Origin of the sequence: Ensifer sp. R-19, assembly GCF_049905105.1 — a bacterium.
In the GTDB taxonomy this organism is placed as follows: domain Bacteria; phylum Pseudomonadota; class Alphaproteobacteria; order Rhizobiales; family Rhizobiaceae; genus Ensifer.
This window is the reverse complement of the sequence record NZ_CP184571.1, coordinates 283015-396195: the sequence shown is the minus strand read 5'-3', so window position 1 is coordinate 396195 and position 113181 is coordinate 283015. Positions and strand designations below refer to the sequence as shown.

The 113181-nt window shown below is 59.0% G+C and carries 103 protein-coding genes and 12 pseudogenes (1 of these 115 only partly in view); 52 read left to right on the top strand and 63 right to left on the bottom strand.

The annotated features are described in order from the left end of the window. Window positions 1-65 precede the first annotated feature (65 nt). The gene (locus tag ACN9MO_RS32330) at window positions 66-989 is read right to left on the bottom strand and encodes a LysR substrate-binding domain-containing protein (protein ID WP_425988335.1); all 924 of its coding nucleotides are present in this window, start codon (window positions 987-989) and stop codon (window positions 66-68) included. Window positions 990-1204: 215 nt separating this feature from the next. Between ACN9MO_RS32330 and ACN9MO_RS32325 the strand changes: the two genes are divergently transcribed. The 6 genes and pseudogenes from ACN9MO_RS32325 to ACN9MO_RS32300 all read left to right on the top strand — a co-directional run. After that, the gene (locus tag ACN9MO_RS32325; protein WP_425988332.1) at window positions 1205-1792 is read left to right on the top strand and encodes a flavin reductase family protein; all 588 of its coding nucleotides are present in this window, start codon (window positions 1205-1207) and stop codon (window positions 1790-1792) included. Further along, entirely contained in the window at window positions 1792-2226 is a 435-nt protein-coding gene (locus tag ACN9MO_RS32320; RefSeq protein ID WP_425989299.1) for a nuclear transport factor 2 family protein, read from the top strand. The genes ACN9MO_RS32325 and ACN9MO_RS32320 overlap by 1 nt, the downstream gene beginning before the upstream one ends. Next, entirely contained in the window at window positions 2223-3824 is a 1602-nt protein-coding gene (locus tag ACN9MO_RS32315; protein ID WP_425989297.1) for a 4-hydroxyphenylacetate 3-hydroxylase family protein, read from the top strand. The genes ACN9MO_RS32320 and ACN9MO_RS32315 overlap by 4 nt, the downstream gene beginning before the upstream one ends. Before the next feature lie 150 nt (window positions 3825-3974). Then, the gene (locus ACN9MO_RS32310) at window positions 3975-4850 is read left to right on the top strand and encodes a dioxygenase (protein ID WP_425989361.1); all 876 of its coding nucleotides are present in this window, start codon (window positions 3975-3977) and stop codon (window positions 4848-4850) included. A gap of 110 nt (window positions 4851-4960) precedes the next feature. Continuing rightward, window positions 4961-5269, top strand: a complete 309-nt coding sequence (locus tag ACN9MO_RS32305; protein ID WP_425989294.1) for a Dabb family protein — start codon at window positions 4961-4963, stop codon at window positions 5267-5269. A gap of 318 nt (window positions 5270-5587) precedes the next feature. After that, window positions 5588-6037, top strand: a pseudogene (locus ACN9MO_RS32300) (methyltransferase family protein); the annotation flags it as partial. Between the two features lie 730 nt (window positions 6038-6767). Here the strand turns inward: ACN9MO_RS32300 and ACN9MO_RS32295 are convergent. Next, window positions 6768-6870 (bottom strand): annotated as a pseudogene (locus tag ACN9MO_RS32295) (DUF1194 domain-containing protein); the annotation flags it as partial. Between the two features lie 43 nt (window positions 6871-6913). Between ACN9MO_RS32295 and ACN9MO_RS32290 the strand changes: the two are divergent. The 3 genes and pseudogenes from ACN9MO_RS32290 to ACN9MO_RS32280 form a co-directional block, all read left to right on the top strand. Continuing rightward, a pseudogene (locus ACN9MO_RS32290) lies at window positions 6914-7133 on the top strand (AraC family transcriptional regulator); the annotation flags it as partial. A gap of 245 nt (window positions 7134-7378) precedes the next feature. Then, window positions 7379-8422 carry a sensor histidine kinase gene (locus tag ACN9MO_RS32285; protein ID WP_425989291.1) on the top strand — a complete coding sequence of 348 codons (1044 nt, stop codon included), beginning with the start codon at window positions 7379-7381 and terminating at the stop codon, window positions 8420-8422. 104 nt (window positions 8423-8526) lie between these two features. Then, a protein-coding gene (locus ACN9MO_RS32280) for an IS3 family transposase (RefSeq protein ID WP_113738009.1) occupies window positions 8527-9746 on the top strand; the annotation gives its coding sequence in 2 pieces (ribosomal slippage) (window positions 8527-8860 and window positions 8860-9746; 1221 coding nt in all). Between the two features lie 505 nt (window positions 9747-10251). Here the strand turns inward: ACN9MO_RS32280 and ACN9MO_RS32275 are convergent. The 3 genes from ACN9MO_RS32275 to ACN9MO_RS32265 form a co-directional block, all read right to left on the bottom strand. After that, window positions 10252-10623 carry a hypothetical protein gene (locus tag ACN9MO_RS32275; RefSeq protein WP_113133783.1) on the bottom strand — a complete coding sequence of 124 codons (372 nt, stop codon included), beginning with the start codon at window positions 10621-10623 and terminating at the stop codon, window positions 10252-10254. A gap of 155 nt (window positions 10624-10778) precedes the next feature. After that, a complete protein-coding gene (locus tag ACN9MO_RS32270; RefSeq protein WP_425989358.1) occupies window positions 10779-12608 on the bottom strand; it encodes an ABC transporter ATP-binding protein/permease in 1830 nt (609 codons plus the stop codon). A 207-nt stretch (window positions 12609-12815) separates the two neighbouring features. Beyond that, window positions 12816-13253, bottom strand: coding sequence for a pyridoxamine 5'-phosphate oxidase family protein (locus ACN9MO_RS32265; RefSeq protein WP_425989288.1), 438 nt, complete (start codon window positions 13251-13253; stop codon window positions 12816-12818). 197 nt (window positions 13254-13450) lie between these two features. Here ACN9MO_RS32265 and ACN9MO_RS32260 point away from each other — a divergent pair, with 197 nt between their 5' ends. Both ACN9MO_RS32260 and ACN9MO_RS32255 read left to right on the top strand, forming a co-directional pair. Beyond that, the gene (locus tag ACN9MO_RS32260) at window positions 13451-13951 is read left to right on the top strand and encodes a PAS domain S-box protein (protein ID WP_425989285.1); all 501 of its coding nucleotides are present in this window, start codon (window positions 13451-13453) and stop codon (window positions 13949-13951) included. Further along, window positions 13867-14523: a sensor histidine kinase gene (locus ACN9MO_RS32255; RefSeq protein WP_425989355.1), complete on the top strand. Its 657-nt coding sequence runs from the start codon at window positions 13867-13869 to the stop codon at window positions 14521-14523. Before ACN9MO_RS32260 ends, ACN9MO_RS32255 begins: the two co-directional genes overlap by 85 nt. A 657-nt stretch (window positions 14524-15180) precedes the next feature. Here the strand turns inward: ACN9MO_RS32255 and ACN9MO_RS32250 are convergent. Then, window positions 15181-15570, bottom strand: a complete 390-nt coding sequence (locus ACN9MO_RS32250) for a DUF302 domain-containing protein (RefSeq protein WP_425989282.1) — start codon at window positions 15568-15570, stop codon at window positions 15181-15183. 28 nt (window positions 15571-15598) lie between these two features. Next, window positions 15599-17225, bottom strand: a pseudogene (locus ACN9MO_RS32245) (ISL3 family transposase). 211 nt (window positions 17226-17436) lie between these two features. Here ACN9MO_RS32245 and ACN9MO_RS32240 point away from each other — a divergent pair. Then, window positions 17437-17559 (top strand): annotated as a pseudogene (locus ACN9MO_RS32240) (ATP-binding protein); the annotation flags it as partial. A gap of 37 nt (window positions 17560-17596) precedes the next feature. On the opposite strand, the gene ACN9MO_RS32235 reads toward ACN9MO_RS32240, so the two are convergent. The 3 genes from ACN9MO_RS32235 to ACN9MO_RS32225 form a co-directional block, all read right to left on the bottom strand. After that, entirely contained in the window at window positions 17597-18205 is a 609-nt protein-coding gene (locus tag ACN9MO_RS32235) for a hypothetical protein (protein WP_425989279.1), read from the bottom strand. 302 nt (window positions 18206-18507) lie between these two features. Next, window positions 18508-19188, bottom strand: a complete 681-nt coding sequence (locus ACN9MO_RS32230) for a hypothetical protein (protein WP_425989276.1) — start codon at window positions 19186-19188, stop codon at window positions 18508-18510. Between the two features lie 75 nt (window positions 19189-19263). Beyond that, window positions 19264-20421 carry a helix-turn-helix transcriptional regulator gene (locus ACN9MO_RS32225; RefSeq protein ID WP_425989273.1) on the bottom strand — a complete coding sequence of 386 codons (1158 nt, stop codon included), beginning with the start codon at window positions 20419-20421 and terminating at the stop codon, window positions 19264-19266. Between the two features lie 328 nt (window positions 20422-20749). Between ACN9MO_RS32225 and ACN9MO_RS32220 the strand changes: the two genes are divergently transcribed. After that, a complete protein-coding gene (locus ACN9MO_RS32220; RefSeq protein WP_425989271.1) occupies window positions 20750-21442 on the top strand; it encodes a hypothetical protein in 693 nt (230 codons plus the stop codon). 18 nt (window positions 21443-21460) lie between these two features. Continuing rightward, window positions 21461-22069 (top strand): hypothetical protein, encoded by a 609-nt coding sequence (locus ACN9MO_RS32215; protein ID WP_425989268.1) that lies wholly within the window; start codon window positions 21461-21463, stop codon window positions 22067-22069. 317 nt (window positions 22070-22386) lie between these two features. On the opposite strand, the pseudogene ACN9MO_RS32210 reads toward ACN9MO_RS32215, so the two are convergent. Next, window positions 22387-23423 (bottom strand): annotated as a pseudogene (locus tag ACN9MO_RS32210) (IS110 family transposase). A 596-nt stretch (window positions 23424-24019) separates the two neighbouring features. On the opposite strand from ACN9MO_RS32210, the gene ACN9MO_RS32205 reads away from it, so the two are divergent. Genes ACN9MO_RS32205 through ACN9MO_RS32190 form a run of 4 tightly spaced genes read left to right on the top strand, consistent with a single transcriptional unit; the run spans window position 24020 to window position 27334 of the window. Further along, window positions 24020-24586 carry an ABC-three component system protein gene (locus tag ACN9MO_RS32205; RefSeq protein WP_425989265.1) on the top strand — a complete coding sequence of 189 codons (567 nt, stop codon included), beginning with the start codon at window positions 24020-24022 and terminating at the stop codon, window positions 24584-24586. After that, the gene (locus ACN9MO_RS32200) at window positions 24583-25104 is read left to right on the top strand and encodes an ABC-three component system middle component 5 (protein ID WP_425989262.1); all 522 of its coding nucleotides are present in this window, start codon (window positions 24583-24585) and stop codon (window positions 25102-25104) included. The genes ACN9MO_RS32205 and ACN9MO_RS32200 overlap by 4 nt, the downstream gene beginning before the upstream one ends. Then, window positions 25091-27016 (top strand): AAA family ATPase, encoded by a 1926-nt coding sequence (locus tag ACN9MO_RS32195; protein WP_425989259.1) that lies wholly within the window; start codon window positions 25091-25093, stop codon window positions 27014-27016. The genes ACN9MO_RS32200 and ACN9MO_RS32195 overlap by 14 nt, the downstream gene beginning before the upstream one ends. A gap of 6 nt (window positions 27017-27022) precedes the next feature. After that, a complete protein-coding gene (locus tag ACN9MO_RS32190) occupies window positions 27023-27334 on the top strand; it encodes a DCL family protein (protein ID WP_425989256.1) in 312 nt (103 codons plus the stop codon). A 365-nt stretch (window positions 27335-27699) separates the two neighbouring features. Here the strand turns inward: ACN9MO_RS32190 and ACN9MO_RS32185 are convergent, their stop codons facing one another. After that, window positions 27700-31764: a P-loop NTPase fold protein gene (locus tag ACN9MO_RS32185; protein ID WP_425989253.1), complete on the bottom strand. Its 4065-nt coding sequence runs from the start codon at window positions 31762-31764 to the stop codon at window positions 27700-27702. A 236-nt stretch (window positions 31765-32000) separates the two neighbouring features. Here ACN9MO_RS32185 and ACN9MO_RS32180 point away from each other — a divergent pair, with 236 nt between their 5' ends. Continuing rightward, window positions 32001-33506, top strand: coding sequence for an IS66 family transposase (locus ACN9MO_RS32180; protein ID WP_425989250.1), 1506 nt, complete (start codon window positions 32001-32003; stop codon window positions 33504-33506). 301 nt (window positions 33507-33807) lie between these two features. Here the strand turns inward: ACN9MO_RS32180 and ACN9MO_RS32175 are convergent, their stop codons facing one another. Next, on the bottom strand, window positions 33808-35043 hold the full coding sequence (locus tag ACN9MO_RS32175) for an HlyD family secretion protein (RefSeq protein ID WP_425989247.1): 1236 nt from the start codon (window positions 35041-35043) through the stop codon (window positions 33808-33810). A 1040-nt stretch (window positions 35044-36083) separates the two neighbouring features. On the opposite strand from ACN9MO_RS32175, the gene ACN9MO_RS32170 reads away from it, so the two are divergent. The 3 genes from ACN9MO_RS32170 (at window position 36084) to ACN9MO_RS32160 (ending at window position 40335) form a co-directional block, all read left to right on the top strand. Then, window positions 36084-37001, top strand: a complete 918-nt coding sequence (locus tag ACN9MO_RS32170) for a recombinase family protein (protein WP_425989352.1) — start codon at window positions 36084-36086, stop codon at window positions 36999-37001. A gap of 2315 nt (window positions 37002-39316) precedes the next feature. Continuing rightward, window positions 39317-39664, top strand: coding sequence for a replication initiation protein RepC (repC, locus tag ACN9MO_RS32165; protein ID WP_113738004.1), 348 nt, complete (start codon window positions 39317-39319; stop codon window positions 39662-39664). Between the two features lie 335 nt (window positions 39665-39999). Next, window positions 40000-40335 (top strand): hypothetical protein, encoded by a 336-nt coding sequence (locus ACN9MO_RS32160; protein WP_425989244.1) that lies wholly within the window; start codon window positions 40000-40002, stop codon window positions 40333-40335. 6 nt (window positions 40336-40341) lie between these two features. Here ACN9MO_RS32160 and ACN9MO_RS32155 read toward each other — a convergent pair. Then, window positions 40342-40479, bottom strand: a pseudogene (locus ACN9MO_RS32155) (integrase); the annotation flags it as partial. A 266-nt stretch (window positions 40480-40745) separates the two neighbouring features. After that, window positions 40746-41846: a Fic family protein gene (locus tag ACN9MO_RS32150; protein WP_113738033.1), complete on the bottom strand. Its 1101-nt coding sequence runs from the start codon at window positions 41844-41846 to the stop codon at window positions 40746-40748. 628 nt (window positions 41847-42474) lie between these two features. Between ACN9MO_RS32150 and serA the strand changes: the two genes are divergently transcribed. Continuing rightward, the gene (serA, locus tag ACN9MO_RS32145; protein WP_057252917.1) at window positions 42475-43713 is read left to right on the top strand and encodes a phosphoglycerate dehydrogenase; all 1239 of its coding nucleotides are present in this window, start codon (window positions 42475-42477) and stop codon (window positions 43711-43713) included. Window positions 43714-43727: 14 nt separating this feature from the next. On the opposite strand, the gene ACN9MO_RS32140 is transcribed toward serA, so the two are convergent. Both ACN9MO_RS32140 and ACN9MO_RS32135 read right to left on the bottom strand, forming a co-directional pair. Then, entirely contained in the window at window positions 43728-44003 is a 276-nt protein-coding gene (locus ACN9MO_RS32140) for a hypothetical protein (RefSeq protein WP_057252915.1), read from the bottom strand. Between the two features lie 139 nt (window positions 44004-44142). Next, entirely contained in the window at window positions 44143-45060 is a 918-nt protein-coding gene (locus ACN9MO_RS32135) for a recombinase family protein (RefSeq protein WP_425989239.1), read from the bottom strand. 1385 nt (window positions 45061-46445) lie between these two features. Between ACN9MO_RS32135 and ACN9MO_RS32130 the strand changes: the two genes are divergently transcribed. Further along, entirely contained in the window at window positions 46446-46907 is a 462-nt protein-coding gene (locus ACN9MO_RS32130) for a hypothetical protein (RefSeq protein ID WP_113737926.1), read from the top strand. Window positions 46908-46953: 46 nt separating this feature from the next. Here the strand turns inward: ACN9MO_RS32130 and ACN9MO_RS32125 are convergent, their stop codons facing one another. The 3 genes and pseudogenes from ACN9MO_RS32125 to ACN9MO_RS32115 all read right to left on the bottom strand — a co-directional run bounded on the left by ACN9MO_RS32125 (window position 46954) and on the right by ACN9MO_RS32115 (window position 49083). Then, window positions 46954-47139: a hypothetical protein gene (locus ACN9MO_RS32125; protein WP_057251450.1), complete on the bottom strand. Its 186-nt coding sequence runs from the start codon at window positions 47137-47139 to the stop codon at window positions 46954-46956. 239 nt (window positions 47140-47378) lie between these two features. Further along, a pseudogene (locus ACN9MO_RS32120) lies at window positions 47379-47752 on the bottom strand (L,D-transpeptidase). A 476-nt stretch (window positions 47753-48228) separates the two neighbouring features. Beyond that, on the bottom strand, window positions 48229-49083 hold the full coding sequence (locus ACN9MO_RS32115; RefSeq protein ID WP_162771046.1) for a hypothetical protein: 855 nt from the start codon (window positions 49081-49083) through the stop codon (window positions 48229-48231). A gap of 419 nt (window positions 49084-49502) precedes the next feature. On the opposite strand from ACN9MO_RS32115, the pseudogene ACN9MO_RS32110 reads away from it, so the two are divergent. Then, window positions 49503-49780: pseudogene (locus ACN9MO_RS32110) on the top strand (type II toxin-antitoxin system Phd/YefM family antitoxin). 48 nt (window positions 49781-49828) lie between these two features. Here the strand turns inward: ACN9MO_RS32110 and ACN9MO_RS32105 are convergent. Next, on the bottom strand, window positions 49829-50215 hold the full coding sequence (locus ACN9MO_RS32105) for a type II toxin-antitoxin system VapC family toxin (RefSeq protein WP_113737928.1): 387 nt from the start codon (window positions 50213-50215) through the stop codon (window positions 49829-49831). Further along, window positions 50215-50469 (bottom strand): type II toxin-antitoxin system VapB family antitoxin, encoded by a 255-nt coding sequence (locus tag ACN9MO_RS32100; RefSeq protein ID WP_057251454.1) that lies wholly within the window; start codon window positions 50467-50469, stop codon window positions 50215-50217. Before ACN9MO_RS32100 ends, ACN9MO_RS32105 begins: the two co-directional genes overlap by 1 nt. Window positions 50470-50905: 436 nt before the next feature. Here ACN9MO_RS32100 and ACN9MO_RS32095 point away from each other — a divergent pair, with 436 nt between their 5' ends. Then, window positions 50906-51112, top strand: coding sequence for a cold-shock protein (locus ACN9MO_RS32095; protein WP_057251455.1), 207 nt, complete (start codon window positions 50906-50908; stop codon window positions 51110-51112). Between the two features lie 345 nt (window positions 51113-51457). Beyond that, entirely contained in the window at window positions 51458-51703 is a 246-nt protein-coding gene (locus tag ACN9MO_RS32090) for a hypothetical protein (RefSeq protein WP_425989349.1), read from the top strand. Here the strand turns inward: ACN9MO_RS32090 and ACN9MO_RS32085 are convergent. The 6 genes and pseudogenes from ACN9MO_RS32085 to repA form a co-directional block, all read right to left on the bottom strand. Then, window positions 51688-52575, bottom strand: a pseudogene (locus ACN9MO_RS32085) (integrase); the annotation flags it as partial. The gene ACN9MO_RS32090 and the pseudogene ACN9MO_RS32085 sit on opposite strands and share 16 nt — an antisense overlap. 21 nt (window positions 52576-52596) lie before the next feature. Further along, window positions 52597-53019 carry a type II toxin-antitoxin system VapC family toxin gene (locus tag ACN9MO_RS32080; protein WP_058324702.1) on the bottom strand — a complete coding sequence of 141 codons (423 nt, stop codon included), beginning with the start codon at window positions 53017-53019 and terminating at the stop codon, window positions 52597-52599. After that, entirely contained in the window at window positions 53016-53267 is a 252-nt protein-coding gene (locus ACN9MO_RS32075; RefSeq protein ID WP_057251457.1) for a FitA-like ribbon-helix-helix domain-containing protein, read from the bottom strand. Before ACN9MO_RS32075 ends, ACN9MO_RS32080 begins: the two co-directional genes overlap by 4 nt. A gap of 501 nt (window positions 53268-53768) precedes the next feature. Next, window positions 53769-54983 carry a plasmid replication protein RepC gene (repC, locus tag ACN9MO_RS32070; RefSeq protein ID WP_113737553.1) on the bottom strand — a complete coding sequence of 405 codons (1215 nt, stop codon included), beginning with the start codon at window positions 54981-54983 and terminating at the stop codon, window positions 53769-53771. Window positions 54984-55189: 206 nt separating this feature from the next. Further along, window positions 55190-56209 carry a plasmid partitioning protein RepB gene (repB, locus tag ACN9MO_RS32065; RefSeq protein WP_113133067.1) on the bottom strand — a complete coding sequence of 340 codons (1020 nt, stop codon included), beginning with the start codon at window positions 56207-56209 and terminating at the stop codon, window positions 55190-55192. Then, window positions 56206-57429, bottom strand: coding sequence for a plasmid partitioning protein RepA (repA, locus tag ACN9MO_RS32060; RefSeq protein WP_162733654.1), 1224 nt, complete (start codon window positions 57427-57429; stop codon window positions 56206-56208). Before repA ends, repB begins: the two co-directional genes overlap by 4 nt. Before the next feature lie 479 nt (window positions 57430-57908). Here repA and ACN9MO_RS32055 point away from each other — a divergent pair, with 479 nt between their 5' ends. From ACN9MO_RS32055 to trbI, 11 genes are all read left to right on the top strand, one after another. After that, window positions 57909-58544: an acyl-homoserine-lactone synthase gene (locus ACN9MO_RS32055; RefSeq protein ID WP_113737552.1), complete on the top strand. Its 636-nt coding sequence runs from the start codon at window positions 57909-57911 to the stop codon at window positions 58542-58544. After that, window positions 58541-59506: a P-type conjugative transfer ATPase TrbB gene (gene trbB / locus ACN9MO_RS32050; protein WP_113737551.1), complete on the top strand. Its 966-nt coding sequence runs from the start codon at window positions 58541-58543 to the stop codon at window positions 59504-59506. Before ACN9MO_RS32055 ends, trbB begins: the two co-directional genes overlap by 4 nt. Then, window positions 59496-59870 carry a TrbC/VirB2 family protein gene (locus ACN9MO_RS32045; protein ID WP_057251463.1) on the top strand — a complete coding sequence of 125 codons (375 nt, stop codon included), beginning with the start codon at window positions 59496-59498 and terminating at the stop codon, window positions 59868-59870. The genes trbB and ACN9MO_RS32045 overlap by 11 nt, the downstream gene beginning before the upstream one ends. Further along, entirely contained in the window at window positions 59863-60162 is a 300-nt protein-coding gene (locus ACN9MO_RS32040; protein WP_112997045.1) for a conjugal transfer protein TrbD, read from the top strand. The genes ACN9MO_RS32045 and ACN9MO_RS32040 overlap by 8 nt, the downstream gene beginning before the upstream one ends. 10 nt (window positions 60163-60172) lie before the next feature. Beyond that, a complete protein-coding gene (locus ACN9MO_RS32035) occupies window positions 60173-62623 on the top strand; it encodes a conjugal transfer protein TrbE (protein ID WP_113133063.1) in 2451 nt (816 codons plus the stop codon). Next, the gene (gene trbJ, locus ACN9MO_RS32030) at window positions 62616-63392 is read left to right on the top strand and encodes a P-type conjugative transfer protein TrbJ (RefSeq protein WP_425989226.1); all 777 of its coding nucleotides are present in this window, start codon (window positions 62616-62618) and stop codon (window positions 63390-63392) included. The genes ACN9MO_RS32035 and trbJ overlap by 8 nt, the downstream gene beginning before the upstream one ends. Beyond that, window positions 63389-64606 carry a P-type conjugative transfer protein TrbL gene (gene trbL / locus ACN9MO_RS32025; RefSeq protein WP_425989223.1) on the top strand — a complete coding sequence of 406 codons (1218 nt, stop codon included), beginning with the start codon at window positions 63389-63391 and terminating at the stop codon, window positions 64604-64606. The genes trbJ and trbL overlap by 4 nt, the downstream gene beginning before the upstream one ends. 24 nt (window positions 64607-64630) lie before the next feature. Then, a complete protein-coding gene (gene trbF / locus ACN9MO_RS32020; protein ID WP_113133061.1) occupies window positions 64631-65293 on the top strand; it encodes a conjugal transfer protein TrbF in 663 nt (220 codons plus the stop codon). A 17-nt stretch (window positions 65294-65310) separates the two neighbouring features. Then, entirely contained in the window at window positions 65311-66120 is an 810-nt protein-coding gene (gene trbG, locus ACN9MO_RS32015; protein WP_113737549.1) for a P-type conjugative transfer protein TrbG, read from the top strand. A 105-nt stretch (window positions 66121-66225) separates the two neighbouring features. Next, window positions 66226-66561, top strand: a complete 336-nt coding sequence (locus ACN9MO_RS32010; RefSeq protein ID WP_162733653.1) for a conjugal transfer protein TrbH — start codon at window positions 66226-66228, stop codon at window positions 66559-66561. A gap of 9 nt (window positions 66562-66570) precedes the next feature. Continuing rightward, window positions 66571-67845, top strand: a complete 1275-nt coding sequence (gene trbI, locus ACN9MO_RS32005; protein WP_113737548.1) for an IncP-type conjugal transfer protein TrbI — start codon at window positions 66571-66573, stop codon at window positions 67843-67845. A gap of 53 nt (window positions 67846-67898) precedes the next feature. Here trbI and ACN9MO_RS32000 read toward each other — a convergent pair whose 3' ends face one another. Both ACN9MO_RS32000 and ACN9MO_RS31995 read right to left on the bottom strand, forming a co-directional pair. After that, window positions 67899-68612, bottom strand: a complete 714-nt coding sequence (locus ACN9MO_RS32000) for an autoinducer binding domain-containing protein (protein ID WP_113479959.1) — start codon at window positions 68610-68612, stop codon at window positions 67899-67901. Window positions 68613-68764: 152 nt separating this feature from the next. Then, on the bottom strand, window positions 68765-69496 hold the full coding sequence (locus ACN9MO_RS31995; protein ID WP_162733652.1) for a response regulator transcription factor: 732 nt from the start codon (window positions 69494-69496) through the stop codon (window positions 68765-68767). 667 nt (window positions 69497-70163) lie between these two features. Here ACN9MO_RS31995 and ACN9MO_RS31990 point away from each other — a divergent pair. Further along, the gene (locus ACN9MO_RS31990; RefSeq protein ID WP_425989346.1) at window positions 70164-70892 is read left to right on the top strand and encodes a winged helix-turn-helix domain-containing protein; all 729 of its coding nucleotides are present in this window, start codon (window positions 70164-70166) and stop codon (window positions 70890-70892) included. A 1-nt stretch (window position 70893) separates the two neighbouring features. Next, the gene (locus ACN9MO_RS31985; protein ID WP_113133054.1) at window positions 70894-72240 is read left to right on the top strand and encodes an amidohydrolase family protein; all 1347 of its coding nucleotides are present in this window, start codon (window positions 70894-70896) and stop codon (window positions 72238-72240) included. An 11-nt stretch (window positions 72241-72251) separates the two neighbouring features. Here ACN9MO_RS31985 and ACN9MO_RS31980 read toward each other — a convergent pair whose 3' ends face one another. The 4 genes from ACN9MO_RS31980 to ACN9MO_RS31965 form a co-directional block, all read right to left on the bottom strand. Continuing rightward, the gene (locus tag ACN9MO_RS31980) at window positions 72252-73586 is read right to left on the bottom strand and encodes an MmgE/PrpD family protein (RefSeq protein WP_113737546.1); all 1335 of its coding nucleotides are present in this window, start codon (window positions 73584-73586) and stop codon (window positions 72252-72254) included. A 43-nt stretch (window positions 73587-73629) separates the two neighbouring features. Beyond that, entirely contained in the window at window positions 73630-74679 is a 1050-nt protein-coding gene (locus ACN9MO_RS31975) for an ornithine cyclodeaminase (RefSeq protein ID WP_113737545.1), read from the bottom strand. 221 nt (window positions 74680-74900) lie between these two features. Further along, the gene (locus tag ACN9MO_RS31970; RefSeq protein WP_112997037.1) at window positions 74901-75212 is read right to left on the bottom strand and encodes a HigA family addiction module antitoxin; all 312 of its coding nucleotides are present in this window, start codon (window positions 75210-75212) and stop codon (window positions 74901-74903) included. 138 nt (window positions 75213-75350) lie between these two features. Further along, window positions 75351-75728 (bottom strand): helix-turn-helix domain-containing protein, encoded by a 378-nt coding sequence (locus ACN9MO_RS31965; protein ID WP_162728181.1) that lies wholly within the window; start codon window positions 75726-75728, stop codon window positions 75351-75353. A gap of 147 nt (window positions 75729-75875) precedes the next feature. On the opposite strand from ACN9MO_RS31965, the gene ACN9MO_RS31960 reads away from it, so the two are divergent. Beyond that, complete coding sequence (locus ACN9MO_RS31960) at window positions 75876-76100, top strand: helix-turn-helix domain-containing protein (RefSeq protein ID WP_057251479.1); 225 nt, start codon at window positions 75876-75878, stop codon at window positions 76098-76100. Window positions 76101-76109: 9 nt separating this feature from the next. On the opposite strand, the gene ACN9MO_RS31955 is transcribed toward ACN9MO_RS31960, so the two are convergent. The 7 genes from ACN9MO_RS31955 to ACN9MO_RS31925 form a co-directional block, all read right to left on the bottom strand. Then, window positions 76110-76964, bottom strand: a complete 855-nt coding sequence (locus ACN9MO_RS31955; protein ID WP_057251480.1) for a carbon-nitrogen hydrolase family protein — start codon at window positions 76962-76964, stop codon at window positions 76110-76112. Further along, on the bottom strand, window positions 76961-77611 hold the full coding sequence (locus ACN9MO_RS31950) for an RraA family protein (RefSeq protein WP_113479958.1): 651 nt from the start codon (window positions 77609-77611) through the stop codon (window positions 76961-76963). The genes ACN9MO_RS31955 and ACN9MO_RS31950 overlap by 4 nt, the downstream gene beginning before the upstream one ends. A gap of 32 nt (window positions 77612-77643) precedes the next feature. Continuing rightward, on the bottom strand, window positions 77644-78510 hold the full coding sequence (locus tag ACN9MO_RS31945) for a TauD/TfdA dioxygenase family protein (RefSeq protein ID WP_112997034.1): 867 nt from the start codon (window positions 78508-78510) through the stop codon (window positions 77644-77646). Window positions 78511-78623: 113 nt separating this feature from the next. Continuing rightward, a complete protein-coding gene (locus ACN9MO_RS31940) occupies window positions 78624-79706 on the bottom strand; it encodes an ABC transporter ATP-binding protein (RefSeq protein ID WP_113479957.1) in 1083 nt (360 codons plus the stop codon). Continuing rightward, window positions 79703-80506: an ABC transporter permease gene (locus tag ACN9MO_RS31935; RefSeq protein WP_057251484.1), complete on the bottom strand. Its 804-nt coding sequence runs from the start codon at window positions 80504-80506 to the stop codon at window positions 79703-79705. The genes ACN9MO_RS31940 and ACN9MO_RS31935 overlap by 4 nt, the downstream gene beginning before the upstream one ends. Next, a complete protein-coding gene (locus ACN9MO_RS31930; protein WP_425989344.1) occupies window positions 80503-81285 on the bottom strand; it encodes an ABC transporter permease in 783 nt (260 codons plus the stop codon). Before ACN9MO_RS31930 ends, ACN9MO_RS31935 begins: the two co-directional genes overlap by 4 nt. A 130-nt stretch (window positions 81286-81415) precedes the next feature. Further along, entirely contained in the window at window positions 81416-82447 is a 1032-nt protein-coding gene (locus tag ACN9MO_RS31925; protein WP_255571501.1) for an ABC transporter substrate-binding protein, read from the bottom strand. 236 nt (window positions 82448-82683) lie between these two features. On the opposite strand from ACN9MO_RS31925, the gene ACN9MO_RS31920 reads away from it, so the two are divergent. Further along, window positions 82684-83373 carry a helix-turn-helix transcriptional regulator gene (locus ACN9MO_RS31920; protein WP_057251487.1) on the top strand — a complete coding sequence of 230 codons (690 nt, stop codon included), beginning with the start codon at window positions 82684-82686 and terminating at the stop codon, window positions 83371-83373. Between the two features lie 46 nt (window positions 83374-83419). Here ACN9MO_RS31920 and ACN9MO_RS31915 read toward each other — a convergent pair whose 3' ends face one another. The 7 genes and pseudogenes from ACN9MO_RS31915 to traA all read right to left on the bottom strand — a co-directional run bounded on the left by ACN9MO_RS31915 (window position 83420) and on the right by traA (window position 91749). Further along, complete coding sequence (locus ACN9MO_RS31915) at window positions 83420-83917, bottom strand: flagellin (RefSeq protein WP_425989341.1); 498 nt, start codon at window positions 83915-83917, stop codon at window positions 83420-83422. A gap of 960 nt (window positions 83918-84877) precedes the next feature. Next, window positions 84878-85270, bottom strand: a pseudogene (locus ACN9MO_RS31910) (flagellin); the annotation flags it as partial. A 292-nt stretch (window positions 85271-85562) separates the two neighbouring features. After that, a complete protein-coding gene (locus tag ACN9MO_RS31905; RefSeq protein WP_057251489.1) occupies window positions 85563-85841 on the bottom strand; it encodes an HU family DNA-binding protein in 279 nt (92 codons plus the stop codon). 250 nt (window positions 85842-86091) lie between these two features. Then, window positions 86092-86715 carry a conjugal transfer protein TraH gene (locus ACN9MO_RS31900; protein WP_057251490.1) on the bottom strand — a complete coding sequence of 208 codons (624 nt, stop codon included), beginning with the start codon at window positions 86713-86715 and terminating at the stop codon, window positions 86092-86094. 12 nt (window positions 86716-86727) lie between these two features. Then, window positions 86728-87891 (bottom strand): conjugal transfer protein TraB, encoded by a 1164-nt coding sequence (locus ACN9MO_RS31895; RefSeq protein WP_113479953.1) that lies wholly within the window; start codon window positions 87889-87891, stop codon window positions 86728-86730. After that, complete coding sequence (traF, locus tag ACN9MO_RS31890) at window positions 87881-88384, bottom strand: conjugative transfer signal peptidase TraF (protein ID WP_244495630.1); 504 nt, start codon at window positions 88382-88384, stop codon at window positions 87881-87883. The genes ACN9MO_RS31895 and traF overlap by 11 nt, the downstream gene beginning before the upstream one ends. 59 nt (window positions 88385-88443) lie before the next feature. Next, window positions 88444-91749 carry a Ti-type conjugative transfer relaxase TraA gene (traA, locus tag ACN9MO_RS31885; protein WP_113479952.1) on the bottom strand — a complete coding sequence of 1102 codons (3306 nt, stop codon included), beginning with the start codon at window positions 91747-91749 and terminating at the stop codon, window positions 88444-88446. Between the two features lie 249 nt (window positions 91750-91998). Here traA and traC point away from each other — a divergent pair, with 249 nt between their 5' ends. The 4 genes from traC to ACN9MO_RS31865 are packed head-to-tail and all read left to right on the top strand — an operon-like array spanning window position 91999 to window position 94755. Beyond that, window positions 91999-92268 (top strand): conjugal transfer protein TraC, encoded by a 270-nt coding sequence (gene traC, locus ACN9MO_RS31880; RefSeq protein ID WP_057251494.1) that lies wholly within the window; start codon window positions 91999-92001, stop codon window positions 92266-92268. A gap of 4 nt (window positions 92269-92272) precedes the next feature. Next, the gene (traD, locus tag ACN9MO_RS31875; RefSeq protein WP_057251495.1) at window positions 92273-92488 is read left to right on the top strand and encodes a conjugal transfer protein TraD; all 216 of its coding nucleotides are present in this window, start codon (window positions 92273-92275) and stop codon (window positions 92486-92488) included. Continuing rightward, a complete protein-coding gene (gene traG, locus ACN9MO_RS31870; protein ID WP_113479951.1) occupies window positions 92475-94397 on the top strand; it encodes a Ti-type conjugative transfer system protein TraG in 1923 nt (640 codons plus the stop codon). The genes traD and traG overlap by 14 nt, the downstream gene beginning before the upstream one ends. A gap of 25 nt (window positions 94398-94422) precedes the next feature. Continuing rightward, a complete protein-coding gene (locus ACN9MO_RS31865; RefSeq protein WP_192496179.1) occupies window positions 94423-94755 on the top strand; it encodes a WGR domain-containing protein in 333 nt (110 codons plus the stop codon). Window positions 94756-94865: 110 nt separating this feature from the next. Here ACN9MO_RS31865 and ACN9MO_RS31860 read toward each other — a convergent pair whose 3' ends face one another. Next, window positions 94866-95177: a DUF736 domain-containing protein gene (locus ACN9MO_RS31860; RefSeq protein WP_057251497.1), complete on the bottom strand. Its 312-nt coding sequence runs from the start codon at window positions 95175-95177 to the stop codon at window positions 94866-94868. Between the two features lie 425 nt (window positions 95178-95602). Here ACN9MO_RS31860 and ACN9MO_RS31855 point away from each other — a divergent pair, with 425 nt between their 5' ends. Continuing rightward, window positions 95603-95782 carry a hypothetical protein gene (locus ACN9MO_RS31855; RefSeq protein WP_112997027.1) on the top strand — a complete coding sequence of 60 codons (180 nt, stop codon included), beginning with the start codon at window positions 95603-95605 and terminating at the stop codon, window positions 95780-95782. A gap of 395 nt (window positions 95783-96177) precedes the next feature. On the opposite strand, the gene ACN9MO_RS31850 is transcribed toward ACN9MO_RS31855, so the two are convergent. The 13 genes from ACN9MO_RS31850 to ACN9MO_RS31790 all read right to left on the bottom strand — a co-directional run bounded on the left by ACN9MO_RS31850 (window position 96178) and on the right by ACN9MO_RS31790 (window position 107748). Then, window positions 96178-97032: a DUF932 domain-containing protein gene (locus tag ACN9MO_RS31850; RefSeq protein ID WP_112997289.1), complete on the bottom strand. Its 855-nt coding sequence runs from the start codon at window positions 97030-97032 to the stop codon at window positions 96178-96180. Window positions 97033-97679: 647 nt separating this feature from the next. Further along, window positions 97680-98276 carry a mobile mystery protein B gene (locus ACN9MO_RS31845; protein WP_057251500.1) on the bottom strand — a complete coding sequence of 199 codons (597 nt, stop codon included), beginning with the start codon at window positions 98274-98276 and terminating at the stop codon, window positions 97680-97682. After that, window positions 98273-98734: a mobile mystery protein A gene (locus tag ACN9MO_RS31840; protein WP_113480223.1), complete on the bottom strand. Its 462-nt coding sequence runs from the start codon at window positions 98732-98734 to the stop codon at window positions 98273-98275. Before ACN9MO_RS31840 ends, ACN9MO_RS31845 begins: the two co-directional genes overlap by 4 nt. Before the next feature lie 386 nt (window positions 98735-99120). After that, window positions 99121-99408 carry a helix-turn-helix domain-containing protein gene (locus ACN9MO_RS31835; protein ID WP_113480224.1) on the bottom strand — a complete coding sequence of 96 codons (288 nt, stop codon included), beginning with the start codon at window positions 99406-99408 and terminating at the stop codon, window positions 99121-99123. Between the two features lie 5 nt (window positions 99409-99413). Then, window positions 99414-100751, bottom strand: coding sequence for a type II toxin-antitoxin system HipA family toxin (locus tag ACN9MO_RS31830; protein WP_113480225.1), 1338 nt, complete (start codon window positions 100749-100751; stop codon window positions 99414-99416). A gap of 273 nt (window positions 100752-101024) precedes the next feature. After that, window positions 101025-101471, bottom strand: coding sequence for a type II toxin-antitoxin system VapC family toxin (locus tag ACN9MO_RS31825; protein WP_113133703.1), 447 nt, complete (start codon window positions 101469-101471; stop codon window positions 101025-101027). Beyond that, a complete protein-coding gene (locus ACN9MO_RS31820) occupies window positions 101468-101770 on the bottom strand; it encodes a hypothetical protein (protein WP_057250321.1) in 303 nt (100 codons plus the stop codon). Before ACN9MO_RS31820 ends, ACN9MO_RS31825 begins: the two co-directional genes overlap by 4 nt. 100 nt (window positions 101771-101870) lie before the next feature. Continuing rightward, window positions 101871-102653 (bottom strand): ABC transporter permease, encoded by a 783-nt coding sequence (locus ACN9MO_RS31815; RefSeq protein WP_057250323.1) that lies wholly within the window; start codon window positions 102651-102653, stop codon window positions 101871-101873. Window positions 102654-102655: 2 nt separating this feature from the next. Continuing rightward, window positions 102656-103834 carry an ABC transporter permease gene (locus ACN9MO_RS31810; RefSeq protein ID WP_113133702.1) on the bottom strand — a complete coding sequence of 393 codons (1179 nt, stop codon included), beginning with the start codon at window positions 103832-103834 and terminating at the stop codon, window positions 102656-102658. Further along, entirely contained in the window at window positions 103831-104910 is a 1080-nt protein-coding gene (locus tag ACN9MO_RS31805; RefSeq protein ID WP_057250327.1) for an ABC transporter ATP-binding protein, read from the bottom strand. The genes ACN9MO_RS31810 and ACN9MO_RS31805 overlap by 4 nt, the downstream gene beginning before the upstream one ends. A gap of 89 nt (window positions 104911-104999) precedes the next feature. Beyond that, on the bottom strand, window positions 105000-106052 hold the full coding sequence (locus ACN9MO_RS31800) for an ABC transporter substrate-binding protein (RefSeq protein ID WP_082615817.1): 1053 nt from the start codon (window positions 106050-106052) through the stop codon (window positions 105000-105002). 198 nt (window positions 106053-106250) lie between these two features. Next, window positions 106251-106991 carry an SDR family NAD(P)-dependent oxidoreductase gene (locus ACN9MO_RS31795; protein ID WP_057250330.1) on the bottom strand — a complete coding sequence of 247 codons (741 nt, stop codon included), beginning with the start codon at window positions 106989-106991 and terminating at the stop codon, window positions 106251-106253. Window positions 106992-107067: 76 nt separating this feature from the next. Continuing rightward, entirely contained in the window at window positions 107068-107748 is a 681-nt protein-coding gene (locus ACN9MO_RS31790; RefSeq protein ID WP_057250331.1) for a GntR family transcriptional regulator, read from the bottom strand. 184 nt (window positions 107749-107932) lie between these two features. Here ACN9MO_RS31790 and ACN9MO_RS31785 point away from each other — a divergent pair, with 184 nt between their 5' ends. From ACN9MO_RS31785 to ACN9MO_RS31765, 5 genes and pseudogenes are all read left to right on the top strand, one after another. Beyond that, window positions 107933-108982, top strand: coding sequence for a phosphotransferase enzyme family protein (locus ACN9MO_RS31785; RefSeq protein ID WP_113133701.1), 1050 nt, complete (start codon window positions 107933-107935; stop codon window positions 108980-108982). Window positions 108983-108984: 2 nt separating this feature from the next. Continuing rightward, window positions 108985-110301 carry an aspartate aminotransferase family protein gene (locus ACN9MO_RS31780; protein WP_113133700.1) on the top strand — a complete coding sequence of 439 codons (1317 nt, stop codon included), beginning with the start codon at window positions 108985-108987 and terminating at the stop codon, window positions 110299-110301. Between the two features lie 112 nt (window positions 110302-110413). Beyond that, window positions 110414-110653: pseudogene (locus ACN9MO_RS31775) on the top strand (LacI family transcriptional regulator); the annotation flags it as partial. A gap of 128 nt (window positions 110654-110781) precedes the next feature. Further along, window positions 110782-111348 (top strand): TetR/AcrR family transcriptional regulator, encoded by a 567-nt coding sequence (locus tag ACN9MO_RS31770; protein WP_057250337.1) that lies wholly within the window; start codon window positions 110782-110784, stop codon window positions 111346-111348. A 50-nt stretch (window positions 111349-111398) separates the two neighbouring features. Continuing rightward, window positions 111399-112367, top strand: coding sequence for a quinone oxidoreductase family protein (locus ACN9MO_RS31765; protein WP_113133699.1), 969 nt, complete (start codon window positions 111399-111401; stop codon window positions 112365-112367). Window positions 112368-113167: 800 nt separating this feature from the next. Here the strand turns inward: ACN9MO_RS31765 and ACN9MO_RS31760 are convergent. Further along, window positions 113168-113181, bottom strand: the 3' portion of a protein-coding gene (locus ACN9MO_RS31760; protein WP_425989190.1) for an electron transfer flavoprotein-ubiquinone oxidoreductase. The gene runs 1651 nt beyond the window's last position; 14 of the gene's 1665 nt are visible here — the last part of the coding sequence; the start codon falls outside the window, past its right edge; its stop codon occupies window positions 113168-113170.

The following is a 113181-nucleotide window of genomic DNA, read 5'->3' as shown; positions in this document are numbered from 1 at the left end:
GGCGTCGCTAAACTGGGGAAAATTCAAACGGCACTTCTGGGGAGTATTGCTCCGGTACTGACACTTCATTCAACGCGAGCAATACTTGAAGCGGTTTCCGATATGCGATTCCGAAGCCAAATGTGTGCTTGGTCGCTCGTGTGACGCGGATGCCAGAACATGCGCTCGTGGATGTCTGGCAGTGATAGTGGCGGTTCAAAACCAGCGATACCGGGCACGGCGAGTTTTTGGATTGCTCGTTCCAAGACCAGGCTAATCAAGTTGGTCCCGCGAAGAAGGAACGGGACGAGCACGAAGCTTTCCACCGTTGCTGCGATTTTCCGATTCACGCCCGCACGTGCGAGGTGCTGATCGGCGAGATTGAACTGGCGGTCCATACCTATCCCGTAAGCTAGAAACGGAGCAGCCAGAAATTTTTCCAGCGAAAGCGTTTTCTCGCCCCCGATGAGTTTGTTGTCACAATCCGCCGCACACAGCCATCTGTCGAATATTAGAGGCTCTGACGGAAACTCGCTATCGGGTAAGAGTTCGCTGGGTTCAATGACCACGTCCACGCGATCTTCGACCAGCATTTTTTCCGTTTCTCGTGAGCGCGGAAGAAGGTGAATCGTCACATTGGGAGCCTCTGCCTCCAACCGTTTCACGAGCGGCGACAACAGCACTAGAACGGCGTAGTCCGACGCACTGATCGTGAACGTCCGCTTGTCTACGAGGGGATCGAATCCGCCTTGTTGCATGAGCGTTTGCTGGATTTTACTGAGCGCGTCGCGAAGGGGTTCGATAAGGTTTTCAGCGTTCTGCGTAAGCGCGAGTTGTCGACCCACCCTCACAAGCAGCGGGTCGTGAAAGATTTCCCGCAGACGACTAAGGGCCGCACTGGTCGCAGACTGACTAAGACCAACGATCTCACCCGCGCGACTGACGCTCTTCTCTCTCAAAAGCGCGTCCAGCACGACCAGAAGGTTCAGATCGACAGCGCGAAGGTTCATCGGGTGCTCCGTCTAGGTATTGATGCGGTGGATAGATAGCTTCCGAATTATCGATTGGACACAATACGACAGAACGATAACATCACTGTCAACAAAAACAACAGCAGTGGGAACAGAGGTCGCAGTAGTACATCGAGTGCGACTCTGCGGAATTCTAGGTAATGCGAAAATTGCACATGCGCGAGGCAAGTAACGCTCGTGCAACTGGAGGAGTCATGCGCAATTTTACGAATGAAGATCTAGCCCTGTGCAATGATCGACCCGAGGAATATTGCCGGAACTGGGAACTGGACGCGGGTCCTGACACCGTTGCCTTCCGCTCGGCAATGCGCAAGGTCGTCGGTGGCGTCACGGTCATCACCACGCTGCACGAGGATCGTCCGTGGGGCATGACGGTCAGTGCATTCACTCCCGTCTGCATGGATCCCCCAACACTGCTGGTTTGTGTGAACCGCGATACCGTCACAGCGAACTGCATCACAAAGCTGCAGCGGTTTGCCGTCAATGTCCTGAGCCAGGATCAATTGGCAATCTCGCAGTTTTGTTCGCGGCCGCGCGAAGACAAGTTCGTCGAAGAGTTCGTAGTTCCGCGATGCGAACATCCGGACAGGATCCACATGCCGGTCCTGCAGAATTCTCTCATCACATTCGATTGCAGTGCGACGGCAACCCTGGTGGTCAACAGTCACTTGGTCGTGATGGGCCGGGTGACCTCAGTTCTCGCCCCAACTGCCAAAAAGCCGCTTCTTTATGGGGAAGGACAGTACATGCATGGCGTCGAGCTGCAGATGGCGGTGGCGTGATGGAAACGTCGGTCGAATCATCATCGGTCGCAGAGCAGCTTTTGGCTGCCTACAACGGTCACCGGTTGGACATTGTCTCGCAACTTTATGCCGAGAACGCGACGCACGAAGATGTAGCACATGGCAGGCCCAAAGTGGGAGGCGTTGCGATCGCGGACGGCTTGCGCAAGTTTTTGGGCTGGTTTCCCGATGCCGCTTGGGAGCTTCGGTCGATCATCGCGGGTCAAGGCCACGAAGTCGCCGTCGCCTACACACTTACCGGCACGCTTCAAATGTCAATGGGGCCCGTGGCACCACGCGGTCAGAGGATTTCGTTGCGCGGAATACAGGTTCTCAAGATCGAGAACGGCAAGATTCAGCGCAGTGAAGACTACTGGGACGCAACGACGTTCCAGAAACAACTGAGTTTCAACACTCCGGAGGAGAAATCATGAGAACGGGCAAGGAATACCTTGAGTCATTGCGCGACAATCGTCGGGTGTACGTCGGCGGCGAGCTCATCGACGACGTGACCACGCACCCCAAGACGCGCGGCTATGCCCAAGCGATTGCCGAATATTACGATCTGCATCTTGATCCCAAGAACCAGGACATCGCCACGTTCATCGACGAGAAGGGCAATCGTCAGTCCATGCACTGGTTCCTGCCGCGTTCGAAGGAAGACACCGTCCGCAGACGCAAGTACGCCGATTTCATCTTCCGCCACTTCAAGGGTGGCATCTTTACCCGCCCGCCAATGGGCATGAATTGCGTGATGTTCACGCAGGTCGACGACCAGGAGCCGTGGGCGAAGAACTCGCGGTTCAAAAATGGTCATCGCGATCTGTCAGGCAACATTCAGCGTCAGTGGGATGAAGTCACCAGCAAGGATCTGGCCATTTCGCCGATGTTCGTCGATGTCCAGTTCGACCGCAGCAGAACGGACGCACTGGGCGAAACGCCGATGCTGAGCATCGTCGAAGAGACGGACGAAGGCATCATCGTAAAGGGATGGAAAGCCATCGGAACTTCAGTCCCATTCGTCAATCACCTTCTGATTGGCAACCTGTGGCGGCCTGGTCAGACAGCAGAACAGACCATCTACGCTCTCGTACCGATCGCCACCAAGGGCCTCTCGATCGTTGCCCGCGAGTCACGCGTACAGCCGGATGCAGATCCGTATGATCGTCCGTTGGCAACGATCGGCGATGAACTCGACGCGATGGTTTACTTCGATGATGTCCTGATTCCGTGGCCGCAGGTCCAGCATGTCGGCAATCCGGATCATGCCAAGTGGTATCCCCAGCGTCAGTTCGACTGGGTTCATCTCGAAACACAGATCCGCCATTGCGTTCATGCCGAACTGATGGTCGGGTTGGCGTTGCTGCTTACTCAATCCCTCGGCACGAGCAATAACCCAGTCGTCCAGTCGCAACTCGCCGAGCTCATCAGGTTCCGCGAGACCTGCACGGCCTTCATGCTCGCCGCCGAAGAGACAGGCTTCGCGACACCTGGCGGGCTGTTCAAGCCGAACAACATCTATATCGATTTTGGTCGCGCCCACTATCTCGAGCACCAGCCCAAGATGGTCAATTTGTTGATTGAGTTCTGCGGTCGTGGGATCGTCCTGCAGCCGACCAAGCGTGAGCTTGACGACCCGTACATCGGTCCCAAGCTTGCAGAGGCGCTGCGTGGGCCTGAGATCAGTGCCTACGACCGTATCAAGATCTTCCGCCAGATCAGCGAGCGCTTCCTGACGGAGTGGGGCACGCGCCACGAGATGTTCGAGAAGTTCAACGGCACGCCGCTGTATCTGATCAACCTGCTCACGATGCAGCGGACCGAATATCACGTGGACGGCCCGTTGACGGCGCTCGCCCGTGAGGTGCTCGGCTTCGGCGACACTGCCGAACTGGGCAAGCGCGCGCAGGAAGCCGAAAAGAACTCCCACTACGCCAACGTCCGCTTCCAGCCCGAGTATGCACGGGCTCAGGACGTACACGAGGGCTACATCGGCTCGTCGGGCGAGCGGGTCAGCGTCGACGCTGCCTGACAAGGACTGCGTCGGCGTCTTCGGTCGCCGACGCGAGGCCCGCCGCTTGCTGATGACAACGAGGCGATGATCGCTTCTCTGGTCCTATTCGAAGCTGACAGCAAGGAAGACGTCGTCGCATACGGCCTTCGCTACCATAAGGAATTACCCATGACACATTTCCCATCCAACGCGGATTTGCCATCCGCCTTCTTTACCGAGGCGAATTCCGTGGACGTCGTCAATGCGAGGATTGGGCCGGACGCATCACCGCGGCTGGCCGAGGTGATGACGTGCCTGGTGAAACACCTCCATGCGTTCGTTCGCGAAATCAATCTCTCGCAGGAGGACTGGGAAACCGGAATCAGCTTCCTCACGCGCACCGGGCAGATCTGCACGGAAGAGCGCCAGGAATTCATCCTCCTGTCCGACACTCTCGGTCTCTCCATGCTGGTTGACGCAATCAACAATCGCAGGCCGGAAGGAGCTACCGAAAACACAGTTCTCGGTCCATTCTTCGTCGCGGGCGCGCCCATTAGAAATGCCGGCGACAGGATCACCCTGGATGGAAAGGGAGAAGGGTGCCTTTTCGAAGGACACGTCATGGATCTTGATGGGAAACCGATCGAGGGCGCCCGAATTGACGTTTGGTCAGACAATGCCGACGGCTACTATGACGTCCAGCAACCGGAAGTGCAGCCGAAATGGAACAACCGAGGGACGTTCTTCACAGGTCCTGATGGCTGCTACCGCTTTGTGGGGATCAAGCCTATCTCCTATCCGATTCCGGATGACGGCCCGGTCGGCAAGATGCTTGAGGCGCTCGGTCGACACCCGTACCGACCTGCGCACATGCACTACATGGTTCACGCCGACGGATTTCAGAAGCTCGTGACACACACCTTCGTGGGAGGGGATCCGTACCTGGCTTCAGATACGGTCTTCGGAGTGAAGCGATCGCTTGTTGCGGCCTTCGAACGGACGATGGACGGCGAAACCCCATGGCGATCCGAGTACAATTTCGTGTTGGCCCGGTACGACGAATAACAAATAGACGCCGCTCCGGGCCGGCCGGCCCGGCAGACAGTCTTCGCCCCAGATTATTTTGTACGATCGGCTGATGCAGCCATTTGGCCCACCACACCCAACAGAGACGGATGCACCGAGTGATCAAGCATATCGTGATGTGGAACATTCGAGGTGAGAACGAAGAAGAGCGAAATGCGTCGGCTCTTGATCTCAAGGCGCGTTTTGAGAGGCTCATTGGCCAGATACCGGGACTCATAACTCTGGAAATTGGCATCGACATAAGCCGTCAATCATTTGCCTGCGATGCCGTGCTCTATTCAGAGTTTGTTGACAGAGCATCGCTGGCCGCCTACGCCGAACATCCCGCCCATCTACGGATAAGAAAAGAGCTCGAAGGCGTCCGAACGGCCCGCTACCAGGTCGATTATGCGGTCTAGGCGAGCGAGGCAAGCATGATGGAAACGTTCACATTTACCGGTCGGCCGTCTCGCCCCATCGGATCAGGAACGGTTCACCGGCTTCCCGAAGAGACGGACCCGGAGCATTTTGTGCGTCAGGAACGCAGACACGAAGGTGCTTCGTCCGGAGCCACATAACTCATGCGACTTCGACCTCACCGTGCGGGCCGGCGAAAAAGTAACGCTCATCGGCTCCAGCGGCGGGCAAATCCACCGTGCTGCGCATCCTGATGACGCTCGAGCCGTTTCGGCAATCCCAGATGCCGTTCGACGACACGATCCACGAGGAGACGAGCGATGGGCGCAACGACGCCGGACAACATCATGCAGCTCGGCATGGGGTTCTGGGTCTCCAAGGCCATACTCAGCGCGGTCGAGCTCGGCGTCTTCACCGAGCTCGCAGCCGGAACGGCCGACCTGCCGGACCTGCAGGCCAGGCTGAAGCTGCATCCCCGCTCGGCCCGCGACTTCCTCGACACCCTGGTGGCCCTGAAGCTGCTCGAACGCGAGGATGGCCGCTATCGCAATGCCCCGGATACCGACCTCTTCCTCGACAAGGGGAAGCCGTCCTATATCGGCGGCATCCTCGAAATGGCCAATGCCCGGCTCTACGGTTTCTGGGGCTCGCTGACCGAAGCCCTGCACTCCGGAGAGCCGCAGAACGAAGCCAAGCACAGCGAGGACTTCTTCGCCGCGATTTATGCGGAGCCGGCACGGCTGCGCGGGTTCCTCGAAGCGATGAGCGGGAGCCGGTCCCGGAAAGCGCGGGAGCAATCCCTCGGGAGTTGGCTGGTATCCAAGCCGGTCAGTTCCCGCCAAGCGTGTTCGAACTTCGAGCTTGCAGACTGCCAGGGGGCATGGCCTTCGTCGCAGTTACGCGCGCCAAAACCGGGCCACCTGCCCTTTCAACTGCTACGATTACACTCCGGTGCCTGTCGTTTTCTGCGATCCCGTCCGCAACCGATCTCCCGCGCGCCACCGCCTGGCTGCCGCTAGCATGAAACGCTCCGGTGTGGTCGCGATTGACCGTCCCAAGAAGATGAATGTGAAAGAGGTATCGTCGCATCTTCGTACTTGAACACCGTCATGGCTTGCTACTTCTTAGCAGCTTCTAAAGTGCTTTGCGCGTGACAGTTGCGTGACGCGCCCATCGCCACCTGGCTGCTTTGTCGGGGCGACCATTCGTTCATCTATCATGGTGAATTACGAGGCCGCTCGTGCCGTCTGATGCGGCGGCCTCAAGGGGGTGACAGTCAGAGTCGATCGAGGAACGTGTCGCCCACACCATGTACGTCCCCGTGGAGCCCCGGAACACCCGTCCGGCATTCCGACAACGATGTCATTCCCGATGATACATTATGCGATCATTTTGGCCCAAAACGTAAACATCCTAGCAACAAGCCGTCCGCCGCGCTTTTGAAGAACGGCTCCCTTCGATCATTGTGGACTTTGGCTCCGGACCCGAGGAGCCCGAAGCGGACACCCGCCCGCCCCATTCAAAATAGCCGATTGCAATGCGTACCAGATAACCGCCTTTGACGGCTTTGATGAAGTCCGGGGCGGAGCGCTTCCAGATAGCCGAGTACGTCGAAACTCACTCTCATCTGGCCTCGTTGCCATCGCCGGCGCTCCGAAGAACAAGAAATAGGACTGGGAGCCATAGCTCGCGGTTTGGTTGTATCCGCCAGGACGCTGCAGCGGCGTCTGAAGACCTGTGGTGTCGACTTTGAGGAATTGTTGGACTAGACCCGGCGCAGCGGGGCAATCCGGCTGATGCACTTAGGCGTCCACAGCATGATCGAGATCGCTTTCCGCTCATTTCACACGCGCCTTCAGGCGATAGATGGGAATGACGCCATAGCACTTCCGCCACTCCATTCCTCCGCGTTGAGCAGAACCGAACTGGCAGCCCCGTCACTCCGCTCGACATATCAGCGACGATGCCAATTAAGTGTGATGTCTCCGCGCACCCGACATGATACCTTATACTCGAACGTCAGCACGAAGACCCACGAAGACCCTTGTCGCGGCGTTCCTGCCGAGTGATGGCTCGTGCCCCGCGAGTTTTCGGCCCTTGAGGGCCATTTCATGTCGAACGAACCGATAGTCCATTTCGAAGCGGCGAGTACCCTTGCCGTGGTGGTTTCATCGAACGAGCCGCTGCTTTTCCTCACTAAAGACCAGAAGGTTATTGCAGCGAGCACATCGTTCTGCCGGGCTTTCGAAATCGATCCGGCGACCGTTCCCGGCCGACCGCTCGGTTCGCTTGGAAATGGCGAATGGGCAATGCCCAAGCTCGCCTCGCTCCTAAAAGCTACCGCTTCTGGAAGCGCCCGGATCGAGGCCTACGAAATCGACCTCCAGCGCCCCAACCGGAGCACACGACAGTTGATCGTCAATGCGCAGATCCTTGACGATGGCGACAAGGCACATATCCGGCTGCTGCTGGCCATCACTGATGTGACGGATGCGCGCGCCGAAGCGAAACTGAAAGATGACCTTATCCGCGAGAAGGCCATCTTGGTGCAGGAGGTCCAGCACCGGGTCGCGAACAGCCTTCAGATCATTGCCAGCGTTCTCATGCAAAGCGCACGCCGGGTTCAGTCAGACGAAGCGCGCGGCCACCTTCACAACGCCCATCACCGGGTTATGTCGATTGCGGCCGTGCAACGGCAGCTTTCTACGTCCAGCGCCGGCAACGTCGAACTGCGCACCTACTTAACGCAGCTTTGCGAAAGTCTCGGTGCGTCGATGATCGCCGACGACCGGCTTTCGATATCGGTGACAGTCGATGAGAGCGCGGTGGAAGCCGATGTTTCTGTCAGACTTGGGCTTATTGTGACCGAATTGGTGATCAACGCGCTCAAGCACGCCTTCCCGGGGCAACAAACCGGCACGATCGCCATCGACTATTGTTCGACAGGCAACGACTGGACGCTTCGTGTCACCGACGACGGCATAGGCATGCCTAGCGGCAAACTTACCCCCGGCCTCGGTACCGGCATCGTCGAAGCGCTTGTCAGGAATCTGGAGAGCGGAATCCAGTTGAGCGGTGCAAATCCCGGCACTGCCGTGACCATCAGGCATCGGGGAGACGTCGATCGCCAAACCAGACCTCCAGAGGCTGCGTAGGAACTTATATCCTGTTGAAACGCGGTGTCAGGAAGCTGTAATGGCCCCATAAATCCCCGGACATGATCTCCCACTTGTTAAGTGTGAGGAGTAATGTCCCCATTATGAGTAGTCACAACCCGAAGATAGAAGTGCTGTCCGGCCCTGAGCGCCGCCGTCGCTGGTCGACGGCCGAGAAGCTCGCCATCGTTCAGGAGACGTATGAAGGGGATGCGACGGTCAGCATCGTCGCGCGGCGTCACGGCATCCAGCCGAACCAGTTGTTCAATTGGCGCAAGCTTGCAGCGCAGGGAGCGTTCACCGCAACCGCATCGCAGGAAGACGTCGTTCCGGCATCCGAATATCGAGCCCTTCAGAACCAGGTCAAGGAACTGCAGCGCCTGTTGGGCAAGAAGACGATGGAAGGCGAAATCCTCAAGGAAGCGCTTGAGATCGCCACCGGCCCAAAAAAACACCTGTTGCGCTCGCTGTCATTGCCGAAGGGCAGTTCGCGATGACGGCGGTGTGCGAGACTTTGGGTGTCGCCCGATCAAACATTGCAGAGCGCGTGAAGCAAATCCCTTCCAAAGCCCGTGGGCGACCGCCGCTTGCTGATCAGGGCCTGGTGGATGAGATCAAAACGATCATCGCCGATATGCCGACCTACGGCTATCGCCGGGTTCACGCCATTCTGCGCCGAAACGCCAGCAACGATGGCCGTTCCTGGCCAAACGTCAAACGCGTCTATCGGGTGATGAAGGTGCACGACCTGCTCCTTCAGCGCCATACTGGTGCGAGTGATACCCGTCGCCACGACGGCCGCGTCGCTGTGGAGCAGTCGAACCTACGTTGGTGTTCGGACGGATTCGAAATTGGCTGCGACAACAGAGAGAAGGTGCGCGTTGCCTTTGCCCTCGACTGCTGTGACCGCGAGGCCATTGCCCACGTCGCCACCACTGAAGGCATCAAGAGCGCGGACGTTCAGGACCTTGTCATCACCGCCGTCGAGAACCGCTTCGGTCGCATCAACGCCCTTCCAAAGCCCATCGAATGGCTGACTGACAATGGCTCGTGCTTCATTGCGAAGGACACGAAATCGCTGCTGCTGGATATCGGGATGGAGCCTTGCTCGACACCCATTCGCAGCCCGCAGTCAAACGGAATGGCGGAAGCCTTCGTCAAAACCTTCAAGCGCGACTACGTCTCGGTCAATCCCATTCCGGACGCCGAAACCGTCATCGCCCAACTGCCCTTATGGTTCGAGCATTACAACACGCTTCACCCGCACAAGGCTTTGGGATATCGATCACCGCGCGAGTTCTTAAACCGTCAAACAGAAACCTGATCCTGTCCGGTTTTTATGGGGCAACTCCAGAAGCGGAAAAGGTTCCGCTTCAAAAAAATGCCCCTGAGGGTCAGGTGTTTCCGCAAGACGGTCATCCCCGTGTTCGAAGACATTACTCTCCTTCGGATGAGCGCCGTCGACTTGGCATAATCTGCGGGTTACGAAACCCTTGAAGCCAACGAGGCCATTCCCATCCTGAAGTCGAGAGCAAACGATGCCACCGATGGCCACCGGCGACGTTGATTGTTGGGTCCGGCAATGCAATCCTCGAAGCAAGCGGTCTGCCGGCGCGAAGCCAGTTCTTCGCGAAACCTATGATGATCAAGCTATTGCTGAAGCGACGGTCCGAATACTTGCGCGACAATGGCATGCTCGGAGCCAAATTCTCCTTTTGTGCCTGCGAAAATGAAGGCATCGATCTCCAGGGCACGATGGATGGCGTATTGCGGCCTGGCCTTGTCAGCGGGGATCCGAAGACCGCCCGTTCAAAGGATTGCGGATTTCGTTATTTGGCCAGGTGCCAAACACCACCAACGCCATCGCCGTTGGTGTCACCGGCCTTTTTGTCCTCGGCATATGTGTACAGCGGCTTGCCTTCATAGGCCCACATTTCCCCGCCGTCTGCCGCCTTGACCAGAGACCATTTCCCTTCCGCTTTAGCGTTCGCGGCGGCGTGGAATGCCGGCCATTTCTTCAAGCAATCCTTGTCGCAGTTGGATTTGTCTTTGGCATCCTTGTCGAAGGTGTAGAGGGTCATCCCCTTTTCGTCAGCCAAAGCCTTGCCCATCTTGGTGTCGACCATCTTGGCGGGTTCGGCTGCGAACGCAGACCCGCCCAAAACAGACGCCAACCCGATCGCGATTAATAACGTTCTCATGACAGTCTCCCGGTTCGGGAGTGCCGACGGAATGCCGGTAGCGCCCGATCCAATGTAAAAACACCCGGGCTTAGAAGAGGTTCCGGGTTGCTACGCACAATCGGAGCGATCGAAACGAGCGACAAGCGGCATGGAGTGATCTTCCAGAGTCGCCGTCACCTCGGCGCTGTCTGACGCCAAGCAGCGATGGGCATTTTCTTTGCCACGCCCCTATCAATCGTGAGCACGCTGTCGAAGAAATCGACGCCGCTTGCTGTTCGGATAGGCGACACGTCGTGCATAACGGCGATCACAGTCGCCTCCGGGCAATAATCCATGATCGCCTGGTGGAATGCGTGAACTGCCTGAGTGTCAAGCGCGCTTGTGGCCTCGTCGAGAAAGAGGAGGCCCGGCCGTAACAAAAGGATCCTGGCAAGGACGAGCTTCTGCTTCTGGCCTCCCGATAGAAGCACATCCCAGCTTTGACCGTCGCGGCCATCCTTGGGGAGTTCATCGATGAATTCGCCGAGCCCCGCCTCGTGCAACGCCACCGCGACACGCGTATCCGGATAATCGCTCTCCGGGTCCGGAAGGCAAACCAACTCCTTCAAGGACACCGCCTGAAGCTTGACGTCCTGGGCGGCATAGAGGGTTCTGATGTTTCTTGGAGTTGCGACAGTGCCGCGGCCGTGCGCCCAAAGACCGTTTATCGCTTTGATAAGCGAGGTCTTGCCGCTCCCTGACTCGCCGACGACCAAGGTCCACTCGCCGGGAAGGAACTGAAGTCTGTCCGCCGTCAGAAATGGAAGCTCGGTCCCCGCGTGCAGGAGGCCAATCTGCTCCACGGTTAGGCCGAGCGCCGGATCCTGCTTGGTATATTGGAATTCGTAAAGGCCTGTTTGCGCATAAAACGCCTCGGGTCGCTGAACGGTTTCGATCGCGTTCGCGAGATCGGTTATGCGCCGAGCGTTCGCCCTCAGCGTCGCAATGTCGGGCATCACATGTATGAACCACGAGCATTCGTTGATCAATGCAGTCGCCAGTTCAGCACCCGTAACGTAGTGCTGCAGGCTGACCTTGTTGTCCATGTAGGGGAGCAGGCCGGGTGCATAGGCGACAATCCGCGAGCCAATGAAATTATGGACCAGTTCGAACCCCATGTAGCCGGCAGTCACCCGATTCAGGCTGGCCCAGGTTTGATCAATGTCGAGATACCGGCGTTTGTTGACGACGTTCTGGGCTCTTTCTCCATGGAGGACGGCAACATGGAAGCTGCGGTGCAGGAGAGCGTTCAATTCGGTGCGGTAGCTTCCCTCCGCCCATTGCATGCGTACCGACAGGTGTTGGAGAACCCTACCAAGCTTGGCGGCAATGACGGTGTTGAGCGGTACATAAATCGCGACCGCCAGGAAAGCCAAGCAGGCGCTTCCATAGCTGCCCAGGAACTCAAGCCCTCTGACGTCGCTCGACATCTCAATAAGCTTGCTGCCGACGAAGCCAAGGGACAACACGACTCCTGCAATGCCCATTGCCAGCCCGATAGCGCCGCCGGTCAAGCCTTTGATAGACTCCTGCACACGCTGATCGATATTGTCCGGCGCTGGGACAGCGGACCCGGACGCATCGGAGCCCATTTGCAGAAGATGGAAATGCGTGTGGTTGCTGTCGAGCAATGCTTCGTTGAAGCGTCGGTCGAGCCACGCGCGCCATTTGCGGTGAAGCGTGGTCGAGAAGAAATGGCGGACAGCGGTGAAACACACGTCCCTCATGATCGCGATCGCAGCAAGCGTTGCCGCTGTTGTCAACAATGCCATGGGCGTGGTGGGTGTGGATGGATGGTGGAAGTAAGCGATCCGATTGATCAACTCGCCCGAGGTGACAGCGAACCAGACGCTGGCCTGGGCGGACAATGCCGTGAGGACAAGAATGGCGAACGTTAGCCCCCAAGCCTCGCGCCAGCTTTCGGAAAACCAATAGGCGCGCATAAGGCCCCAGAAGCCGCGCATCGAAGAAACAGGGCTTGTGTGGCTGCCTGCCTCGCGGAAGAGCAGCCGTTTGACAAATGCGCCTATCTGCCAAGCACGACTTCGCATCGCGGCTGCATCTCTCCGTAACCCACGAAAGGAATTTTGGAGTACGTGTCGAAGTTGTCAACTCAACACAGCTGAGGCGCGAGCAAGGCCAGCAGTCGCTGGCTGGTAGCCTGCGCCGAACTAACTTGAAATCGCTTCTCGGCCCGTGACATTATCCATACTGATGGCGAAAAAAACAGGAAGGTATCCCGGTGGCTTGGCATCCGAGCCCCAGTTGAGGGCACCTGGATCCCACCAATCGTTGTAAACCTTCAGTATGTTCCAGGCGTGTTTCTTCTCCGTCTCTTTGTGGAATTCGTGGTACCTGCCTTCAATGACGACGCACTTCCATCGGTGCTGATCAGTGGAATGCTCGATCTCAACACATACCAGCGGATTGCTGCGCATGAATTCAATTTTCCGTCCCGGCATCGAAAAGCCGAAAATCTGGCCCTCTGCGCGGACATAATAAATCGGCACAACATAAGGTTGATTGTCACGACAACACCCAAGACGGGCCACGCGCTGCTCGGCGATGAGCATGCTGCATTCGCTGGATAGCATCTCGCGCAATCTCATTGGCGTTGCTCCCTGTAGATCTCTTGGTTCGCTCGACGTCCTCGACGCCCTTTGCGGTTCGCAATACACACTACTACCTGCTCGGCCACGCCGTCACCGAAGATGATCAACGTTACGGATTTGTCTGAGATCAAAGCGACTACTAATAAGCAGCATAGAATAGCCCCTTGCGCTTGCACCGCCTGAGGGAGGCCAAAATGAAGCCCGGGAGCGATGGGGCAAGCTCGAATGAGCGAGATGCGCCCCTTGGGGATGCGTGCGATGCAGCGTCAAGCAAGTCCTTGCCCGATTTAGAGCCGACCCAATTCGTCGCCAGAACCTTGTTCGAACACTCCCCAGTGCCAATGATCATGGTCGACGCTGCGGGCGCAATAGAACACATTAACAAGGCGTCCGAGGAGTTCTTTGGCTACCCTAAGAAATTGCTGATCGGGCAGCCGGTGGAAGCACTCGTACCCTCAGATAAACGACTGCATCATGAGCAGCTACGGCAAGATTATATGGCCCACCCGGTTTCGAGACCGATGGCGGAGGGGCGGCGGCTGGTCGCATGCAAGAAGGATGGCACGGAAGTGACCGTCCATATCGCCATGAACCCCGTGGTGCTCGAAACATCGGAGGTCGCGGTCATTCTAACCGTAATCGACATATCGGCCCGCGACTGGCGGAGCGAACAGAGTTTTTTGTCAAGGAACTGACACATCGCGCTCGCAATGTATTCGCTATCATTTGCGCCATTTCTCGGCAGCTTGGTAAGCACAGCGATTCTGTTTCGAATTTCCAGGACGCATTGGAAGATCGTCTCGAGGCACTTTCCGCGTCCTATCGAGTTTTTGAGAAAGAACGCTGGCAAGCAGCACCTGTCCGCGACCTCGTCCAGTCCCAGATCGCATTCCTCACGACGGAGGGCATGTCCAAGATTGACATTCAAGGACCGGAGATTTGCTTGAAACCGGGTCCAGCGGAATACCTTGGCATGGCGGTTCACGAGCTTGCGACCAACGCCGTCAAGCACGGCGCACTTTCCGTGCCCACCGGCATCGTCGATGTTCGATGGTCATTTGATCCGAGCGCGCAGCTTTTCGAGTTTCAATGGACGGAGCGCAAGGGACCATCCGCTCAGCCTCCAGAACGTCAAGGCTTCGGCTCAGTCATTCTTAAGTCGATTGTTCCGGCGGCTTTCGGTGGCACGGCGGATCTGACAGTCGCTCCAAAGGGCGTGTCGTGGACCCTGAAAGCTCCCTTGGCCACGGGAGTGATCCAGACGTGACAGGCGGCGGCCGGGCGGCACAATGCGGCCCGGCGCGTCAACAGGGCGCCGGCGCTTTCATTATCAGCCGTCCGGAACACGAGAACGCAGTGAGGAAGGGGCTCGCGACTTCGGCGCCGAGTTCCGCCTTGGCAGCGCCTGCACCGACCTCACTTATCGCGGGCCTCCGTCTGGTCGTCGTTGCATCTCGAACAACTGATGCACATAGGATGGATCATCAAAATCTTTGATAGCGCCTTCCAGAAGAGCGGCTTCATCCTTGTTCCGAACCGGAATTCATCAGTGATGAACTCTGCTAGTCGGTCGGCGTCTCGATTGAGACGGGGAGTGCGAGTTTTGGAACAGGCCGCTTCGAAGGCCCTCCGTATTAAAGCGAGATCACGCGGACCAAGATGTTGGACTGATTTTGGGCGGTTGGCGTGCGATTGCGCCGCCTTCATTCTCCCATCGATTGATGTTTTGCATTTTTGCTTGTGCTGAAGTCTGATTTTGTCGCCTGGCGCGTCGCCTCGTTTACGAAGAGCGGCGGTTAGCTGCGCCCTGGTCAAGACGCTCCGCTGAATAGCATCGTTCAGGAAGCGCGCCGCAGCCAGCTCCGGCCCGCCCCCGAGACAATCATCGGTACGGCACCTGCGGCCGCGTTGATAACCAACCTGCTCAGATGCTTGCGACCGCCTCTTCAAGAAGAGACCGAGCCTGCCCGGCAACCTTCTTGAGTTCCTGGTTGTCGATCGCCTGCATGGAGGCAACGGGATCGATGGCGCTGACCATGATTGTGCCACTTCCCAGCGATCGTACCATCACATTGCAGGGCAGCATGGCGCCGACCTTTGGTTCGATCTTCATAGCCTCGAGAGCCATCTTCGGGTTGCACGCTCCCAAAATCAGATAGTCCGCAACATCGATGTCGAGCTTCTTCTTCATCGTCGCACGGACGTCGATTTCAGTCAGGACACCGAACCCCTTGGCCAAGAGGGCGGTCTTTGTTGCCGCCACCACCTCGTCGAAGGGCATGTCGTTGGTCGTTTTGTCGAGGGTGTATGTCATTGTCTGTCTCCAATTCGACGGTTCATCCTCAATTTCTGTGATTCAGTGGCAGCATTCTCGCCCTCATCAGTTCTGGGCCGGCGCGACCGTACATTGCACGCTTCAGCATCTTGAGACGATTGATTTGCCCTTCGGCTTGACCGTTGCTCCAAGGGAGTTCGATTGCATTTTTGACGGCATCAATATCCCGGCGCAAAACGCTGGCGAAACGCATGATTGCCGTGAGCTCGGTGTCGATGGCATCGTCGATCCATTCATCCAGTGCCTCCGAGCTCCTGCTGCGCAAGATGCCGTTGAAGCGCATGGCCAAGCCACGCATTATGGCGAACACTGTCGAGCCCTGCTTCAAAGCATTGACCTTTCTGGCCTGACGATCTGTCAGCAGGCCGCGCGGTTTTATGCACAAAGCTGCGGCAACCACAGATGAGATCATATGGCCGGTGTCAGGATCGCGGACGGGTTCTGAAACATCCACATCCGGAGGCGGGTCGTCGGGTTGAATGTTTTCGGCTTCACGCCACATCTTCAACAGGCGCTCCAGATTGGAGCGGCTACCTGTGTAGCCGCGGTTCTTGATATCGTAAAACAGATGGCGCCCAACGCGGTTTCCATTTTTCCAGCATTCGGCCAGGAAAGCTTCACAATACAGTGGCGATGTCGGATTCAATGCCGCCCGATTTCTGTCTCGAGGTGCATTGGAAGTAAGCCAATTCGCGATGCTGCGGCGCTCGTATCCGGTCCGCCTTGCAATCTCGCTGTAGGTGAGGCCCTGCTGCCGCAAAGCTTGAAGCGCGTCGAATATTTCCTGACGAGATTGCCTGTGCGCCAAGCGGGCACGGCGCTGTTGTGACCTGGCGCTGGCGATAGCATCTTCGGAGAGAATGGGTCTAACATGGGCGTGACCATAAACGCTCATCTGTTCCTTGATTGCCTCCCTGAGATTTTGGACCAGATGAAAACGGTCAGCCACCTGGCGGGCCTGCGGTGCGCGCTCTCGGGCTGCCTGAGCATACAAACCACAGCGATCTCGGCTCACGACCTCGATCGTCGGACGCTCTTGCAACCAAGCTTTTGCGCTCTCGACGCTGCGGTCCTCCAAAACATCGACGACCGAATGACGCTCAAGATCGACCATGATCGTCCCGTACCGCGAGGAATGCCGCCAGCTCCAATCATCAATGCCCACAACCCGAATAGTGTCTTTTTGTATGGACGCCGGATTATCGCGCTTCAATTGCCGCAAGATCGTGTCGTCGCTGACCGGCATGCCAAGCCGATGCATCAAGTATTCACCTGGGCGACCGCCCATCCTGTGGCCAATCAAGCCTACAATCTCAGCCATCCGTTCAGTTCGTCGCATGTAGGGCGAAGCAATCTCGGGCAACCTGTCGGTAAAGGTTCGTCGCCCGCATTTCCGGTGTCTACACTGCCACCGGTTCAGTGCGAGTTTGATTTTCACAACTTGACCATGAACAGGCAAGTCCTGGAAGGCGGCGGTTGTGCTAGCCGTGCCGGTTTCGGCTTCGCGTTCCACAATCCGGGCAGATACCGACAGGTTTCGCAGCGGCAGAAACAACCCAGTTTTCTTCATCTTGAAGGGTGATACCCAGAATTTTGACCCCTGGGCCGGGTGACCATTTCCATTGCGTTCGCATCCCCGCAGATAGCAGTCGCGGCGCTAACACTCTGTTAACCACAGAAATTGAGGAAGAACCCGTTTAAATGCAAAGCGACAGCTAACACCCAGCCCATCGACGCGATGCAAGTGGCGTCAAACTGCAACAGAGGCCAATCGGTCATGCACAACCGGCCCGGGAAATTCGGAATCCACAGAGCTGCATGTGTTCCGGCGTTCAAGTTTGACCCCTTCACCCTTCGACGGTGATCACCATCCGGGGCGATAGCAACCGACTTCGCGAAAAGCGCCGCTCCGGCCTTCTGCAGAGGCCCGGAGCGGCGCTTGAAACCAACGAAACCGCAAACCAATGAAGGGGCAGTTCTTCAATTCGGCAAATGGGTCAATTCCTCAGTTCGCTTGACACTGAGGAAGCGATGAACCGGCAGCTAGCGTCTGAACTGCCTGTGTCGGCGTCAAAATGACGGCATCAGCAAACTCGGTTTTGTTTGATAGGCGTGAAAAGTTCCCATCGGTGGTCACAAAGATGTCGCGCTTAGCGCCCTCATGCGCCCAGTAGGCCTGAGCGGCGCCCAGGCAATTGCGCCACTTCCAGGCGCCGGCACTGCGCAGATCCTTTTGATCCAGGCCGTTTATCGCCGCATAGTCGGACCATCGTAACGGCGTTGTTGGGAAAAGGGTTGTGAAAATCTGCCGCTCCCGAAGGACCGATGCCTCATCGCTCATGATGCCGAAACCGTGAAACGATAGTCCGTGCCTTGCGATGGGTTTTAGCAGAGTGATGTCACCAAGACCGATCCCAATCAGTCGTTCCCGGAAGTCCGCAACGCGATTGAGGTGGCGTCCACCGGGCTGACGTTCGAAAGCGCTCGAAGCCAACATCGCGATATCCGCTTCTCTGCGCGTTGCGGCTTCGATCAGTATCCGAACATCGCCCTGGACTGGCCGGTCCTTGTCGACGTCGGCGAGGCAGTTGGTATCCAGTGTAAAGCTTGGCATCGGTTCACCGCGTTGTTCTTCTCGCGGCGGATGTTAGCGGCTCACTATTTTTGGGCAAGCCCTTGGGGGCGATCGAGCCCTCATCCCGTCTGACGGAAGAGCCGCCCATGGAGGCTATCGCTACGCGAAGCCGACCGGATCGGCAACATCAGCCCGGTAAAGGCCATCAATGTCCACGATGCCGACCTAGACGGCGTTAGTCTGGCTCACTACTCGCTCGAGTTGCTTGCCCAAGCGACAACTCGCCAGGCCGACTACAAATCCTTCGCCTCGAACTCGCGGATCGATATACCCTCCAAGCGTCACCGCCGCACAAAGGTGACCACCCGTCGTCGCCCACTGCGGGGCGAAGGACGTAGAGCCTCAGACAGGGAAAGCGCGGTGGATCGCTTCTCAGCGGCTGCTCGGCGTTGAGCAAGGGCGACTTTTCTGTGGTCAGGATCCGATAAGTCCCTCAACATGTTGTCAGCTTCGAGGATCGCTTCTTTGAACGCCTGGGTGCGTCTCAACAAATCGAGCCGAAGCAGTCTTAAATCTAGATCCGCCGCCTCCCTCAACGACAGGATCACGTCAGCAGCCCGCCTCCTAATCGCAGTGGCATTCATCTCGAAATCATCGAGGACCCAGGCGGCGTGCAAAAGCCTTCGAACCGCGTCCCTCAGATTTCCGGTTCGAGCGTCAATGTATGCGCGACGCATGAACCGTGTCGCTAGGTCCGGCATCCCTTCCGACAAGCCGGCTTCGATGAAACCGATCTCCCTGACGGCGTCGGCTTCGGCCGTGCTTGCCACCGAGAGGTCCCGCGCCACGTACAAGCAGTCAGGGCATTCCTGGAGCCACGAAGACATGGTGTCCCGACGTCGTGGCGGCGGCCTTCCGTCCAAATCTGGGTAACCCGAGGAGGAGACACTTCCAAGATGCTCGTGCTGGCTTTCAACTCCGCAGCGCGCGCATTTGACGGTTATGGCAATAAACGTCGTCATCAATCCACCAACCGAAAGCGAAATACAAAGACCAACTCTTCGCGGACACGCCACGGGCGCCTGGACGTCGGAAGCCTACCGCAATCTCGACAAAAACAGCATCAACTGGCCTTGCCGTGACGTCTGCGTTTTCTGGAAAATCGACTTCAATCGCGTCCTGGCGGTTTCCACCGCAATGCCGAGCTGTTCCGCCGCGTCTGTCACGGAGTCGCCGTGCATCAGCCGCCGGCAGAATGCGATTTCGGCATGTGTTAGGCCCGCCAGGGCCTTCAACACTGACAGATCGGTGGTATCCGCAGTCGGCAGGAGTTCGGTCACAAGGATCAGCACGAGTTGACGAGGCGGGAGGAGATGCGATGTGCTGGACGGCGCCACTATCGCAGGAAGCGCAGTCATAACGACCCGCCAGGCTCCGGAGGACGTGCGGAAAAATAGCTTCGCATCGTCCGCATTCACTCCCCTTGAGAGTTTATCCAGAGTCGACGCGAACTGAACGTCGGCTTCCGGATCGACAATGAAGCAGCGATCGTTGCGAACCAGAACCGCGCGTCCCGAAGAAAACAGATGGTCCGCCAGCTTATTTGCTTCGCGAACTCGCCGGTTGCCTTCGACAACGAAAGCCGCGCAGCGGCCTCGCTCCACGAGTGCCGCTGCTGTCATTGCGTCTTCGGTTTGTGCTTGCATAACGCCTGCAAGCGTAATGGAGCGACCGAGGCCCGTTCGAATATGCCGCAACACATGTGCCGCTGCGTGCCCGTATTCCTCGGCCACGGAAAGTGGAAAATGCAGGACGAAGAGAATTGTCTCGCCTCGATTTCCGACAAGCTTCAGCCCGGCCGCAGCCTCAGCATCCCGCTGCGGTAGAAGCCAGTCATTGTAGAATTCCGTCTTTGCATAGAGCCGCGCCGGTGACACGTCTTCGGAAAGGGCGACAAGCCCATTTCTGGCTGTGTTCCAGTAGGCAGACCAGGGATTCACATAGGCGAAATGCTCTGCATAAGATCTGGCAAACGCTGGATCGACGTTCGCCCAAGACTGAAAATTGAGTCTGCTCTCCGTAAAGCTCATGTTCCAAAGGCCTGCGAAGGAACCGGGGAACGCGTTGCTCAGCATTGCCGGAACCTCATCCCACGCGCCGATGCCGAGTGACGCGGCATCGACTGCGTTACCGACATCCTGACAGACGCCATCCACACGATCCTCATCATAGCGACGGATTGGCGGTTGCCGCATCCCCTCAGCGCCTCCTCAGCCAGCGACGGTCCGATCCCTCACCATCAGACCGGACATGCTCATGTTAGAAAACTCTTGTGCACAATCCTAGCGGCAACGAGGCGTTTGTCGACGCGGACGCCATTTGTTCCCGCTAGGGGTCGGATAACGACCAAAATCCACACAACCAGCTTCCCCTCAACCCCCATTTGGGGGTCGCCGGATCCGGCACGTCCCCGTAGGCTCGATCAAAAGTGCCACGATCAATGGTGAGGAAAAGCTGGAAATCCTCACTTGCGTCTGGTCTCAAGGCGCGTCGGCGCCGATCGTTCTTGCAGGGGGCTAATTTATGTTCAGGCAATTGGCAATCGTTGCCGCTATTGGCAGCATCGTAGGCATCTTGTCTACCAATCCGACGCTCGCGGACGCCGTGTGCGGGCCTGGCAAGCACCTCGCAACCAATGCGTGGGCTTGTCTGCCGGGGGATGCGTCACGTTCGAGGCAAGTGGCCCCATCCACCTCGATGAACAACATCGGCGCTGGCGTTGCGCTTGGCGGAGCGCTTTTCTCAATAGTCCAGTCTTTGGCGAGCCAGTCGCAGATGACCGACGACGACGACTCGATCAACCCGATACTAAAACAACACGCCAACCTGAGCCGAAAATACAATCGGCAGGGGCTGAGCCTTCAGAGAGCTGGTCGCTTCAACGAAGCACGCATCGCGTTTCAGAAGGCGGCGAACGAAGCGATCAACGGTGGAAGTTCGGAAGACTCGATAGCCAACAATCGTAATGCGCAGATCGCCGATGCCCTTCACTGGCTGAGACAGGGATACGAAGCAGAAAAGGCAGGCAAGAAGACCAAAGCCAATATTGCCTATCAGATGGGGATTAGAGCCGCCCAACAGGCCGGAGACACGACCGTCACATCCAAGCTCAAGCAAGCGAACGATAAACTCATCGAGAAAGGAGGCAGCAAAAGACTGATGAAATCAGAATCGAACTGCCGCGTCCTCAACGGAAAGTTCGTCTGCTCCGAATAACGCACCACGAGGCATACGATGAAACTAACCAAACTTGTCGCTGCATTGTTGATATGCGGTGTGCCAAATACGCTTCACGCTCGGGATATCGGCAGCGTCAGCACGATATCCATCAAGATCGACACAAAGGCGTCGATGGTGACCTATGCCAGTTCAGGCCCGCACACCTATGTGGGCTCGTATCCTCAGACCATCGTGTTGGAGCGACTGAAAGTAGGCGGCGAGACACTGTGGAGCATCGGCTATTTCTCTACGGGTTGTAACATAGACGGCCGGTTCTCGATCGTGAGTGCCCTGTTCAAGATTGGGCAAAGTCACGTGGAAAAAGTAAAATGCTCCAGTGTTGCCGATAACGAGGCCGGCTCGATCGTCGCCCAAGCCAAGGGAGAATTTGCAGGCAATGTCCTGTCGGTTTCCAGCACGATCACTGAAGACATAATGCGTGACGGCATCCGCACCAAGGCCAAGACAACGGAAGTCATCAAGGTCGATCTTAGCAAAGGCTGCACCGTGCGCGCCGCCAAGGTTTCATCAGACAAACTTGCAACGGCGCAGAACCGCAAGGTAACCGCCGACACACTGAGAACCACCAATTTCAGCAAAAGGTGTGAGACCTACCCTAGATAGTTACAATGCACCCGGGCTCCAGGCGCGATCAACATCACTTCCAGTCGATACATTATGCGATCTTCTGTAACGGGCGTTGCGTCAATCCCTTGTGAGCCTAGATCCCTCGCCGAGTGCTTGCTTCTGTCCGCAGTCGGAGCTTTGCCGCTGCTCTATGGTGTCTGCCAAGGACCGGCTGGCCAATCTTTGAAGGCGCAGTCACTGCGTGCTGCTGATCGCATAGCGGCCTAACCCATCCATCGTCCCGGCGAAGGGACCTTGCTGCGGAGGGCGGATGGCTGTGCCCGTCCGAACGCCTGTCTTGTCGTCTCCTTCGATCAAGCCGCCAGGGCTGGGTCTACCTTCCGAGCAATGAAGCTGGTTCCGTCCCTGAGCATGCAATGCAACACCACCGCCAATTTGCGGGCCAGCGCCACGCGCGCCTTTTTGGGACCGGCTCGTCTGGCGACCGCCAACGCCCAGCCCTTCAGATCGGACCCTTTGACCGGACGCGTCAGGATGACGTGGGCCGCCTCGTAGAGCGCGGTGCGCACGCTGCCATCACCGATCTTCGAGATGCAACCGCTATGATCGGTCTCGCCCGATTGATATTTCCTCGGCGTCAATCGAAGTGCGGTCCGACCGCGCGGGAGGAACGGAAGCGCTCCGGCGCATCGACGGCCGCGACAAACGTCAGCGCCACCAGGACGCCAACGCCGGGCGTCGTCATCAACCGAAGCGCGTTGTCGTCCTGGCGGGCGATGGCACGCAGCGTGCGCTCAAAACCTGCAAATTCCTGCACCAGCGCGTCGCGCACCTTCAAGAGTGCCATCGCGATCGCTTCCAAGGTCGTATGCCCGGCAATCAGCGTGCGGATGCGCCCCGCGAAAGTGCGCCGCGCCGTCGGCCCGACCTTGAGGCCGAAGCCGCGCAGGATGCCCCGGATGCTCATCTCGATGTCGTGCAGCTTACCCTGAATGAGCTTGCGGGCGGTCAGCAGCCCACGCACCTCCTGGGCGGCCAGCGATTTGCAGTGGACCGGCCTGAACCAGCCAAGCCGCATCAACTGCGCAATGCCCCGGGCGTCCTTCTTGTCGGTCTTGACCGGCATCGTCTTGAAGGCGGCACGCACGTAGCGTGTCTCGATCAGCTCGACAGAAAGACCTGCTTTCATCATCCCGGCATGGAGCCACTGCGACAACGGGCCGGCCTCCAGACCAATGCGCTCCATCGCCACGCCGTGCGCGCCGAACCAGGCGATCAGCGCATCGGGCTCGCTAAGGATCTTCGCCTCGCTGATGATCCGGCCATCCGCATCCACCACGCACACGCTCGAGTATTCCAATGATACGTCGATACCCGCATACTGCTTCATGGTCGTTTCTCCGTGATGCTATGGAGCCGGCCACTCCTGACTCCGCGACACCATTATTGTGAGGGACGACCACCGGCCCATCAAACCTGGCGGGCCGGGTCAGCCCGTTACACCATCTTCTTGGCTCAGAACGTGAACATCCTCGCAACAAGCGGTGCACGGGGCTCGTGAAGAACGGCTCCCTTGGACCCCTTACGGATCGAGAAGTTAGATGTAGTTAGCCCCCTTCACAACTTATGAGGAAAGAGAGCAGATCACTCGCTCGGCGACGGTACCGATAAAGCACGCCGGCAAAACGACCGAATTTGGTTGAGACTACACACAAATCTCCTGCTAGCGGGTCGTCAATATTGACAAGATCGCACGAACCATTGCAATTCTGCTCTACCTAGGGGGGCAATGATGAATTTCACTTTTGATCTTTCAAATTTTCTTGCGGGGCTTATCACCGGAGGCGCTGCCAGCGCACTCATCACGTTCCAACTGACGAAGAACCTTAGATCAGGCGCGAACGGAAACAGTGTTGATCAAAGTGGATCGAGAGCTCGCGGCGATGTCGTCGGACGCGATAAGACTACAAATCGCAAGTAGCATCAATGAACACGGTGGATCAGCGCAGTGCTCGTGCCGAGCGCGACGTCATCGGGCGCGATAAGAACGTCATCATCGAAGCTCCGAAGACGATGGTCGAAAAGTTGCTCCATCGGCTGAGGGAACAATACGACTCGAGCGACGAAACAAAGATCACGATCGATGAGCTTGCGCGCTACCATGTCCGACGATCTCAAGACGGCATCCAGGGGCTTGAGAACAAGCTCATCGCCGCCAATATGTCTCATTATTACGACGACGCGATCGAGAAGAAGGAGATGTTCGCAAAGCTGCTTGAACGATGGTCGCTGTACTCCTCGGCTCAGGCGATCTTCGTTCACATCCTCGCCAAAACCGAAGCCGAGTTCTCCCACGTAATCTACCCGCAGATCCCGAAGCTCTCGGAGTGCGAGATGAACGCGATGATCATGGACCGCATCGTCAATCCCGTTGTCGAAGAATGCAACAGCGAGTTGATGACAATAAGCCACAACATCGTGCTTGGAATGGTCTACTGGCTGGCCGAACAGTGCTTCATACGATGGCACCACAGTCCAAGGGTTGTGGCGTGACCCAGTTATCGTACAACGAGGCTTTTGACCCATATCACGCGATTTTCCGGTACTTGAGATTGTATTTTGGCTGCAATCTTCAGGAGCCTGTACCATTCGACAAGTTTCGGATTCTCGATTTCTATCTGCTCTATCCTTTCAGGCTGCAGAACCTGCAACTTTACTCAGATGACACAAGCTGGCGGTCCGTCAGCAAAAGCTACACGCGGCTCAAGCCGTACGGCGAGCTGCCCGATGACAACTCTCTATTCGACCGCATGGCACCTTTTCAGAAGACTGCGGCCGAGAGCATGGCGAGAGCAGGTATCATTTGTGAGAAGGCCTGGGAGCGAAACCAGATACTTTTCTCTGGCGCGGAAATTGGAACGGAAGTCGAAAGCCGGTGTACCGAATTAAACTCCACTATGGCTGATTTCATCTCGATCCTGTGTCAGATCAATCACCGATATGACCCTTACGGAAGAGACGGCCTGAAAGCTCGCAGCAAACTTTTGGAATACAGATATGATCCGATTTGAACCCTGCCTGATTGTTCGGCGATTGGTGGTCAAACGCGGTGCACATATCGCCTATGATGAACGGTACCATTCAGGGGTCAATATCGTCCGGGGCGATAACTCGTCCGGAAAATCTACCATTCTCAACTTCATATTCTTCGGCCTGGGCGGCGATCTGAGCAAGCTTGACTGGAGCGAGCATGCTCTGCTGTGCGACCATGTTTGGATTGAGGTTGAGTTGAACGGCAATCCGGCCGTGTTACGCCGGAAAATCGACGCCTCTGCGCAGTCGGACATGGAAATATTTGGCGGGCGTTACGAAGCTGCTGAGATCGCGCCGATCGAAACTTGGTTGCGGTACTCCTATGCGCGCTCCCAAAACAAGGAGAGCTTTTCTCAAGCTATCTTTCGCTTGCTGGGGATGCCTGATGTCGCAGTCGAGGGGACGTCGAGTATCACGATGCACCAGGTTCTGCGGCTCCTCTATGCTGATCAACTCTCACCCACCGACAGTCTCTTTCGATTTGAAGGGTACGATCCGGAGAACTTGCGAGAGGCCGTGGGAAACCTCCTATGCGGGGCCTTTGACTCCGCAATATATGAATCCCAGCAGAAACTGAGAGCGAAAGAGAAGGAATTCCAGGAGGTCTCAGCTGAACTCCGCAGTATCTTTCGCGTGGTCGGCGGAGAAGAGAGTCTAGGGCTGCAGTGGATAACGCAGAAGCGCGCCGGTCTTATCGCGGACAAGGATCGATTGCTAAATCTGATTGCGGCAAAAGAAGAGGAGTTTTTTTCCTCCTCGACCCTGCAGAGGTTAAGCCTCACCCAGCAAAAGGAACTTTACAACGCCGTCCAGAGGCTCCAGCAGGAGCTTATTGAAGCACAGGAAGCCCAAAGCGGCCTTGAATTTGAAGTTTCAGATTCACAGTCGTTTATCGAGAGCCTTAGACGAAAATCCGAAGCGCTGAGGGATGCGCGACTTGCGGCCAAGATTGTGCCGGACGTGCATTTCGCAACTTGCCCTGCGTGCTATGCTGAGGTTCTGGAAGCGGGTGATCACTCGTTCGCCTGCCATCTTTGTAAGACGCCGATTGACCCGGAACGCGCAAGTGAGCAAATCACCGGAATCATCAACAACCTTTCCATACAGATCAAACAATCCGAGCGTCTTCAAGTCATTCGCGGTGATCGCTTGAAGGCTCAGGTGGCAAAAGTCGAAGACATCAAATCACGCTGGACTGCAAAATCTCGGGAGCTATCAGCTATAGCGGCTCGGCCTACGTCCAAGGCTCGGGAGGAAATCAGGGATCTGCACCGGCAAATTGGATATCTCGATCGGTCTATCGAGGATGTCGATGCCCAGTTTAAGCTAGCGAACAAGATCGGTGATCTTTCGGAGAGGAAGGCGAACCTCGACGTAGACATCCAAGAGTTGGAAGGTCGGATTGCCGGACTGAAGAGAAGTCAGACCGACAGAATACGAGTGGCACGCAGCGAAATAGAGCGCGAGACAATCAAGCTACTGAAGGGCGATCTCAAGCGTCAGGATTCGTTCGTCGATCCAAACCGGGTAGAGTTCTCGTTTGGGAAGAACACGATCACAGTCGACGATCATACCTACTTCTCAGCCAGTTCGCGAGTGGTCCTGAAGACTGCGTTCTTGGTCGGTTTCCTAGCCGCAGCGTTGCGCGACAAGGGCTTCCGGCACCCTCGATTTCTCATGATCGATATCACAGAAGACAAGGGGATGGAGCAGGCGAGAAGCCACAACTTCCAGAAGCAAGTCATCGAAATATCTAACTCCACAGATGTGGAACACCAGGTGATATTGGCAACCGCGATGCCGTGGAGTGAGATTCCCACGGATCTCTTCGTTGGGAAATTCTCCACCCTCGAAAGCGGCACCTTGAACTTCAATCGGCCGATCGCATAGGTTTTGATGATGGGCAAACGACAGTTAATTGAGATCGGTGACGAGACGTTTCGTAGCCAAGCCGAGGCGCGCGAGCGCTTCCGTGGGATACTCTATAAGTATGCTCTAAATCAGACGGTCGATGAGGCGGACGATCGTTTCCTCAGACTGGCCTTGCAGCGGCATCCGGAATCTGCTGTTAAAGTCGGGCCTGGTATCAAAAGATTCGAGGTCCGCTCAGCTGACTACAACACACGATGCTTCTGGGTCATACGCGTGGACGATACAGTCGAGCGGTTTTCATTCAAAGAATGCTACCGACCTCATCCCGAACCCTAACGGTCGTTTCATGCCGATGAATGGCTGGGCTCGTACGCCACGGTTGCTCGCCGATGCGTACCACGTTGATCTCGCGCTCAACGGCCGAAACCTACCCTGCCCGTCATCTCGCGCAAGCACGTAAGTCCAGCTCGTCGACAATCCGCGGCGCCGCCTGCGGCGTAACATCAGTGGTTTTGGTGATAACCGGTTGGCCCTCACGTTGCCTTGTCTGACGCGGTCTGTGATCGGCTCTCCATGGAAGAACAAAGGGAGTTTCTCCATTTCTCCATGGAGACTGCATTGAAGATTCTCCCAGCCGCCAGAACTGAGTGTGAACGTCATCGGCGAATCCCTTCGTCATCGGGAGGGATGATACGCAGACATCAACCATCGGCAACTCGGTTTGCAGCGATCCTCTTCAACACCCTCGACTCTGGAAATGATCGCGCAATCGTTTCGAACTGATCGTCGTCGAGGCTTTCAAGCATGGCCGTATTTCGCTCAATGGCGCCTGACCCTTTCATTTCCCGAATTCCGTTGGCGATGACTGCCAGGTTTTGGATAGACGCTGCCGGCATTATCTGCATCAGCACCTCAATCAGGGAGTTTCTGTCGGATTGGTTGGCGGCCAGATTCATCACATCACCGAGGCGGGAGAACGTGAATGACGCCGTTTTGGGTAGCCGCTGGGAGTCGACTATCTCAGCCAGAGTGGAAACAAAAAACGGCAATCCCAGGTCGCCTTTCGCGACCAGTACCCGTGTCAGCAGTCGGAAACTTTGGTCATCGTTCAGCGTATGCTCCTTAAACAGCGTCGAGAACACAGTTGCCGCGGCGCCCCTCATACCAATCACCCACAGTGCCAACGCGCCATCCGGCTCGCCTTCTAGCTCAGCTGGAGGCAGTTCGAGAACAGCCTTGGTAATGTCTATTCTTCGTTGCTCGTCGGATACGTTGCTGATCATCTCCGCCGCTCGCGCAGCCTTTCCGGGATCCGAGGGTTGCTCGGTCGCAAACATCAATGCCACGTCGGAGGGAGTAATGACAGTTGCTACGCTTTGCAGAACCCCCAGGGTCGCTCCCGGTTCGCTCTTCCAGATCTGCGGAACTAGGCTCGCCCCGGTAGCGCGTAAACTCTCGTCCACAACCCCTTTATCGACCAGCTCAATTCCGGAAGCTAATATCACACCCACCCCCGGCGCAGTGGGATTCTCCCTGATGAACTGCATCGAACGTTGCACCAGATTGGTTGCATTGTATGCGACCGTCCCCGCTTCTGGCTTCCACCAATGTCCAGTCATTTCGGTGTGCAACGAGACGTAAGAGGTAGGTATGGAATACGCCTGCTCAAAGATGCGGTCGATGAAATCTGCTGACGTGTTGGCAGGTACAAAACCAACCAGCCTCCGTGCGATTGGAAACAAGGCGACCACGAACTGGGGTTGATTCGTCATAGAAATCAGTCTGTTAAATAGATTACCCGCATGAGTCTGCATTGACGGTGCCTGCCACGCTACGTGAGGGATCTCGGCAGTGATGGCCCGGTATTTTTCAAGTTCGTCTGGTTCAAGCTTTTTCTTATTGATTGTCACCTCAAGCTGAGAGACCCACAGGACTTTGTCAGCTTCGCTCAAAGCCAGTGCATTTTTCGCAAGGTACTGATTAGCGCCCATTCCCAACTCGGAAACGGTTTCCTTGCAAAGATACGAGATCAGAGCTTGCCAGGCAGAGGGATCACGGCCCCTCAGGATCTCAGCGCCACGAACCATCAACTGCGCCGTTTCGTCATAATGAGCCCACCCTTGCAATAAGGGGAGGAAGGCCGTTGTGGTTACAGTATCCAAGGCCTGCTCCCATCGGCTGGCTAGATCGAGAAGGCGTGTCGCACCCGTCTCCCCGTCCAGGGCCCAGGCTTCCTCATCATCGAGCTCCAGCTTCAGGCGAGCTGCAAGTGCGGAGAGGAATTTCCGCGACTGTTCCGGACTAGCTCCTTTCGCATAAATGGCCGCACTGTCCAACGCCGCATGAACGACCTCTTGCTGCTTGAGACCAACCATATCGGTCAGTTGTTCCCACATGCGCACACGACTTTCCTGCCCCTCTGCTTCAAGTCGTTCGTGAATCGATGTCACCGTCTCAAGAACACGTATAAGATCGGTAATACTTGGTGATGCGCTCTGCATTTCGGAGATAGCGAGTGCCGCATACTCGGATGAAAGAAGCTTGACCAGACCCGGCGCATCGACCTCCACCCATTGCTCAAGATCCGCAAACGGAAGGTTCTGGCTACCTGCTTTGACACGCACTTGTCGGGTGAATAACCACTCCCGCAACAAGCTGTCGGTTCGAGGTAGCAAACCATCTCCTTCGCGCACCTCAAGAATTAGCTTTACCGCCTCTTTTACAACGCCGGCCAATTCATCCAAATTGGGCGTCTCTCCCGTCTGCAGCTTCCAATCGAGTTCACTAGGTGAAAGAAGATCCGCGGCGAACCGATCGGCCACATCGCGCCTATCCTCGGCACTGATTCCAAGAACGACCGCCCGCGCGCCCGCCGGTCCGATATTCTGTCTCACTTCCTCGAGCTCCGCCATTTGTCGTGCAAGCGGGGTCATAAGTCCGTTCCGCTGGTCATCCGGCAGTCTGTGGGCGAGCCCCGCCAACACCCGGGACGCATTCACGCGTCTGATCAGGTTTTCATCACCCAATCCTTCCGCAAATTCTCGGAGGAGATCTACCTGATCACGACCAAGCGGTTCGTTGTCGAGGTGGTGTCCAAACACTTCGAGCACGCCTGCAATGTCTCCGGAAACGAAAGCATCACTGAGAGCCGCGGCACCATCACCATATCTACGACTTGTTGCATCTTGTGCGAGGAGAATCAGTGGCTGCAGCGATTTCGGCCAGCGAAGGCTTATCAAGCTCGAGAGATATAGGCGAAGCGCTCTATGTTCGGGCTTGATCTCGCCATGACCCTCCTCCTTCCAGTTTATGAACTCCGTCAGTGCGTGATTGGCGGCCGGAGCCATCGACTGCGATGACTCGCCTCGAAAGAGAACTCTGTTAAAATCTCGGATGAGTTCCGGGCGCTTCTGCAAGGCACTGTAGAAGTCAGGAAAATCAACCCTGAGAACACAGAGTGCGGCGAGCGAAAGCGGGTGCCCAGTCACCGCCCCCGCGTGAAGGCCGCCCGGCGAGATCGAACCAACTCCGTCTCGCTCTCGTCGGGCGGCCAGCCACCAACTTTGTGTGAATGCGTTGACAATCTGAATCGCATTGCGAGGGCTCTGCACCCCGACATGGATAAGCCGCTCCACAACGTCCTGAACTGCCACCCCTGAACGCTGCAGGTCGGTCGCGATGTTGCCTGCAGCATTGATCTTATCGGCTGCGAACTGTCGCATGTCCAGTTTTGGAAAAGGCGGAATTTCAACACGAAACTGAAAGAGGCGATCGAGATACCGCCGTGCGTCGGATCTGGTGAACACCGTGCCAGGTAGCTCGGAACCCGCACGTCCCCGGTTTCTTGAAAGTGCATCAGCAACGCGATCTTCATCGCAAGAAATGACAAAGACCACCCCAAAATCGTCTGGCTCAACGTTCATGGAAAGCTCGAGGAACGTTCGGATCGCATCCAAACCGGTTACCATCTCCGTCGCCGAGAGCCGATCTAAATCATCGACAAAGACAACCAATCGCCTGCATGCAGTATTGCGTTTCCTGAATGCGTCGATTTGCTCGACAAGAAGCCTTTCATACTCTTCGGCACTCGTCGTCGGAAATGTGATCGTCGTCTGCGGAGCGTATAAGGCGGGCGAACGAAGTCGAATATCGACTACGTATTTCGCTAGAACCCAAGTCACGAAGCCAGCGGTTGGAAGAACTACTGCTGCACTCCATGCATTGGTGACGCCAAGAAAATAGGAAGACAGAGTAAGTATTCCCGTGGTGGCAAGCAGGAGGAATAGAAACAATAGGACGGACAGGAGGTTTTGCAGCGACGCTTCCTTGGCCCAGCTCCAGAATCCACGCCGGGTCTGCTCAACGCTCGATACCTGATCATACAGTTCCCGCCGAAGAGCGAGATCATCGCCGCCAAGCTGGATAAACGCGTGCCTGAGCAGCGCGCGCTTTAGATCTTGCTCTCCGCCATAGCGCCAGGCATTGAACGTTATGGGATACACCCGGTCGGCACGGCGCGCGCCCTTTCCACCTCGCATGTCGGTCTTCAATGCCTTAAGGTAGAGTTCCTTGATTGTGCTTTTTCCGGTACCCCACGATCCGAGCAGTCCAATGCTGTACGGCGGCTTGTGATCGCCTTCGATAAGACTTCGCAAAACCTCGGCGAAGTGTCGATGACCGAACGCGTCGCCCGACGAGTCTCCAAGCTCCCTATCAAGGATGCTCGGCATCAACCGCTCCGCGCTCATATCCGTGTGCTTTGTCATTGCTCCTCCCAGCGCTCTAACAGCGAAGGATATAACACGCACAGGTAGTTGAGAGAACAAAGACTGGATTCCAGACTAACGGATGCGGCAATTTTCCCTGGACGAAGTAACCGGGGCACATTTGGTGGCGTCCCTTTCGCGGCCGCTATGTAAGACCTGTGCATAAGCGGGCGATATGAGCCGTCGGCGATGGGTCAAGGATTCCGCCTTGGGCGCAAATCAGATTCGTTTCGGTCATGCCGAAGAAGCGCCTCCCCTCCCCCGAGCACGCCGACACGCTATCGCTGAACGCGTTGCGTTCGCTTGTGACGGGTCTGGTCAGTGAGGTCAGGGAGCTCTCCGCAGAGAAGGCGACGGATTTCAAACAGGATGATCCGCCGGCAGCCAAGAAGAAGCCGCGCGGCCCGAAGCTCGACATCAAGCGGGTGAGCCGGGAAGACGTACTCCGCATGACGCCGCCTCCAGGTTCACGTTTCAAGGGCTACAAGAGCTGCCATATCCGGGAACTGATTGTCACAGCTGAACTCGTGCATTACCGGCGCGAATGCTGGCTGACACCGGACGGCAAGATGCTGCTTGCGCCGTTGCCTGCAGGAATCATCGGAAGCTACGGCGCCAACCTGCGACGGTTTTGCCTGATGTTGCACGCGCAAGGACAGGTGACGATGGAGCGGCTGACGACGCTGCTCAACGATGTTGGCGTCGACGTCTCCAAGCGCCAGGTCGTGCGGCTCATGACCCAAGGGCTGGACAGCTTTGTCGCCGAGGATGCGGCGGTGCTGCATGCCGGGTTGCTTTCGGCACCCTATATCACCGTCGACGATACCGGCGCCCGGCATGCGCGCTCCAATTTCCATACGACCCAGATCGGCGGGGCGCAGTTCACCAATTTCCGCACCACGCCCTCCAAGTCCCGGCTGAACTTCCTGTCGCTGCTCAGAGGCAGCTATCAGGACTATGTCCTCAACGACGCCGCCTTCGATTATCTCGATCGCCGTCGCGTCGATCCGGCGCTGGTCGCCAAAATCCGCAGCCATGAACCCAGACGCTTTTGCAACCAGGTGCCATTTCTCGAATATCTGGCGAGCAAAGGCATCGACATTTTCGACCGGCAGGCGATCCGTGTACTGGCGGAAGCCAGCATCTGGGGATCGATCCGCCATCATGGTCTCATCGGTGACACCGTCATCGTTTCCGACGACGCCGGCCAGTTTCGGGTCGGCAATCATGCGCTCTGTTGGGTCCACTCGGAGCGGCTGCTGCAAAAGCTAATGCCGACAACGCCGCGGCAGGTGCGTCTAGTCGAGACGGTGCGCGATCTCGTGTGGCAGTTCTACCGGGCGCTGAAGAACGTCAAACGAAAGCCGCCGCCAGGGCTCACTGCCGCATTCCACCGACGCTTCGACCGTATCTTCTCGCTCAGCACCGGTTACGACGAACTCGATAAACTGCTCGCGCGCCTGTTTCGCCGCAAGGACGAACTGCTCAAGGTGCTGGAACGACCGGGAACGCCGCTCCACACCAATGCGTCGGAGAACGATCTGCGCAGCTTCGTCACCAAGCGCAAGATCTCCGGCGGCACGATGAGCCGCGATGGTCGCGTCGCACGCGACACCATGCTCGGGCTGATGAAGACCTGCCGGAAGCTCGGACTTTCCTTCTGGCACTATCTCGGTGATCGCCTCGGCGTTGATGGCCAGGCCATCCCGCCGTTGGCCACCCTTGTCGCGACCAAAGCCTAGGCGCCCTCCCCTACGAACAGGCATCTTGTACTTCTTCAGCCCATGCTATGATCCATGTCGGTTTTGGTTTGGCGTTTCAAACGCTGAATTGTCATACGGCGGCTGGGTTTACCCGAACAACACCGGTAGATTTATCGCTAACGATTTCAATAGCGCCGCTATTCCGCAGCGACTGCGCGCCTAACTCGGACAGCGACGAAATTCGTTACCGGACCTGCCTGAGGGGGACCGCAGGTCAAGTGGAGCGCGTTATTGGGCGGCGGCGCCTCGCCTCAAGACCCGTGGGCCACCTTTTTCCGCTTTAGTGCCCACCGAACACCAGTGTCTGCACCGGCAGCATCAGCGCCTGCAAGCGCAGGATCATCGCATGGACGAGACCGACGGTATCGACTACGTGCAGATAGACCCAGCGGCCAGTGCTGATGTCGGGCGACTCCAGTTCATCATGGCTGTTGGTATACGCATTGGCAATGCAGGTGCTGCCGGGAGGCACGTCATCGAGCACGCCGGGATAGAGCGGCTCCATGAAAACGGTCAGCGTGCCGGGCCGCGAAATATTCGCAATATCGATCAGCTGATCGCTGGCGCGAACCTGGCCGGAGGCGATCACGTCCTGCACGTCGGTGACGACCAAGGGAATGATGGTGAAGGGCTTGCCGATGCAGGTCGCCTCGCCGATCATGCCCACCCTGATCACCTGCGTCTCGATCTGACCGAAGCCGGCAACCAGCCATGGCTTGCCACCGTTACCTTCAGGCACCAGAACGCCCGCCGGCCGCAACATTGGATTGACCACTTCGCCGACCCGGAGGGTGAACTGCTGCAGCGTGCCAGACACGCCGGCGCGCACGGTGGTCTTAGTGATATCGACCTCCGCCTGCTTCAAGGCCGCTTCGGCGCTGGCCTTCTGCGAGGGCAGTAGCGACTGGAGCTTGGTCTCCAGCGTCTGCTTGTTGGACTGGGCGGCGGTAAGCGCACCCTTGCTACCTTCCAGTGCGACTTGTCGACGCTCGATCTCGCGCCGTGCGACGACATTTGGGTTCAGCTTGTTCAGTTCGACCTGGGTCTCGTATTCGTCCCGGGCCTGCTGCACCGCCGCCTGTGCCTGCACAATCGCGCCATCGGCAGCGACCAGCTCGGTGCGCGAGACAGTCATCTCGGCATCGACTTCGGCGATCTGTCGACGGGCAACCTCGGCGGCGGCTTCCTCTTCCGAGCTGTCGAGCTTGAACAGGGGCTGGCCGGCCTCCACCTTGTCGAAGGCAGTGACATAGATTTCGGAGACCCGTCCGCTGGTCTCGGGAAGCACCGCGACGGTGCGGAACGCCGCGTTCACATGCGACGTCGACGGGTGGAAGTAAAAGATCAGCGTGATCAAGGAGATCGTCAGGAGGATGCAGGCGGTGATCCCGTAGCGCAGTTCGAACCAGACGGAATAGATCGTGATCTCTTTGCCGAACCGCTTGCCCTGGGCATAACGGCGGTAGAGATAGTCCGGCAGGATTGTCAGCATCGAGCATAGCATGAATTCAAACATGGCTCAGGCTTTCCCTCCCACGGACGACTGATCTACAACGGGCACGGATGGCTTGCCACGGCTTCGAGTTCCACCGATGCCGGCGGCGTTTCGATCTGGCCGGCTCCGGTGAGCGGGAGATCGACGAGAGCGGATCATGAAGATCACGGCGACATCGAACAGCATGTCGCTCTCCTGAGCGGTGATGAACGGCGGCAGGTGGTGAATGGCAGTTGGATGGAATGCTGTCGGACATTGCCCGTCACCGAGAGCAGATGGATCAGGAGGCTGCAGATTAACACAGTCTCAGTAAACGCAAGAGATACTTGCGGGAATCAAGCTGGCCAGGCCCCGGGAAATCATCTTCGTGATGCCGCGAGCACGTCAATCACCTCAAGGCATCCGGGCTTTGAGAAACCCTCCCTCTTCGCCGTGAAGCCGTTAGGTTGCCTATCTCATCAGCATCGCCAGAAAATCTGCCCCCGTTACCTGGACGAAATCCGTCTTGATCATCCTAGGCGATCATTAACCATATGAATTAACGTCTTTAATCTCACAAACGGAAGTTAATTGATCGCCTATTTCCGTCATGCGGACGCCGGTTTCTGCGCCCTTTAACTATCGATAGTATTCAAGTATCGATAGTGATGGATCTGGAGTCGCAAATCGCCTGATGTCGGTCGTCCGGGATAACCGGAAACGCCTGGTTTTCTGGGCTTCCAGGGTGCGTTAGCCCGGGATGACCGGACTCCCCAAAACGGAACTCGCCGCGCGGCGGCGGCGCACATGGCCCGTCCCCTTTACCGGATTTGAGCTCCGATGCGTTTCAGCGGCCCCCTCCTCTCGTGGGACGTCTCCGAAACCGCTATTTTTCCAGCGTTTCCACCACAGAAGCCCGCTGGCGCGCGTTTACCACTGTGGATGCCCGGTTGCTCATCCCAGGTAACGATTTGAGTCTGGCGGGCTTCAATTTGATGCATAAAACACGCTTGCAACTGACCAATTTCTCACGCATTCCTTATCTGTACAAAGCACTTCGAAACGAGGCCGTTAAAAGCGCGATGGCGAAGCGACAAACCGTTAACGTCCAACAGCCACTCAAGCGGCTGATCGGCTACGCCCGCGTCTCGACCGACGACCAGGTCCACGATGCTCAAATCGACGAACTGCGCGCTGCCGGCTGCGATCGGATCTATCAGGAGCATGGCTCCGGGGCATCGCGCGCTCGCCCAGTCTTGACCAAGTTGCTTGGCGAGCTCACCACGGGCGACGTCCTCGTCGTCGTCCGCCTCGATCGGCTGGCCAGATCGGTGAGTCATCTCTTGGCGGTGATCGAAGACCTTGAGGCGCGCGGTGTGCACTTCCGGTCGATCCGCGACCCGATCGATACCTCGACGCCACAGGGCATGTTCTCCCTCCAGGTCCTCGGCGCGGTCGCCCAGCTCGAGCGGGCGCTGATCGCCGAACGCACCAAAGCCGGCATCAAGGCGGCGAAGGCGCGCGGCAAGCTTCCCGGAAACCCCGGCCTGCGAGAACGGCGACCGGAGGCAATCAAGGCCGTCTCCAAAGCGCGCGAGAAACGCTATCTCGATGAGCTCATTGCGTCCGCGCAGACGTGGTTGCCGATGGTACGGCAACTCCGGCCCCAGCACAGTTGGGACAATGTCGTGCGGGTGCTCAATCGCCGCGGTCACGACTGGACCGTCGAGCGCCTGCGACGCGCCGTTCATCGCCTGGTCCGCGAAAAGCTCGCGGAAAAAGACCTCCTGGCCCGATCCCCTCGCCGCGCCCCCGAGGACCATCTGATGAAGCTGGTGGCGGCGATCGCCATTGCCGATCCCGACCTGTCGCTTCGCGACATTGCCGCGCAACTGGACCAGATGGGCGAACGGCCTGTGCGCGGCGGCAAGAAGTGGCAGCCCTCCTCCGTTCGAGACTTGCTGGACGAAGCCCACCGCTTCGGCCTTATCCGCCGCTGAGGGCCCGGTTCATCAGGCGACCGATCACGCGGTCTTTTTCTGGGATAACGCGAAAAACTCGCTGAACCTGGCAGAGTCCGCCGATCTTGGCCCATGTCGCATCGCAGGAAAACAGCTAATTGAGATCCGATGATCCTCGAAGACTGACAAGGTAAATCTGCGTCAAGCACCGCTTTATCCGCCACCCGATCGTGGGCCTATTCGACTCGGTACGCTTTGCGGCGGTGGTCCAGGCGTCGTTGCTTTCTCGGATCGCGTGCCTTAGCGTTGCCGTTCGGTGCATGTCGATTGCCCCCGTCTACGCGAGCGTACATGCGCTTGCTATTCGGGCCATATGGCGATCCTACCGCTAGCGGCCGACATAGTTGCGGTTGATCAGCCTACGCATTGGCGCTTGATCGCGTCGCGGCGTTAGCCAGCGGCTCTCGGAACGGCAAATGCAGAACTTCGGCACATTTGTCTGGACGCTGAGCTGGCGGTTCTGGTGACGCGTCGCCATTCGGTTGGAGTGCGTTATGTTATCTCCACCCAGACCGCTGCAATGTTCTTTAACGATAGATTGTGGTTGGCAGAGCGGTCCCCGGTGACACCGCATAGTCCGCTCGTTACTTCGGTACCGCGCATAGGAGACGGAGGCGATCGCTTTAGGGTACCCGAGCAAGCATGGGGACGATAGTAGTCGTCGCATTGTCCATTGGCGCAGGCAATGAAGCTATCGCTGGTCAAGCGGTGCCAATTTCTCCCGAAGCAAATGGGCCTCCTTGCTGTCAACTGAGAACAGAAACGGCCTTGCACAGGGTGCTTGCAACAATGTCAAAGCGCCAAGCTCGGGGTTCGGCGAAACTGTTGCCGACACTGCGCGTAGCGGAGGAATGCGAGAATGTGGGTCCCGCAGGGCAATAAGAAATGGCCCGGAAGGCAGGCTCTTTGGTTCGCCCCCAGCAAGACCCCATCGACCACGATCTGAAATCGGCGAAATCGGAAAGGAAGCCTGACGGCTCCTTGGCTGTTTTGTTAAGTTCAGGGTTTCTGGCGACGAACGATTTATGGCGCTCGCGTACATGGGGATCAAGGACGACGCGGTAGTCGGATTTGTCCCCACGACCACGACATCAGCGTATTGGACATCGTCAAGGTCCAATGGGGCGTACATCGAACAGGCGTCCGCCCTCCCCCCGAGACCTGAAATCGCGAAAGCGATCGCAGAAGTAAACAACGAAACCGCATATGAACTCCATTGCTGCGATCGGCCTTAGTCAACCTGGAATTCTAATCGCGGCGGAAGGATGACCGAGGAATCTGCTCACCGCTGAGACGCCAGCCGTCTTTCTGCTCCTTGCCCCAGCGTGACTTCACAGCCCTAATCCGGTAGCGGCTGACGATCTCGACAATGTCTCGTGTGCGTGTCGCCCGCACGCTCCATTCAGTATCGAATTCGCCTCCCGAGGATCGAATGGCGGAGTTCGCCGCCGCCGAGGATTCAAAGGAGGCAGTGTGCTTCGAAGGGTCGGTTCGGATTCGGGTGCGCTAGGCGCGGAGTGCCCCATACACGGGCCATGCATCTGGCATATGGCTATCGTACCGCCGGTCGAAGGGGGCTCGGTCCACTTCATTCGGAACATCGGCAAGCACCGTGGCTTCAAGTCATTGAAAAGCCGCCTGGTTGGCCCCGGAGGCGGCGCGACGCACTGATCGGTATAGTTGATGAAGCGGAGCTCAGCTGAGCGCATACTCGCTGAAATGACAAAACCCTGACAGCTGTCAGGGTTTTTTAGAGAGCCAATCCCGGCTTAGAAGCGCGCCGGCCCCTTGGCTTCATCTCCATCTGATTACGCGAGCAGACGGAAAGTCGCCGCGTCGGCAGCGTTGAGTTGCCCTGGCCTTCGACCGCAGCTCGCTGTGTAATCTTCGGGCATCCTTACATGGCGGCTACGATAGTCGGCTCAGGTGGACCAAAAAACCCTGACAGCTGTCAGGGTTTTGGATGTGATTTTCGCTCAATGCGGATGAGTGAATGCGAAGCTCTATTGGGTCTCTCAGGCCTCCGACTACCCGCTGGGCAGGTGTGCAGATCTGTGACAGGGCGCAAAGAGTTGAGACGATCGAGGCGAACTATGACGCGCACGCCGGCGTCGAATTTGTAAGCCGGCAGCATATTTCGTATGGCGACGATGGCGCCGTTCTGAGAGTACAAAACCCTGACAGCTGTCAGGGTTTTGTAGAGAGACCCAGGCTTAGAAGGACGCCGGCCCCTCTCCTTCATCTCCATCTCACTACGCGCGCAGACCGATAGCCGCCGCGTCGGCAGCGTTGAAATGCCGTGGTCTCCAAGCCCAGCTCGGTGTCTGATCTTCGGGCATCCTCACGTGGCGGCTACGATCGCCGGCGGGCGAGGACCAAAAAACCCTGACAGCTGTCAGGGTTTTGAGCTATTCGACCCCACGGATTATCTGGCCATGGTGGGCCACGATTGCGGCCCGAACGGTGCGGTCGCGACCTGGCGCGACCTTTTGTCTGCGGCTGTCGTGGTTCGATCGATGCTCGGGGTCAGTCCGAGCGCCTATGAGAGGCCTGCGGAATTCTTGGAGCGGAGAATGCAGCCGCCGTCATGGCGTGTATTCTCGAAAGGGCCGGGGCACATCTATTCGGCCGGCGGCTATTAGCGCAATTTGACGCGAAGGGCCGAGCGCGGCGAGTTTTCGCTTTGGCCAATGCTGATGGCTGATGCGCGCTGGCACAACTCACGTTGCCCCCCGGGACTTGCTGCGCGGTAACGCCATTATCCATTTATCGGAGCAACCACGCCTCCTGAAGCGCTTCGGTCCAACGGGCAGCGCTCCTCGTGCTCCGCTGGCGGTCACTCACGCTAGGGTGGCCCACCTCCTTCTACGCCAGACTTTTTCGTTGCGCCAAACTGTGAGGTCTAATGAACCATCGCGATTCTGCCCTTGTTGTTGATCATCATTGTCCTCATGCAAACAGAATCTCGGGAGCGATGATGAAAACGGACGACCGCGAACTCATCGTCGTGATGAAACGCTATTTCGCGGTGAAGGCCGAATTGGCCACACTTACGGCGGAGTTGGAAGCGGAGCGAAAGGCGGCCGGTGCACAAATTGGCGTGTTCTACGATCCGCGACAAAATGCCGAGCGCGCCGCCGACCTCCAACGCTCGCATCACTTGAAGGCAGAGATGGCGTCGCTTATGCAGCGGGCCGAAGCCTGGGGAAGGGCGGCAGTAGCCGCTGACCTGCGCGATAGATCGGAGGCGGGAGGTGAGCCAGAAGAGTGGCAATCGTTTGAGAGACGAGCCGATACATTGTTCGGCGCGTAGTCTCGCCTAGACGATCAGCCGGGCCGCTCGTCCATTCATTCGTTCGGCGTTGTTGTAGTAACTCGTCGCCTTGGTCACCGATTTATGCAGCGACTGCTGCATCGCTTCCGGCAGGGGAATGCCACGGTCGGCAGCCCCAGTCAGGTCAGTCCGAGCGCCTATCTGGAGGCCTGTGCGGGGACGGAGAACGCAGCGGCCACCATGGCATGCATTTTGGAAAATGGGCAGGGCAGATCAACTTGGCCGGCGGCAACTTGCGCGATCTGACGTGAAAGGCGGAGCGCTGGGAGTTGTCGCGTGCGCCGATGCCGATCGAGCGACTGGGAACCAATGGGAGGAGTGGACAGACGAGTTGGAGCGAATACGGCGGACCATTTAGGGATCGCGGTCAGCGTTATGACTTCTGTTCGCTAGAGGTTCAGAGAATACCGCGTGTGCCTTCGTTCACCAGTTCTCGTGAGTGCTCCTTTTTCGACCAAATCTTGCAGATCACGGGTGGCAGTCGCTCGAGATGTGTTGGTGATCGAGATATAGTTTTCCGCACTTAGACCACCTCGAAAGCCAGCGAGGCCCTCGCGGAACATCCGCGCGATGACCTCTTCTTGACGTTCGTTAAACTGGTCGCGGAAGCGATCGAAATATTGCGCCTTGGCAAGATGAAACGCGACGCGTTTTAGCGTCGTCTGCTGCGCCTCAAGGATGGTCTCGGCAAAGTAGACAAGCCATTCCGTTATATCGAGTGTCCGCTGATGCTGCTCAAGCTGATCGTAGTATGCTTTTCGGTAACGCTCGATAGTGAAGGCTAAGGCAATGAGGCTGGGCTGCCCGATATTTTGTGCAAGTGACTTCTCGGCCAGCGCTCGACCCAGCCGCCCATTGCCATCCTCGAACGGATGTATGCTTTCGAAGTAGAGGTGACCAATCCCGGCGCGTGTGAGGGCAGGGAGGGGAGTTTCAGCCCCGGGTGCAGATCGGTTGAACCACTCGATATATGCCGCCATCTCCGTGGGTACGCGTATCGATGGGGGAGCCTCGAAATGGATAACGGTCTTATCGTAGCGACCGGACACGATCTGCATGGCATCCTCATGTGTTCGGTACGCGCCAATAGTTGCGAGGTGACGGTTCCCGGCCATCAACATCCCGTGCCAACGAAACAGTGTTTTATCGTCCAAGCGCGTGGACCAGTTTGCATAGACGTCAACCATCATCTCTGCGACGCCGCGCTCCTGTGGCCTCACAGGTCGTGTGTCTGCCTCGAGACCAAACTGTCTGCGCAGCGAGGATTGCACACTTAAACGATCGAGCACTTCGCCCTCGATCGCGGAGGTCTTGATCGCCTCCTCGCTAAGCAGCTCGATGCGAATCTGGCTGCGGTCATCATCACTGGCATGACGGATTGCACCAATGACTTCGCCCGACGATAGGAGGAACTGCCGTTCGAGCGGCGCAAGCCGGGCGGCATCATACTTGAAGTCGGGCCAACCTTGATGTGTCCAGCTCCAATTCATGAGTTATAGATTTCCTTTCTATAACTCACTTTTGACCGAGAAAATGAGCTATAGCAAGTGCGTCAATAGCTCAATCACGCTGGCAGAAGAGAGCTGTAGTGTAGCTACATGGTGGCTGGAATTGATCGTCCAGCGCTATGCCGCTCGCACCAAGGGAAGGGGATAGCCGCAAGAAGCCGAGAACTTCGGTGCTAAATCGGAGGCAAGATCCGGAGAGGGGAGAGGGAGCAGGCAGGAAGAACTAGCACCCGCGCCCCGGGCTGGCAGCACTGAGCTGAAGCCGCGGAGCGGTAGCGACTACCGCCGCGTGGCGCTGCAGATCCTCAAGAGCGGAGCCTGGAAGTCCGTGCCCTCAGTGGCCGCTGGAACGCGACATGCAGCGGGCGGTTGGCCCCGTTGGGTGCAGTTCCAGGCGATCGCCGGTAGGTCAGTTGTCAGCCGTTCTTTTTCGTCGTTAGTGTGGCCAAATCAATGGCTTTCTTGCCAACCTTTGGGGAGGAAGCATTGAAAACCGTGGCACGTTGAGATCTGTGCGCGGTATCAAGGTGTTGATATTAGCCTGTCCGGCCGCTTAAACCTTCATAGGCGCCGAAGCCACATCGGCTTTTCGGAAATCGGAGCAACATTTATGACCCGCCAACTGTCTCTCCCACGCGACCGAATTTCCGTGCTTCTGCTGGAAGGCATTAGCCAGACCGCGGTGGACTACTTTTCTTCTTCTGGCTACACCAACCTCATTCATTTGCCGAAGGCGCTCGACGACAAGGATCTTAAGCGCCACATCGCCGACGCTCATATCATCGGCATTCGTTCCCGCACGCAGCTGACGGACGAGATTTTCGAATCCGCCAAGAAATTGTTCGCCGTTGGCTGTTTTTCCGTCGGTACGAACCAAGTCGATCTGGATGCAGCGCGGCGGCGCGGCATTCCGGTGTTCAATGCACCTTATTCAAACACGCGATCGGTGGCCGAGCTTGTGATCGGCGAGATTATCATGCTGACACGGCAGATCTTTCCGCGCTCGGCTTCCGCGCATCAAGGTGGGTGGGAGAAGTCCGCTGTCGGCAGCCGGGAGGTCCGCGGCAAAACGCTCGGCATTGTCGGCTACGGCAATATCGGATCGCAGCTCAGCGCGCTTGCCGAAAGCATGGGCATGGTCGTGCGCTACTTCGATCTTTCCGATCGGCTGCGCCGGGGCAATTCGGAGTCGATGGCTTCGCTCGGCGACCTTCTCGAAATCTCTGACTATGTGACAATGCACGTTCCCGAAACACCCTCGACGCATAACATGATCACCGAAACCGAATTGCGCCGCATGAAGAAGGGCGCCATCTTCATCAACAATTCTCGCGGCACGGTGGTCGATCTCGATGCGCTTGCGAAAGTCCTGAACGACGGGCATCTAGCGGGTGCCGCGGTGGACGTGTTCCCCAAGGAGCCGGCATCGAACAACGAGCGTTTTGAGACGCCGTTGCAAGGCTTGAGCAATGTTATTCTGACGCCGCATATCGGCGGCTCCACTGAGGAAGCCCAAGAGCGCATCGGCGGGGAGGTTTCAAGGAAGCTGGTCGAGTATTCCGACATCGGCTCAACGATGGGCGCCGTCAACTTTCCGCAGGTACAGCTGCCTGAGCGCCCGAACGGCACGCGTTTCATTCACGTGCATGAAAACCGCCCCGGCATGCTCATCCAGCTCAACGAGATCTTCTCGTCGCGCGGGCTGAACATCGTCGCTGAGTTCCTTCAGACGCTTGGCGACACGGGCTATGTGGTGGTCGAGGCCGAAGGAATTTCCGCAAATGCCGACGAGGTTCTTCAGGCCCTACGCGAAATTCCTGGAACGATACGAACGCGATTGGTCTACTGACAGCTGACCGGGGCTCAGCGCATCAGCGAATGATCGCCTTTGGTTTGGTTGCCATCGCTGAGATCGCAGGCCTGGTGGAGCCGCGTGCGGCCGGAGCTGCTCCGCCGTTCCTGCATGAGGCGTTCAGGAACTTTCGGGGAGGGGAGAGCGAGCAGGGACCGGAAGAACCCGCCGCCGCGCACGGGCCGTTCTCCCATCTGGTCCAGTTGCGGGGCAATGTCGCGAAGCGATAGGTCGGGATCGGCGATGGCGATCGCTGCCACCGACCGCAGGGTGTGACGAAACCGCATCGGCGGGCTTCTATTTGAGCGATTTGGCACCGGCGAAGATCGGCGGACTCTACCAGATTCAGTGGATTTTCCGTCACCTCAGAGAAGTTGCTGCCGTCGGTCTGGAGCCGCGCGATCGGCCGCCTGATGAACCGGGCCCTCAGCGACGGATAAGGCCGAAGCGGTGGGCTTCGTCCAGCAAGTCTCGAACGGAGGAGGGCTGCCACTTCTTGCCGCCGCGCACAGGCCGTTCGCCCATCTGGTCCAGTTGCGCGGCAATGTCGCGAAGCGACAGGTCGGGATCGGCAATGGCGATCGCCGCCACCAGCTTCATCAGATGGTCCTCGGGGGCGCGGCGAGGGGATCGGGCCAGGAGGTCTTTTTCCGCGAGCTTTTCGCGGACCAGGCGATGAACGGCGCGTCGCAGGCGCTCGACGGTCCAGTCGTGACCGCGGCGATTGAGCACCCGCACGACATTGTCCCAACTGTGCTGGGGCCGGAGTTGCCGTACCATCGGCAACCACGTCTGCGCGGACGCAATGAGCTCATCGAGATAGCGTTTCTCGCGCGCTTCGGAGACGGCCTTGATTGCCTCCGGTCGCCGTTCTCGCAGGCCGGGGTTTCCGGGAAGCTTGCCGCGCGCCTTCGCCGCCTTGATGCCGGCTTTGGTGCGTTCGGCGATCAGCGCCCGCTCGAGCTGGGCGACCGCGCCGAGGACCTGGAGGGAGAACATGCCCTGTGGCGTCGAGGTATCGATCGGGTCGCGGATCGACCGGAAGTGCACACCGCGCGCCTCAAGGTCTTCGATCACCGCCAAGAGATGACTCACCGATCTGGCCAGCCGATCGAGGCGGACGACGACGAGGACGTCGCCCGTGGTGAGCTCGCCAAGCAACTTGGTCAAGACTGGGCGAGCGCGCGATGCCCCGGAGCCATGCTCCTGATAGATCCGATCGCAGCCGGCAGCGCGCAGTTCGTCGATTTGAGCATCGTGGACCTGGTCGTCGGTCGAGACGCGGGCGTAGCCGATCAGCCGCTTGAGTGGCTGTTGGACGTTAACGGTTTGTCGCTTCGCCATCGCGCTTTTAACGGCCTCGTTTCGAAGTGCTTTGTACAAATAAGAAATGCGTTAGAAATTGCTCCGTTGCAAGCGTGTTTTATTATGTGAATGGAAGGCCGCCAGAACCGAAACAGCATGAAGGATGACCAATCTCCCGCAAGTGTCCACGAAAACGCGCCAGCGGCCTTCAATGGAGGAAATGCCGCAGCAATCATCGCGTGAATTCGCTAAAGGTCAGCGCAGATCAACACGACCCGCAGCTATCTGCGCGATCTTAGGCGAAAGGCTCAACTCAGGATCGACTGTTCCACGGGTCTTGCGAAAGACCGAACCGAAATCGTAAGCTGGGATTCTGACTTGTCAGATTTTGCCTTTTTTTCCGGCGCACGCTCTCCGGCGCTACGATGTTTGATTTCGATGCGGCCCTTCGCTGGATGAAGTTCGATCCCGGTCGGACTCTCTCAAGGCGTCCTGACAACGAGTTGCCCTTTCTTGGGGAGCAAGCGGAAGCAGGGCCGGAACTTCTCCTCGAGACCTGCGTCTACATCGATGGTTTGCAAGGGCGGGCGCCGGAAGTTGTTGGAGACCTGCTCGAACTCCGTCACAGCAACCATTCCACGATCGCCATCCAGGAGTTGATGCACACGGTGGGCGTAACTCGATCGAGCACACCCGAGTACGAAACCTGCCATTCAACAGATCAGGACGACGATTGCCATGCGGCCCCATCGCGTGTTCAGACCCGATGCGGATGTCCTCGGACGCGCCGCATTGCTGTCAGGCATGTTGGGTCGCCTCCAGGGCTATCAGCGCGATGCTCGCTTGCGAGCGCTGCACGACTGCGTCTTGTTTCTGCAGGCCCAAAAGCTCGGGCTTACCGTGCTTACCGCCAATGTGAGCGAATTCGACTATCTGCTCCAACTCATGCCAGGCGGAAGGGTCATCTTCTATAGGTCGGGCAATTAGTCTGAGCTGTAGGCTCAGTTGATCGAAGCGACTGCAGTTTCGACGGTATCCGCTCGGTGTTCGACCGACTCTGCCATACGCGGCAGAGGAAGGGGATACCAACCAAGAACCGTAAACGTCCGTGCCAGATCGAAAACGATCTCCGGATTGACGTGCTTCTCGTCGAGCAACGCGATCTGAAGGCCGCGTCTAATTGCGCCGCTATCATGCACGCCCCAGCTGAATCTCAGTTGACGTGGAAACGGCCCAGCGCTGTTCTCATATATCTCAATTCAACGCCAACTCTCAAATTACGTGCGAGGCTAACTATCTGATATCGTTCAAATGAAATTCTCACGATAGGCCCGCCGCCAGCATCGTGATTGGACAGCGCAATTGACAGGGATCACTCTATTGCTGGGGTCTGCTTTCGCAACGTCGTTTGATTGGAGGCGACAATGAAGCATCACACCTTGGAACAACTGCAGACCGTCGCACAGGTTGAGCCCTGTTTCGATCCAGACGGTATGACGCGCCGGCAGCGGCTGGAGCGCTGGGCCGAGCTTCTGGAACTAATCAGGTACAGACACCTGGACACGCTTCATGAAACCGAATTCCAGGTTATGGATGAGCGAAATGCCCTGCGCTGCGACTATTCGCCGATAACGATCGCATTTAGGGATCCGGTGCTCCGTGCTGCAGGTATGGAAACGGACACCTATGGCGAGGCGAAGCGCTTCTTCGAAATCAGCGATGACGAACTGCATGACGTTGTCTGCTACTGCCGCTTTGGCACGACGGTAAGTGCGGCGGTGGCAGCCCGCCAGGTTCGCTCGTTACTCGCCGACAAGCCGAAAGGCTTCTGGGCGTCGGTAGCAGGGTTCTTCATCGGCCGACAACCCAAGGAGCAGCCATCCTAGGATTAGGTTTCCGTACTTCGCCCGCGGACGGAGGGGGAAAGGTTGCTCAGATCATGCCGGCAACTATGATCTTCTTGCGTCCTGCGGGGATCCGCCTAGCTCTGCCGCAGGGATCGACGAACGCGAGCAGCGCCCGGCGGGCGCCACGGGGCTTCCATGCCATCGCGAGATCCCAGGTGAGATCGTTTAGCATTCCCGTGAGCGGCACCATCACCACACCGTCCACCCGCATCGAGCGCGCCCCTTCTGGCTCAAGATCGTGTGCATCAAGCGCCCGTCAGCCGACCGTGTAGCGATGGTCCTTGAACATGGGGGAAGAGTACAAAGCACCCTTTTAACAGTTCAGCCAGATCGACAGGGTGGGCGGCGGTGACGAACAGCGTCCATTCGTGGGGATCACGCTAGCGACCGTGCTCCCGCGACCATAGAAACTCACCTTTCCCGGCCGAGTTGGTATGCGGTCCGCACCGATCAATTGACGAACTTGACGACGACGCCGAACTTGACCATCCCTGCGAGTTCTTCGGCATCCCAGTTCGTCAGGCGGACGCAGCCATGCGACGCTCCCTGTCGATGAGGTCGGGGTCGGGAGTTCCGTGGATCCCATAGGTCGGTTCGGTTAAATCGATCCACACGCTGCCGACCGGGCCATTCGGTCCCTTGGGGATGATAAGAACCTTGTTGTTCTTGCCCTGCTTAAAGTTCACATTCGGATCGTACCTATAGACGGGCATCCGGGCGACGCCCTTGACCTTGTCCGTACCGTAGGGCGATGGATTATCCTTGCTTCCAACCGTCGCGGGATAAGCCGCCAGCAGCTTTCCTGCCTCTTCATAGGCGAGCACCTGTCCGATTTTTCTACTCACCTCGATCCGCTTGACATTCCCCTGTCTTGGCGGGCCCGTCCCCACAACCTGAACCGTCTTGCCGGGTGCAAAGTCGGCGCCGGCATTAAGCGCTTTCAGCAAGTGATGCGGTGTTGATGGCTACCGGCCGAAGCCCCTGGGCAGCGACGATGCCGGACGAGAGAAACAATGCCAACATTGCGATCGGAGCGATAGTGTTCGTACACGATCGAATAATCTTCGGTGCAAGTTGTTCCACACAAAGAGTTGGGACAACCTCGTGCGGGTTGTCAACCGCCGTGGGTAGGGCTGGATCGTTGAGCGGCTCCGACGCGCCGTTCATCGTATGGTCCGCCCGCCGCAACAGATGTACAGCTATAGCCCAGTCGGCCCAAAGCCGTGATTTTGGCCGACTTGGGCTTACACCGCGAAGCCGCTCCTGGCCGTAGGCTGAGAACCGCACTCACAGCGGACCGTTAGCGCGAAACCGGGGTCAGGGTCAGCACCTCGCTGTTGGTCTTGCACGAACCCGGTACGCCGTTGATGCAGCCCTTCGTGGTCTGCTTGATCGTCAGCGTAGAGCCATCGCCCGACGGACCGATCGTATAGGTGCCGCTGCCGGCGCCGGAAAAGCCGCCCCCCGCAAGCACATATTTCACAGTCCCGCCGGAGCGCGACGTTGGCGTGTAGACGAAATCCGCGGTGCCACCGGGGAACTTGCCGACGACCTTGAACGCCTCGTTCAACTTCGCCACGGTTCCGCTCACCTTGATCCGGGCGCCGCCGCCGGTGACCGTCCACGGGCCGGGACAAAGCTTGTCCAGCACATGTTCGGCAATCCGGGCAGCCTCGTCCAGATACGCATCGTCGTCTGAAAAGCCGGTGAAGCTGTCGACAAGGTCACCGCCAGGGTTGGTTCTTGTCTCTATGGTCCAGTCGGCTTTTCCGGCGCCGAATGTGATGCGGCCGCCAATCAAAAAGTCTGGTGCGATAGTACCCAGCTTCTTGATCGCCGTGGCCGGATCGGCATATTTCGACTGCTGAAACTTCTGTTCCTTGATCACCTCGTCGATCCGCCGCCATTCGACGACCTTTCCCGCGCACCATGCAAACTCCCCGCCGTCGCCCAGCGTGGTGACGAGGTGGTGCAAGATAACCTCGCCCAGACCATTGCCAGCAGACTCCCGACCGGGATAGTTGTCATCGGTGATTGTGCCGACCGCCAGCGCCACATCGGCTTGCTGCGCTGATGCGATCGCCGATGACAGCAAGACAAGCAAAAGCGCACAAAGCACCGGCACGAAATGCGACGCTAATGACCGAACCTGCACCTTGATGCGCCCCCGCTCACGGACCGTGCCGTTACACTGCCTCTCTAACCAGGGGTCTGTCCAACGAAATCTCGGGTGAGGTCCAGGCCATCCGATCGGGCAAATGAGTCCGCTGAACAAGGGTGAGGAAGGGACTGCAATGCCTGGATTTCCGGCGTTTCCGGTGATCCAGGGCGGCTGACATACGGCGTTTCCGACTCCAGATCCATCATGATTGATACCTGATCCTGCAGCGCAGCCGGTTGGTCGCGCCGATCAAACGGCAGGATGCGTCGAGCGCGTCGAGCGCGTCATGCTCTCGATGCACCGCTTGGCTGTCAGAAGCCGCCCTTCTATGGTTGTCGATCATCGGACCACAGTCTCCAGGGGCCTTGCCGAAATTACGACAATCCGTTCTTTCCGGAAAAAGGAGTATCAAAATGACGTCGACCGTCACCGCTGCGGCGGTTTCGAAGATTTCGGCGCCTACCAGGATGCCGCCGTGCGTGAGCCGGTGATCATCACCAAGAATGGCCGGCCGCGCATCGTGCTGCTTGCCTATGAGGATTATCTGCGGCTGTCGCGGCGCGACCGTCGCGTCGAGGCGACGGCGGACCTGCGCGGCGCCGATCGCGCCGCCGTCGAAAAGTCCGAAATGGAGCCGGGCCTTGATCATCTCAATGCCGAACTGCTGACGAACAAGCATCCTGCCGACTGATATCTCGGATCATTGCGTTTGCGGTTCCCTGGTGCAGTGGATGCCATGTCACGCCGCCTCGATGTCTGTGCGGGAGAAATCATCGCCTTTGTACAACAGCGGTTCATTGCGTGTCTTGGCCAGCGCATAGGAGAAGCAGTCCCCGTAGTTCAGGCAGGCCGGATGTCGGCCCTTGCCATAGCTGCGCCAGGCTCGCCTTGCCACCGCGATCTGTTCCGCGTCGACGGCGACGATTTCGACACCCGCCTTGTAAAGCCACAGATCGAGCTCTGCGGCACCTGCCTCGCCGAGGCGCGCCTCGATGACGATGGCGAGTTCAAGGATTGTCGCCGCGGAAATGAAGCGCCGTGGCGCGTCGACGACCTTTTGTTCGTAGGTTTCTGCTTCGGGCTCATTGAATGCGATCGCGACGATGGCGGACGTGTCGATGACCATTAGCTGGGGAGCCCGTTTTCGTCATACCCCAAGATCTCGTCGGCAGAGCGGTTGTCGACAATCGGCAGCTTGGCCCAACGCTTACGGCTGGCGGCCAGTTCCTCGAGAAGGACATCGCGACTTGCGGCATTTGCGAGGCGCCGCAGCCGTTCCTCCAGTGCGCGGCGGGTCGCCATGGTAATGGTTTCACCGGTCTTCTCGGCCAGTGCCTTGGCAAGGCGTTCCGTCTCTAGATCTTTGATGCTCAGTGCCATTCTCTGGTTCCTTGGTGCCTAATCGTCTATATTCTACCTCGCTCCGGCTGGGACACAAGCGCCAGGACATCGTATCTGGCCGAACCTTCCGGACTTTCGCGCGCAAGACTTTGGCTCTTAATCGGCTGTGATTGCCCCGAACGCAGGTCGTCTGCGACTCTAAATCGATCCCTATCGATACTTAAAAGTTTTCGCTCGGGCCAATGCTGATGGCGCTGATGCGCTCAAACGCGCCTGCCGGCAGCAAAGTTGAGAAACACGCCTCCTAAGATGAAGCACCACAGAAATGATCGTGCCGTCGGAACCACGCCAGGTTGACAGTCCTTCGAGATGAATTCAGCCTTGTCCGGGGCGCGAAAGCGTCTAATTGTTCACGCGTAGAGGCAAGCCATGTCCGCCGTTGGGGCGGCACGGCAAATGATCGAAGGAAGACACTATGGCGACTGGTACCGTGAAATGGTTCAACGCGACGAAGGGGTTTGGCTTCATCCAGCCGGATGGCGGCGGCGCTGATGTCTTCGTCCACATTTCTGCGGTCGAGCGGGCTGGGCTGCGAGAGCTGAAAGATGGTCAGAAGATCACATACGAACTGGTTTCGGACCGCAAGTCAGGCAAGATGTCGGCGGACAATTTGCAGGCCTAGGCCGATTTCGCACGGCGATCTTTTGGGGAGGGCCGGGATTGCTCGGGCTTTTTCGCTTGCAGTAACGTCTGACAGAAACCACACCGCCCGGCGTGATGGCTTGGACTTACTGCGCGGTAACGCCATTATCCATTTATTGGAGCAACCACGCCTCCTGAAGCGCTTCGGTCCAACGGGCAGCGCTCCTCGTGCTCCGCTGGCGGTCACTCACGCTAGGGTGGCCCACCTCCTTCTACGCCAGACATTTTTCGTTGCGCCAAACTGTGAGGTCTAATGAACCATCGCGATTCTGCCCTTGTTGTTGATCATCATTGTCCTCATGCAAACAGAATCTCGGGAGCGATGATGAAAACGGACGACCGCGAACTCATCGTCGTGATGAGACGCTATTTTGCGGTGAAGGCCGAATTGGCCGCACTTACGGCGGAGTTGGAAGCGGAGCGAAAGGCGGCCGGTGCGCAAATTGGCGTGTTCTACGATCCGCGACAAAATGCCGAGCGCGCCGCCGACCTCCAACGCTCGCATCACTTGAAGGCAGAGATGGCGTCGCTTATGCAGCGGGCCGAAGCCTGGGGAAGGGCGGTGCAGTAGCCGCTGACCTGCGCGATAGATCGGAGGCGGGAGGTGAGCCAGAAGAGCGTGAGCGCACGGCGATCGATGTTCCCCCACTGATCGATGCGCCGAAAGACCGGACCGTTCCTGAGACCGGCCTGCTCCAACCATCCTTTTAAAGCCAGCACGGGCCGACCGATCAGAAACACCTGGTCGTCATCATCGTTCGTGGTCGTCTTGGTGCGACCGAGACGGATCGACAGGCAGGGGAGGGGAGCCAGGATCTGCCGGATCGGTCTGCACGGGATCCCCATCTGTCAGGTCCTCGACACGAAGCGCGGCCACTTCCGACCGGCGACGGCCGCCGGAGGCGAAAGCGGTCAGAAGCAGTGCCCTATAGCGCAGATTGACGGGGCGCTCGCCGGCTGCAGGCCTGCAGCAGCTTTGCCAGGATATCGCCGGTCACCGCTTGTCTGCTCTTGCGTTGACGCGGCCGAGCGCTGGCTGCGGACCGCAAACCGTGGCGCCGACTTGAGCGAGGAACCATCGAAGGCGCCTGTCAGGCCGCGCCAACGGGTAAGGATCGACCAGCTCGTCAACCGGCGCCGCACGGTCTCGGGGGCATGCGGCCCGTCGGCGCTCAACAGAGGTTGGGAACGCAAGCCAACTTCCACCTCCGCCGGCATGCCATGGCTTGGATCTTCCGCGCACTTGTCCGGGTCCCAGAGATGGTGGGCGACGAACTTAAGTAGCAGGCTCTCCGGCGCCGACCAGGGGAGGGGGCTGCCCGTGGCGACGTCGTCGTCCGTCAACAGGGCAGCGAGTTGGTCGCGACGGTCGAACGGCAGGATGGCATCAAGCGCGTCGAGTTGCTCGGCTCGATGCAGTATCGAGCCGGCAGTAACGTCGATCGATTTGCGGCGTCCGCCACCTTACCTGTCCCGCCACGGGTTTATGATTACCAAACCGACATCCTCGAAATCCGGAACATTCCGAGTTGCCAGCGCGGCGCCACGCGAAAGGGCGATGGCGGCGATCTGGGCGTCGAACTGACTGATCGGGCGACCCGCTTTGCGCCGCTCAGTTGCAATCATCCCATAAACGTCTGCGGCCTCCCGATCGAACGGCAGCACGCGACCGGCGAGGTCTTGCGCAAAGATCGGCAAGATTGCCGCTTCAAGGTCGCGCCGGCGGCGACCATCGGGAAGCAGGCGTAGACCATATAGGATTTCGGCTTCAGTGATCGTGGTCGTGAAGATGGCGGCGGGAGGCTGTTCCGCAAGCCAATCGACAACCGCGGGCTCGGGAGCCGGTAACAGCAGCTCAGATATGATATTTGTGTCGAGAACGATCATATTGCAGAGAAATCCGGAGCGTCACGGATCGGTTCGCGCGCGGGAATTTGCAGCTCGACGCCGCCAAGCGGCTGCAAGCGCGCGCGGATCGCGCCAGCGAGGTTTCCCGCCGTTGTCTCCTGCTGCGCCAACACCATTTTCAGGATATCACGGGCCTCGTCTTCCATCGATCGGCCATGGGTCGCTGCGCGGACTCGCAGCCTCTGTTTCAATCGATCGTCGATGTTGCGAATGGTCATGCTGGCCATGTAAATCGCCTCCAGTCATCATTGATTGCATATAGTGCAATGATGGCATTTTTTCAATTGGAGCCACAGTTTCCGCGGCCGGAGTAGGCAAAACGTCGAGCGAAACATGGCTGTTACCCGGGACCTCGCGGTAGGGTTGGGTACAGATCGACCCAGGTCGGGACCGTTCCTGGTCGCCGACAATGAGTTGCCACTGTTCGAGGGGCGTGGCGGTAACTCGGCCGGATCTATCTCATGATAGCTGCTTCTACACCGATGGTGCACAGACGGCGGCGCCCGGATCTTCTCGGAAACCTGCTTGAGCCCCGCCACAGAAACTGTCCACCATCGAGAAGCGCATGCCTCAAGCGGGGGTCCACACGAACGGTCCGACTTTGTCGGCCGCACGTCAGAAGAAGCCAATGTGCTCTCCTCTCAGGATCGGCCGCATACTGCACGGGTTGCCACTGTCGCGTCCGGTTCCGCCAGGAACGACAATGCGAAAACCGGGACGGACATCGTCTACCCAACCTGCCGGTCGGGGCTTCCGCTCGCTCTCAACAGGGCCATCAGCATAGGGCCAAGTGAAAATTCGCCGCGTCGCGCCTTTGACGTCAGATCGCGCAAGTAACCTCCGGCCGAGTTAATGTGTCCTGCCCGCTCGAGCAAACACGCCATGGCAACCGCCGCATTTTCAGGTCCCATCACTTCGCAAGCATCCTGGTAAGCGCTCGGGCTCACCCCCAGCATCGAACGCACCACCACGGCCGCCGCCATCAAGTCGCGCCAGCTCGATATGGTCCCGCCTTGTCCGTACATCGTGATCTCAGGGCAGGCCCGCATCACCATACTCAACGGGAATGCCTTCAGCGGCTCCCTCAGTGGCGGCTTTTCTGGCTCAGCCTTCGCCCCCAGCTCGTTTCTAGAGCTAGGTTCAAGTTCATTGGTGGATTCGGTATTTGAATTCTGTATGTGACGCTCAATATGAGCATCATTGCTGCTCATATTTTCAGAAATATCCAAAACATCCAACTGATTGACTATCTCTGCGCAGAGAAGATCCATCTCTTCGAGGATCGATGCCAGGTCGTGGATCGTCGGAGATCGCGGTATCCGGGCTACGAGCGCCAGGTACACGCCTTCAATCTTGCCCCAATCGCCGCTCGCGCCTTCTTCGATCGCTGCCGAGATGAGCTTACGGGCATCGCGTCGGCGAATGGTGAGCGCCTCTTTGGTCCGGCGAAACAGTGCGCGTTCTGCCGCCATCTGCTGGGCCATCTGCGCGAGCTCCTCCGATCGGGCAAGGAGCGGGGAAAGATCGAACCCGAACGCATCCTCGATGTCGCCAGCCCTGTCCTTGCGGACATAACGCTTCCCATTTGCACTGTCTTTGCGAACAATCAGGCCAGCGTCAACGAGCGTCGCCAAGTGTCGCCGCAACGTGGCGCTGGCGATACCGTGCGCACGGACCGACAACTGAGCATTCGACGGAAAGACGATGAGAGACGCTCCCTGGCGCAGATCGGTCTCAGGATAGAAGCTCAAGAGCGCGTCAAGCACGGCAAGTGCACGATCCTGTAGCCCGAGAAGCGTCCTGGCTTCGCAGGCGTCACGAAACACTTTCCATTTGTCAGCCGTCTTGTCCGAACTGATCTCGGTGGATGCCATCTGCCGTCTTACCAGCGCAAGCGTCATCGGCCGCCGCCCGAAGGGCGTCGTCACACTTCCACTCTGCATTTCCTTCACCTCTCAAAAGGCAAAAGAAGTCCGCTCACCAAATTCGGTGCCAATCACTCTTGACGGGGATTCGTGGAAATGCGATTCTCAGATTGTCCAGATATGAGAGAGGCTTCCACTACGGCAACGTTTGGGGGCCTTTTTCTTTTGCGGTGTTCCTTTCCGTATTCCCTTGTCGAATGAGACCCTCTGACAGTGTCAGGGTTCTAATTTTCACGCTCGCGAGAGAAGCGTTCAATGAGGGCTGGCAACTCCTTCCCGACGAACTTCACGAACTCAAGTCCGAGAGGGCCGTCCGCCGAGATTCGAAGCTCCTTGGGCGACATCTTCCAGGCACCCAGTTTCATGCCATCGCTGGCCGCTAGTTCATTGCGGTCCTCTCGCGGCTGGGTCGACGGCTTTATCGCTTCGAAAGCCCGCTGGAATCGTTGATCCGACACCGATACACCGTCACCCGCATCCGTGAGCACCTGCCGAACCACAGCTAGAGAACCTGGATTGCTTGCAATGGTTTTCGCGAACTCTATCCAGCGCGGCCGCCCCACCTTGGGAGCCCGCCCGATCGCTTCGATCACATCGGCAGGTATTGATCGATAGACGCCGCGCATACGAGCGAGCTCTGCATCCGCAATCGACAGTGCCGCATAGATGTTCCGCGCTTTGATTCCGGCATCATCCATTCGCGATGCAAACAGCGTCCGCTCGATCCAGGTCAGGTCCTGCCGGCTGGCATTCTCGATGCCTTGCGCGACGACCAGATCCAGGTCGGAGATCTCAACCTCGAGCGCACGAACGGCGCGCCCAAGCTCCCTGGCAGCACGCCAGCGCCTGTGGCCATAGACAATCTGATAGCGCCCGGAGGACGACGGGTGGCGCCGAACCTGAATAGGAACCTTTTGCCCTTCGGACTCGATCGAACCCTTGAACGTCTCAAAATCGCCGGCGTCGTCGTCCGGCAGCCGGTCGGGATAGGGGGAAGGGTCGATGAACGCGGGATCCAGATCAAGGATCGCCCCCCCGCCTGTCTCGACGATCGCCCTCAAACGGTCCCGTTCAGCCCTGATGTCATCGATAGCACGATGTGCTGCACCGACGACGCCCGCGCCGACACGCGGCGACGGGGCAGGAGGTGGCACAGGGTGCGGGTCGTCTGCGAGCTTGCTCTCCAGTTCTTGAGACAGCAAACCGAAGCTCGCGACAATCGACTTGCGAGAAGACTTGCTCATGGCCGCCCCCAGCTATCGTTGACAAGGCGGATGATCGCCTCATTGACCGCATCGACGGCTTCGCGGGCGCGCTTATGGGTATCACGCCCAATCTGGCCCATTTCGAGCTCGTAGATCGAACGCTTTGCCAAGCCGGCCGCTTCAACCGCTGTGCTTTCGATGGCAGTGGGCAGGAGGACGTCTGTCCCGAACATATGCCGTAGCATCGCAACGACTTGCGACTGAGGGGCATCGTTTGGGTCATGCCGCGTCACGAGATATCGGATGAAGTCCTGGTCGAGTTGGGCACCGTTCTCATTCAAAACGCTGATCAGATCGCCCATCATCAGGAGGAACTGGCTCATGGACGCCACATCCAGCATGGCGGGGTGAACGGTGATGACCATGCTTGTAGCAGCGTAGATTGCGCTGAGCGTCAGGAAGCCAAGGGACGGCGGCGTATCGAGAAGGACGATGTCGTAGTCTTCTTCGACATCCGCCAGGGCAAGCTTCAGACGCTCGAAGAAGATTGCACCGGAGCTCGACTTATGCGCCAGGACACGAGGGGTCTCGTGCTCGTACTCCATGACTTCGAGGTTGCCGGGAACGAGATCGACGCCATCAAAGTAGGTCTTGCGGATGATGTCCCTGATCGGCCGCCGCTCAGCGTCGTCGTAGCGAAGCGCCGCGTAGATCGTTTCGTTGGCGCCGACATCGATTTCCGGCTGTGCGCCGAACATTGCAGAGAGCGATGCCTGGGGATCGAGGTCGAGTGCGAGAACGCGATAGCCTTGCAAAGCGAGATAGTGCGCAAGATGAACACAGGTCGTCGTCTTGGCGCTTCCGCCCTTGAAGTTCGCGATCGCGAGGACCTGCAAGTGCTCGCCCGGGCGTCGGCGAGGCAGAAAGCGCAGGGCCTCGGCAGGCTTCTGCTTGGCAAACAGCTCCCGAAGCTCGTTGATCTGGGCGAGGGTATAGACCCTGTGATTGTTCTCAAGGCGGCTTGGCGTCGGCCCGCGACCCTCGGATGACATCAGCTTCAGGGTCGAATCCGGTATGGATGTCAGCTTCGAAACTTCGTTGGTGAGAAATGACCTCAAGGTCTTCTCGGATTTCGGCGGGTACATGCGGGTCCGCAGCTGCTGCAGCTGGCTCGACAAAAGACCGGCGTGCCGCAAGATCTTGGCGGCAGCGTCTTCCTTGAGTTGAACGTCAGTTTCTGCGCGTCTAGCTATCGCCATTTTTCCCTCTTGGCGGCCTAAAGCCGGTTTACCGACCATTGCCCGCCAAGAGGTAGAACACGATTCTCCCGAACCGTCCAGAATTATAGGGTTAACAAAGCCTTAACGCTCAACGCGAGCCCTCAGCGTTGAAAACCGGCCTACTCCCTGAAATTGCAGTCTTTTTTGCTGAATGCAATCTAGGCCACCCGATGAGTTTACGCACACTTTTGCTCACCTGACCGACGTCGTTAGCGCGGCGATCTCCCACACATTGCACCCCACCCGCCCGAATCAGCGTCGGTGCATCAGCCACGACCGGCCACATTTCGACGTTCAAAATGCGCTGGCTATTCTCCGACGAGCCGCACATCCCTTCGGTCAGGGAAGATTTCTCTGCCCCTAGAATCGACGTGGCGAAATTTCAGGAGCATTTTTGCCCCTCGCGACGCGTCCTCAGTCGTAGCACTTCTCCTCCAATAAACGGAGGAGGACGACTGATGATGGTGATTGCCATTGAGAATGGCGGTTCGAGCGGCGCCCGGCACTTCCTCGACCAGATGTTTGCGCTCCGCGCGAAGGTCTTCGATGAACGCCTGGGTTGGCAGGTCGCCGCGCGCGATGGCCAGGAGCGCGACCAGTTCGACGATCTCCATCCCGTCTACATACTCGCTATCTCTGCAAAGAATGAAGTAGTCGGCTGTGCTCGCCTTCTCCCCGCCATGGGTCAGACGATGCTTTTGTCCGTGTTCCCGCAACTCGTCTCGGAGCAGGCGTTTCACCCGCACGCGCGGATGATCGAGAGCTCGCGCTTCTGCGTCGATACGACCACACAACGGAAGGGTCGCGGCGGTCTCCACCACGTTACCCGCCTCATGTTTGCCGGCATCCTCGAATGGTGCCTTTCGCGCGGATACACCGAGGTCGTCACGGTCACCGACATTGCCGTCGAGCGCATCCTTGGGCTTGCCGGGTGGTCGCTTCATCGGCTCGGACCGCCGCAAATGGTAGGCCAGACAACAGCCTTGGCTGGTGTTCTCTCGGTTGACGCAGGCATCTTCCAGCAAGTCAGGCCGGTTGGGTATGTCTCAACCTTCGATCGCCCCGCCGCACCGACCTCGTCGGTGTTGTCATGACGCATAGCCGCTCCCTTCCCCGCCTTGTCCGCAAGCTCGAGGAAGCCCTTGGTCCAGCAATTCGGGCTGCACTCGATGACCCGAGCGTCGTCGAGATCATGCTCAACGCGGACGGCAGCCTCTACGTGGAACGCCTCGGTCAATCGATCGCGCGCCTTGGAGAAATGGATACCGCCGCCGCCGAGATCGCAATCGGCAGCATAGCCCATGCGACAGGTACGGCGGTCGACGAACACAGACCAATCGTGTCGGCCGAGCTGCCGGTCAGTGGACACCGTTTCGAGGGGCTGCTGCCACCGATCGTCGCTGCACCATCCTTCTCCATACGCAAGCGCGCTTCGCGTCTCATTCCTCTCGAGCAGTATGTGGACGATGGCTTCATGACGGGGAAGCAGGCTCGTCTCCTAGCAAGGGCTGTTGCCGATCGGCTCAACATCCTCGTCTCAGGCGGGACCGGCTCCGGCAAAACGACACTGGCAAATGCGCTCATTTGCGAGATCGCGACGGTCGCACCGGATGACCGCCTCATCATCCTTGAGGACACGGTCGAAATACGTTGCGGCTCGCACAACGTCCTTTCGCTGCGCACCAGCGACGAGATCGACATGGCGCGCTTGCTGAAGAGCACACTCCGGCTGCGACCGGACCGGATCATCGTGGGCGAAGTCAGAGACGCGGCCGCCCTTTCTCTTCTCAAGGCATGGAACACGGGGCACCCCGGAGGCATCGCGACGGTGCACGCCAATTCCGCGCGTTCGGCACTTCGCAGGCTGGAGCAGCTGACCGCGGAGACAAGCCGGCAGCCAATGCAAGACGTCATCGCCGAAGCAGTCGATCTCGTCGTTTCGATCGAACGCACGGCGACCGGCCGGCGGCTCGGAGAGCCTATGCGCCTCATTGGACACGACGGGACTGCTTATCGACTGGAGCCTTATCAAGGAGGGGAACGGCATGCAGCGTGAAACACGAATCGCAATGGTAGCTCTCGCGGGACTGCTGACCTTCTTCAGCGGGGAACCGGTGTTCGCCGGCTCGGGCGGCGGTCTGCCCTGGGAGGGTCCACTCGAACAAATTCAGCAGTCGATTACAGGCCCTGTCGCCGGCTTCATCGCGCTTGCCGCGGTCGCCGTCGCAGGCGGTATGCTGATCTTCGGCGGCGAGCTCAACGATTTCGCCAGGCGATTGTTTTACATCGTGCTCGTCGCCGGTCTCCTGCTCGGCGCGACACAGATCGTCCAGCTGTTCGGCGCAACCGGCGCATCGATCGGCGACCATTCGCTCAACGTCTTCCACACCGAAACGAGGGGAGGCGCGGGCAATGCCTGAGGTCTTCTGCCTACTCGAGCGAAACCGTATCCATCGTGCCCTCTCTCGCCCAAACTTGCTCTTGGGCGCCGATCGCGAGCTCGTCCTCGTCACGGGGCTTGCGGCGGTCATCCTGATCTTCGTCGTCCTGACCGTCTATTCGGCCCTGATCGGCCTTACCCTCTGGATCCTGGCGATCGGCGTCTTGAGGCGGATGGCTAAAGCAGATCCCCTCATGCGCAAGGTCTACATCCGCCACATGCGCTATCGGCGGACCTATCGCCCGACCGCGACGCCATGGCGGAAGGGCTGACGGTGTCGCGATGGTCAATCTAGCGCGCTTCCGCTCGACCGAACCCTCCTTTGCCGATCTCGTGCCCTATGCCGCACTTGTCGACAATGGGGTCATCCTTTTGAAAGACGGCTCACTGATGGCAGGGTGGTACTTCGCAGGCCCCGACAGCGAGAGTGCCACGGACCTGGAGCGCAACGAAATATCGCGCCGGATCAACGCGGTTCTCGCTCGTTTGGGATCTGGGTGGATGATCCAGATAGAGGCGCTGCGGATAGACGCCGCCACATATCCGAGCGCCGACCGCTCGTATTTTCCCGATCCGATTACTCGCGCGATCGATGCCGAACGCCGGAAGCATTTCGAAAGGGAGGGGGCACATTTCGAGAGCCGCCACGGCCTCATCCTTACGCAACGTCCGCTCGAAGCAAATCGACGCGGGCTCGCGCGATATGTCTACGCCGACCCTGAAAGTCGTCAGAAGGGCTTCGCCGACGCGGCGCTTGATCTTTTTCGGACCCGTGCCCGCGAGGTCGAACAGTATCTCGCAAACTGGATCTCGCTTCGCCGCATGGCAACGCGAGAACTCGATCCAGGCAACGGAGCACGAAGACACCGCTTCGATGAGCTTTTCCAGTTCATTCGCTTTTGCATCACCGGGGAGAACCATCCGGTCAGATTGCCCGACATAGCGATGTACCTCGATTGGCTGGCAACAGCCGAGCTCCACCATGGTATCAACCCGATCGTGGACAATCACCACGTGGGCGTGGTGGCGATCGATGGGCTGCCATCGGAAAGCTGGCCCGGAATTCTGAACAATCTGGATCGCCTGCCGCTCAGCTACCGTTGGTCATCACGGTTCATCTTCCTGGATCCCGAGGAAGCTCGTGAACGCCTCGAACGCACCCGCAAGAAATGGCAGCAAAAGGTTCGCCCATTCTTCGACCAGCTTTTTCAGACGGACAGTCGATCCGTCGACCAGGATGCAATCGCCATGGTCGCCGAGGTGGAGGACGCGATCGCCCAGGCATCATCCGAACTGGTTTCCTATGGCTACTACACGCCCGTCGTCATTGTTTTTGGGGTCGACAGCGCTACTGTCCGCGACAAATGCGAGATGATCAGGCAAGCGATCCAGGCGGAAGGTTTCGGAGCGCGGATCGAAACGCTCAATGCGACCGAAGCCTATCTCGGCAGCCTCCCCGGCATCTGGTACTGCAATCTTCGCGAGCCATTGATCAATACGCGCAATCTTTCCGATCTCATGCCCCTCAACACGGTCTGGGCCGGGAACCCAACTGCACCATGCCCCTATCTGCCGCAGCAGTCGCCGCCTTTGATGCAGGTCGCCTCTGGCTCTACACCCTTCCGTCTCAACCTCCATGTCGATGACGTCGGCCATACGCTCGTATTCGGTCCGACGGGATCGGGAAAATCGACGTTGCTTGCACTGATTGCTGCGCAGTTTCGCCGCTACCTCGGAGCGCAGGTATTCGCTTTCGACAAGGGAAACTCGATGCTGCCCCTGACGCTTGGCGTCGGCGGTAATCACTACGATATCGGAGGGGAAGGGGAGGGGGCCGCTCTTTGCTTCTGCCCGCTTCTCGATCTGGAAGGGGAGGGGGACCGAGCATGGGCGAGCCAATGGATCGAGACACTCGCAGAACTGCAGGGCGCATCGATCGGGCCCGATGAACGCAATGCGATCTCCCGTCAAATCGAACTAATGGCCGGGTCCCCCGGACGGTCCCTGTCCGATTTCGTGAGCGGTGTTCAGCTCAAGGCGATCAAGGATGCTCTCCGGCACTATACGCTCGACGGTCCATTGGGCAGCCTCTTTGACGCCGAGACCGATACACTCTCGTTTGGTGACTTTCAGACTTTCGAGATCGAACAACTGATGAGCCTCGGCGAGCGCACCCTCGTTCCGGTACTCACATACCTCTTCCGCCGCATCGAGAAGCGACTGAGCGGCGCCCCGAGCCTCATCATTCTCGACGAGGCGTGGCTGATGCTCGGCCATCCGGTCTTTCGCGATCGTATCCGCGAATGGCTGAAGGTGTTGCGCAAGGCAAATTGCGCCGTGGTGCTTGCGACCCAGTCAATCTCGGACGCCGAACGTTCCGGCATCATCGATGTGCTGAGGGAAAGCTGCCCGACGAAGATATGCCTTCCCAATGCCGCCGCCCGCCAGCCGGGCGCCCGAGAATTCTATCAGCGAATGGGTTTCAACGAACGCCAGATCGAGATCATCGCGGCGGCGACGCCGAAGCGAGAATACTACGTAACCTCTCCGGAGGGCCGGCGCCTTTTCGATATGTCTCTCGGTCCGCTCGCGCTCGCCTTCACCGGTGCAACCGGCAAGGACGATCTCAAGCGCATTCGCGCGCTTCATCACGATCACGGCCGAAACTGGCCCACCCTATGGCTCAAATCGAGGGGGATTCCCGATGCGGAAACGCTTCTTGCAGATGACTGAGTTCGCGGTCCTGTCGCTCCTTGCGATGGCGGCAAGCAACTATCCGGCACGCGCTGGCGGGGCCACGGGTGCGGCCACCGAATGGACCCAGCTTGCCAATAATGCCGAGCTCATCAACCTGCTGGAAAAGTCCGGCGTCCAGATCGAGAACCAGGTAAAGCAGATCGGTCAGCTTGCCGAGCAGATCCAGAACCAGCTGAAGATTTACGACAACATGCTGCAGAACACCGCTCGCCTTCCGCACCACGCGTGGGGAAAGATCGAAGCGGATCTCCGTCGCCTACAACAGGTCGTCGATGGCGGCCGGGGAATATCCTTCTCCATGGGCAACGCCGATGACGTCCTGCGCCAGCGCTTCGCAAGCTACGCCGACTTCAAGACCGGATTGCCTGATGGGAGAACATTCTCGTCGCACTATCAGACATGGTCCGACACCAATCGCGACACCATCACCGGCACACTGAAGGCTGCGAACCTCACCGCGGCGCAGTTTTCGAGCGAAGAGGCGACGATGCGCTCGCTTCGTTCGCTCTCGGAAACCTCTGATGGGCAAATGAAGGCGCTTCAGGTCGGCCACCAGATAGCCGCCGAGCAAGTCGGGCAAATCCAGAAGCTGCGCGGCCTTGTATCCCAGCAGATGACGATGACGGCGACCTGGTACCAAAGCAACCAGACGGACAAGGATCTCGCCCAAGCCAGACGGGAGCGTTTTTTCGATGGGCCGGCCCAATTCGGTCCTGGAGGGCAGAAGATGGAGCTTCGCTGGTGAGCAAGTTCGACCTCAACACCTCTCCATTCAGCAACAATTCCGCCCAGCTAGCTCGGTCATTTGTCGTGATGTCCTGCCTACTGCTCGGCTCTGCCCTTGAGGTCCAGGCACAGGATGGAAGCGTCCTAACCGAACTCGAAAATCAGATCGCCGCCGCTGCCAAGGGGTGGGAGGCGCGGGTGCTTTCGGCCGCGCGATCTCTGTTCTGGATCCTCGCCGGTATCGAAGTGGCAATCGCTGCCGTGTGGCTTGCTCTACAGGCAGCGTCGCTCGACAGCTGGTTTGCCGAGCTCGTACGTCGAATCATCTTCATAGGCCTCTTCGCCTTCGCGCTCGAGCAAGGCCCTACCTTTGCAAAGAGCGTGGTCGACAGCCTCTTTCAGATCGGCGCCAGTGGTGGATCGGCCTCGCCGGCGGATATATTCGACGCAGGGATGCAAGTCGCTTCGCACATGTCGAAGCAGATCCAGTTCGGGCTTTTCGAAGACAATGCGCTGGCGATTGCGGCGGTCCTTGCAATGGTCGTGGTGGTGATTTCCTTCTCGCTCGTCGCGGCAATCTTCGTCGCCATCATGGTCGAGGCGTATGTCGGCCTCCTGGCCGGAATGATCATGCTGGGGCTCGGAGGTTCTTCCAATACGAAGGACTTTGCCGTGCGCTATCTCGTTTACGCGTTCAGCGTCGGGCTGAAGCTGATGGCGCTCGTGATGATTGCCCGGATCGGTTCGGAAGTGCTTTTGGGTCTCGCCAGCGCTCCGACTGGAGAAACACAGCAATTCGTCACGACGCTCGCCATCGCCGGCATCTCGGTCGTCGTCTTCATCATTGCGATCTACGTTCCAAACATTCTGCAGGGCGTCGTCCAAGGCGCATCGGTCACCGGCGGAATGGAGGCGATTCGACACGGCGGCCAGGCGGCTTCCTTTGCGACCGGCGCTGCGTTTCTCGCGGCCGGAGGGACGGCTTCCGGCTTTGCGGCGGCAAAGTCCGCCCGAGCGGCCGGTGCATCGGCTACGGCCTCAGCTCTTCACGGCATGAAGCATGGTGCCGCCGCCAGCGCGCAGGCAGCAGGTTCAGCGGCAAAGGACAAGGCAATCGGCGCGCCCGGCGCTCACGCCTCCTCCTTGATGGGCCTTGCCAACGACAAGCTCGACAACAAGGCCTCTGCCCACGGTAGAGGCAGGCGATCGCCGCCCGACCCTACAGACCACTGAAGCGCTCAAGGAGGATCATGATTGATGGCTGCCCGAGATGCCCCCGAGAACCCCTACATCGCCGCGCGCCAGGAGTGGAACGAACGCTACGGCTCCTATGTTCGATCAGCAATCGCCTGGCGCATCATCGGGACGACCGCCATGGCGATCTCGATCATCGGTTTCGGCTATGGGCTCTACCAGAGTTCGAAGGTCAAGCTCGTGCCCTACATCGTCGAGGTCGACAAGCTCGGAGCGGCCGTCAGCGCAGGCTTCCCCGAGCAGATTGACTACGCCGACCAGCGCGTTGTGCGTGCCTCGCTTGCAGGCTTCTTTGCCAGTTTCCGGTCCGTAACGCCTGACGCCGTCGTCCAGAAGCAATACATCGACCGAACCTATGCGCTGCTTCGGAACGCCGATCCGGCGACGGGCAAAGTGAACGCCTGGTTCCGGGACAATTCGCCGTTCGAAAGGGCGCGCCGCGCAACCGTCGCGATCGAGGTGAACAACGTGGTGGCGCTTTCGGACCAGACCTACCAGGTCGACTGGACCGAGTTCGAACGCGACCGGGCCGGCAAGGAGACCGGCGTGCGGCGGTTCCGCGGGATCGCGACGGTCACCCTGACGGCGCCACAGGATGAGGCGGTTATCCGTTTCAATCCAATCGGACTCTACCTCAGGGATCTCGATTGGACGGCGCAGCTTTGACGGGAAGGAGAAAAGTCGTGAGTTACGGTAGAGCAGCCTTGCTGGCACTGATTTTGGGTTCGTTGGTGCCGAGCGGAGCCGTTTACGGCGAAGCGATCACGACGAAGGAAGCGAACGCGGCCCGGCTGTCGGCAAAATGGCGGGCAGCTTCCGGCGTTACCACGACCGGACCCGATGGCAAGGTCATCTTCCTTTACGGCGCTAGCCAACCATCGATCGTGTGCTCCCCACTCCAGGTGTGTGACATCGAGCTCCAGGCGGGCGAGATCGTGCGTGACGTGCTCGTTGGCGATACCGTTCGCTGGAAGATTGAGGCGGCGACATCTGGCGCCGCCGGCGGGCAGGCGATCCATCTCGTGATCAAGCCGTCCGAACCTTCGATAACAACGTCCATGGTGGTGACGACGTCGAGGCGCACCTACCATATCCAGCTGAAGTCTCATCCGACCCATTACATGGCGCGCGTCGGCTTTGCCTATCAGGAGGACAGGTCCGCGAGCCTCGCCGATGCCAATGCCCGGCTGGAGGCGGGCGCCGGAAGCGTCCCCGCCGAACGGCTCGATTTTACCTATTCGATCAACGGTCGAGCCCGCTGGAAACCGACACGGGTCTATTCGGATGGACAGAAAACCTACATCCAGTTCCCGAAGTCGATCGCCAGCCAGGACGCGCCAGTCCTCTTCGTTGTTTCCGGCGGCCAGAACAGGGTCGTCAATTACCGAATGAAGAGCGGGGTGATGATCGTCGATTTCGATGTTGAGCGCGCAGTTCTCGTCTCGGGCGTCGGATGGCGCCAGGAGAAAGTCACGATCAGAAGGGGAGGGTAGGTGATGAGGGGTCTTGCTGCGCCCATTCTCGTCGCAGTCCTTGTGAGTGGTTGCCAAGGTGGCGCGCCTTCGCCGACGATTGACGCGCTTCCTCAAGAAATCTCGATGAGTGCCGAAACAGCAATTGCCGGCGATATGGCAAGCCGCTTCGTCGAAGCGATGGGAAACGAGAAGCCACCTTCGATCTCTGTGTCCCCAGGCGACCGATCGGGCGAAGCGCTCGAAACTGCACTCAAGCTCTGGGGGTACCCGGTGCTCGCCAAAGAGGAACAGGCTCCGGCGAAAAATCCGGCAACTGAGGTCACCTATGGCAGCACGGCGTTCGAAGATGTCGTTCTCGTGCGGCTATCGACACCTGAGGTTACCCTGACGCGCGCTTACCGGACGAGTCCAGCAGGTGCTCAGCCCGCGACACCGCTCGCCGTCACGCGTCATCGATAGGAACCTGTCATGGCTCAATCGCTGCAGCTTTCTCACACCCCGAAACACATTCGCAGGGTCAATCGGCTACCGCTCTTTGTCGCGGGCGCGATGATGATCATTTTCTTCGCCGTCATCGTCGCCGGCCTCACCTCGCGAGGAATCGGACACCGAACCGACATTGGGGCGGAGGTGTCCTCAGGCGGTTCGGCATCATCCTTTGCCGAAAGCATCAAGCGGGGCGTCGCCGACGGCATCATCGCCGAACCGCTGGAGACAACGCGCACTGGAGGCGTTGCGGCCGAGCCTTCAACCGAGGTGCCTTCGTCGGACGTCCAAGCTGCCCCCGAGAAGACGTCGCTTCCGGCCTACGCTGCTGAAACCAGGAGCCAGGGGAATGAAGATGATTGGTTGGACCAGTTCCAGCGTGAACGAAAGGAACAGCTTCTTCGTGAGCGCCATCGGCAGGACATGGCGAGACTTCAGGCAAGAGACGCAGCCCTCGACTCTCCTCTCACCGTTGAGATCAAAGAAGGGGCGGAACCCACGAAGATGGAGAGCGCACCAAGCAGCAATATGCCCGCATCTCGTAATCCCGCAGAGGTCCTGGCAAGAGCGCTCGAGGGCAAGGAGGCAGATCCCAACCTCCAGGCATCCAAGGAGGCCTTCTTCAACTCTGACATCAAGGAGCTTGGATACTTGCCAAAGGGGGTCATTGCCGCGCAATCGCCTTTCGAGCTGAAGCGAGGCTCGGTTATTCCCGCAACGTTGATTACGGGCATAAACTCCGACCTCCCGGGTCGTATCTCGGCCCAGGTCAATCATCCGATCTATGACAGCGCCACCGGTCGCCATCTCATCATTCCCCAAGGCACCAAGCTCTTCGGCCGTTACGACGCCGAAGTCGCTTTCGGGCAGTCACGGGTGCTGGTGGTCTGGACCGACCTCATCTTTCCGAACGGTTCTACCTTGCAGATCGGCGGGATGGCCGGCACCGACGCCGAAGGCTATGGCGGCTTTAAGGACAAGGTCGATCGACATCTCCTTAGAACCTTTGGCTCCGCAGCGCTCGTCGCCTTGATCGGCGCGGGTATCGATATGTCACTTCCAACCGACCAGCGCGACAGAGGGCGCGATACGGCCTCGGACGCCGCCCGTCGCAGTTTTGCCGAGACCTTCGGCAGGGTGGCCGAACGGACAATTGCAAAAAACCTCGACGTGCAGCCCACGCTCAGCATCAGACCGGGCTACGTCTTCAACGTCCTCGTCGACCAGGATATCGTCTTTCCCGGCGCCTATCGATGAGATTGGCCAAGACAGGCACGTCCAGCTGCGGCAGCATTCCCATACGCTTGGTTTCAGATCAGCAAGCGCCGGGTGGCGGCCGCGGTCGCTTGAGACAGCTTGCAGACACCGAGCTTGTCCATGGCTCGCTTGAGATTGCGGCGCACACACGAATAGGTGATATCGAGTATGTCGGCGATCTCCAGCATCGTCTTTCCCTCGGACGACCACTTGAGGCAGGCGAGCTCCCGAGCGTTTAGCGCTGGCGTGCAATTGCTTTCCAGATGTTCCATGTTTCGCATCCTTGAGTGTAGGAAGGCTGCGGCAGTTATGCCGAGCCCGGTTATCTCGCCGGCAATGCAGCCGCGCGCACTGCTCAGTGACGATGATGTGAAGGTGAGGATGGCGAACCGTCCGAAACCGGCCGATACCGATACCGACAGCCCCGTCTTCAATCCGAAATCGGCAGCCTCCGTGTAGAAGCGCCGCAACTCCCGGCAAACTCTTGGCCGCACGTCGTCGACAGACCAGCGGAAGACCTGGGTTCCGCGCTTGGCTGTCGTCACTACCGGGTCGAGCGTCACATAGGAACGCGCAAAGTAGAGCCGCTGCCATTCAAGCGGATAGTCGGTGGCCACGAAATTATCGTTCGGATGGGCTCTGAAATAGGCATAGTGATCAAACCCGGCAGCTCCTGCCAAACGCGCAAGAGACTTGTTGATCGTGCTTGACGATGACTGGACCTGACAGAGGTCTATCACTCGTTCAAAAATGCGTCGTTCGTTCATGCGATTTCACCTCCGGCGCGTATTGGTCGGATTGAGCCTTTCGCAGGCGGGCAACGACACACGGTCTAGATGCAGGCGCCTTCGCCTGCAATCCATTGTAACACTGTCGCAACAAAACTTAACATTTCGCGGGGACGGTTCACCGGGCTAAGTCATTCAATTTCCACGGTGTGTGCCAACAGGTAGCCGCCGAGCCTCACCGTCTTCACATAGGTCGGCTCATCCGGATCGGGCTCTATCTTTTGCCTCAGACGCCGGACATGCACGTCAATGCTGCGCTCCGATGGACCGGCAAGCCCAAAGCGAGTAGCCTCAAGCAATTCCTCTCGCGAGAGGACCTTTCCAGGGTTGCGAGCAAGAGCAAGCAGGATATCGAACTCACCGGCGGTCAATGTCCTCGTCTGCCCATCGCGGTCGTGGAGCGTGCGTTTACCCGGATCTATGCGCCAGCCGTCAAACATCAATACTCGCGTATCCTCGACACGAGCCCTAGCGGAGCTGGCACGGCGCAGGAGGCTGCGCAACCGGGCAAGCGTGGCGTCTTCTTCGCCAACCCTCAAGACACAGGCATCCGCACCGGCGTTTAGTCCTTCGACAACGATGCTGTCATCGTGTCTGTCAACGATAAGAACGAGCGCAATGTCGCTCACAAAACGAACCTGCCGGCAAAACTGGAGGGATGCGGCAGATGGCAGTTTTCCCTCAACCACAAGCAGGTCAAACCTCCGGATTTTTAAGAGCCGAAGGGCCAGTGTGGCGTTGGTGAGGTGGATGTCGTAACCGTGGCCGATGAGAAGGGAGGCAAACCGACGACGCGTTTCCTCATCGTCGATCACTGCCAGAACGACTTTTGAACGGCCGGCGATCCGCTTATATTTGGACAACGAAACTCCCTGCAAAGTCGGCATGGGCATTGATTGCCATGCAACCTCTTGGGGAGCTAACGCCGCAAACGGGTCTGCTCAAGGCACAGAAATGCCCCTTAACGGTATCGCCCTTTTGAAACGCGAGCTCGATTGACGCGCATCGCCGGCCCGTGGCGGGAGGCCGACGCACGTTGTCCCCCGCCGGTTATAATGTTTTCGCGAAAACCTTATAACTCTCCAATTCTTTCGGCGCGCCACCATTGGCGAGCTCTTCGCGACATGCAATTGGCAACGAACCACACGCCCCCGAAGCGAAACGCGGACAAATGTGACACGCCGTACGTTCTCCTGGCGTTCGGCATTTGGGGCGCTCCGTCAGCCGATCATCGTTCTGCCTATCAATAGCTCCGTGTTCCGGGTTCGGCATCGCGCTCCTCCTTCAATGCCACCCAATGATGGACCCGCCCGCCGGAAGCCTCCAATTGAGCAGGCGCTGCATTCATATGGCCCGACGATCAGTCTTCCTTGCGAAGGGATCACGTCCGAATCGTCTGCAACAATTCTTAATAGAACTTCGAGCCGCAGACCTTGAGAGCGAAACCTGTGCGTGCAATCATTCGACATTGCGTCAAGCACCGCGACCGGGAGGCAAGCGATGCCTACCGCCGAAAACGGACCCTTGATCGTGGTCAGCTCGCGTGACGCGGGCTTCAGCCTCACCCATCGCCACATTCTCGCGGCAGCGGGATACTCCACTGATCTGTCGCTCGGCGCCGAAGACTTCGCATCGATCACGGTCGGAAGATCGGTCGAGGCCGTCCTGCTCGATGCCGCGGATGCAGGTGTCGCTGGCTTCTGCCAAGGCCTTAAGCAGGACACCTCAACAAGATCGGCTGCTATCATAGCACTGCTGCGAGCCAAGGCGGCCGTTGCACTTCCGGCACTCATCCGCGCCGGTGCTGACGACGTGTTCGTCTGCCCGGTTGAACCGCAACGCTACCTCGACGCGCTCAAGCACCATCTGTCGGCATTGGACGATACGCGCGCCAGGACTGGATTACTCCATGCCGGCGGACTTGCGGTCGACCCTCAAAGCCACCGCGCCACCTGGCGTGGAGAGCAGTTTCATCTGGGCCTTCTCGAATTTCGACTGCTCGGGACATTGATCGGGGGAGCGCACAAGGTTCACACGCGGCGTGAGCTGATCGAACAGGCCTGGCCGCGCGGGATCTTTGTCGATCCTCGAACTGTCAACGTTCATGTCGCCAGGCTCCGAAAAGCGCTAATCACCACGACCGGCTACGACTGGATCCGCACCGTGCGCGGCGTCGGCTACGGACTGGCGCCGCTTGCTCCTGGCTTCGACCATCCCTCGGATTACCACCCGCTCACCGATTTGCGACTGGAGGCATGACATGGACATGGTCATCGTCAATGGCAGCTTGATCACCGGAGACGGGATCACCTTTCTTGAAAAGGCCAGCGTCAGGATCAGAGGAACGAAGATCGTCGACGTGACGCCTTACCAAGTGACGGCAAACGAGGGGGACCGGATTATCGACGCGGGCGGAGCAGTTGTTTTGCCCGGCATCATCAATGCTCACGCACATGGCTGCATCGCCGGCCCTTCCATGCCATCCGGATCGCTGCCACTTTCAGCGCAGGACATCTCCTATCAACGCAACCGCCATCTGCTAAGCGGCACGACGACGCTTCTCAACGTTTGTGGTCTCGCTACTCCAGATGAAATCGGATCCGGCGCGCTTGCGTCCCACGCGTTGGACGTTCAGGTTTCGACGGCCCACACCCCGAGCAGCCTCGGGGCTGCCCGTGTCTCGGACGGAGCGGGGCTGTCGGCGCACCACCTCTCTGCCACCATCGACGACATGCTTGCGCGCGGCGCAAAAGCGCTCGGAGAAGCCGGCGGTGGTCAGACGCTCGGCGGTGGCGCCCAAGACTACCGATATCTGCCGCAAGCCATAGAGCAGGCAACCGGTGTCACCATTCACCCGAAGATCGCCCGATTGTTCAAGGAGGCGGTCCTCGGACGAAGGCTGGATGGCGCAGCGGCCGCTTCGAACGATGGGCTCGAAGCGCTCCTCGACCAATACGCCCTTATTGGCCATCTGACTGCCGCGCAACTCCGCGGGATCGTCGTTGAGACCGTCATGCCGCCGGTTCACCTTGCGATGAGGGGGCTTTCCGAGATCGCCGCCCAATCCGAACGTGTCGGAATGGCGGCGATATTCCACAACGCCGCGCCGACGGCTGCAACCCTCGTGCAGTTGGCCGAAGCCTATCCCCGAGCCCGGATGATCGCCGGGCATTCGAACCACCCGATGTTCCTGCCTGAGGAAGCTCTGACAACGGCAAGGTTGCTGAAGGAACGGGGTGTGACGATCGACGTGTCGACGCTCGACTGCATCACGACCCGATGGCGCAACGGCCCCGAAAACCTTGATCTTCTTGCGACCGAAGGGGTGATCGACACCTTGTCGACGGACTATGCCGGCGGCGATTGGGATACAATCCTTTCGGCGATCCAACGCATGATCGCCAAGAAGCAGATGCCGGCACCGCGCGCCGTGGCGCTTGCAACCGGCAACGTCGCCAAGGCAATCCCCGAACTTGCCGGCGACCGTGGATTGATCGAAAAGAGCAAGCAAGCAGACATCGTCATCTGCGACGCCCATAACCTTGCCCGTGTACGTCATGTGATCGCTAAGGGGCGCCTGGTCATCGAGAATTGCCGCATTCTTTGACGTCCGGCGTGTTAGCGAAGCGCCATGAGCAGCCCGGAGCCATGGTCATCGGGCATATCGAGAACGCCACCAACGATCTGGCGCTGCCGCTCGGGCGTAAGTACCCGACGGGTTACGCGGAGGAACTTCTCCTCGATTGCTTCGAACGACATCGGATGTTTCGGATCGCCAAGCGGGCCGAGGATCTCAGAGCACAATCGCCGAGAGGACGTCGATATCGTGACACGCGCAAGCGTCTCGACCGGGAACAGCGCATCGATCTCGTCGTTTATCGATAGCAGTACCTTCTCGGAAAACGTTGAAAGGTCCTCGCGCCCAAGGAGATCTTCCCCGAGGGGCGCCAGTGCATCACGCCCCTCGATCGCGGCGATCGCGATGCAATAGGGCAGGCTGTACTGCATGTCGACGAGGGTGGTTGGCCGACGCTTGTTGCCAAGTTTCAGCGCCCAGCCGAAGGTTTCGACTTCGACGCATTTGATGTCGCTTGCATCAATCTCGCTCCTGTCGACAAGCATAAGGAACGCATCCAGCGCGGCATGGATATAGCGGCAGCAGGCGTAGGGCTTGAAATAGGTGCCGACGAGGTGAGATCGCTCCCCGAGGTCAGCCACGATCGTTTGCCGGTTGTAGTAGTCAGGATGATCAAAAACATCAGTTGGGCCGGAGTGCCCGCCGATCGCCAGCTGGACGGCGGCGAGCCCGAGGGTTGCACTCCAGGCGATGCCCTCCTTCACGTCATTACCCGTCAGTTGTGAATAGCCCGAGCTGCCATTGGCCTGCTGGTTTGGCGCAAGCACCGCGGCGATGGCGAGCGCATGGGCGACCTGATCCTCGCGGCAACGCAATAGTCGCGCAGCTGCCGCCGCCGCTGCGACCGACGCCCAACGCCCGGTCTGACGGGTCGCGATCATTTTCGGCATTTGCGCCGACGCGATACACACACCGACGTCATAGCCAACGGAAATCGCCGAAATCAAATCGTTTGCCCCGGCACTCGTTTCGGGAAGCAGCGTCAGAACCGTGGGTATGACTGCCGCCCCCGGATGCCCACGCGCCAGCCGATGTCCGTCGTCGAGATCGAGCGCAGATGCGGCCGCAGCGTTGGCAAATACGGCGCCTGCGAGCGAAGCCGTCTGTCCCGTCGCCCAGATGGAACTCGAACCAGCCCCCATAAGTGCACGCGCTGTCGCTCTGACGGCAGTCGGACCCGGCATGTCCCGGCCGGCGATTGCCGCGCCAACAAGGTCAAGCACGCACTTCAGGGCCATGTTCCTGTCGTCACAGCTCGGCTGACGGCGTGACGTCACCAGAATGTGCTCGGCAAGAACTTCTGTGATCAAGGGCAACGTGGCCTCCCGGCAGCGGGTCTGAGCTTGGCGAGCCAGTTATCTAAACGCGTCGCTTCAAGAGCTTTTCCCAAGTCGCTTCTGCGACATAGAGATCGAGCATCGGGAGCCCGACGCAGGTCACGCAAACGGGTCCGGGGCGGGAATCTTGCCAGCCGGTTGGTGCCGACAACTCGCCAATTCCAAGCAGCGGGCCAGCCGTCTCAAGGCTCATGTCCCTGCGTGAAAAATAAAGCGAAACGCTCTGAGAGTTTCGACGGGAAACGGTCTTCAAGTCGTCGCAGATGACAGTGCCGGTGCGAAGAGCACGCTTCAAATAGGCCTCAGGGATCTCGTCGCCGCCGAGGTGGAGGGTCGCAGCATCCCTTGCAAGCTCATGATCCTCGAATATCGGTTCGCGCGCATTCGTTGCCGTGACGACAAACGCACATTCGGAAAGCGCGGAATTATCCTCCACCGGAACCAAGGCAATCGGTGTGGACGACGCTGCCGCCTCCGCAAACCGGGCGGCACTCTCCGGAAATCGGCTTCGAATAAAGATGCGCTCTATGCGCTCCGCACCCGTCAACGAAAGGCAGTCGATGACGCTTCTTGCGACCGGGCCGGCACCAAAGAGAAAGACCGATATCTTCATTGGCGTCTCGACGAAGGTCTCCAGCACCAACGAGGCGTAGGTTCCCGTCCGCGCGGCCGAAAGCGCGGTTCCATCGAAGATGGCAACGGGCCTGAGCGTCGTCTTGTCGAGAAGTAGGTAGGTCGAGGTCGACCGGGGCAAGCCGCGCCGACGGTTGAATGCATTGGCGCCGATAATCTTGACGCCGCCAAACCGAGGATTGACACTGTAGAGGGATGAGAGCTTCCACCCCAACCGTTCCGCAGCGAAAGATTCACGCTGTGCAATAAATTCGGGCATCGCCCAGAATTCGTCCTCGGGCAGAGAAAGAACGGCCTTTCCACCGACCGACGAGCCGCGTCGGATGTCGCGCCACGCTGTCTCGACCGCTTCGTGCGTCTCGGCTACAGACAGCTCCGCACCAAGATGGCGCAGTTCCTCGGTAGATACGACATTGAGGACGGGTTCGTGCAAAGTCATGCTCGCCTCCCATAGATGAAGAGCCGAGCATACGGGAATGGCTGAGGCGGCGAGGCGAAGGTTTGGAGAATGCTTGAACACGCAGGTGACGTGACGGTCAGAGCACGAAAAAGATTCGGAGACAGTACGGAAAAGTACCGGATCTGGATTGGTTCGAGCAGATTGGAACTGCGCGAGCGCTCACGGCGCGCCAGTCACCTTTGTCGATCGTACGTCGCCGCCTATGAAGCGAGGGCGTATTCCGGATCTATTTCGGGAATTGCCGCAAGGTCCTTCTCCAACGCCGCGGCCTCAATCTTGAGATCATAGCTAGCTTGCAGGTTCATCCAGAATTCAGGACTTGTGCGGAAAAACTTAGCCAACCGCAGTGCTGTATCTGTAGTTACAGCAGTCTGTTCATTCGCTAGGCGCCCAATACGGGTGCGAGGAACGTTCAGCTTCTTGGCGAGCGCTCCTGCGCTCATGTGGTAAGGGAAGAGGTACTCCTCGCGAAGGATTTCGCCCGGATGTACCAGGGGTAGTATACTTGTCATCGTTCGGTCTCCTTCATACCGATCTTAGTGGCAGTCGACGAACTCGAGATTGTCGACGCCACAAGTTTCAGAATGTCTGCTGGGAATCCTTTGGGAGCTTTCCCACTTGCCAGCCCGAGAATAATGGTTCCTGCCATTTCAGAGCGGCTGGCTACACACTTCGATCAATGCGAGCAATGAACGACGCACTGCCGCGGACTTGATACGCTGAAAGGCCGTGTTAAGGGCGTTTCCCTCTTTCGTCACAAGAAAAGCGGCCAATTCGGCCAGTTCCCGACTTGCCGTGGTGTCGAAGTGAGCCTCGTCACGATCAACAAGGAAGGCAACCGGAACATCGAGGGCGACGGCTATGGCGGCAAGACGGCTTGAGCTGATCCTGATGCGGCCGTTTTCGTATTTCCGGATCAGCTGGACCGAAACGTCGAGGTGCATTGCGAGATCCTGCTGCCGCATGCCGATCTTGCGCCGAAGCGTGCCGATGCGGCGCCCCACTTCCACATCGACGTCGTTCGGCATTTGCGATTGCTTGCTCATTCGCCCCCAAACAAGCCCTCGGCCGAAGCGAACCCGCTGATCTTCAAGTAGCTCCGCCCTTCCGCATCACATGCGTTTACATATTATAGTTGATAAACTCAAAGTTTCAGGCCTGCCATCAGAGAGCGCATGGATATGCGCAAATTGGTCGGCCGGAATTTTGCCCGCCTGCGTCGGGAGAAGGGACTGACGCAGGAGGACGTTGCCGCGTCAGCCGAGATCAGCCAGCAATATGTCAGCGGTCTGGAGCGCGGTGAGCGCAACCCGACGATCCAATCACTCTACAAGATCGCTCGGGCGCTTGGGGTCAGCCACATGGACCTGGTCAGGCCCGATGGTGACGCCGATACGTGACCACATCGATCAGCGCTGGGCCTTGCGGACCGCGAGTTGCACATTCTGCAGATCGACCCGGTGAGTTGCCATCGGAATAAGGCTGCGTACCGCGGTAATGCAGGTCGGATCGATTTCGACTTCAAGGACGCCAACCTCATCGCCCGCCTCGGCCACAACCTTTCCCCAGGGATCACACACCATCGAATGTCCGTGCATGTCACGTCGCTCTCCGGCAGGCGTTTCGTAGTGCCCGCATTGACCGCAGGCCACGACATAGGCCTGAAACTCGATCGCACGGGCACGGCAAAGCACCTCCCAATGATCCTTCCCCGTCTGCCTGGTGAAGGCAGCGGGTAAAACGAAGATGTCGACGTTCTCCTGGGCCAGGCGGTCGAACAGCCGGGAGAAGCGAAGATCGTAGCAGATGCAACAGGCAATCCTGATGCCGCCGATCTCGTAGATCAGAAGGCTATCACCCGCAGCGACTGTCTCCGACTCGTTGTAGACCTTTCCATCAGGGGCCACGATGTCGAAGAGGTGGATCTTCCTGTAGAGACCGATCTCGTTGCCATGGGCGTCGAATACCACACTCGTGTTGTGGATCCGTTTGGAACCGACCCTGGTTTCGAGCAAGCTGCCCGCGTGGATTGCGACGCGGTTTCGCGCAGCAAAGCTCTGGACCAGCTTGTAGGCCGCGCCGCCTGGCACATGATCGGCTGCCGCGCGCTTCTGCACCGCCGTGCCCCCGGTCCAATCGAAATGCTCCGGCAACACGATGAGATCCGGTCTCCCCGAGAGGGCTTGCTGCATGAGTTCTTCGGCCTGCCGCAGGTTTGCAGCGCGATAGGGTTGGGAGTTCATCTGGATGAGTGCGATTTTCATGATTGGAGTTCCGGCTGGAAGTCGAAGATGGAGTGGCCTGCCGCAAGGTGCCGACGCACGGCGATTGAATTCTGCTGGCGCGCGATCGCGGCGCGCGCCAGCGTGAGCATGCGGTCGCGCGGCGCGACGAACACGCCTTCCCTGTCGGCAAGGACCGCGTAGCCCGGCAGAACCGCGGCTCCGCCGCAGGCGACCGGTTCGTTGATCGAACCGCCGATCGAGATGCGCCGATTGGTGGTCTTTGAGGAGATCCCGCGGCACCAGACCGGCAGGCCCAATGCCGCGATTTCCTCGGCGTCGGTGCAGGGACCGTCGATGACGACGCCGACGGCGCCCCTGGCCTTCACCGCAGTTGCGACCCCGCCACCGACACAGGCGATGTCGTCATGATCAACCCGCGCAATGACGAGAAAGTCACCGGGCATCAGGAGGTCGATGGCTCGGTAGATCACCGTGCCATCCCGCCCGGGAGCCGCGACGGTAACGGCCGAACCCGCCGCGCTTGCCGGAAACACAGGCAGGACCCCATTGCTGACGAAGCCGACATGTTCGACATGGCCGATCGTGGCGGTTTCGGCCTTGCCCATCAGTGTGATGAGTTCCTCGGGAAGGGGAGGGTGACTGTGATTGATCCGGTAGTGCGGCATCTTCTCTGACCTCCTGATGATCGTTCTTGAGGTCAGACTGGCCGTTCGCCTGATGTGGTGGTGCGATGCATGATGCGGATCGAGTTCGGGTCGAACCCGTCCCGTCGATGCATCGTGCAACGGTTGTCCCACATCATGATATCGCCGACATCCCACTGCTGGACGAAGACCTCGCTGGTCGTGGTGGTGTGTTGCCAAAGCTCGGCGAGAAGGGACTCGCTCTCGTCGAGCGGCATGCCGACGATCCACGCGCCTTCGGACGTTCCACCGAGATAGAGCGACTTGCGCCCGGTTTCGCCGTGAAGGCGAACGAGCGGATGAACGATCCCGCTCCATTCGCGGAAATCGCGGGTCTTTGGTGCGGACTTGCCAAGCCGGAGCTTGCCTGTCTTGTCGTAGACGTTCTGGAAGAAGATCTGCCGTCCATCGACCGCTTTCTTCAATGCCTCCGGCAAGGTCTCGTAAGCACGGTAGGAGGAGAGGAAGTAGGTGTCACCTCCGGTCGGTGGCACGGCGACCGCGCGCAGGATGGCGCCCGCCGGCGGCCGCTCATAGAACCAGGTGTCCGTGTGCCATGTGGCCTCGCTGTTGCCCATGGCGCCGCTCGGCTTGCCGTCCGTCATCGCATTGCTGATGACCAGGATTTCCTTGTGGGTCGGATGACCACCCTCCTGCAGCTGCTTCGGATGGATCACGAATTCCCCGAAATGGCGTGAGAACGCGACTTGCTGGGCGTCGCTCATGGACGTCTTCTTGAAGCGCAGCACGCCGTATTGAAGCCAATAGCGCCGGACGGCGTCGATGTCCTCCTGGGTGTAGTTGTCGAAGTCGAAACCCTCGATGTCGGCGCAGACATTCGTTTCATGCTGAACGGCACGAAGCCTCTGTTTATCAAGCATTTTCATCTCCTTTAAAGCGACCTCTTGAGGTCGCAACGATCGTAGGATGCAAGGTTCCAGTGGTTCCAATAACGATGCTTTCGGATTGATCGCCCCACCCTATGGATCACTTGTCACGCGCTGAGGGCCTGGATGTCGGCGTCGTCGATACCCAGGCGAATGGAGTCACCCAGTTTCGGGGGAACGCTCGCGCGGGTCGCGCGAAGCAAGACGTGGAGATGCACGTCCGAGCCGAGATCGGCGTCAATTTCGAAGGCTGCCCCGAGGTTGACGACACGCCGCACGGTTCCGTCGAGACGATTGGCGAACTCATCGCCGCCGGCGCCAGGAGGAAGGACCGCGATGCTTTCCGGGCGTATCGAGCAGTATCGGACCTCAGCCGAGGGCTCGGTGTTGCGGGCCTTCAGGATTACTCCTTCTCCGACCCTCAATTCGAGATGCGCTTGCCCCGTCGCCGTGGTCTGCACGGCAAGGATATTGGATTTGCCAATGAAATCGGCCACGAAGCGTGAGTTCGGTTCGCGGTAGAGGTCAGCCGGCTGTCCCTGCTGCGCAATCGCCCCTTGCCACATGACCACCACCCGATCGGACATCGCCATGGCCTCCTCCTGATCATGGGTGACGTAGACGAAAGTCATCCCGAGTTGCTGCTGAATCTCCTTCAGTTCGATCCGCATCGCTTCCCGGAGCTTCAGGTCGAGATTCGAGAGCGGCTCATCGAGAAGCAGGACAGACGGACGGGGCGCGATCGCCCGGGCAAGTGCTACCCGCTGCTGCTGACCTCCGGAGAGCTCGCGCGGATAACGCTCGCCCATGCCTTCGAGGTGAACGCTGCGAAGCGCGCTCTTGACGGTCGCGGCAGCTTCCTCCCGCCGGCCCCCCTTCATCTTCAAGCCAAAGGCAACGTTCTCAGTGACCGTCATGTGCGGAAAGAGTGCATAGTTCTGGAACACCAGACCGATGTTGCGGCGTTCCGGTGGTACGCGGACCTGGCTTCGCCCCTTGATGCGAATGTCACCGCGGGAGGGGGCGGTGAAGCCGGCGATCATGTTGAGTGTGGTCGTCTTCCCGCAGCCCGAAGGGCCGAGGATGCTGACGAATTCGCCTTGAGGAATAGCGAGGTCGATATCCCTGACGACAGCCATGCTGGCGTAGGACTTGCTGACCGAGACGAGTTCGATGTCGAGTGCATTCATTTGCTGCCACCATGGAGTTGCGCGGAGAACCCGCCGATCTTTTCAAAGAGGAAGATGACCGTCAGGATGAAGGCCATCGACGCGACGTTCACCGCCGCCAGCACCGGATCGAGGCTGTATTCGAGGTAGTTGATCACTGTGATCGGCAACGTGCTGTCGCCGGGTCTGACCAGGAAAACCGAAAGCGGGATGTTGTTGAATGAGATGATGAACGCGAAGGTCACGCCTGACAGAACCCCGGGCTTGATCATCGGCAGCACCACCAGCCGGATGCGTTGAAGCTTGTTCGCTCCAAGGATCTGGGCCGCCCGATCGAGGTTAGCATCGAAATTGGCGAGCGACGTCGCCACCATGCGGGTCACGAAGGGTAGGGCGAGCACGACGTGCGCGGCGATCAGTGCCGGAGTGCCGAGAAACCCCTGAAGCCCGATCATCGAAAGGAAGAGCACGATTGCAACGCCCTTGACGATCTGCGGCACCGAAAGCGGGGACAGGAGGTAGGACATCAGGCCGTCGCTGCCCGGAATACGCTCGTAGACGACCGCATAAGCCGCGAACAATCCAAGCACGCCACTGATCGCCGCGACGACCGTCGCAATTCTGAAGCTCGCAAGGAACGGGTCGAGCCAGCGGCTTGACCAGAGATCCGCATACCACCGGCCGGTCCACTCCCAGGGCTGTAGCGTGACAGCCGATGTCGGGCTCAACGACGCCGCGACGACCACGATGAGCGGCAGGGTGATGAAAGAGAGGACTGCGCCAAGCGAAACCCAGTAGAGTATGGAAATAAGCCTGTTCATCTTTCACCTCCCGATGAGACAGAGGCCCGCGACCTGCGGCGGCTTTCGTAGCGAACGCCGACGAACGAGATGGCCAGCATCATGAGGAGCAGCGCCATCGCCATGACTGAAGCGAACGGCCAGTCGATGTAGAAGAGGACCTGCTCGTAGATCATCGTCGCCAGCACCTTGAAGCCCGCGCCGCCGAGAAGAGCCGGCGTGGCATAGGCGCTAGCCGACATGGTGAAGGCTATCAACATCGAGCTGACGATCCCCGGCACGGAAAGGGGCAGTACGATCGTCCGGATCACCGCCAGCCTCGAGGCGCCGAGCATCTGCGCTGCCCGCTCGAGGTTCGGATCGATGCCCTGAATGCTCGTCATCAGCGAAAGGATGCCGAAGGGCAGAACGACATGCGTCAGGCCGACGACGACGGCAAAGAGGTTCTTCGACAAGGGAAGCGGCGAGGTAATGAGGCCAAGATGGAGGAGCAAATCATTGATGAACCCCCGATCTTCCAGGATGATCAGCCAGCCGTAGGTTCGAAGCACGACGCCGGCGAGTTCCGGGGCAAGCGCAAGCGCGAACACCACGGCCCGCCAGCGCGTCGTCGACCGCGCCAGGAAGTAGGCGACCGGATAGCCGAGAACGGTTACGCTGATCGCGACCAGCAAGGACATCAAGGCAGTGCGACAGAAACCGGCAAGCGAAAGGCCATCCGTGAAGAAGCGCTGATAGTGTTCGAGGGTAGGGGATAACGTTTCCGTCTGAGCAAAGCTCATTCCGATCATCATTCCCATCGGCAGCGCAAAGAACACCGAGAGCACCAGGAGTGACGGCGTAAGCGCCGCGATCGGAAACCACTGTGGAGGGTGCCGGCGTCGGGCCGGCGGATGCAAGTCGAGAGCAAGGCTTTTCATGAGTGTCCCTTCAACGGGCGTTGGGAACGACGTCGCGTTCCCAACGTTCCGCCCAATCCGGCAGTTTTTCCTGAAGTCGCAGCAGATCGGGCAGGTGCAGAGGTTCGTTGTCAGATCCACGCGTGAGTTGGCGGTCTTTCAGCTCGTCGGGCACGGAAATATCGCTGCGCGCGCTACCGACCCTATATCCCGCGACCCATGCTTCCTGGCTCGACTTTTCGAGGAAGAAATCGATGAACTTCCGGGCGGCCTCCTTGTTTGCAGCGCCGACTGGAATGTTGAGGGTTGCGACAAGTGGAATGGTCCCTTCCTTCGGCCGAACATAGTCGACCGGCAGGCCCTCATCGACCATCAGCTGCGCGCGGCCGTTCCAGAAGGGCATGGCCCAGACGGAGCCTTCGCGCAGATAGCTTTCGAGAATGGCCGAGGATTGCTCAAACCCCACCGATTGGGCAGACACCTTTGCCATGGCGTCAAATCCAGGACCGACATTGTCGATAAGATCGCCTCCGTTCGTGACCGACATCATCTCGAGCAGATAGACGGCCATGATGTTCTGAAAGGTGGGGAGGATGACCCGCTTCTTGAGTTCGGGCTCGAGCAATGCAGACCAGGAGACAGGCTCTGTGGCGAGCTTGTCCGTGCGGTAAAGGAGGGAAAGGTATTGGACCTCGTGCACTGCTCCGCAAGGTCCCGCGACCGCCGCTAGATCGGCTTGAAGGGCGTTGAGGTTCGGGATCGACGCCGGCGTCAGTTTCTCGAGCAGGCCATCCTTGCATCCTTGAAGTGACTGTGATGCCGTCATGACGACCAGATCGAACCCAGGCCGGCCCTTGGTAGCCTTGATCTTGGCGTAGTCCTGCTGGGCAGATCCGACGGCATCATAGACGACGTCGATACCGGAGCGTTTCTCGAAGGGTTCGATGATCCGCTCCCGGATGATGTCCTCGTATGGGCCTCCATAGCTGTTGATGACTAGCGTTTCGGCCCCCGCCGATCCGGTACCGATGCCCGAAACTGTCAGGCACAAAGACGCAAGCAAGCGTTTCGCTCCCACGGTGTCTCTCCCATTCGTTGAAAACAGAACGAATGGTGCCCCCCGGGAGTCCATGGGTCTAATCGGCGATCCCTAGGATTAATGTCCTAGGCATATTAATTCATCACATGCGCTGTGGTCTGAAGGGAGCCTTTCGAAGGCGTCTCAGGGTACTTTTCCCTATTGCGGCTGCTCTGCTTTAGATTGTATTTCGTATGATAATTTCACTGGCAAGCATGGCAATGGCGAGAGAAACACCCTTCAGCGCAGTCGCACGCAAGATGCTCGACAACTGGCTTCAGACCGACCCCGAGCAGCCGACTTCACCAGAAATTGTATATCGCGACATCGTCGACATGCTGTCGATAAAAATGCGCCTGACCGTGTTCACTGTTGAAGGCAACGACCCGAAGCGATGGTTCATGAAAGCCATCCGGCATTCCGGCTTCACGTCCCGCATTCTGAACATCAACAAGATATTTTCCGACGCCTACATCGGTGATTTCAAGGATCAGAGCTACATGGAAGAGGCCGTTATTCCGCGGCTCCAGCAGGTCGTATCCAGCCAGCAGCCTTCCATGGAGCTCGTCAAGACGCGTCTTTTCGGCGTCAACGTCGGCTATGATCGCATCCTGCTACCCCAGCGAAACATCGATCGACCAAAGTGGATCATTTCGTCCTCCTATGCTCAGTTCCTGCTCAGTCCGCCACGACGGCTCGAACAAATGGACGTCGCTGACGAAGCGATCATCCAGCTGCTGATAGAGGGCGCGACCGCAAAGGAAATCGCCGCCGCACTTTCAATCTCCCATCGCACCGTCGAACACCGTCTGGAGCGGATGAAGGAAAGGTTTGGAGCCAGGAACACGGTCCATCTCGTGGCCATGCTGATCGCCACGCACATCGAACGCGGGCACAGCATCGCACCATAATGATTGTCTGGTGCAAGGCATCAGGTGTAGGCAGGAGAACTCTGGATCACCTGAACAATTGCAGGATCGCTTCGCTGTTGTTGTTGGCAATATGCAGCGACTGGATCGCAAGTTGCTCCTGCGTCTGAAGCGCCTTGAGCCTTGTCGACACCTGGTTCATGTTGGCATCGACGAGGCGGCCGATGCCCTTGTCGATGGTGTCAATAAGCTTGTTTGCGAATTCCGAATGCATGTCGATGCGTTGCTTGAGGGCGCCAAGAACGGCCGCACCGTCGACCACCCGCTGTCCCGACACTTCGATGTAGTTCATATAGTGGTCGACCAGGTCAGGGTTCCGCTCGATGTCGATGTTGAGGAAGTTGATAGCTGGAAGCGGCTCGATGCTGACGACGATGTCCGAAAACCCCGCGCGCGTTCCGGCGCCCCACTTGCGATCAACCAGAGGGTCTGACTTGACGATGATCTTGCTCGGATCGGCGCTCGAGACTTGGATGACCGTGTCCGGCCAGTCCGCATCGAGCAGGGACCGCAGCAGGGTTACCATCTCGTCGGCCGTTTCGATGGCACCCGTGTCCTTTCCAAGAAGGTTGTTCACGTATGTCCGGTCAAAGGAGTACAATTTCGAGGGGGCACCGTTTATCGCAAATTGAAAACTGACCTCGACGCCGTCAGGGGTGTCGCCGTCCATATGGAGCGTAAATGGGTCGAATTGCAGCGACAGCGCTGACCCTCTTTCACCGTAGTTGGATTTTTGTATCAGACCGCCCGTGCTGACCCCGATGCTGCTCAGATTGACAATCTCGACGTAGGAGCCGTTTCCGTGCGTCTGGAGCGTTGCAATGCTCATAAGGACGTCGTCGTGAATCCAGTTGTTCGAGCCCGGTGGCTGATAGTGGCCATAGTTTGCGCTGACAGACGCTCCTTCCGGATTTAGCAGCGTATTCAGCAAGCCGGCGAACTGGGTGTTCGTGGAGATGATGCCCCCAAGACTGGCGTCATAGGCGTCAACCTGCGCTTTGGTAATCGTTATTGTCTTCGTGTATCCAGGGTAGTACGGGCCCGGGAGATCGCGAAGCTCTGCGGTGATCCCGGTATCCCCCGAGGGGTCGTATTCCCTGTCCAGGATGATATCGAACTTGATTTCAGCGCCCGGGCTACTGAAATCCAAGGGCGATCCATTTGAAAAATCAAAGGAGAAACTTCCCGCCACCCCGGCATTCCACCTTGGGTTCATCCAGCTCGATCCTGTTTCGGTGTAGTAGATCGTGGACGAACCGCTTTGAGGATAAACAGTGTCGTACCTCATGCCCCCGATTGTCTTGACGTCGCGAGGATCGGCCTGGAGCAAACCTCCGCCTGTGGTGTTGAACAGGCTGATCTCGTCAAGGTGGAGATCGATCGTACCGAGCGAGACGCTGCCTGACGATCTGGAGAAGGAGGATACGAGCGACACCTTGTTCGCATTGAGGTCGTAAATTTGTCCGATATCCGTATTGAGCCAGTTCTGTCCGCCAAATCCGGAGGACGTAGCAATGCTTACGACCATCTGCTTAAGCTGATTCAGTTCGGACTGGATCTTTGCCTTGTCGACGCCGGGCTCCTTGGCCGCAACGAGCTTCGCCTTGAATTCTTGCACTACATCGATGACGGCCTCCATCCCGGCATAGGCCGTATCAATCTTGGCTGCGCCGAGACCGAGCGCGTCCGCTACGGCGGAAATCGACATTTTGTCCGAACGCATGGTCGTTGAAATAGACCAATATGCCGCGTTATCGGCGGCGGTGCGGATGCGGAGCCCCGAACTGGCCTGGACTTGTGTCTCTGCAAGGTTGGAATTGATCGACCGAAGGATCTGAACTGCGGAACTAGCTGAAGTGTTCGTCAGAATGCTTGTCATCAAACGGTACCGATTCTATCAATTTTTCAAAATGAACGGCGATCGTCATGATGCCAGGCCGGCTGTACGAGCCGCCTGCTGACTATGGTTTGCAAAGAGTTAACCGAAACGGCTGGTCGGCAGGGTAGAAATACCTGCAGACCATGGATCGCCAAATTGGCGCATGTTTTGCGCTGCGGATCGATCGACGAAAAGCACCGCTGAGCAAACAGACGTTATTCGTTCGCTTGGCTGGTGTGTGCCACGGTCACGACCTTGAATGGCCCCGCGCCGGGGTGCGGGGCCATTTTTCCTAGCTGTTCAGCGCATCCTTCAAGGCCTTTGCTGGCACAAAGGTCACCTTCCTGGCGGCGGAAACCTTGATCGTCGCTCCCGTTGCGGGGTTTCGGGCCTCGCGTTCCGGCGTGGCCTTCACCTTGAATTTTCCGAAGCCGGGCAGTGACGTCTCGTTGCCGGAGACCGACGCGGCAGTGATCGCTGCAAGCACCGCCTCGACAACGGCTTTGCTTTGAACCTTTGTCAAACCGTGTTCGCTCGATAGCTTTTCAGCGATTTCATTCGTTGTCGTCAAAGCTGTTCCTCCTTGTTTTTTGACGGAAACGATCCTCCCCGTGAGCGCGAGCGATGTCACCGGATTTCGTTGCTCGCGCCCCCTCGACAGGCGATCTTCCACAGTTTGTGCTCATCGGCGACCACTTGCGGGGGTCGGATATCGGAATTCAGGTCAATGATCGCGCGAGCATCACAGCTCGTAGAACATCCTCGCCAAGGCGATCGGATTTCGGATCGCATCCCTTGCAGGCTCAACTTAGGTGATCGGCCTATCTAACCGGCTCGCCCGCTGCGTTCACACCGGTGCGCGAGATATCCACCCGCATGCCGGCAGAAGTAACGTCATCAGCCTCGACCTCGCCACGCACCGGCAATGGCGCTTCATCCGTAGAAGATTGCCCCTCGGCGGTGACCCCTTGCAGGAACATCCGTCCGCCTGGGTCCTGCGCCCGGAATACATCCTTCCCTTCGAACTCACCCGAAACCCACGCATTGAGGCTGTCGGACAGGACATAGGGTAGCGCTTCCTTGCTCGCGTTGCTGCCATACCACGCGGCGACGATCCGCATGACTTTTGCGAACATGGCTGTCCCCATGCGAAGGTTCTCGCAGGCATCGAAGAGGGCAGGGCTCAATTCCATGCCACTCTCGATCCCAAGGTGAGCGGGGTACGAAGTCACTCCAACCCGCACGGTCGCCTGCCCGACATACCGGCGGGCGATTGCGAGCGCCTCATCGGGGGTCGCTGCCTTTTCCACCAGGATCGTCTTCCGACCGACCTTGACCGTCACAGCCAGTGGATCGCCGTCGCCAACCGCGTTGACGAAGGCATCGACCACATTTGCCTCAAGCGACGGATCTGCGCATTTCTCGATCAGGAGCGCCTCAAGCATGATTGATCCAGATCACGTGTTGAAGGAAATCACGAGCGGTGTGCCGAACAGTCGGGCCCATGCGGCCACGCTGGCGCGTTGGATATCTACGATGGAACTGCCTGCCGTCCACCAGCCGTTCCCAACGGCGACCATGATGTCGGGCCCTTCCAGCATCGACTGAAGAACCGGCCAGACGAGCAACTGCTCATAGCAAATCAGCGGAGCAATCCGGCGACCGCCCACCTCGGCAACGGGGTTGGCAAAGAAATGCGCACGCGCACCACCGTGTTCACCGAACCATGGGCCCCAGGGACGCCACATGGAGACCGGAACAGGCATCCGCTCCCGGTAGAGGATGTCACTGCCGCCGCCATCGATCATGAGGAGCACGTTGTCGTATCCTGCAGGATCGAGCACCGCGGCGCCGGCAATGACGGTGACCGCGCTTTCTTGCAGACTATCCCTCCACAATGTCGAGAGCGTCGGCGTCCAGAACCCCAGAGCACTCTCCGGGAGAACGATGACGCGTGCGCCTTGGTCTGCGGCCTCATGAACCGTTGCGATCAGGTCACGCTGCCGCCCTAGAGATGCGTCGCGGCCAAGCGACGACCCCATTTCGAGGTCGACGCCACGCCATGAGAACGGTACCGTTGGATTGGTCCAGATAGCGGCGGACCAAAGCCAAAAGCCTGTCAAAGCAACGGCGACAGCCGGTCCCATGCGGGTTGCGAGGCCCATGAGCCCGGCTGTCATGGCCGCCAATCCCCACCATCCCCAGCCTGGAAACAGAACGCCCGAGGCGGTGACCGGATGTGCCCAACCGGTTATCCCGAGGGGTGGAACCGCCATCACCAGCATCGCAACAAGAAAGCCAAGCGGCCTTCGGGCCTGGCGCTTGCTCCAGGCCGCCAGATGAACCAGGACGAAGCTCACGGACGCTACGAGCCAGAAGAAGAGGCCCGCCCAGACGCCCGTTGAATAGAAGTGTGAAACTCCATGCGGAAGCCCTCGCGATGCCGCCATAAAATACCCGGCGGAGACGAGCACGACCGCCATCCTGTTCGGCGCCCTCGACCAGATCAGAGCGAACGCACAAGACGCCGGCAACAGCAGCACATTTCCGCTCCAACCGATCCATCCGGCCAGAATGGCAGCAATCGCCAGCACTCCAGTTAGCATGAGATCAGGGCGCATAGGTCAGCACCGCCTCAGCCAAACCGAGAACTCCGTCTGCAGGTACCGGACCGAAGTACCGGGAGTCCCAGGAAGCGGAAAAACGGGAATGGAGGAACACGTGGCCGGCCGGCACAATTCCGCTCTTAAAAGACGAAAGCGGGCGGCCACGACCATCGCTGCTTCGAACATCGCTGTGTTCGATCACGCGGCCGTCAATCCGAAGGACGCGACCGATCTCAAAGCCTTCTCCTTCAAGCGCGATCACCGTCTTTATGAGCGGACCGTATCCGCCAGGGCAAAGGCCGCCCCTGAGATAGCCGCGCAAGAGCGCCTCGCGAAACCGGGGGGCGTCAGGCGGGCAAACAAAGACGAGGTCACCAGTCGCGACCGCACCTGTGAGCGGACGGATGCGCCAAAGACCGAGCGATTGGCTTGGCGTCCAGTTGAGCCGATAGCCGCAAGCCAAACCGTAAAAGAGAATGGTGAGCGATGGCAGCAATCCGGCCAACATCACCAGGATCGGTCTTTGACGCCATTGGCGCGTTGTTCCTGAACGAGGGGAGACGTTTGTCACTTGAGGCCGAGCCCTTTCGTTTGCGATTGGCGGTGCGTTTCAGACAGTTTCAGGCCCTCGGCGAGGCGATCACGCGCAGAAAGCTCCTGGATCGTCCGCATCAGGTCCCAGGCCAGTCGCACTTCAGTCTTCTGTTGAGGGGTCATACCCGCGGTGACGGACGCAAAGATCTCGCCATCCGGCACCTTGGCAACAACCCCGAGGAAGGTGCGCTCGCCGAACCTTTGGCTAACCGCCGTTGAAAATCGCTCCAGTTCTGTTCTGACTGACGGGTCGAGCGATGTGCGTTCAAGGCGTGCCGGATCATGCCGGTCGAGCGCTTCGCGCATGTGTTCGAGCGACCGCTTGGCCGCCGGAGAGAGAGCTGGGATCTCGATCGCCAATTTCGAACGAAGGGCATTTTCCTCCGCTACATAAATGCGTTCGGCCTCAGTGCGTGCGTGAATAAAATCCGCGAGGTTTCGAGCGAGCGCCGGCACATTGAGAAGTGCCGTGTCGCGATCGTGCTTGTCGGATCGGCCCGCAAACATTCCGGTCCTGCCGTTGAGCGCGCCGAAACGCTGAGGCTCGCTGGCGAGCTTTTGCAGGACGGTCGCAGCGAGCGACGCATCTTTCAGCATGGCATCGACCTTGGCGGCCGCAAACGCGACCTCCGGCTCGGCGTAGACGAGCTGGAAGCGTGTCGAGACGTCTTGCCATCTCTCTCTCAAGCCCACGTCCGACGCGAGCCTATCCTCAACCGCTTGCTCGACAGATCTCGCAAAAACCGTAGTCGCGGAAACCATGGGTCCTTGAACGACGAACACCGAGGCCGCGTACTCAAGCTTGCCCCGCGCGAGCCCGATTGAGGAAGCGACACCGGCCAGTCGCGCGCCCAGGTCCGTGAGCGTTTGCTTTTGCCGGATAATCCAATGAAGCCGGTCGCGAACGATCCTGCGGGCAACGCTCATCAGGTGAAAGCCGCGTGCCTCTGCAAACCGCAGGGCCTGGCGATAGAGAGGTCCCGTCCCGTAATCGAGCGTCGTTTCCTTGGCGTTGCGACGTGACAGGATCGCCACCAGGCCACCTGACTTTGCGAAGGAGCGGCGGCCGTAATAGACGGCGAGTTCGTCGCGATGGCGTGTCATGGCGACATAGGTGAGATGGCGATCGAGTGACAGGGAAGCCAGCACCTTCGCCCGATCGACGGTAGCGCCCTGCGACTTGTGGATCGTCGTCGCGTATCCGTGGTCGACATTGTTGTAGAAGCGCTGCTCGACGGTAATGTTGTGCCGATGTGTCCCTTCGCCGATGGTTGCGATGAGGCGGCCAGGAGCCGCCTCTACCACGCGACCAAGCATACCGTTCTTGACGCCGAGGCTGGCCTCGTTCCTCAGGAACACGATCTGATCGCCGGCGGAAAAATCGCGATTTCCGTCTGCTGTCTTGAACGCAACCCCTTGGCCGACAACGCCGCGTTCGACGAGTCTCGCGCGAGCAAGCGCATTGAGCATGCGCACATCTCGGCGCAGGTGCGCGAGGATCAGACTGGTCTTTGTCGGGAGATACTCACTGTCCCAATCGGTGATGAGGCGTTCGACAGCTTCAGATTTGAGCTCCGCACTGATTATCTTGCGATTGGCGCGATACGCATCCACCGCCTCGCCAATCCTGCCCCGCGCCAGATCGAGCGAAGCGCTGCGCATCCACGGTGTGCGCTGGCGATAGATGGTTTGGAGTTCGGCATAGCCGACCCGGTCGACGATCGCGCGAAATGCGGCACCGGCCTCGATCGGCTGAAGCTGTTCGGGATCGCCGACGAGAACAAGTTTCGCGCCGGTCTTCACGATGACTTCGACGAAGTACGCCATTTGCCTCGACGAGACCATGCCGGCCTCGTCGAGGACAAACACTGTTCTGTCGTCGAGACGGTCGATACCTTGTGCCCAACGCCGCTCCCACGACGAAAGCGTGCGCGAGGCGATGCCCGCCTCCTTCTCCAGTCCCTCGGCCGCCTTGCCAGCGAGAGCCCCGCCGACAACGCGATACCCCGCCGCCTGCCAGACCTCGCGAGCGGCTTTCATCATTGTTGTCTTGCCGGCGCCGGCGCGGCCAACGACTGCAGCAAGAGAGGCATTTTCGGTCAGACGTTCGATCGCTGCCTTCTGCTCATCAGAAAGTTCAGGGCTGCGATAAAAAGCCGTATCCAGAACCCCGCGCCGCACGCCATGCGACGCTCGCCTTGCAAGCCAGGAAGCGCGGTTCACCATCTCCGCTTCGAGCCGGATAAGCTCCCTGGTCGTGTACCGTTCCGGGGTACGCACCCCCGTCTCAAAGTCGATACGCTCCCCGGTCAGGCGCAAAGCCCGAGGGTCTTGCAGGATGCGCGACACCAACGATCGGAAGAGCCCCGCATCGTCGATGTAGCGATGAAGTATCTTGGCGACGTCCCGCTCATCGAAGACGCTCTTTTCGCGGGCGATCATTTCAAGGACGATCTCCGGGCGGCGCACGATGCGACCCGCATTTTCTCGGCGTCGAACCTCCTGAAGTTCGAGGCGGTCCAGCAAAAGCTGCTTTTCCGATGCGGCTGACTTCCGCTCGATCGCCTTGGCGCCGACGCCGACATGGATCGTCGGCTCCGCCTCGATCCCTTGACTATTGTAGGAACGCCCGTCCACGCGGATGTCGAGGCCCGCAAGTGCCAGATGCCTGTTCTGGCACTCGAACCAACCGTCTCGAAAGACGTTGAAATCGTCGGCGCCGCCGGCCCACAGTTCATAGACAATTTTACCGGCATCGTTGCGCAAAGGCCGGCCGTCCGGCGACAACACCTGTACCTTCTTGGCTCCGAACCCTTCGGCCGTAAGCGGCCGCAGCGTCGTCATCAGGTGAACATGCGGGTTGCCTGGTGCATCATGATAAACCCAATCAGCGACCATGCCTCTGGAAAGGATGTGGCTCGCGACGAATTCGCGCATAAGTGCGATGTTCTGGTCCGCTGTAAGTTCGATCGGCAAGGCGATCGTGACATCCTTGGCCAGCTGAGCATCGGAGCGCTTTTCGAACACTTCGACCCTGTTCCAGAAGGCCTCCGATGCGCCTGACACAGAGCGATCGGCGATCAAGGAGGAAAGCCAGGCTGGCGCATCTGCGGGTACCACGAACTCTTCATGCAGCAGCCCTTGCTTGGCGCGATAATCGACAGCGCGGGCCTCGCGTTCGAAGTCCATCTTCGCGCAGTGGCGATAGGCGGCCGACATCACGGCGCTGCGGCCCGCGCCGCGGGCGACGATGCTGACGGAGAAATGAGGGACGGCCATTTCGACAGACACTCCTGATCGCAAGCGAAATCAACGCGTTTCGAGAGGAGGGATAAGATTGCCGAGATCGCAAATCAGGACGTCGCGCCAGCGACGTATAATTGCGCCCTTGGATGCCGCTCCTTCGGAACGGCCGGGATAATCGTCAAAGGCGTTGGCGGTGCCAACGGACAGTTTTGTCCCTGGATGGGCCGACCCATCCAGGGAAATCTCGTGCCGTTCGAAACACGGCACGAAAGGACAATCGGAATGAAAAAGCCTTCTTCGAGAATTCGAGAGGAGATCGCAAAACTCCAGGAACAATTGCGACAGGCCGAAACCCGCGAAGCCGAACGGATCGGTCGTATTGCCTTGAAGGCGGGCCTCGGAGAGATCGAGCTCGACGAGACCGATCTCCAGGCCGCCTTCGAGAAACTGGCGGCACGCTTTCGCGACAACGGGGCAACAACGGCAGCAAGAAACAAGGCGACCCCGCCGCTCGACGCTGGCGCGGCTGAGAGCCGCACTGACGGGGCTTGAGCGGATGGCACGCGCGATCAAATCCGATGCCCGGCGAAAAGATGCCCGGGAAAAGATCGAACTGGGCGGCCTCATCGTCAAAGCGGGCTTGCGTTACGAGACGCGCGCACTGCTGCTCGGCGCATTGATCGAACTTGGCGAGCGGCTGCAGCGCGACGAAGGCGAGCGTCCACGCCTGACAGCAATCGGCGCGGAGGCCTTTCGCAATGGGCGGGGGTAGGATCGCGCTCGCGGCGGCGCCTGTCACTCTGATGGTGCTAACCTCAATCGCCACGACAGGGGCGGAGGACTGGCTCGTGGGGTTCGGCAGGACGGAACCTCAGCGCGCGCTATTCGCCCGAGCAGGTGCCGCGTTGCCCTATGTTCTCGCCGCGATCACCGGCATCGTCTTCCTGTTTACCGCCGCTGGATCCGCCAACATCCGCTTCGCGGGATGGGGCGCATTCGGGGGAGGGCTGGTTTCTTGCGTGCTCGCGCTCATCGACGGGTACCATCACACTACCGACCAAGACCCATTCCTGCCTTTGCAGTTCCAGATGATACCCATTGAACCGTCGGCGCTCATTGGCGCGGTCGCAGCACTTACATCGTCAGGGTTCGGATTGCGGGTCGCGATGATCGGAAACGCTGCCTTCGCAAGTACCAAGCCGAGGCGCGTTCGTGGCATGCGCGCGATCTACGGTGAAGCCAACTGGATGAAGCTTTCACACGCAAAAAGGCTCTTTCCGGAGGCGGCGGGGATCGTGATTGGCGAGGGCTACCGGGTCGATGAAGACAGCGTCGCGGCCATACCGTTTAGAGCAGACAAGCCTGAGACCTGGGGTGCGGCCGGTCGGTCGCAGCTTTTGTGCTTCGATGGCTCTTTCGGCTCGTCGCACGGTCTCGTCTTTGCTGGTTCAGGCGGCTTCAAGACGACCTCGGTAACGGTACCGACAGCGCTCAAATGGGGAAGCACGCTCGTCGTCCTCGACCCTTCCAATGAAGTGGCGCCAATGGTGGTCGATCATCGCAAAGCCGCCGGCCGGGACGTTCGGACACTCGACCCGAAGAAACCCAAGGCGGGGTTCAATGCACTCGACTGGATCGGCCGGTATGGCGGAACCAAGGAGGAGGATATCAGCGCGGTTGCCTCCTGGATCATGAGCGACAGCGGTCGCGCGATCGGGGTGCGCGACGATTTCTTCAGGGCATCCGGGCTGCAGTTGCTGACCGCACTCATTGCCGATGTCTGCTTGTCTGGTCACACGCGCAACGAAGACCAGACGCTCAGGCAGGTTCGCAAGAACCTTGCGGAACCGGAACCGAAGCTGCGCGAACGCCTGCAGGCAATTCACGCGAACTCGAGCTCGGACTTCGTGAGAGAAAACGTCGCTGCATTCGTCAACATGACACCGGAGACCTTTTCCGGCGTCTACGCCAACGCGGTGAAGGAAACGCATTGGCTCTCCTATGAAAACTATGCAGGCCTGGTCTCAGCTAAGAGTTTTTCGACGGAACAGCTCTTGAACGGATCGCTGGACGTCTTCATCAATATCGATCTGAAGACACTGGAAATGCATCCAGGCCTTGCTCGCGTCATCATCGGATCCTTCGTGAACGCGATTTACAATCGCAATCGCTTCGGCGGCGATCTGGCTCTGTTCCTCCTCGACGAGGTGGCCCGCCTCGGTTACCTGCGCATTCTTGAGACGGCACGCGACACCGGCCGCAAGTACGGGATATCACTCACGCTGATCTTTCAGTCGATCGGCCAGATGCGCGAGACCTTCGGCGGCCGCGACGCCACGAGCAAATGGTTCGAGAGTGCGAGCTGGATCTCGTTTGCCGCCATCAACGATCCTGAAACGGCCGAGTACGTTTCAAGGCGCTGCGGCGCGACGACCGTCGAAGTCGATCAGCTGAGCCGCAGTTTCCAATCGCGGGGGTCGTCACGTACGCGCTCGAAGCAGATTGCGGCGCGGCCGCTCATCCAACCGGACGAAGTGCTGCGAATGCGCGCTGACGAGCAGATCGTGTTTACGGCGGGAAACGCGCCTTTGAGATGCGGTCGCGCCATATGGTTCAGGCGCGCCGACATGCGAGGCTGCGTCAAGCAAAACAGATTTCGCACTCCGCCGACAACCACCTGATTTTTCCCGACGATCCATCACAATCATGAATCGATCAGGCCGGATCGATTCAAAACACTCGTTGGACGGGAATCCGGGCATCGGCGATGGTACTCCCATGCTCAGTCAGCCCTACCATCTCTATGTCGAACGAACCGACGCAAACAGGAACATGGCCCGGTTCTATGCGCTGTCGATCGATCGGACGCTATTTGGAGAGGCCTGCCTGACGCGGCGCTGGGGAAGGATCGGTCAAAGAGGCCAATCGATGGTCCATCATTTCGACAACGAGCAAGAGGCGGTCGCGTTGTTTCTCGACGTTCTCAGGAAGAAGCGCACCCGGGGATATCGGCCAGCGGTAAAACGCCCCTCGAAGTGACGACGAAGTTCGCCGAACGCAGTGAGAACCGATGCGGCCGCGAACGGTGGTCGTAATCGCTTGGGCGAACCACGAGAGGTGGCCCCGCCTGGAGGCGGGGCCCAGTTGCCTCAGTCCCTGTTGGAGCGAGACCAGATCAGCTGGTAGCCGTCTTCGCCTTCGACTTCCGCAAGCGTCGCGTAGATTGGAGCGGGGAAGCTCGGGTCGTCGAGCTTGACCGAGAGGTAGTCGCGGCCAGTCTGTTCGGAGCTCTTCTGCCAGGCCGCACCGAATTCGACGTTGCCGGCATAGATGCGGAAGTGAGGACCTTTGTCGGAGGGGTGTTCGATCCGTGCGATGCGAGCCTTGACGTTGAGGGTCAGCGTACGGATCGACCCGTTGAAGCCGTTGTCGGTGGAGGTGAAAGTGCCAATGGTTGCCATGTCGAAGTTCCTTTCTCGTGTTTCGGGCCGCGCCCTTCGCGGCCTCGATGGCTGTCGAAAGGACCGGGGACGATCGGACCGCACCCATAGGGCCAAAATGAAATGGAGGGCGGCAAGGAGCAGTTTTGTTCGATGGCGAGGAATGGCGGCTTGAGCCGCCAGGGGTAAGAAAACTGCGGATGCCGTTGCGGGAGGACGATCGAGGCTCCAGCCGCTTTCCGGTCAGACACGCCCATCGAGCCCGCGCAGGACGCTGCCGCAGCAAGAGAGAACATTGCCCTGGCAAGGTAGGTGAAACAGGACCATCCTGCGGACTTCGTCTCTGTACCGGCCCGCTCGCACCGCATCTCCATCCTCGATCAAGGCAGAGTTGCCAATGGGCTAGCGCACGATCGTTCGATTGGGATTCGTCACCTGGGGGAACCATGCGCCAGCAGACAACGTCATTCATCGTCGAGATTAAACAGTCGCGCAATCCGAAGTCCGGCACGCGGAAAACGTCGATCTGGGGAAAGTTAGATCTCAGGGCGAGCGACGAGCTGCTTGAAACGACACGGACCGGACAGGAGGCGGCTGCTCCGGCTAAGGTCGGCGAGCAACGTTAACCCAACGCCGGTCGCATCGTTGTTCGAACCGAATGTAGGTTGGAAAGGGGCCGGCGACGACGCCAGCCCCAATCTGATAGTTGCTACACTCGCGGTTTCGATCGACCGCTCAAACACTCTAGGTCAACTTGGGGCGGGCACAAGATTGCGGCGGGGACGCACTAAATATCCCCCGTCTTTCCACCGGTCGTCCACAAGATAGGCAAACCCTACTGCAATGAAAGAAAAACCGTTTTCGCGCGACGCGACGATTACCATCGGCTTGCACGGATGTGGATAAATTTTCGGGCGGGCAGGGGTGTTTGAGGGGCGGGGCTTTGGGGCGCCCCTCAAGAAGTTGCCGTCGAAGATCGCCTCGTATCCAGACTGTTCTGGACGCGAGGCGATTGAAACCATCATCGGTTGCGCAGCAATCTGGCCATGCGTTCCCCTACAAGCCAAAGAGCCTTGTTGAGCTTGATATCCTGATCGATGCCATTGATCGGGCGTGACGTTGATCTGCGCGGCCTGCCAGTTTCATCGCGGCCCACACCGCGCAACCCACCTTTGATGCTGTTTTCTTGAACGACATTCCATACGGTCCAAAGGTCATCAGCGCGATCCTCCTGGCGACGGGGCACAAGCAGCTGTTCTGGCTTGATCGGTGTCGTCACAGCGCCGTCGGCGTCACCAAAGCGAAGCAGATGCGCCGCCTCCGCCAACACCTCCTTTGCATCCCGCCCCATTGTGAAGCTCGACCAGTCTTGGGGCGCTGCCAGAGCTCGTTCGGCCTCCGCGAGCACGCGATAGGTTCCTTCGATCACCTTGCCTTGAACATCTCCGGAGTGCCGGACTTTGATCGCGTCAATCGTTCCGGTGTGGGCCACGAGTGAATTGAGGCAGCAAACTCGGAATAGCCCCGCGAGCAACTCATAGGCACTCGTTCCATCATTTGCGTTTTTGAGGAGAATTTCGCAGACGGTGTCACCCACTTTGTAGACATTTCCGTCATCGAGGCGACGAAGACGGATAAGGTGCTTGGTAAAGTTGGCCTTTCCTTCCGTGCGGCTGACTGACTGGCGCGCTCCGACCGGCGCGAAGCCCTCCTTCATCAGCCCACGCAGGATTTCGATTGTCGGGATTGGCATGAAGCGCTCGGAGCGGCTTTCGTGTGCCGAAGTCGCGAATATCGAAGGCGCAATGGTGCGCATCTCATCCTCGGAGAGCGCGCGACCCGTGTCGAAACGGGCGGTTTTGGCGTAGATGCTCATACTTAGATCTCCTTTTCCCTTGGACCGCGAAGCAGGGCCGCGTCCTGCTTCCCGGGGCCGCGCGAGCGGTGGGGACGGAGGGGGAAAGCAGTCTTCGCGGGGAACCGCCTGCACGGAAGCGCAGCGAAGGAAGGTGGGCGGAAGACTGTTTGGGGGAGAGAAGGGGCAAAGTCCCTCGGCCCCCTTCAACCGATCCGATAGGCTCGGTCATTTCACAAAGAAGCGTATCGGAGCTTTCAGCATAGCGCCGCGTCCTCGCGGGAAAGCGGGAATTCGCGTTACGCGAAGGCGGAAAAAGGGCCGCCGCAGGAGCTTCAACATAGTGGCCCGAAGGGAAGCGGGACCGACTGCCCCCGTCCGAAGCGTTCCGGTAGGCTACTTTGAGCACGGGTGTTGCAAAGGCATCTGCCGCATTGGTGTTCTTTGGTTCAAAATTGGACGCCGCATCACTTTAAATTAGACGAACGGCATGCTGGAGGATGCCGCCGACGGCAGTATTTGGGTTTTCCGACAACGCACTGGGCGTGAACCAGGAACAGCCGGCCGATCCTCTCCGGTGTCTCCGGTGATTGGCAGTGCCCGCTTCGATTTCCGCAATCTATGTCGGCTAGGGCCCAAGCCCTACCCATGACCAGTGGCGACATTTGTCAGGTGCGCGCGAATAGCAGCAGCGGTGCGATATCATGGTTGTCGGCTGCACGAAGTGCCGCCATGTAACGGGTGCGAAGCTCGCCGACATCGGCCAGCGTCCCGCCACCCCAGCTGAAATGTTCGCCGCCAAGGCGCTCGATCAGAAGATCGGCTACCAAGCGAGCGTGACGACCATTTCCGTTGGGAAATGGATGGATGGCAACCAGGCGATGGTGAAACCTGATCGCAATCTCATCCGCCGGAAATGTCTGATGCCCAATCCAATAGTGGACGTCGCTTAACAGGCCCGCCAGCTCCATTCCGATGCGGTAGGGTTGAACGCCGATGTTGCGCTCCGTCGTTCGGAAGACGCCGGCCCATTCCCAGACGTCGCCAAGCATCCGCTTGTGCAGTGTTCGCATGAAATCCTCGCTGAGCAGTCGCTCAAGCGATACGCGTCGACGACCACGCGCCCAGGCCGCACCTTCGACAATGTTCTCCCGCTCTGCCTCGTTGAGATCACGACGGTGCGTGATCCATGTCTGAAGGAGCCCCTCGCGCTCATTTGGTTCCAGGGGTGTTGCGTCCTCAGGCTCCTGAAACAGGTCCGTCATGTCTCGTTCCAGAGGTCGCGTTCGGAGAGCCTGTCGCGAATGTATGCCTGGACACGGGATTCGAAATCAGCTTCGTCCGTGCCCTGAGCTTCGAGCCGCATCGTGTGCGCGACGCGGTGAAGCTCCCGCGTCGCGATCTTCCTTGCGCGCGCCTCGATGAGAGCCTCAAGTGAACTGTTGGGAACAAGTGCGTAAACGAGCGTGCAATCCAGCGCCTCAGCTGCGCGACGCAAGGTTTTGAGTTGGATCGTGCCTGCAGCTTCCGACTTCTCTATGGCTTCTACGGTTTGGGGTCGCACCCCAATGCGCGCGCCGAGCTGGGCACCCGTCATCCCGAGCGCGTCACGCAGTGCACGCACCCATCCTTTCGGCGGCGCCTTGAACCGATCGATTGGTTGGAGCGGCCGAAGTCTTTCATCGAGGCGCAGGCGCCCCCTTTTGCGACTATCGCTTTTCATCCACGTTCTTCAGACTGTGAGCTGATCGTACAACAAGTTTTATCAGCATGCAGGCTGATTATCAACATGCACTATTCACGCTACAGTATGATTTTATCAATTAACGCATCAGCCTGCAGTCTGTTGATCGTGTGCGGAAATTAGCCTGGAGTCTGCCCCTGATCACCTGCGTGGATGATTGCAAGCTCTCACTCTGATTTGGAGCAGAGAGTTTACGCTCGCGCTGGGGGCCTAGGCACTCAGCGCATCGGAGTTCATGCCATCAGCCTGCTGACGCCAATCGCCGTTGAGCTTCAGACATAGCGCTGCTCGCGTTTGCACAGGATCTCGGCCAACCGATCCGGTAACCTCCAGAACGGATGCAACACGTCGAGCGAGAACTTTGATTAAGGATCCTGCCGTCGCTTCGGCACGAAACCCACTGCGAAGCCAAACAGCCGGCCAATCTTGTCCAACGTCTCCAATGTCGGGTTAGCAATGCCCGCTTCGATTTCCGCGACCTGTCTACGAGTAAGGCCGAGGGTGTTGGCAAACTCCTGCTGCGTGAGGCCTATGCTTTTGCGCATATCCACCACAGCATCCGGCAAATGCAAGCCGCCGCGTCGCGCCTGTTCTGCAAGATCCTGGCGCATCACCGAAACCTGCTCTTTCGTCGGCTTTTTCCACCGTGCCACTTTGATCAGGCTCCTTCCGGTTTAGAGAACGCGTCATCAACACCGTCAGCGATCTCGCTGCAGCGCATCATGGCTCGTTCGATGATGACGTCCGGCGCTCCCAACTTTTTCGCATGGCTCGGCACCAGTCTGAGGCGCTGTGCGAAAGCCTGCAGCTCTGACATCAGCTTCGTCTGAACATCGCGGTCCGGCCAGACCTCAGCACAAATCCGTTTCCAGTCAGGAGAATGGTCCAGGCCGCCGTCACGCATGGAGGCCCAACGGGTAGATCGCACAACACCCTCTTTCGCCAACCGCATGGGAGCAAAGTCAAAGAGTGGTGACAGTCGGATCTTTCCGTTGGGGTACTTGCTCAACGCGGAGTTACGACCGTGATTATCGGGATTGCCGAGCGCGAGGTTGGCGATATCGCGTTTCAAATATTCTGCAATGTCGGCAATCGGGTCATCGGAATGTCGTTTCAGTAGCTCGATGTAGGCCTCATGTGTGCCGATGTGACCGAACTCTGCAACACCGAGCGCCGAAACGAGGCTTTCCTGTCCGAGCCGGATCGTCTTCCCATTCGCGCTAAGGCTCCGGTCAAAGCGAGGGATGATCAGCACACCGTCAGCGTAAATCGACGGTTCTTTGACTTTGAGACCAAGTTCCAAGGCAATGCGCGAATAGATCGCTTCGCCTTCAAGTATGGTGCGGTCAACTGCTTCAGGGCCACGAACAAGCTTGACGATGACGTGCCGTAGGGCCTCGTCGTCGGTCACGATGCTGTCGGGATAAAAGAGCCCGTTCTTCGCCTGGGTCATTGACACTTTTGGCCACTCACCCTGCAGTCCACTAGAACCGGAAGCCAACATTGCGAAACGGTCGGCAACTTCCATGAAGCGGTCCGATCGCCCCAGGATATCCGCCTCCGTTACGCCCTGGCGCTGCAAGCCGCTCAATCGAGCGGACTCCGCCTCTGCCGCTTCCTTGATGCGGATGTTGCCAATTCCGCCCGTTGCGGCTCGGAGGAGCAAAGATAGATCCGATGAACGAGCCACTTCGTCGAGCCCCATATGCTCAGCCAACTTTCGCCGTGCATGGCCTTGTGGCATGAGATCCAGGAGGAAAGCTGGCCAGTGACGGCTGTACCGATTTTCAAGGTCAATCGGATAGCGAACAGACAATGCGCGGTGATCGCAGACCGTCTGACCCGCGGCGAAACCCTGCGCGGCCGTGGCGAGAAAGTAGTCGAGATCGTAGTCGACGACCGAACTACCGACGTAGCCGGCATCGTCGTCTTTCAGCTCAAGAGCTGCCGCGTCGTGCCATTCGCCGTCGAAGTGGATCTGCAGCGTTCGTTTCATTGTCGACCCCTTTGATGGGATCATTACCGTCGAAATTCGAACTTATCAACCCCCTAAAAGGGGCAATAGTGGCAAAAATCGCGTAATCTATATTATGGAACTGACTTCGAACGCCGCATGATTGCTGAACTACCATTTCCGCTTGCGAACGATTGAAAAATCCCTTCCGTCATCTCACCTGGATGACGGGCGCGCATTTCATCACCAAGCAAACGGCGCGTCCGCGGGCTGTCCTGCGACGAGCGCATTCTGTCGGACCAGGCGCAGTCGCCGTCATTTCTCTTCCCCTCCGGCTCCAAGTCGCAAAGGGTTGACGATCTGGAGCCCCTTGAAGTCCTTTTCGTTGTCCGTGACCACCACACAATCATTGGCCCCCGCGACGGCAGCGATGATCATGTCAAGCGCGCTGCGCGGACGACCTGTGGCTTTGCCTTCGGCCATCAATCGCGCCCAGATCAGGGCTGCCTTGTCGTCGAACGGAAGGATACGATTAGCGAACAATTCCTGCGGGCCTTCCGGCCCAGAGAACCAGGCATCAAGCACGTCCCGCTTCTTGCCGCGGGGCTTTTCCAGAATGCCGCGTCGAATTTCGGCAATTGTCAGCGAGGCGACGAACAGATCTTCGTCGCGCTGCTCAGCCCACCAAGCGAGCAGCAGTTCCGAAGGTTGCGGCTTGACGATATAGCTGATGATGTTCGTTTCGAGGAGATAACGTGTCACAGATCGACCTTGCGGCCTTCCTCGCGCGGACGAGACAGGTCGAGATCAGCGCCGACAAGTGGCGAGCGTCGGAGCGCCGACAGGATACCACCGACTTTCGGCGGTTCACCTGCAACGAGGGCCTTCACTGCCTGCCTCGCCTGGTCCGCTTCAGGTCCCTCCTCGGCCAGTTGCCGTGCAAGGGATCGGATCAGCTCGCGGTCGGATTCCAGCGCCATGACCTCGAAGCGCTTGTAGCCGCGCTGCGTCAAGCGCGCGCGGTAATTCTGGATCGCTCTCTTCTGTGCGGAATTGCTCACGGCCAGCCTCGGGGCTATATCAGGATATATATCCGATATCGGCCTTGCAAGCAAGGGATGTCAGCGATGGTGCAGGCCATTCACTACGGCCTTGAACGATTTAGCGCCGCTCCGCCATGATCGACCGCGACACAACGACAACGAGGCCGATCAAGACCGTTCCTGCGATGAAGAGAAATGCCGCTGCCGCGATTGCAGGGCTGATATTTTCACGGATGCTGGAAAACATCTGCCGTGCCAACGTCCGCTGGTTCGGGCCTGCGACGAAGAGCGTGAGGACGACTTCGTCCAACGACGTCGCAAAGGCGAGCACAGCGCCAGAGAGTACGCCCGGCATGGCGAGTGGCAGGGTGATACGGCGGAACACCGTGGCCGGCGAAGCTCCGAGGCTCTGGGCCGCAAGCTCGACGCGTTCGTCGATGCCGGCCAGCGCACCGGTGACGCTCACCACCACAAAGGGCACCGCCACGACTGTGTGGGCAATGATCACGCCGATGTAACTGTTGGTGAGGCCAAAGCCCGCAAGCAGCACTTGCATGCCGACACCCAGCACGACGGCCGGCACCACCATGGGCAGCAGGAAGAGTGTGCGCATCGAGCCGCGAAAGAAAAGGAGGCGGTTGCGCAGGCCCAGCGACGCGGCCGTGCCAAGAGCGGTTGCGAGCAACGTCGTGCCCGTGCCGATGATCAGGCTGTTGAAGATTGCCCGTCGCCAGGCGTCCGCGAAGAAGAGTTCCTCGAACCAGCGCAGGGACCACGACGGGATTGGATAGGTAAGGATCACGCTCGAGGTGAAGGCGAGCGGCAGGATGGCAATGAGTGGCGCGACGAGGAAGATGATCGTCAGCATGGCGAAGGTGGCTTTGGCAACTTTCATCGGCATGGTCAGCGCCCCCCAACTTCGTCGCTGGAGAGCCGCGCGTAGACGCTGTAGAGCAGTAGTGTCGCGACGAGCAGTACGACCCCGAGTGCACCTGCCATGCCCCAGTTCGCCGACCCCGTGGCGTAAAAGGCGATGATCGAGGAGATCATCTGGTCGCTCGGTCCGCCGATCAGCGCCGGCGTGATGTAGTAGCCGATCGCCGAGATGAAGACGAGCAGAGCGCCGGATGCCACACCCCTGAGACTGAGCGGCAGCAGCACACGCAGGAAGGCGCGCAGCGGGTGCGCGCCGAGCGAGGCGGCGGCCGGCATCAGGTTCTTGGGGACGGTGATGAGAACGGAATAGATCGGCAGCACCATGAACGGCAATAGCACATGGGTCATGGCGATGATGACACCGGTCCGGTTGAAGATCAGTGCCAGCGGCGCATCGATGAGGCCGATGGCGCGCAAGAGATCGTTGATGAGACCCTGCTCCTGCAACAGGATGAACCAGGCCGCGGTGCGCACCAGAAGCGACGTCCACAGCGGCAACAGTACGGCGCCAAGCATCAGATCCCGCTTCCAGCCGTCGAGCGAGGCGGCAATGATGGCATAGGGAAAGCCGATACAAACGCAGGCGAAGGTGACAAGCGCGGCGATCCAGAAGGTGCGCATGAGGATCACGCCGTTGACGGATTGGTCGGGCGGCAGATGCTCGATATCACCAGCCGCATTGCGGCCCAGATCGACGGCGGCGAGCAGGTTGCGGTCGGTATAGGGCGAGAGTGCATCTGCGATTGCCAGCCAGAATTCCGGCTTTTCCCAGCGTTTGTCGATGGAAACGAGGTCGACGGGCGGGTTGGCCGTTTCCTTCAATGCACTCGTCGTCTTCCCCATCAGCGTGCGAAAACCCGAGCGGGCGCTGTTGAGGCGCCGCACCATGTCGCCTAGCGCCTGATCGTCGTTGACGGCTTTCAGGTCTTTCATCAGTGCCGTCTGCATGGGAATGGTGGGTGGGGAGTTGCGGTCCCAATCGGCCAGAACCTCGGCGCTGCGTGGCAACAGCCGCAGCACGGCCGGGTCCGACACGGACTGCGACATCATGCTGAAGAGCGGCCAGACGAAGAAGCCGATGAGGAAGAAAAGCAGCGGCGCTAGAAGAAGCAGCGATCGTCCAGTGCGGGAGGAGGCTGCACTCATGGCGCAATGACCCGGCAATCGCCGGCCGAAAACGCCGCGAAGACTTTGGTGCCCGGCGGAAACTCGCGCGACCTTCTGCCGAGCTTGGCGATCAATGGGTGAGTGGCGTTGTGCAATTGCACGCGCAAATGATCGCCCTGATAAACGGAATCCGTAACTTCCGTTTCCAAGACGTTTCGCCCCTCACTCCGCGTCTCGCTGAGATCAACCCGTTCCGGACGGATGGAGAGAAAGACGGATTGGCCGGAAGCGATGCTGCCGGAAACCGCCGACACGATTTGCGCCCCGGAAGGAAGACGCACGGTTGCTTCCGCGCCTTGCACGGTTTCCACGACACCTTCGACGAGATTGGTCTCGCCGATGAATTCGGCGACGAAGCGCGTCGCCGGTTCGTCGTAGACCTGGCGGGGTGTACCGATTTGTTCGATCTTGCCCTTGTTGAAGACGGCGACGCGATCCGACATCGTAAGCGCTTCGGACTGGTCATGCGTAACGAAAACGATCGTTAGGCCGAGGCGGCGGTGCAGATCGCGAATGTCGAGCTGCATCTGCTCGCGCAGTTGCTTGTCAAGCGCGCCGAGTGGCTCGTCCATCAGCACGACACGCGGTTCGAAGACGAGCGCCCGGGCAAGAGCCACGCGCTGCTGCTGGCCACCGGAGAGCTGCGAAGGGCGCCGGTCGGAAAGGGTCGAAAGCTGCACCATGTCGAGTGCACGCTTGACGCGCTCATCGATCCCCGCCTTGCCAATGCCCCGCATCTGGAGCGGAAAAGCGATGTTGTCGCCGACTGACATATGCGGGAAGAGCGCGTAGCTCTGGAAGACTACACCCATGTCCCGCTTGTAGGTGGGCACCGCATTGATGGAAGTTCCGTCGAGCAGGATTTCGCCCGCGGTCGGCTGCTCGAAGCCAGCAAGCATCATCAGAAGCGTCGTCTTGCCCGAGCCGGACGGGCCGAGCAGGCTGACGAACTCACCCTTCCCGATGCCGAGATCGAGATTTTCGACCACGCAGAGCGGGCCGTAGAATTTCGTGATGCGGTCAAATCGAATGAATTCGGCCACGGAAGACTCCATCGCTAAAGGCGAAGGCTGCGTCCTTAAGAAACGCACCCGGCCATGCAGGAAAGGGCGCCCCGCCGGAGCGCCCCTCACCACGGATGTTCTTACTGGGCGAGCCAGGCGTTGAAACGCTGCGTCAGCGTTTCGGCATTGTCGATCCAGAAGTCGACATTGAGCGGGATGGCATCCGTCATGTTGGCAGAATCGGTTGGCAGGTCCTTGGAGAAATCCGCCGGCACTTTGGACGCAGCCTCCTTGTTCGGCAGACCGTATGCCACGAATTCCGGCAGCTTCGCCTGGTTTTCCGGCAGGCTCGCAAAAGCGATGAAGTCCTGCGCAGCATCCTTGTTCTCCGCATCCTTCAACACCACCCAGCTATCGACGGCATAAATGCTGCCGGGGAAGACAACCTTGAAGTTCTTGCCTTCCGACCGATTGATGCCGGTGATGCGGCCGTTATAGGCCGAAGTCATGGCGACTTCACCCGATGCGAGAAACTGCAACGGCTGTGCGCCGGATTCCCACCAGACGATGTTAGGCTTCAATTCGTCGAGCTTCTTGAAGGCGCGGGCGACCCCCTCCTCCGTGCCGAGAACGTCATAGATCTCATCCTTGGAGACACCATCGGCGAGCAGCGCGAATTCCAGCGTGTATTTTGGGCCCTTGCGCAGCGAGCGCTTACCGGGGAACTTTTCGACGTTCCAGAAGTCCGCCCAGGAAGTCGGGCCTTCCTTCAGCTTATCGCCGTCATAGGCGATGGCCGTGGACCAGACAATGGCGCCGACACCGCAGTCATTGACGGCGGAATCTAGGAATTTGTCCTTCCCGCCCATCTTGTCCCAGTCGATCTTTTCATAGAGGCCGTCAGCACAGCCGAGCGCCAGTTCTTCGGCCTCCACCTGCACGGCATCCCAGTTCGGTGCGCCGGCCTTCACCTTCGACTGGATGACGCCGATGCCGCCGTCCCAGGCTTCGTCGAGTACCGGCTTGCCGATCTTTTCGGAGAACGGTTTGAAGTAGATGTTGCGCTGGGCATCCTGATAGTTTCCGCCCCATGAAACGACTGTGAGATCTCGCGCGAAAACCGGCGCAACAAGACCCGCCGACAGAACGACGGCCGCCGCCGCCAGGACACCCGACTTAAAGATTGTCTTCATGGCATTCCCCTTTTCTTCGTTTGTGAAAGAGCCTCTGCGGCTCCGATGACGATCCCATGCAGACCGTTGACCCCGTCCTGTTTGCGGCGGTGGCTGCGGCCTCACCGGCCTTCGCGCCCTTTCTCCCCTGGGCGTTTCGACCGATGGATGCGTTCTGGTCATTGCCGGTCAACGGGGTTCTCCCGGTTTTGACCGTTGTCAGACGTGCTGCCCTCCGTTGATGTGGATTTCCGCGCCGTTGATGTAGGACGACGGCTCGGTGCAGAGGAAATAGATAGTCTCCGCGACTTCGCGCGGTTCGCCCAGCCGTCGCATCGGCACTTCCGCCGCCACCAGTTCATCCGTTCCGGGCGACAGGATCGACGTTTCGATCTCGCCCGGCGCGATGGCATTCGCCCTTACGCCGCGTTGGCCGAATTCGTGCGCCATTTCGCGGGTCAGTGAGGCAAGCGCCGCCTTGGACGCCGCATAGGCAACGCCTGCGAAAGGGTGAACGCGAGAGCCGGCGATGGACGTAACATTGACGATCGAGCCCTTCGCCGCTTCCAGTTCCGGCATGAGCGCGCGGGCGATCAAAGCGGTCGAGACAAGATTGACGTTGAGCACCTGCGTCCAGACATCGGCATCCGTATCCAGCACACCGAGGCGGCTCTTGCCCGGCCCCTTCGGAGAAATGCCGGCATTGTTGACGAGCGCGTGCAGCTGACCGTTCGGCAGGCGCTCGCGCACGGTCGCTGCCAGGCGGTCAATCTGCGTGAGATCCGCAAGGTCCGCCTGGATATGGCTCTCGCGGGCGGACGGCCAGGCGCATTCCTCGGAAAAGGACTGGCGGGATACGGTGAGAATGCGCCAGCCCTTCGATTGGAAGAGCTTGACCGTCGCATGCCCGATCCCGCGGCTCGCTCCCGTAAGCAACATGTAGCGGCATTCTTCGGTCATGCGAGCGCTCCCTCTTGATGCTTGATACATCGTAATGAGCCGACCATGAATTGCAAGCCTCCTCTTCCAGGCGGTGTCAGGCCGGGCGCGCCTCCCGCTCACTGCCCCGTTCGATGCGCTCGAGGATCGGCTTGCCACCGAGCAGGATGTCGTCGACGATCGCCATCGAGGCGGCGGCGGAATCGTGCCGTTTCAGGGCTTCGACAACCGGGTAGTGATGGTCGATCATCGCACGTCCGCCCTCTATATAAGCATCGGAAATGTGCGGTCCCATCTGCAGCCAGAGCCGCCGCAGGATGCCGTTCAGCACCGGCAGCCCGGCGATCTGCGGCAGCAGGAAGTGGAAGGCCTGGTTGAGTTGCGTGCCCTTCAGCCGGTCGCCAGCCTCGATTGCTTGTTCGTTTTCGCGCAAGATCCGTTCCAACGCTTCGATATCCGCGCTCGTCGCCACTTGGGCGGCAGTCTCCGCCGCCAGCCCCTCCAGGCGCACCCGTATTGCACGGATCTCGCGGTAGCGGTTTTCGCTCAAACCCGGGATGCGGATGTCACGCGGAGAGCGGAAGATGATCGCCTCGTCATTGGCAAGCCGAAGGATTGCGTCGCGGATCGGCGTGACGCTCGTGCCGAATTGCTCTGCCAGATCCCGGATCTTCAGCCGATCGCCAGGTTGGAACCGTCCCTGGATCAGGGCATCGCACAACGCACCATAAACGACGCTGTTGAGGTTCTCATGATCCAGTGACGTGAATTGAGGCATGGAATTGGTCCGCAAATTGGAATAACAAGATACTTGATGCATCTTTTTTGCTGTGTTTCAAGTATGACATGTCGCGGCCACAATTCGCCAAACGGCACGGCGCGGCAATGTAGTCGTCGCCGTGGCCAGCAGACGGGCAGAGACAATTGAAGGAAATGCGGGCGACCGCGCCAACGGAGCAAGCATGACGGAGCCATTGCCCACCGCCAAGAACGCCGATTCCATGTCGGCGACATGGAGCGCGACATCGCTTTCTGATGCGGAGGCGGCGGTGAAGCAGGTCTATGGCGCGAGCGGCACGATCAGGCGGCTTTCAAGCGAAAGGGACGAGACCTTTCTTTTCACCCGCTCGGACGGAACGGACTTCATCCTTAAGATTGCCAATCCCGCCGAAGACCCGGCCTCGCTTGAATTCCAGGACGGTGCGCTACTGCATCTGGAGGCTGCGGCCCCCAACGTACCGGTGCCAAGGCTCATGCTCACGAAAACCGGAGCGCCGAGCCACACGCTTTCCACCTCCGATGGCCCGCGCGTCATGCGTCTGCTGACCTTCCTCGGCGGCGAACTGCAATACCGCACCTCGGCCTCAGAGATGCAGAGCCGCAACGTCGGCCGGGCGCTCGCGGAACTTGGACTAGGCCTCGAGGACTACGATGGCCGGCCGCCCGCCGGGAAGTTGATGTGGGACATTTCCCATACGCTCGATCTGGTCGCCTTAGTCGACCATGTCGGCATCGAGCGCCGAGCGCAGGTGGAAGCCATACTCGCCGAGTTCGAGCGGTCGCTGCCGGCGATCGCCGCGATCACGCGCCGGCAGATCATCCATAACGATTTCAACCCGCACAACATCCTGCTCGATCCGGCAGAGCCGACGAAGGTCGTTGGCATCATCGACTTCGGCGACATGGTGCATGCGCCGCTGATCAATGACCTTGCCGTCGCCCTCTCCTATCACCTTGCGACCGACAACTGGGCCGCCCGCACCGGTGCCTTCCTCGAAGGCTTCCTGTCGGCGCGGGCGCTGGAGCCGGCCGAAATCGAGCTGCTACCGCTTCTCGCCCGTTCCCGCCTCGCCATGTCCATCATCATCGCGGAGTGGCGTTCCGCGCGTTTTCCTGAGAACCAGACCTATATCATGCGTAACCACGCTACCGCATGCCGCGGCCTGCAGAACATAGTCGATCTCACTCCGGCCGGGCTGAAACGGCTCGCGCCCAACCTTTCCGAGGCTTGATCATGTCGATGGTGAATGCTTTTTCGCGTGCAGATTTCGAGCGGCTCGGCGAGAGCGAACGGGCGCTTATCGCCCGCCGAGAAAAAGTGCTCGGTCCCGCCTACCGCCTGTTTTACGAAAAGCCACTGCATCTTGTGCGCGGCGAAGGCGTTTTTCTCTACGACGCGGCCGGCGAGCGCTATCTCGACGCCTACAACAACGTCGCCTCGCTCGGCCATTGCCATCCGCGCGTGGTGGAGGCGATCACGAAGCAGACGGCCGTGCTCAACACCCACACACGCTACCTGCACGAAGGCATCGTCGACTATGCCGAGACGCTGACGGCCACCTTTCCCGAGGCGCTCAGCCAAGCCATGTTCACCTGCACTGGCAGCGAGGCGAACGATCTCGCCGTGCGCATTGCCCGCTTCGTCACTGGAGGCACCGGCATCATCGCGACGGACCTCGCCTATCACGGCCTGACGAACGCAGTTGCCGAATTCTCGCCGTCGCTCGGCGAATCCGTGACGCTCGGCCCGCATGTGCGCACCGTGCCGGCGCCGGACAGCTACCGTCACTCGCCCGAAGAGATGGTGGAAAAATTCGGCCGCGACGTGCGCGACGCAATCGCCGATCTCAAGCGTCACGGTATCAAGCCGGCCATGCTGATCACCGATACCATCTTTTCCAGCGACGGCATCTTCGAGGGCCCGAAAGGTTTTCTCAAGCCGGCGGTGGACGCGATCCACGACGCTGGCGGCCTCTTCGTCGCCGACGAAGTGCAGCCCGGCTTCGGCCGCACGGGCGAAACCATGTGGGGTTTCGAACGCCACGGCGTTGCCCCAGACATGGTGACGATCGGCAAGCCAATGGGCAACGGCTATCCGATGGCGGGCATAGTGCTGCGCCCCGAGGTGATTGCCGAGTTCGGCCCAAAAGCGCGTTATTTCAATACGTTCGGCGGCAATCCGGTCGCCGCCGCGGCCGGCAAGGCGGTGCTCGACACGATCCGCATTGAAGGCCTGCAGCGGAATGCGCTGGAGGTCGGTTGTTACCTGATGGACGGCCTCAAGAGCCTTTCCGATCGCTATCACGCCATCGGGGACGTGCGCGGTTCCGGTCTCTTCATCGGCGTCGAGATCATCGCTGACCCAGCCGCCAAGAGCCCCGATGCCGCGCTGACGACCCGGATCGTCAATGGTCTGCGAGAGCGCCGCATCCTCATCAGCGCCTCCGGCCCCAATGCCAATGTTCTAAAAATCCGGCCACCCCTCGTCTTTTCCCGCGAGAATTCGGACATGCTTTTGGATGCATTTGGCGACGTGTTGAAGTCGCTCTGAACAAGAGGCATCGCGCCAAAGTCGACGTGCTCTTTTGCGTGCGATCTTTCGGGAATTGCGGTTGTCTGAACCATCCCAGACGCCGACCCAAGGCTATCGCCCGGCGATCAACCGGGGGCTTGTCGAAGCCGGGATAATACCGGGGCGAGACATGGCGATCATCGGACGCCAAAGCCCGCATTCGCAATTCCTGTCGCCCCGCCTGACATCCTTCAGCCTATCGCTACGCGACCTCGGGATTGCACTTGCTGAATCGCTCCCGGCGACGATGCCTGCCTTTGCAGACATCTACCCGACGAGAGCAGCGCGAATCCTCTGGCCCATGGCTCTCGTCCCCGGCGAAGGCGACTGAGCAACATTCGATCCTGATGTTTGAGGATTATCCCAAAGGGAGCATCGCTTCACTGAGCTCCCATGTTGGTTCGACGGCTCGCGATGTTCTTTCTTGACAGATCGTTCCAGAATACCTAAATCACGCACATGGCAAGGACAAAGGAATTCGATAGGACACAGGCGCTGGATGACGCCATCCAGGTGTTTCGCGAACATGGCTTCGAGGGCACGTCCACCGAAATGCTCGTACGGGCAATGAAGATTGGCCGGCAGAGTCTCTATGATACGTTCGGCGACAAATGGAAGCTCTATTGCCTTGCCGTGGAGCGCTACGCCGCCGCGGAAACGGACGCCCACATCGCCATGCTGCATGGCGCGCCGCGTGCCCGGGACGGAATCCGGGAGATGATGGAGCGAGTGGCCGAGAATGCCTCCCAGCCGTGTCTTGGCGTGAGCTCAATCTGCGAGTTCGGTCAGAGCCGGCCTGATCTTACAGCAATTCATCAGGTCGCTGACCGACGACTGAAGCATGCTGCCAAGCAACGCATCAGCGAGGCTCAAGCGGACGGGGATTTGAATGCGACGCTCTCCACGGGTGAAGCTGCCAATTTCCTCTTCGCGAACATCGCCGGTATGCGCATCGCAGCGCGCGGCGGCGCGGACTCTGCAGCGCTCAAGACCCTCGCCCACCTCGCGCTTCAGGCGCTGACGTAAGGCAAAATTTTTTGCTCATTTCTGGAATGCTTAGTCAAGAAAGGAAGATCATGAAAGCCGTAGTTATGAATGGAATCGGTGGCACCGACGTGATGGAATTTGTCGACCTTCCCGACCCGGTCGCCACACCGGGCCATGTGGTGGTCGAAGTCGCCGCTGCAGGCGTGAACTTCATGGATATCGGAGTACGGCAGGGTATGGCGTGGACAGACAGGCCGAACCCGAAAATCCTCGGCGTCGAAGGTGCGGGACGCATCGTTGCGCTTGGCGACGGGGTCGATGATTTCGCCATCGAAGACCGGGTCGCCTGGGTCTACGCGCCTGGAAGCTACGCTTCGCACGTCCTGATTTCAGCGGACGCGCTCGTACGACTTCCCGGCACGATTGATGACCAGACGGCGGCCTCCGTCATGATGCAAGGACTGACCGCGAGCCACTTCGCCACCGATTTCTACTCGGTCCAGCCTGGAGACACCGCGCTCGTCCACGCCGCGGCCGGTGGTGTCGGCCTGCTCCTGACACAGATCATCCGGCTGAGGGGGGGAATGGTGATTGGACGCGTTTCGTCCACCGACAAGGTTGAAATCGCAAAGGCAGTTGGCGCGAGCCACGTTATCGTCGACATGGAGGGAACCTTCGCCAATGAGGTTTTGCATCTCACAGGCGGACAAGGTGTAAGCGTCGTTTATGACGGTTCAGGCCCCAAGACGTTTCAGGGATCGATCGCCGCGCTTCGTCGCTCCGGCACGTTCTGCTGGTACGGACCGGTGCTTGGCGGTCCGGGGCCGCTCGACATCATGAGCCTGCCGAAGAGCATCAAGATCGGTTACGCGACATTTTTCGATCACATCAGTACTCCGGACCTTCTTCGCGCCCGTAGCAGACAACTGTTCCGGTGGATTGAGGATGGGTCTCTCAAGCTGCACGTCGGCGGAACCTACCCGCTTTCTGATGCCGCCCGTGCGCATGCCGACATGGAAAGCCGGGGGACCACCGGCAAGCTGTTGCTGGCTCCCTAGGGAAAGACGTCGGAAGCATTGCCAAGACGGTTCCTTCTCGAAGGTGCGAGAAAAGCGCCCGCATTGGGATTTCCATTGAACACAGCGGAAGCGACCCGAACCAATTTCGCCGTCGGAGTTCATGACGATGCCTTATGCGATCCTTTAAGCCCAGAAGGTGATTGGTTCTGCTTTGAGCATCGGCCGGAGATCTGGCCGCCATCAAAGCAAGCTAACCCTGGAAAAGCGCCGGCTGATCGAGCGTGCCGTGGTCATCATTCGGCAGATGCGCGCCCAAGTCGGAATCCCTCCGAGCCGCATTCAGCCGATCCTGTAATCGATCCGCAGACCACCGAGGTGGGCATCGAAAGGCGAAGCGATGACTACGTAAAAGCCGCGCTCCTCGACCATCCCTCTTCTACCCCGAAATCTTGCTCGCGCTTTTGCGCCTAGCGGCCCGCGACGGTTCTGCCTAGCCTGCCCATCGCTAAGGAGGACCTGACATGACCCAAAAGCCAACGGCGCCGGATGAAGGCCAGCGAGATTCCCGCCTTCGTTGATGAGGTAGTTGAGGCCGGCGGCGACATCGGCGAGGTGGGGCACGATATGTATGCGATCGGCGATGTCGACGATCAGAATCAAGCCATCGAGGAGCTCAAAATGACAGGCGACCGATCGGTCGCGGGGGCCTCGGCAAGGGTCGGCGTCAACAGGGCGTCGCTATCCAATTCTTGTCGAAATCACAAGTCGGTCCGCCCTCGCGCATGCATCCCCCTCGTATCCTTTATCCGTAAAGGTCCATGCGGCCCGCCTGCCGAACCTCACATGTTCGGAT

Excerpts from the sequence above, each read along its gene's own strand:
- ACN9MO_RS32330 (WP_425988335.1), bottom strand. The coding sequence starts at position 989 with ATGAACCTTCGCGCTGTCGATCTGAACCTTCTGGTCGTGCTGGACGCG.
- ACN9MO_RS32325 (WP_425988332.1), top strand. The coding sequence starts at position 1,205 with ATGCGCAATTTTACGAATGAAGATCTAGCCCTGTGCAATGATCGACCC.
- ACN9MO_RS32320 (WP_425989299.1), top strand. The coding sequence starts at position 1,792 with ATGGAAACGTCGGTCGAATCATCATCGGTCGCAGAGCAGCTTTTGGCT.
- ACN9MO_RS32315 (WP_425989297.1), top strand. The coding sequence starts at position 2,223 with ATGAGAACGGGCAAGGAATACCTTGAGTCATTGCGCGACAATCGTCGG.
- ACN9MO_RS32310 (WP_425989361.1), top strand. The coding sequence starts at position 3,975 with ATGACACATTTCCCATCCAACGCGGATTTGCCATCCGCCTTCTTTACC.
- ACN9MO_RS32305 (WP_425989294.1), top strand. The coding sequence starts at position 4,961 with ATGCACCGAGTGATCAAGCATATCGTGATGTGGAACATTCGAGGTGAG.
- ACN9MO_RS32285 (WP_425989291.1), top strand. The coding sequence starts at position 7,379 with ATGTCGAACGAACCGATAGTCCATTTCGAAGCGGCGAGTACCCTTGCC.
- ACN9MO_RS32275 (WP_113133783.1), bottom strand. The coding sequence starts at position 10,623 with ATGAGAACGTTATTAATCGCGATCGGGTTGGCGTCTGTTTTGGGCGGG.
- ACN9MO_RS32270 (WP_425989358.1), bottom strand. The coding sequence starts at position 12,608 with ATGCGCGGCTTCTGGGGCCTTATGCGCGCCTATTGGTTTTCCGAAAGC.
- ACN9MO_RS32265 (WP_425989288.1), bottom strand. The coding sequence starts at position 13,253 with ATGAGATTGCGCGAGATGCTATCCAGCGAATGCAGCATGCTCATCGCC.
- ACN9MO_RS32260 (WP_425989285.1), top strand. The coding sequence starts at position 13,451 with ATGAAGCCCGGGAGCGATGGGGCAAGCTCGAATGAGCGAGATGCGCCC.
- ACN9MO_RS32250 (WP_425989282.1), bottom strand. The coding sequence starts at position 15,570 with ATGACATACACCCTCGACAAAACGACCAACGACATGCCCTTCGACGAG.
- ACN9MO_RS32235 (WP_425989279.1), bottom strand. The coding sequence starts at position 18,205 with ATGCCAAGCTTTACACTGGATACCAACTGCCTCGCCGACGTCGACAAG.
- ACN9MO_RS32230 (WP_425989276.1), bottom strand. The coding sequence starts at position 19,188 with ATGACGACGTTTATTGCCATAACCGTCAAATGCGCGCGCTGCGGAGTT.
- ACN9MO_RS32225 (WP_425989273.1), bottom strand. The coding sequence starts at position 20,421 with ATGCGGCAACCGCCAATCCGTCGCTATGATGAGGATCGTGTGGATGGC.
- ACN9MO_RS32220 (WP_425989271.1), top strand. The coding sequence starts at position 20,750 with ATGTTCAGGCAATTGGCAATCGTTGCCGCTATTGGCAGCATCGTAGGC.
- ACN9MO_RS32215 (WP_425989268.1), top strand. The coding sequence starts at position 21,461 with ATGAAACTAACCAAACTTGTCGCTGCATTGTTGATATGCGGTGTGCCA.
- ACN9MO_RS32205 (WP_425989265.1), top strand. The coding sequence starts at position 24,020 with ATGAACACGGTGGATCAGCGCAGTGCTCGTGCCGAGCGCGACGTCATC.
- ACN9MO_RS32195 (WP_425989259.1), top strand. The coding sequence starts at position 25,091 with ATGATCCGATTTGAACCCTGCCTGATTGTTCGGCGATTGGTGGTCAAA.
- ACN9MO_RS32190 (WP_425989256.1), top strand. The coding sequence starts at position 27,023 with ATGATGGGCAAACGACAGTTAATTGAGATCGGTGACGAGACGTTTCGT.
- ACN9MO_RS32185 (WP_425989253.1), bottom strand. The coding sequence starts at position 31,764 with ATGACAAAGCACACGGATATGAGCGCGGAGCGGTTGATGCCGAGCATC.
- ACN9MO_RS32180 (WP_425989250.1), top strand. The coding sequence starts at position 32,001 with ATGCCGAAGAAGCGCCTCCCCTCCCCCGAGCACGCCGACACGCTATCG.
- ACN9MO_RS32175 (WP_425989247.1), bottom strand. The coding sequence starts at position 35,043 with ATGTTTGAATTCATGCTATGCTCGATGCTGACAATCCTGCCGGACTAT.
- ACN9MO_RS32170 (WP_425989352.1), top strand. The coding sequence starts at position 36,084 with ATGGCGAAGCGACAAACCGTTAACGTCCAACAGCCACTCAAGCGGCTG.
- repC (WP_113738004.1), top strand. The coding sequence starts at position 39,317 with ATGCCGTGGTCTCCAAGCCCAGCTCGGTGTCTGATCTTCGGGCATCCT.
- ACN9MO_RS32160 (WP_425989244.1), top strand. The coding sequence starts at position 40,000 with ATGAAAACGGACGACCGCGAACTCATCGTCGTGATGAAACGCTATTTC.
- ACN9MO_RS32150 (WP_113738033.1), bottom strand. The coding sequence starts at position 41,846 with ATGAATTGGAGCTGGACACATCAAGGTTGGCCCGACTTCAAGTATGAT.
- serA (WP_057252917.1), top strand. The coding sequence starts at position 42,475 with ATGACCCGCCAACTGTCTCTCCCACGCGACCGAATTTCCGTGCTTCTG.
- ACN9MO_RS32140 (WP_057252915.1), bottom strand. The coding sequence starts at position 44,003 with ATGCGGTTTCGTCACACCCTGCGGTCGGTGGCAGCGATCGCCATCGCC.
- ACN9MO_RS32135 (WP_425989239.1), bottom strand. The coding sequence starts at position 45,060 with ATGGCGAAGCGACAAACCGTTAACGTCCAACAGCCACTCAAGCGGCTG.
- ACN9MO_RS32130 (WP_113737926.1), top strand. The coding sequence starts at position 46,446 with ATGAAGCATCACACCTTGGAACAACTGCAGACCGTCGCACAGGTTGAG.
- ACN9MO_RS32125 (WP_057251450.1), bottom strand. The coding sequence starts at position 47,139 with ATGCGGGTGGACGGTGTGGTGATGGTGCCGCTCACGGGAATGCTAAAC.
- ACN9MO_RS32105 (WP_113737928.1), bottom strand. The coding sequence starts at position 50,215 with ATGGTCATCGACACGTCCGCCATCGTCGCGATCGCATTCAATGAGCCC.
- ACN9MO_RS32100 (WP_057251454.1), bottom strand. The coding sequence starts at position 50,469 with ATGGCACTGAGCATCAAAGATCTAGAGACGGAACGCCTTGCCAAGGCA.
- ACN9MO_RS32095 (WP_057251455.1), top strand. The coding sequence starts at position 50,906 with ATGGCGACTGGTACCGTGAAATGGTTCAACGCGACGAAGGGGTTTGGC.
- ACN9MO_RS32090 (WP_425989349.1), top strand. The coding sequence starts at position 51,458 with ATGAAAACGGACGACCGCGAACTCATCGTCGTGATGAGACGCTATTTT.
- ACN9MO_RS32080 (WP_058324702.1), bottom strand. The coding sequence starts at position 53,019 with ATGATCGTTCTCGACACAAATATCATATCTGAGCTGCTGTTACCGGCT.
- ACN9MO_RS32075 (WP_057251457.1), bottom strand. The coding sequence starts at position 53,267 with ATGGCCAGCATGACCATTCGCAACATCGACGATCGATTGAAACAGAGG.
- repC (WP_113737553.1), bottom strand. The coding sequence starts at position 54,983 with ATGCAGAGTGGAAGTGTGACGACGCCCTTCGGGCGGCGGCCGATGACG.
- repB (WP_113133067.1), bottom strand. The coding sequence starts at position 56,209 with ATGAGCAAGTCTTCTCGCAAGTCGATTGTCGCGAGCTTCGGTTTGCTG.
- repA (WP_162733654.1), bottom strand. The coding sequence starts at position 57,429 with ATGGCGATAGCTAGACGCGCAGAAACTGACGTTCAACTCAAGGAAGAC.
- ACN9MO_RS32055 (WP_113737552.1), top strand. The coding sequence starts at position 57,909 with ATGATGGTGATTGCCATTGAGAATGGCGGTTCGAGCGGCGCCCGGCAC.
- trbB (WP_113737551.1), top strand. The coding sequence starts at position 58,541 with ATGACGCATAGCCGCTCCCTTCCCCGCCTTGTCCGCAAGCTCGAGGAA.
- ACN9MO_RS32045 (WP_057251463.1), top strand. The coding sequence starts at position 59,496 with ATGCAGCGTGAAACACGAATCGCAATGGTAGCTCTCGCGGGACTGCTG.
- ACN9MO_RS32040 (WP_112997045.1), top strand. The coding sequence starts at position 59,863 with ATGCCTGAGGTCTTCTGCCTACTCGAGCGAAACCGTATCCATCGTGCC.
- ACN9MO_RS32035 (WP_113133063.1), top strand. The coding sequence starts at position 60,173 with ATGGTCAATCTAGCGCGCTTCCGCTCGACCGAACCCTCCTTTGCCGAT.
- trbJ (WP_425989226.1), top strand. The coding sequence starts at position 62,616 with ATGACTGAGTTCGCGGTCCTGTCGCTCCTTGCGATGGCGGCAAGCAAC.
- trbF (WP_113133061.1), top strand. The coding sequence starts at position 64,631 with ATGGCTGCCCGAGATGCCCCCGAGAACCCCTACATCGCCGCGCGCCAG.
- ACN9MO_RS32010 (WP_162733653.1), top strand. The coding sequence starts at position 66,226 with ATGAGTGCCGAAACAGCAATTGCCGGCGATATGGCAAGCCGCTTCGTC.
- trbI (WP_113737548.1), top strand. The coding sequence starts at position 66,571 with ATGGCTCAATCGCTGCAGCTTTCTCACACCCCGAAACACATTCGCAGG.
- ACN9MO_RS32000 (WP_113479959.1), bottom strand. The coding sequence starts at position 68,612 with ATGAACGAACGACGCATTTTTGAACGAGTGATAGACCTCTGTCAGGTC.
- ACN9MO_RS31985 (WP_113133054.1), top strand. The coding sequence starts at position 70,894 with ATGGACATGGTCATCGTCAATGGCAGCTTGATCACCGGAGACGGGATC.
- ACN9MO_RS31975 (WP_113737545.1), bottom strand. The coding sequence starts at position 74,679 with ATGACTTTGCACGAACCCGTCCTCAATGTCGTATCTACCGAGGAACTG.
- ACN9MO_RS31970 (WP_112997037.1), bottom strand. The coding sequence starts at position 75,212 with ATGACAAGTATACTACCCCTGGTACATCCGGGCGAAATCCTTCGCGAG.
- ACN9MO_RS31965 (WP_162728181.1), bottom strand. The coding sequence starts at position 75,728 with ATGCCGAACGACGTCGATGTGGAAGTGGGGCGCCGCATCGGCACGCTT.
- ACN9MO_RS31960 (WP_057251479.1), top strand. The coding sequence starts at position 75,876 with ATGGATATGCGCAAATTGGTCGGCCGGAATTTTGCCCGCCTGCGTCGG.
- ACN9MO_RS31955 (WP_057251480.1), bottom strand. The coding sequence starts at position 76,964 with ATGAAAATCGCACTCATCCAGATGAACTCCCAACCCTATCGCGCTGCA.
- ACN9MO_RS31950 (WP_113479958.1), bottom strand. The coding sequence starts at position 77,611 with ATGCCGCACTACCGGATCAATCACAGTCACCCTCCCCTTCCCGAGGAA.
- ACN9MO_RS31945 (WP_112997034.1), bottom strand. The coding sequence starts at position 78,510 with ATGCTTGATAAACAGAGGCTTCGTGCCGTTCAGCATGAAACGAATGTC.
- ACN9MO_RS31940 (WP_113479957.1), bottom strand. The coding sequence starts at position 79,706 with ATGAATGCACTCGACATCGAACTCGTCTCGGTCAGCAAGTCCTACGCC.
- ACN9MO_RS31935 (WP_057251484.1), bottom strand. The coding sequence starts at position 80,506 with ATGAACAGGCTTATTTCCATACTCTACTGGGTTTCGCTTGGCGCAGTC.
- ACN9MO_RS31930 (WP_425989344.1), bottom strand. The coding sequence starts at position 81,285 with ATGGGAATGATGATCGGAATGAGCTTTGCTCAGACGGAAACGTTATCC.
- ACN9MO_RS31920 (WP_057251487.1), top strand. The coding sequence starts at position 82,684 with ATGGCGAGAGAAACACCCTTCAGCGCAGTCGCACGCAAGATGCTCGAC.
- ACN9MO_RS31915 (WP_425989341.1), bottom strand. The coding sequence starts at position 83,917 with ATGGTAACCCTGCTGCGGTCCCTGCTCGATGCGGACTGGCCGGACACG.
- ACN9MO_RS31900 (WP_057251490.1), bottom strand. The coding sequence starts at position 86,715 with ATGCTTGAGGCGCTCCTGATCGAGAAATGCGCAGATCCGTCGCTTGAG.
- ACN9MO_RS31895 (WP_113479953.1), bottom strand. The coding sequence starts at position 87,891 with ATGCGCCCTGATCTCATGCTAACTGGAGTGCTGGCGATTGCTGCCATT.
- traF (WP_244495630.1), bottom strand. The coding sequence starts at position 88,384 with ATGTTGGCCGGATTGCTGCCATCGCTCACCATTCTCTTTTACGGTTTG.
- traA (WP_113479952.1), bottom strand. The coding sequence starts at position 91,749 with ATGGCCGTCCCTCATTTCTCCGTCAGCATCGTCGCCCGCGGCGCGGGC.
- traC (WP_057251494.1), top strand. The coding sequence starts at position 91,999 with ATGAAAAAGCCTTCTTCGAGAATTCGAGAGGAGATCGCAAAACTCCAG.
- traD (WP_057251495.1), top strand. The coding sequence starts at position 92,273 with ATGGCACGCGCGATCAAATCCGATGCCCGGCGAAAAGATGCCCGGGAA.
- traG (WP_113479951.1), top strand. The coding sequence starts at position 92,475 with ATGGGCGGGGGTAGGATCGCGCTCGCGGCGGCGCCTGTCACTCTGATG.
- ACN9MO_RS31865 (WP_192496179.1), top strand. The coding sequence starts at position 94,423 with ATGAATCGATCAGGCCGGATCGATTCAAAACACTCGTTGGACGGGAAT.
- ACN9MO_RS31860 (WP_057251497.1), bottom strand. The coding sequence starts at position 95,177 with ATGGCAACCATTGGCACTTTCACCTCCACCGACAACGGCTTCAACGGG.
- ACN9MO_RS31855 (WP_112997027.1), top strand. The coding sequence starts at position 95,603 with ATGCGCCAGCAGACAACGTCATTCATCGTCGAGATTAAACAGTCGCGC.
- ACN9MO_RS31850 (WP_112997289.1), bottom strand. The coding sequence starts at position 97,032 with ATGAGCATCTACGCCAAAACCGCCCGTTTCGACACGGGTCGCGCGCTC.
- ACN9MO_RS31845 (WP_057251500.1), bottom strand. The coding sequence starts at position 98,276 with ATGACGGACCTGTTTCAGGAGCCTGAGGACGCAACACCCCTGGAACCA.
- ACN9MO_RS31840 (WP_113480223.1), bottom strand. The coding sequence starts at position 98,734 with ATGAAAAGCGATAGTCGCAAAAGGGGGCGCCTGCGCCTCGATGAAAGA.
- ACN9MO_RS31830 (WP_113480225.1), bottom strand. The coding sequence starts at position 100,751 with ATGAAACGAACGCTGCAGATCCACTTCGACGGCGAATGGCACGACGCG.
- ACN9MO_RS31815 (WP_057250323.1), bottom strand. The coding sequence starts at position 102,653 with ATGCCGATGAAAGTTGCCAAAGCCACCTTCGCCATGCTGACGATCATC.
- ACN9MO_RS31810 (WP_113133702.1), bottom strand. The coding sequence starts at position 103,834 with ATGAGTGCAGCCTCCTCCCGCACTGGACGATCGCTGCTTCTTCTAGCG.
- ACN9MO_RS31805 (WP_057250327.1), bottom strand. The coding sequence starts at position 104,910 with ATGGAGTCTTCCGTGGCCGAATTCATTCGATTTGACCGCATCACGAAA.
- ACN9MO_RS31800 (WP_082615817.1), bottom strand. The coding sequence starts at position 106,052 with ATGAAGACAATCTTTAAGTCGGGTGTCCTGGCGGCGGCGGCCGTCGTT.
- ACN9MO_RS31795 (WP_057250330.1), bottom strand. The coding sequence starts at position 106,991 with ATGACCGAAGAATGCCGCTACATGTTGCTTACGGGAGCGAGCCGCGGG.
- ACN9MO_RS31790 (WP_057250331.1), bottom strand. The coding sequence starts at position 107,748 with ATGCCTCAATTCACGTCACTGGATCATGAGAACCTCAACAGCGTCGTT.
- ACN9MO_RS31785 (WP_113133701.1), top strand. The coding sequence starts at position 107,933 with ATGACGGAGCCATTGCCCACCGCCAAGAACGCCGATTCCATGTCGGCG.
- ACN9MO_RS31780 (WP_113133700.1), top strand. The coding sequence starts at position 108,985 with ATGTCGATGGTGAATGCTTTTTCGCGTGCAGATTTCGAGCGGCTCGGC.
- ACN9MO_RS31770 (WP_057250337.1), top strand. The coding sequence starts at position 110,782 with ATGGCAAGGACAAAGGAATTCGATAGGACACAGGCGCTGGATGACGCC.
- ACN9MO_RS31765 (WP_113133699.1), top strand. The coding sequence starts at position 111,399 with ATGAAAGCCGTAGTTATGAATGGAATCGGTGGCACCGACGTGATGGAA.